At 67.4% G+C, this 115,343-nt stretch carries 103 protein-coding genes and 4 tRNA genes (2 of these 107 cut by a window edge); 25 read left to right on the top strand and 82 right to left on the bottom strand.

Features of this window, described 5'->3' with window-relative positions; genetic code table 11:
• The 3 genes in view from ACV7NN_RS01885 to ACV7NN_RS01875 are tightly spaced (at most 13 nt apart) and all read right to left on the bottom strand, a layout consistent with a single transcriptional unit that may run on beyond the window.
• Positions 1 to 79, bottom strand: the start of a protein-coding gene (locus tag ACV7NN_RS01885; RefSeq protein WP_463347897.1) for an ABC transporter permease. 791 nt of this gene lie to the left of the window's left edge; only the first 79 of its 870 coding nucleotides appear in the window; its start codon is at positions 77 to 79; the stop codon falls past the left edge of the window.
• Positions 69 to 1,058, bottom strand: coding sequence for an ABC transporter ATP-binding protein (locus ACV7NN_RS01880; RefSeq protein WP_463347896.1), 990 nt, complete (start codon positions 1,056 to 1,058; stop codon positions 69 to 71). Before ACV7NN_RS01880 ends, ACV7NN_RS01885 begins: the two co-directional genes overlap by 11 nt.
• A gap of 13 nt (positions 1,059 to 1,071) precedes the next feature.
• Complete coding sequence (locus ACV7NN_RS01875; RefSeq protein ID WP_463347895.1) at positions 1,072 to 2,124, bottom strand: LolA family protein; 1,053 nt, start codon at positions 2,122 to 2,124, stop codon at positions 1,072 to 1,074.
• A gap of 130 nt (positions 2,125 to 2,254) precedes the next feature.
• Between ACV7NN_RS01875 and ACV7NN_RS01870 the strand changes: the two genes are divergently transcribed.
• The 3 genes from ACV7NN_RS01870 to ACV7NN_RS01860 all read left to right on the top strand — a co-directional run bounded on the left by ACV7NN_RS01870 (position 2,255) and on the right by ACV7NN_RS01860 (position 5,166).
• Positions 2,255 to 3,268: an LLM class flavin-dependent oxidoreductase gene (locus ACV7NN_RS01870; RefSeq protein WP_463347894.1), complete on the top strand. Its 1,014-nt coding sequence runs from the start codon at positions 2,255 to 2,257 to the stop codon at positions 3,266 to 3,268.
• 121 nt (positions 3,269 to 3,389) lie between these two features.
• Positions 3,390 to 4,349, top strand: coding sequence for an N-acetyltransferase (locus ACV7NN_RS01865; RefSeq protein ID WP_463347893.1), 960 nt, complete (start codon positions 3,390 to 3,392; stop codon positions 4,347 to 4,349).
• Positions 4,350 to 4,386: 37 nt separating this feature from the next.
• Positions 4,387 to 5,166, top strand: coding sequence for an SGNH/GDSL hydrolase family protein (locus tag ACV7NN_RS01860; RefSeq protein ID WP_463347892.1), 780 nt, complete (start codon positions 4,387 to 4,389; stop codon positions 5,164 to 5,166).
• 133 nt (positions 5,167 to 5,299) lie between these two features.
• Here ACV7NN_RS01860 and ACV7NN_RS01855 read toward each other — a convergent pair whose 3' ends face one another.
• A complete protein-coding gene (locus tag ACV7NN_RS01855) occupies positions 5,300 to 7,762 on the bottom strand; it encodes a phosphoketolase family protein (RefSeq protein ID WP_463347891.1) in 2,463 nt (820 codons plus the stop codon).
• A gap of 180 nt (positions 7,763 to 7,942) precedes the next feature.
• Between ACV7NN_RS01855 and ACV7NN_RS01850 the strand changes: the two genes are divergently transcribed.
• The 3 genes from ACV7NN_RS01850 to ACV7NN_RS01840 all read left to right on the top strand — a co-directional run bounded on the left by ACV7NN_RS01850 (position 7,943) and on the right by ACV7NN_RS01840 (position 10,153).
• The gene (locus ACV7NN_RS01850; RefSeq protein WP_463347890.1) at positions 7,943 to 8,530 is read left to right on the top strand and encodes an N-acetyltransferase family protein; all 588 of its coding nucleotides are present in this window, start codon (positions 7,943 to 7,945) and stop codon (positions 8,528 to 8,530) included.
• 61 nt (positions 8,531 to 8,591) lie between these two features.
• On the top strand, positions 8,592 to 9,476 hold the full coding sequence (locus tag ACV7NN_RS01845; protein ID WP_463347889.1) for an EamA family transporter: 885 nt from the start codon (positions 8,592 to 8,594) through the stop codon (positions 9,474 to 9,476).
• A gap of 50 nt (positions 9,477 to 9,526) precedes the next feature.
• Complete coding sequence (locus ACV7NN_RS01840; protein ID WP_463347888.1) at positions 9,527 to 10,153, top strand: LysE family translocator; 627 nt, start codon at positions 9,527 to 9,529, stop codon at positions 10,151 to 10,153.
• Positions 10,154 to 10,159: 6 nt separating this feature from the next.
• Here ACV7NN_RS01840 and ACV7NN_RS01835 read toward each other — a convergent pair whose 3' ends face one another.
• The 46 genes from ACV7NN_RS01835 to ACV7NN_RS01610 all read right to left on the bottom strand — a co-directional run bounded on the left by ACV7NN_RS01835 (position 10,160) and on the right by ACV7NN_RS01610 (position 60,064).
• A complete protein-coding gene (locus ACV7NN_RS01835; RefSeq protein ID WP_463347887.1) occupies positions 10,160 to 11,359 on the bottom strand; it encodes a low temperature requirement protein A in 1,200 nt (399 codons plus the stop codon).
• 69 nt (positions 11,360 to 11,428) lie between these two features.
• Positions 11,429 to 12,844, bottom strand: coding sequence for a pyruvate kinase (pyk, locus tag ACV7NN_RS01830; RefSeq protein ID WP_463347886.1), 1,416 nt, complete (start codon positions 12,842 to 12,844; stop codon positions 11,429 to 11,431).
• Between the two features lie 93 nt (positions 12,845 to 12,937).
• The gene (locus tag ACV7NN_RS01825; protein WP_463347885.1) at positions 12,938 to 14,395 is read right to left on the bottom strand and encodes a glutamate synthase subunit beta; all 1,458 of its coding nucleotides are present in this window, start codon (positions 14,393 to 14,395) and stop codon (positions 12,938 to 12,940) included.
• Positions 14,388 to 18,983 carry a glutamate synthase large subunit gene (gene gltB, locus ACV7NN_RS01820; RefSeq protein WP_463351213.1) on the bottom strand — a complete coding sequence of 1,532 codons (4,596 nt, stop codon included), beginning with the start codon at positions 18,981 to 18,983 and terminating at the stop codon, positions 14,388 to 14,390. Before gltB ends, ACV7NN_RS01825 begins: the two co-directional genes overlap by 8 nt.
• Before the next feature lie 148 nt (positions 18,984 to 19,131).
• Positions 19,132 to 20,115, bottom strand: coding sequence for a prolipoprotein diacylglyceryl transferase (gene lgt, locus ACV7NN_RS01815; RefSeq protein WP_463347884.1), 984 nt, complete (start codon positions 20,113 to 20,115; stop codon positions 19,132 to 19,134).
• 94 nt (positions 20,116 to 20,209) lie between these two features.
• Positions 20,210 to 21,013 carry a tryptophan synthase subunit alpha gene (gene trpA / locus ACV7NN_RS01810; protein WP_463347883.1) on the bottom strand — a complete coding sequence of 268 codons (804 nt, stop codon included), beginning with the start codon at positions 21,011 to 21,013 and terminating at the stop codon, positions 20,210 to 20,212.
• Positions 21,010 to 22,221 (bottom strand): tryptophan synthase subunit beta, encoded by a 1,212-nt coding sequence (gene trpB, locus ACV7NN_RS01805; protein WP_463347882.1) that lies wholly within the window; start codon positions 22,219 to 22,221, stop codon positions 21,010 to 21,012. The genes trpA and trpB overlap by 4 nt, the downstream gene beginning before the upstream one ends.
• Positions 22,222 to 22,992 (bottom strand): indole-3-glycerol phosphate synthase TrpC, encoded by a 771-nt coding sequence (gene trpC, locus ACV7NN_RS01800; RefSeq protein ID WP_463347881.1) that lies wholly within the window; start codon positions 22,990 to 22,992, stop codon positions 22,222 to 22,224.
• A gap of 3 nt (positions 22,993 to 22,995) precedes the next feature.
• Positions 22,996 to 23,226, bottom strand: coding sequence for a DUF6704 family protein (locus ACV7NN_RS01795; RefSeq protein ID WP_463347880.1), 231 nt, complete (start codon positions 23,224 to 23,226; stop codon positions 22,996 to 22,998).
• A 100-nt stretch (positions 23,227 to 23,326) separates the two neighbouring features.
• Complete coding sequence (locus ACV7NN_RS01790; RefSeq protein ID WP_463347879.1) at positions 23,327 to 24,061, bottom strand: Trp biosynthesis-associated membrane protein; 735 nt, start codon at positions 24,059 to 24,061, stop codon at positions 23,327 to 23,329.
• The gene (locus tag ACV7NN_RS01785) at positions 24,058 to 25,605 is read right to left on the bottom strand and encodes an anthranilate synthase component I (RefSeq protein WP_463347878.1); all 1,548 of its coding nucleotides are present in this window, start codon (positions 25,603 to 25,605) and stop codon (positions 24,058 to 24,060) included. Before ACV7NN_RS01785 ends, ACV7NN_RS01790 begins: the two co-directional genes overlap by 4 nt.
• Before the next feature lie 25 nt (positions 25,606 to 25,630).
• On the bottom strand, positions 25,631 to 26,002 hold the full coding sequence (hisI, locus tag ACV7NN_RS01780) for a phosphoribosyl-AMP cyclohydrolase (protein ID WP_463347877.1): 372 nt from the start codon (positions 26,000 to 26,002) through the stop codon (positions 25,631 to 25,633).
• Entirely contained in the window at positions 25,999 to 26,763 is a 765-nt protein-coding gene (hisF, locus tag ACV7NN_RS01775) for an imidazole glycerol phosphate synthase subunit HisF (RefSeq protein WP_463347876.1), read from the bottom strand. Before hisF ends, hisI begins: the two co-directional genes overlap by 4 nt.
• A gap of 1 nt (position 26,764) precedes the next feature.
• Positions 26,765 to 27,604 (bottom strand): ATP phosphoribosyltransferase, encoded by an 840-nt coding sequence (gene hisG / locus ACV7NN_RS01770; protein ID WP_463351212.1) that lies wholly within the window; start codon positions 27,602 to 27,604, stop codon positions 26,765 to 26,767.
• A gap of 44 nt (positions 27,605 to 27,648) precedes the next feature.
• A complete protein-coding gene (locus ACV7NN_RS01765; protein WP_463347875.1) occupies positions 27,649 to 27,912 on the bottom strand; it encodes a phosphoribosyl-ATP diphosphatase in 264 nt (87 codons plus the stop codon).
• Between the two features lie 73 nt (positions 27,913 to 27,985).
• The gene (gene rpe / locus ACV7NN_RS01760; protein WP_463347874.1) at positions 27,986 to 28,645 is read right to left on the bottom strand and encodes a ribulose-phosphate 3-epimerase; all 660 of its coding nucleotides are present in this window, start codon (positions 28,643 to 28,645) and stop codon (positions 27,986 to 27,988) included.
• A gap of 36 nt (positions 28,646 to 28,681) precedes the next feature.
• Positions 28,682 to 30,064 (bottom strand): RsmB/NOP family class I SAM-dependent RNA methyltransferase, encoded by a 1,383-nt coding sequence (locus ACV7NN_RS01755; RefSeq protein ID WP_463347873.1) that lies wholly within the window; start codon positions 30,062 to 30,064, stop codon positions 28,682 to 28,684.
• Positions 30,061 to 30,981 carry a methionyl-tRNA formyltransferase gene (gene fmt, locus ACV7NN_RS01750; RefSeq protein WP_463347872.1) on the bottom strand — a complete coding sequence of 307 codons (921 nt, stop codon included), beginning with the start codon at positions 30,979 to 30,981 and terminating at the stop codon, positions 30,061 to 30,063. The genes ACV7NN_RS01755 and fmt overlap by 4 nt, the downstream gene beginning before the upstream one ends.
• A 133-nt stretch (positions 30,982 to 31,114) precedes the next feature.
• Positions 31,115 to 33,082, bottom strand: a complete 1,968-nt coding sequence (locus ACV7NN_RS01745) for a primosomal protein N' family DNA-binding protein (RefSeq protein WP_463347871.1) — start codon at positions 33,080 to 33,082, stop codon at positions 31,115 to 31,117.
• A 2-nt stretch (positions 33,083 to 33,084) separates the two neighbouring features.
• Positions 33,085 to 34,278: a methionine adenosyltransferase gene (metK, locus tag ACV7NN_RS01740; RefSeq protein ID WP_463347870.1), complete on the bottom strand. Its 1,194-nt coding sequence runs from the start codon at positions 34,276 to 34,278 to the stop codon at positions 33,085 to 33,087.
• A 39-nt stretch (positions 34,279 to 34,317) separates the two neighbouring features.
• Positions 34,318 to 35,619, bottom strand: a complete 1,302-nt coding sequence (locus ACV7NN_RS01735; protein ID WP_463351211.1) for a bifunctional phosphopantothenoylcysteine decarboxylase/phosphopantothenate synthase — start codon at positions 35,617 to 35,619, stop codon at positions 34,318 to 34,320.
• Positions 35,620 to 35,698: 79 nt separating this feature from the next.
• The gene (gene rpoZ, locus ACV7NN_RS01730; RefSeq protein WP_463347869.1) at positions 35,699 to 35,956 is read right to left on the bottom strand and encodes a DNA-directed RNA polymerase subunit omega; all 258 of its coding nucleotides are present in this window, start codon (positions 35,954 to 35,956) and stop codon (positions 35,699 to 35,701) included.
• Between the two features lie 92 nt (positions 35,957 to 36,048).
• Positions 36,049 to 36,975, bottom strand: a complete 927-nt coding sequence (gene gmk / locus ACV7NN_RS01725) for a guanylate kinase (RefSeq protein WP_463347868.1) — start codon at positions 36,973 to 36,975, stop codon at positions 36,049 to 36,051.
• Positions 36,968 to 37,852 carry an orotidine-5'-phosphate decarboxylase gene (gene pyrF, locus ACV7NN_RS01720; RefSeq protein WP_463347867.1) on the bottom strand — a complete coding sequence of 295 codons (885 nt, stop codon included), beginning with the start codon at positions 37,850 to 37,852 and terminating at the stop codon, positions 36,968 to 36,970. Before pyrF ends, gmk begins: the two co-directional genes overlap by 8 nt.
• Positions 37,849 to 41,136 carry a carbamoyl-phosphate synthase large subunit gene (carB, locus tag ACV7NN_RS01715; RefSeq protein ID WP_463347866.1) on the bottom strand — a complete coding sequence of 1,096 codons (3,288 nt, stop codon included), beginning with the start codon at positions 41,134 to 41,136 and terminating at the stop codon, positions 37,849 to 37,851. The genes pyrF and carB overlap by 4 nt, the downstream gene beginning before the upstream one ends.
• A complete protein-coding gene (gene carA / locus ACV7NN_RS01710) occupies positions 41,136 to 42,278 on the bottom strand; it encodes a glutamine-hydrolyzing carbamoyl-phosphate synthase small subunit (protein WP_463347865.1) in 1,143 nt (380 codons plus the stop codon). Before carA ends, carB begins: the two co-directional genes overlap by 1 nt.
• 1 nt (position 42,279) lies before the next feature.
• The gene (locus ACV7NN_RS01705; RefSeq protein ID WP_463347864.1) at positions 42,280 to 42,840 is read right to left on the bottom strand and encodes a PH-like domain-containing protein; all 561 of its coding nucleotides are present in this window, start codon (positions 42,838 to 42,840) and stop codon (positions 42,280 to 42,282) included.
• On the bottom strand, positions 42,833 to 44,191 hold the full coding sequence (locus ACV7NN_RS01700; RefSeq protein WP_463347863.1) for a dihydroorotase: 1,359 nt from the start codon (positions 44,189 to 44,191) through the stop codon (positions 42,833 to 42,835). The genes ACV7NN_RS01705 and ACV7NN_RS01700 overlap by 8 nt, the downstream gene beginning before the upstream one ends.
• Positions 44,192 to 45,145 (bottom strand): aspartate carbamoyltransferase catalytic subunit, encoded by a 954-nt coding sequence (locus tag ACV7NN_RS01695; protein ID WP_463347862.1) that lies wholly within the window; start codon positions 45,143 to 45,145, stop codon positions 44,192 to 44,194. It abuts the gene before it with no gap.
• On the bottom strand, positions 45,142 to 45,702 hold the full coding sequence (gene pyrR, locus ACV7NN_RS01690; protein ID WP_463347861.1) for a bifunctional pyr operon transcriptional regulator/uracil phosphoribosyltransferase PyrR: 561 nt from the start codon (positions 45,700 to 45,702) through the stop codon (positions 45,142 to 45,144). Before pyrR ends, ACV7NN_RS01695 begins: the two co-directional genes overlap by 4 nt.
• 82 nt (positions 45,703 to 45,784) lie before the next feature.
• The gene (locus ACV7NN_RS01685; protein ID WP_463347860.1) at positions 45,785 to 46,495 is read right to left on the bottom strand and encodes a DsbA family protein; all 711 of its coding nucleotides are present in this window, start codon (positions 46,493 to 46,495) and stop codon (positions 45,785 to 45,787) included.
• 35 nt (positions 46,496 to 46,530) lie between these two features.
• Entirely contained in the window at positions 46,531 to 46,947 is a 417-nt protein-coding gene (gene nusB, locus ACV7NN_RS01680; RefSeq protein ID WP_463347859.1) for a transcription antitermination factor NusB, read from the bottom strand.
• An 11-nt stretch (positions 46,948 to 46,958) separates the two neighbouring features.
• Entirely contained in the window at positions 46,959 to 47,522 is a 564-nt protein-coding gene (gene efp / locus ACV7NN_RS01675) for an elongation factor P (RefSeq protein WP_463347858.1), read from the bottom strand.
• Between the two features lie 128 nt (positions 47,523 to 47,650).
• A complete protein-coding gene (locus ACV7NN_RS01670) occupies positions 47,651 to 48,088 on the bottom strand; it encodes a type II 3-dehydroquinate dehydratase (protein WP_463347857.1) in 438 nt (145 codons plus the stop codon).
• A gap of 6 nt (positions 48,089 to 48,094) precedes the next feature.
• Positions 48,095 to 48,493: a hypothetical protein gene (locus ACV7NN_RS01665; protein WP_463347856.1), complete on the bottom strand. Its 399-nt coding sequence runs from the start codon at positions 48,491 to 48,493 to the stop codon at positions 48,095 to 48,097.
• Between the two features lie 2 nt (positions 48,494 to 48,495).
• Positions 48,496 to 49,584 (bottom strand): 3-dehydroquinate synthase, encoded by a 1,089-nt coding sequence (gene aroB / locus ACV7NN_RS01660; protein WP_463347855.1) that lies wholly within the window; start codon positions 49,582 to 49,584, stop codon positions 48,496 to 48,498.
• Positions 49,581 to 50,069, bottom strand: a complete 489-nt coding sequence (locus tag ACV7NN_RS01655; RefSeq protein WP_463347854.1) for a shikimate kinase — start codon at positions 50,067 to 50,069, stop codon at positions 49,581 to 49,583. The genes aroB and ACV7NN_RS01655 overlap by 4 nt, the downstream gene beginning before the upstream one ends.
• Positions 50,066 to 51,277, bottom strand: a complete 1,212-nt coding sequence (gene aroC, locus ACV7NN_RS01650; protein ID WP_463347853.1) for a chorismate synthase — start codon at positions 51,275 to 51,277, stop codon at positions 50,066 to 50,068. Before aroC ends, ACV7NN_RS01655 begins: the two co-directional genes overlap by 4 nt.
• 60 nt (positions 51,278 to 51,337) lie before the next feature.
• Positions 51,338 to 52,582, bottom strand: a complete 1,245-nt coding sequence (locus ACV7NN_RS01645; protein WP_463347852.1) for a shikimate dehydrogenase — start codon at positions 52,580 to 52,582, stop codon at positions 51,338 to 51,340.
• Positions 52,575 to 53,957 (bottom strand): endolytic transglycosylase MltG, encoded by a 1,383-nt coding sequence (gene mltG, locus ACV7NN_RS01640; RefSeq protein WP_463347851.1) that lies wholly within the window; start codon positions 53,955 to 53,957, stop codon positions 52,575 to 52,577. Before mltG ends, ACV7NN_RS01645 begins: the two co-directional genes overlap by 8 nt.
• Before the next feature lies 1 nt (position 53,958).
• Complete coding sequence (ruvX, locus tag ACV7NN_RS01635; RefSeq protein WP_463347850.1) at positions 53,959 to 54,426, bottom strand: Holliday junction resolvase RuvX; 468 nt, start codon at positions 54,424 to 54,426, stop codon at positions 53,959 to 53,961.
• 8 nt (positions 54,427 to 54,434) lie between these two features.
• A complete protein-coding gene (gene alaS, locus ACV7NN_RS01630; protein WP_463347849.1) occupies positions 54,435 to 57,092 on the bottom strand; it encodes an alanine--tRNA ligase in 2,658 nt (885 codons plus the stop codon).
• 45 nt (positions 57,093 to 57,137) lie between these two features.
• On the bottom strand, positions 57,138 to 57,335 hold the full coding sequence (locus tag ACV7NN_RS01625) for a hypothetical protein (protein ID WP_463347848.1): 198 nt from the start codon (positions 57,333 to 57,335) through the stop codon (positions 57,138 to 57,140).
• Positions 57,336 to 57,393: 58 nt separating this feature from the next.
• Complete coding sequence (locus ACV7NN_RS01620; RefSeq protein WP_463351210.1) at positions 57,394 to 57,813, bottom strand: DUF948 domain-containing protein; 420 nt, start codon at positions 57,811 to 57,813, stop codon at positions 57,394 to 57,396.
• A gap of 103 nt (positions 57,814 to 57,916) precedes the next feature.
• Positions 57,917 to 58,546: a 30S ribosomal protein S4 gene (rpsD, locus tag ACV7NN_RS01615; protein WP_163289739.1), complete on the bottom strand. Its 630-nt coding sequence runs from the start codon at positions 58,544 to 58,546 to the stop codon at positions 57,917 to 57,919.
• 177 nt (positions 58,547 to 58,723) lie between these two features.
• Complete coding sequence (locus ACV7NN_RS01610; RefSeq protein WP_463347847.1) at positions 58,724 to 60,064, bottom strand: replication-associated recombination protein A; 1,341 nt, start codon at positions 60,062 to 60,064, stop codon at positions 58,724 to 58,726.
• Between the two features lie 164 nt (positions 60,065 to 60,228).
• On the opposite strand from ACV7NN_RS01610, the gene ACV7NN_RS01605 reads away from it, so the two are divergent.
• The 3 genes from ACV7NN_RS01605 (at position 60,229) to ACV7NN_RS01595 (ending at position 63,025) form a co-directional block, all read left to right on the top strand.
• On the top strand, positions 60,229 to 60,999 hold the full coding sequence (locus ACV7NN_RS01605) for a peptidylprolyl isomerase (protein WP_463347846.1): 771 nt from the start codon (positions 60,229 to 60,231) through the stop codon (positions 60,997 to 60,999).
• Between the two features lie 90 nt (positions 61,000 to 61,089).
• A complete protein-coding gene (locus ACV7NN_RS01600; protein WP_463347845.1) occupies positions 61,090 to 62,319 on the top strand; it encodes a DUF349 domain-containing protein in 1,230 nt (409 codons plus the stop codon).
• 91 nt (positions 62,320 to 62,410) lie between these two features.
• The gene (locus ACV7NN_RS01595; protein WP_463347844.1) at positions 62,411 to 63,025 is read left to right on the top strand and encodes a type IV toxin-antitoxin system AbiEi family antitoxin; all 615 of its coding nucleotides are present in this window, start codon (positions 62,411 to 62,413) and stop codon (positions 63,023 to 63,025) included.
• On the opposite strand, the gene ACV7NN_RS01590 is transcribed toward ACV7NN_RS01595, so the two are convergent.
• The 16 genes from ACV7NN_RS01590 to ACV7NN_RS01515 all read right to left on the bottom strand — a co-directional run bounded on the left by ACV7NN_RS01590 (position 63,004) and on the right by ACV7NN_RS01515 (position 76,970).
• Entirely contained in the window at positions 63,004 to 65,256 is a 2,253-nt protein-coding gene (locus ACV7NN_RS01590) for a RelA/SpoT family protein (RefSeq protein ID WP_463347843.1), read from the bottom strand. The genes ACV7NN_RS01595 and ACV7NN_RS01590 overlap by 22 nt on opposite strands.
• 138 nt (positions 65,257 to 65,394) lie before the next feature.
• A complete protein-coding gene (gene secF, locus ACV7NN_RS01585; protein WP_463347842.1) occupies positions 65,395 to 66,417 on the bottom strand; it encodes a protein translocase subunit SecF in 1,023 nt (340 codons plus the stop codon).
• Entirely contained in the window at positions 66,417 to 68,153 is a 1,737-nt protein-coding gene (gene secD / locus ACV7NN_RS01580) for a protein translocase subunit SecD (protein WP_463347841.1), read from the bottom strand. Before secD ends, secF begins: the two co-directional genes overlap by 1 nt.
• A gap of 66 nt (positions 68,154 to 68,219) precedes the next feature.
• Positions 68,220 to 68,594 (bottom strand): preprotein translocase subunit YajC, encoded by a 375-nt coding sequence (locus ACV7NN_RS01575; RefSeq protein ID WP_463347840.1) that lies wholly within the window; start codon positions 68,592 to 68,594, stop codon positions 68,220 to 68,222.
• Positions 68,595 to 68,695: 101 nt separating this feature from the next.
• Positions 68,696 to 69,727: a Holliday junction branch migration DNA helicase RuvB gene (ruvB, locus tag ACV7NN_RS01570; protein ID WP_463347839.1), complete on the bottom strand. Its 1,032-nt coding sequence runs from the start codon at positions 69,725 to 69,727 to the stop codon at positions 68,696 to 68,698.
• Positions 69,724 to 70,344 carry a Holliday junction branch migration protein RuvA gene (gene ruvA, locus ACV7NN_RS01565; protein WP_463347838.1) on the bottom strand — a complete coding sequence of 207 codons (621 nt, stop codon included), beginning with the start codon at positions 70,342 to 70,344 and terminating at the stop codon, positions 69,724 to 69,726. Before ruvA ends, ruvB begins: the two co-directional genes overlap by 4 nt.
• Complete coding sequence (ruvC, locus tag ACV7NN_RS01560; RefSeq protein ID WP_463347837.1) at positions 70,341 to 70,940, bottom strand: crossover junction endodeoxyribonuclease RuvC; 600 nt, start codon at positions 70,938 to 70,940, stop codon at positions 70,341 to 70,343. The genes ruvA and ruvC overlap by 4 nt, the downstream gene beginning before the upstream one ends.
• A gap of 10 nt (positions 70,941 to 70,950) precedes the next feature.
• Entirely contained in the window at positions 70,951 to 71,709 is a 759-nt protein-coding gene (locus ACV7NN_RS01555) for a YebC/PmpR family DNA-binding transcriptional regulator (protein ID WP_463347836.1), read from the bottom strand.
• A 55-nt stretch (positions 71,710 to 71,764) separates the two neighbouring features.
• Positions 71,765 to 72,382: a pyridoxal 5'-phosphate synthase glutaminase subunit PdxT gene (gene pdxT, locus ACV7NN_RS01550; RefSeq protein ID WP_463347835.1), complete on the bottom strand. Its 618-nt coding sequence runs from the start codon at positions 72,380 to 72,382 to the stop codon at positions 71,765 to 71,767.
• Positions 72,372 to 73,274, bottom strand: a complete 903-nt coding sequence (gene pdxS / locus ACV7NN_RS01545) for a pyridoxal 5'-phosphate synthase lyase subunit PdxS (protein ID WP_463347834.1) — start codon at positions 73,272 to 73,274, stop codon at positions 72,372 to 72,374. Before pdxS ends, pdxT begins: the two co-directional genes overlap by 11 nt.
• A gap of 84 nt (positions 73,275 to 73,358) precedes the next feature.
• Positions 73,359 to 73,910 carry an HIT family protein gene (locus ACV7NN_RS01540; RefSeq protein WP_463347833.1) on the bottom strand — a complete coding sequence of 184 codons (552 nt, stop codon included), beginning with the start codon at positions 73,908 to 73,910 and terminating at the stop codon, positions 73,359 to 73,361.
• Entirely contained in the window at positions 73,898 to 75,880 is a 1,983-nt protein-coding gene (gene thrS, locus ACV7NN_RS01535; RefSeq protein ID WP_463347832.1) for a threonine--tRNA ligase, read from the bottom strand. Before thrS ends, ACV7NN_RS01540 begins: the two co-directional genes overlap by 13 nt.
• A 101-nt stretch (positions 75,881 to 75,981) precedes the next feature.
• The gene (locus ACV7NN_RS01530; protein ID WP_463347831.1) at positions 75,982 to 76,446 is read right to left on the bottom strand and encodes an acyltransferase; all 465 of its coding nucleotides are present in this window, start codon (positions 76,444 to 76,446) and stop codon (positions 75,982 to 75,984) included.
• Between the two features lie 210 nt (positions 76,447 to 76,656).
• Positions 76,657 to 76,728, bottom strand: a tRNA-Val gene (locus tag ACV7NN_RS01525).
• 26 nt (positions 76,729 to 76,754) lie between these two features.
• Positions 76,755 to 76,828 (bottom strand) — tRNA-Cys (locus ACV7NN_RS01520).
• A 70-nt stretch (positions 76,829 to 76,898) separates the two neighbouring features.
• Positions 76,899 to 76,970, bottom strand: a tRNA-Gly gene (locus ACV7NN_RS01515).
• A gap of 187 nt (positions 76,971 to 77,157) precedes the next feature.
• Here ACV7NN_RS01515 and ACV7NN_RS01510 point away from each other — a divergent pair.
• A tRNA-Val gene (locus ACV7NN_RS01510) sits at positions 77,158 to 77,233 on the top strand.
• Between the two features lie 68 nt (positions 77,234 to 77,301).
• Complete coding sequence (locus ACV7NN_RS01505; protein WP_463347830.1) at positions 77,302 to 79,869, top strand: DUF4062 domain-containing protein; 2,568 nt, start codon at positions 77,302 to 77,304, stop codon at positions 79,867 to 79,869.
• A 60-nt stretch (positions 79,870 to 79,929) separates the two neighbouring features.
• Here ACV7NN_RS01505 and ACV7NN_RS01500 read toward each other — a convergent pair whose 3' ends face one another.
• The 3 genes from ACV7NN_RS01500 to zapE all read right to left on the bottom strand — a co-directional run bounded on the left by ACV7NN_RS01500 (position 79,930) and on the right by zapE (position 83,731).
• On the bottom strand, positions 79,930 to 81,111 hold the full coding sequence (locus ACV7NN_RS01500; RefSeq protein ID WP_463347829.1) for an ammonium transporter: 1,182 nt from the start codon (positions 81,109 to 81,111) through the stop codon (positions 79,930 to 79,932).
• A 122-nt stretch (positions 81,112 to 81,233) separates the two neighbouring features.
• Positions 81,234 to 82,508 carry an ammonium transporter gene (locus ACV7NN_RS01495; protein WP_463347828.1) on the bottom strand — a complete coding sequence of 425 codons (1,275 nt, stop codon included), beginning with the start codon at positions 82,506 to 82,508 and terminating at the stop codon, positions 81,234 to 81,236.
• A 164-nt stretch (positions 82,509 to 82,672) separates the two neighbouring features.
• The gene (zapE, locus tag ACV7NN_RS01490; RefSeq protein ID WP_463347827.1) at positions 82,673 to 83,731 is read right to left on the bottom strand and encodes a cell division protein ZapE; all 1,059 of its coding nucleotides are present in this window, start codon (positions 83,729 to 83,731) and stop codon (positions 82,673 to 82,675) included.
• A 150-nt stretch (positions 83,732 to 83,881) separates the two neighbouring features.
• Here zapE and ACV7NN_RS01485 point away from each other — a divergent pair, with 150 nt between their 5' ends.
• Complete coding sequence (locus ACV7NN_RS01485; protein ID WP_463347826.1) at positions 83,882 to 84,781, top strand: sulfurtransferase; 900 nt, start codon at positions 83,882 to 83,884, stop codon at positions 84,779 to 84,781.
• 81 nt (positions 84,782 to 84,862) lie between these two features.
• Positions 84,863 to 85,306 carry a SufE family protein gene (locus ACV7NN_RS01480; protein ID WP_463347825.1) on the top strand — a complete coding sequence of 148 codons (444 nt, stop codon included), beginning with the start codon at positions 84,863 to 84,865 and terminating at the stop codon, positions 85,304 to 85,306.
• A gap of 10 nt (positions 85,307 to 85,316) precedes the next feature.
• On the opposite strand, the gene ACV7NN_RS01475 is transcribed toward ACV7NN_RS01480, so the two are convergent.
• A complete protein-coding gene (locus ACV7NN_RS01475) occupies positions 85,317 to 86,528 on the bottom strand; it encodes an alpha/beta hydrolase family protein (RefSeq protein WP_463347824.1) in 1,212 nt (403 codons plus the stop codon).
• Between the two features lie 71 nt (positions 86,529 to 86,599).
• Here ACV7NN_RS01475 and ACV7NN_RS01470 point away from each other — a divergent pair, with 71 nt between their 5' ends.
• From ACV7NN_RS01470 to ACV7NN_RS01455, 4 genes are all read left to right on the top strand, one after another.
• Positions 86,600 to 87,196, top strand: a complete 597-nt coding sequence (locus ACV7NN_RS01470; RefSeq protein ID WP_463347823.1) for a DUF3000 domain-containing protein — start codon at positions 86,600 to 86,602, stop codon at positions 87,194 to 87,196.
• Entirely contained in the window at positions 87,189 to 88,385 is a 1,197-nt protein-coding gene (locus ACV7NN_RS01465) for an HRDC domain-containing protein (protein WP_463347822.1), read from the top strand. The genes ACV7NN_RS01470 and ACV7NN_RS01465 overlap by 8 nt, the downstream gene beginning before the upstream one ends.
• Before the next feature lie 74 nt (positions 88,386 to 88,459).
• A complete protein-coding gene (locus ACV7NN_RS01460; protein ID WP_463347821.1) occupies positions 88,460 to 89,656 on the top strand; it encodes a thiolase family protein in 1,197 nt (398 codons plus the stop codon).
• 6 nt (positions 89,657 to 89,662) lie between these two features.
• A complete protein-coding gene (locus ACV7NN_RS01455; protein ID WP_463347820.1) occupies positions 89,663 to 91,798 on the top strand; it encodes a 3-hydroxyacyl-CoA dehydrogenase NAD-binding domain-containing protein in 2,136 nt (711 codons plus the stop codon).
• Positions 91,799 to 91,858: 60 nt separating this feature from the next.
• Here the strand turns inward: ACV7NN_RS01455 and ACV7NN_RS01450 are convergent, their stop codons facing one another.
• Both ACV7NN_RS01450 and ACV7NN_RS01445 read right to left on the bottom strand, forming a co-directional pair.
• On the bottom strand, positions 91,859 to 92,836 hold the full coding sequence (locus tag ACV7NN_RS01450; protein WP_463347819.1) for an aldo/keto reductase: 978 nt from the start codon (positions 92,834 to 92,836) through the stop codon (positions 91,859 to 91,861).
• Complete coding sequence (locus tag ACV7NN_RS01445; protein ID WP_463347818.1) at positions 92,833 to 93,213, bottom strand: MerR family transcriptional regulator; 381 nt, start codon at positions 93,211 to 93,213, stop codon at positions 92,833 to 92,835. Before ACV7NN_RS01445 ends, ACV7NN_RS01450 begins: the two co-directional genes overlap by 4 nt.
• Before the next feature lie 77 nt (positions 93,214 to 93,290).
• Between ACV7NN_RS01445 and ACV7NN_RS01440 the strand changes: the two genes are divergently transcribed.
• Positions 93,291 to 93,827 carry a dihydrofolate reductase family protein gene (locus ACV7NN_RS01440; RefSeq protein WP_463347817.1) on the top strand — a complete coding sequence of 179 codons (537 nt, stop codon included), beginning with the start codon at positions 93,291 to 93,293 and terminating at the stop codon, positions 93,825 to 93,827.
• A gap of 67 nt (positions 93,828 to 93,894) precedes the next feature.
• On the top strand, positions 93,895 to 95,052 hold the full coding sequence (locus tag ACV7NN_RS01435) for a N(5)-(carboxyethyl)ornithine synthase (protein WP_463347816.1): 1,158 nt from the start codon (positions 93,895 to 93,897) through the stop codon (positions 95,050 to 95,052).
• 63 nt (positions 95,053 to 95,115) lie between these two features.
• Here ACV7NN_RS01435 and dxs read toward each other — a convergent pair whose 3' ends face one another.
• The 6 genes from dxs to dut form a co-directional block, all read right to left on the bottom strand.
• Positions 95,116 to 97,077: a 1-deoxy-D-xylulose-5-phosphate synthase gene (gene dxs, locus ACV7NN_RS01430; RefSeq protein ID WP_463347815.1), complete on the bottom strand. Its 1,962-nt coding sequence runs from the start codon at positions 97,075 to 97,077 to the stop codon at positions 95,116 to 95,118.
• 117 nt (positions 97,078 to 97,194) lie between these two features.
• Positions 97,195 to 100,011 (bottom strand): aconitate hydratase AcnA, encoded by a 2,817-nt coding sequence (gene acnA / locus ACV7NN_RS01425; protein WP_463347814.1) that lies wholly within the window; start codon positions 100,009 to 100,011, stop codon positions 97,195 to 97,197.
• A 175-nt stretch (positions 100,012 to 100,186) separates the two neighbouring features.
• Positions 100,187 to 102,562 (bottom strand): HAD-IC family P-type ATPase, encoded by a 2,376-nt coding sequence (locus ACV7NN_RS01420; RefSeq protein WP_463347813.1) that lies wholly within the window; start codon positions 102,560 to 102,562, stop codon positions 100,187 to 100,189.
• Positions 102,563 to 102,568: 6 nt separating this feature from the next.
• On the bottom strand, positions 102,569 to 103,378 hold the full coding sequence (locus ACV7NN_RS01415; RefSeq protein WP_463347812.1) for a DUF3159 domain-containing protein: 810 nt from the start codon (positions 103,376 to 103,378) through the stop codon (positions 102,569 to 102,571).
• Complete coding sequence (locus tag ACV7NN_RS01410) at positions 103,375 to 103,998, bottom strand: DUF3710 domain-containing protein (protein ID WP_463347811.1); 624 nt, start codon at positions 103,996 to 103,998, stop codon at positions 103,375 to 103,377. Before ACV7NN_RS01410 ends, ACV7NN_RS01415 begins: the two co-directional genes overlap by 4 nt.
• A complete protein-coding gene (gene dut / locus ACV7NN_RS01405) occupies positions 103,995 to 104,486 on the bottom strand; it encodes a dUTP diphosphatase (RefSeq protein ID WP_463347810.1) in 492 nt (163 codons plus the stop codon). Before dut ends, ACV7NN_RS01410 begins: the two co-directional genes overlap by 4 nt.
• Before the next feature lie 38 nt (positions 104,487 to 104,524).
• Between dut and ACV7NN_RS01400 the strand changes: the two genes are divergently transcribed.
• On the top strand, positions 104,525 to 104,986 hold the full coding sequence (locus tag ACV7NN_RS01400; protein WP_463347809.1) for a DUF3093 domain-containing protein: 462 nt from the start codon (positions 104,525 to 104,527) through the stop codon (positions 104,984 to 104,986).
• On the opposite strand, the gene ACV7NN_RS01395 is transcribed toward ACV7NN_RS01400, so the two are convergent.
• Positions 104,983 to 105,276: a DUF4193 domain-containing protein gene (locus ACV7NN_RS01395; protein ID WP_163289790.1), complete on the bottom strand. Its 294-nt coding sequence runs from the start codon at positions 105,274 to 105,276 to the stop codon at positions 104,983 to 104,985. The genes ACV7NN_RS01400 and ACV7NN_RS01395 overlap by 4 nt on opposite strands.
• Positions 105,277 to 105,482: 206 nt before the next feature.
• Between ACV7NN_RS01395 and sepH the strand changes: the two genes are divergently transcribed.
• Complete coding sequence (sepH, locus tag ACV7NN_RS01390; RefSeq protein ID WP_463347808.1) at positions 105,483 to 106,574, top strand: septation protein SepH; 1,092 nt, start codon at positions 105,483 to 105,485, stop codon at positions 106,572 to 106,574.
• Between the two features lie 9 nt (positions 106,575 to 106,583).
• On the opposite strand, the gene ACV7NN_RS01385 is transcribed toward sepH, so the two are convergent.
• Positions 106,584 to 107,726, bottom strand: coding sequence for an alkaline phosphatase family protein (locus ACV7NN_RS01385; protein ID WP_463347807.1), 1,143 nt, complete (start codon positions 107,724 to 107,726; stop codon positions 106,584 to 106,586).
• Positions 107,727 to 107,811: 85 nt separating this feature from the next.
• Between ACV7NN_RS01385 and ACV7NN_RS01380 the strand changes: the two genes are divergently transcribed.
• Positions 107,812 to 110,286, top strand: a complete 2,475-nt coding sequence (locus tag ACV7NN_RS01380; protein ID WP_463347806.1) for a DNA gyrase/topoisomerase IV subunit A — start codon at positions 107,812 to 107,814, stop codon at positions 110,284 to 110,286.
• 21 nt (positions 110,287 to 110,307) lie between these two features.
• On the opposite strand, the gene ACV7NN_RS01375 is transcribed toward ACV7NN_RS01380, so the two are convergent.
• The gene (locus ACV7NN_RS01375; protein WP_463347805.1) at positions 110,308 to 112,389 is read right to left on the bottom strand and encodes a DNA gyrase/topoisomerase IV subunit B; all 2,082 of its coding nucleotides are present in this window, start codon (positions 112,387 to 112,389) and stop codon (positions 110,308 to 110,310) included.
• Positions 112,390 to 112,599: 210 nt separating this feature from the next.
• Between ACV7NN_RS01375 and ACV7NN_RS01370 the strand changes: the two genes are divergently transcribed.
• The 3 genes from ACV7NN_RS01370 to alr all read left to right on the top strand — a co-directional run bounded on the left by ACV7NN_RS01370 (position 112,600) and on the right by alr (position 114,676).
• Entirely contained in the window at positions 112,600 to 112,836 is a 237-nt protein-coding gene (locus ACV7NN_RS01370) for a DUF7455 domain-containing protein (protein WP_163289797.1), read from the top strand.
• A gap of 74 nt (positions 112,837 to 112,910) precedes the next feature.
• Positions 112,911 to 113,606, top strand: coding sequence for an alanine racemase C-terminal domain-containing protein (locus tag ACV7NN_RS01365; RefSeq protein WP_463347804.1), 696 nt, complete (start codon positions 112,911 to 112,913; stop codon positions 113,604 to 113,606).
• Positions 113,603 to 114,676, top strand: coding sequence for an alanine racemase (gene alr / locus ACV7NN_RS01360; RefSeq protein WP_463347803.1), 1,074 nt, complete (start codon positions 113,603 to 113,605; stop codon positions 114,674 to 114,676). The genes ACV7NN_RS01365 and alr overlap by 4 nt, the downstream gene beginning before the upstream one ends.
• 6 nt (positions 114,677 to 114,682) lie before the next feature.
• Here alr and ACV7NN_RS01355 read toward each other — a convergent pair whose 3' ends face one another.
• Positions 114,683 to 115,343: the 3' portion of a type 1 glutamine amidotransferase gene (locus ACV7NN_RS01355; RefSeq protein ID WP_463347802.1), read on the bottom strand. It continues 95 nt past the right edge of the window; only the last 661 of its 756 coding nucleotides appear in the window; its start codon lies beyond the right edge, outside the window; the stop codon is at positions 114,683 to 114,685.

The following is a 115,343-nucleotide window of genomic DNA, read 5'->3' as shown; positions in this document are numbered from 1 at the left end:
CCGAACCGAGCAGGCTCCACCCTGTGCCCGAGCGCTCGGCGGTCTCCGGCGCGGCTGCGACCACGGCGTCACTCGGCAACGTCGAACCCCTCGCCGGTGAGCGCGACGAAACGTTCCTCGAGGCTCGCGCTGGCGACACTGAAGCCGCGGATGCGCACCCCCGCGCCGACGAGTGAAGCGACGATCTCCTCGGGCACGATCGTCGCGGCCGTCGTCGCGGTGACCACCGCGTCGCGGGAGGTGTCGGACCGGGTCGGGTCGGCATCCGCGTCAGTGTCGTCGACCACGAGGCCCAGGGAGGCGAGCACACGGCGGGTCGCATCGGCATCCGGCGTGCGGACCTCGACGCGCGGGCTGCCCGCCCGGCGAAGCTCGGCGAGCGTGCCCTGCGCGACCAGCGCGCCGTTGCTCATGATCGCTGCATGGGTGCAGATCTGCTCGATCTCGGCGAGGAGATGGCTGGACACGAAGACCGTCGTTCCCCCTTCGGCGAGCGATCGGATGAGGTTGCGCACCTCCCGTGTGCCCTGCGGGTCGAGCCCGTTGGTCGGCTCGTCCAGCACCAGCAGGTCACGCGGCGTGAGGAGTGCGTTCGCAAGGCCCAGCCGTTGCTTCATCCCCAGCGAGTAGGCCTTCACCCGCTTGCGCGCGGCGTGGGACAGTCCGACACGCTCGAGGGAGAGGGCGACCCGGTCCCGGCGGCTGCGCGCGGGCGCGTGACGGTTCGCCGAATCCAGCCGGGCGAGGTTGGCCGCGCCGGAGAGAAACGGGTAGAACGCGGGGCCTTCGACCAGTGCGCCGACCCGTGGCAGCACGTCCATGCCTTTGCGGGGCATCTCTTCGCCGAGCACCCGGATCTCACCGGCTGAGGCCGCTGCGAGCCCGAGGAGCATGCGGATGGTCGTCGTCTTCCCCGAGCCGTTCGGACCGAGGAAGCCGAAGACCGATCCGCGCGGCACCGACAGACCGATGCCGTCGACCGCTGTATGCGAGCCGAATCGCTTGGTCAATCCGACCGTCTCGATCGCCGTCGCGGCGAACGGGACGCCGTCTGTCACCGGCGGGCGCCCGTCACTTCGCGGCCGCAGCTTCGAGGCTGGAGACCGGAACAGCCCCGGCGAACACCCGGCCGTCGTCGGTGATCAGCACAGAGACGAGCGACGTGGAGAGGGCCCGGCCCCCGGCGACCGGTGTGGTCAACTCGCCGTACAGGGGGTTGTTCGTCACGGACGAGGGGATCGACCCGACGGTCAGCTCGACCACTGCATCCCAGCCCGAACCGGTCACGGTCGGCTTGGGGTGGCCCGCCTCCTGCTTCGGTGCCGTCGGCTTCGCCGGCAGCGCCTGCTGCTTGACGGTGGCACCGGCCGGCGGCGTGAAGGTGAACATGCTCGCCGACGGGGTCGAGAGGTCGATGGACGAGAAGCCGACGGTGAAGGCCGGGTCGTGCTGGCCGCGCGCGTCGACGACGACCTGGAGCGGGAGTCCCGTCTCCGCGTCGACCGCGATGGCGACGGAACCCACCAGGGTGGCCGAGGTCTTCGGCGTGAGGATGAGTTCGTAGGCATTACGGCCCGCGACAGACTGGTTGTCACCCAGGGTGACCGTCGTCGACGGGTCGATCGTGCTGAGCAGCTTGTCGGCGATCTCGGCCGGGGTCACGACTCCCTCTTGCGTTGACGGCTCGTTCGCAGTCTTCGCCGGCAGCGAGAGGTGCGTGACGGAGTTGTCCTTCGACTGGTACAGCCAGGCATCCGTGCCGTTTCGGATCGCGTCGCGCTCGGCAAGCGAATCCATGACCTGGACGCGCTGCTTCGTCGGGCCGTCAGCGTACACACGCGCCGTGTGCGATGCCGTCACGAGGTCGAGGATCTGCGCCTGGCTCGAATCGGAGCCGGGTCCCGTGGTCGGCAACTGCGGCAGGCCGAGGTTCGATGTCTGGTCGACGGTGCCCGAGAACGCCTCGACTTTGCTGTTGGCCACGAGGGCGAGCAGCTCGCTCGGCGTCTTCGCGGGGAGATTCACCGCGGCGCCGGCCTGCATCGGAATGATTACCGCACCGGCGGCGATCACCGCAGGCACAGCGACGGCCGGAAGCCACCGCAGCCACGCACGTCCAGACATGAGTCCTCCAACAAGCCGATCTCTTTCGAGGGTACGCCTGCCGTGCATCCGGAACATCATCCGCTGGATGCAAAGTCGATGTGAGTTTCGGGTGCGGAATACAGGAAGAGGCGAATACGCTGCCACCATCGTGAAACGTATCGGATTCCTCTCCTTCGGCCACTGGCAGCCCATTCCGGGCTCGGTCGCGCGAACAGCCCGCGACGCCCTCGTGCAGACCATCGAGCTCGCGGTCGCCGCCGAGGAGCTCGGGTTGGACGGCGCGTTCGTGCGCGTGCACCATTTCGCACGCCAGCTCGCGTCACCGTTCCCTCTGCTCGCTGCGATGGGCGCACGCACCGACCGGATCGAGCTGGGCACTGCGGTGATCGATATGCGGTACGAGAACCCGCTCTACATGGCGGAGGATGCTGCGGCCGCGGACCTGATCAGCGACGGCAGACTTCAGCTGGGCGTGAGCCGCGGGTCACCGGAGACGGCGATGCACGGCTACGAGGCGTTCGGGTTCGTCCCCGGTGACGACGAGTCCGATGCGGACATGGCGCGCAGGCACACCGACCTGTTCCGCGCAGCCATCGACGGCGCCGGGCTGGTGATGTCGAACCCGCAGATGACGGGGGTGGAGCAGCCGCTGGCGATCGAACCGCGCTCCCCCGGGCTCGCCGACCGCATCTGGTGGGGTGCAGGAACCAGGGCCACGGCCGTGTGGACGGCCGAGCAGGGCATGAACCTGATGAGTTCTACCCTGCTGACCGAGGACACGGGGGTCCCCTTCGACCAACTGCAGGCCGAGCAGATCCGGATGTTCCGGGATGCGTGGACGGCGGCCGGTCACGAGCGAGAGCCCCGGATCTCTGTCAGCCGCAGCGTCATCCCGATCATCGACGACGAGACCCGCCGGTACTTCGGTGCGCGCGGGGCTGCCGAGTCGCGCGACCAGGTCGGCCACCTGGACGGTGGCCTGGCGCGCTTCGGCCGCAGCTTCGTCGGAGAGCCCGACGTCATCGCCGCCGAGCTCGCTGCTGACGAGGCAGTGCAGCTGGCGGACACCGTCCTCGTCACCGTGCCCAACCAGCTCGGTGTCGACTTCAATGCGCGCATCCTCGAATCGATCAACCGAGACATCAAGCCGGCTCTCGGCTGATGCCGCGATAGGGCATGATAGAGGTCTTACCCCGAACCACCGTTTTCGCTGACGTCCCGAAGCGCAGCACCGGCATCCGCGCACCCTCCGAGGGTTGCGCGGCCCGAGTGATGAGGGACATATGGCGCGAACTCCGGGCATCGCCACGGTCTCCCTTCGGCGGCTCGCTGTGGTCGCCGTCACCGCGTTCGTCGCGGGGCTCGGCGGGACGGGAGCACTGTTCATGACCGCTACGCCCGCGAACGCCGACGAGACGGCGGCGCACGCCTCCGATGCATCAGCCATCACGAGCATGTGGGCGTGGGGCAACGCGGTGGACCCTGCCGCAGACAACCGCGGGCTGGGCCAGGCAGAGCTCGCGCCGGCGGCACTCGCGTCCTTCGCACAGGAGCACGGCCTGACGTCGGTCTACCTTTCCGTGCCGTGGGCGGCGAACCAGGGTGCGATCGCGTCGTGGCTGTCCGCGTCGGTGGATGCCCTCCACGCGGTGGGAGTGCGGGTGTCCGCACTCGGCGGAGACACATCCTGGCTGTCGAACCCGTCCCTCGTCGCGCAATGGATCGCCGACGCCCGGGATGCCGCGGACTTCGACGCGGTGCAACTCGATATCGAGCCGTGGGCCGGTCAGGCGCATCCCGACTTCGCCACTATCACTCCCGAATTCGTCGCCCTGCTCCACGCAGCGCGAGAGGCCGCAGGCCCCCTGCAGCTCGGCGCCGACCTGCCGTGGTGGCTGGCGACCGTTCCGTCAGCCGACGGCAGCGTCCTCGACGCCCTTCTCCCCTCGCTCGACACGGTCGCGATCGTCGCCTTCGCCGACCACGCGGACGGGCCAGACGGCATCGTCGCTCTCGCCCGGCCGGCGGCCGACGCGGTCTCGGCGTCGGGCAAGCCGTTCACGATCGGAGTCGAGACCGATTCCCCGGAGGTCGCCGGAGGGTCGCAGTTCACCTTCGCGGACGACGGCGAGGCGGCGCTGGTTACCCAGACGGATGCGGTCCGCGACGCCTTCGCGGCGTCAGCCGGGTACAGCGGCGTCACCGTGGAGCACCTGCGCAGCTGGATCGCGCTGCTCGGCTGAGCATCCGCCACGGTCGCAGGGCGGTAGCGTGAACCTCATGTTCAGTAGTTACATCGCGATCGGCGACAGCTTCACCGAGGGGGTCGGCGACGAGCTCCCCGACGGCCGGACCCGCGGCTGGGCGGACTTCGTCGCGATCGGCCTCGCCGCGGCCTCGCCGGAGCCGGTGCTGTACGCGAACCTTGCGATCCGCGGCCGCAAGCTCGCGCCGCTCCTGGCCGAGCAGCTCTCGCCGGCGATCGCCCAGCTGCCCCAGATGATCAGCCTCAACGGCGGCGGGAACGACATCATGCGGCCGAAGGTCTCTATGCAGAGCGTGGTGACCATGCTGGAGACGGCGGCGAACACGGTCACCGAGGCGGGCATCCATATGCTGATGCTGAGCGGAGCGAACCCGAGCAGGCATCTTCCGCTCGGTGCGGTGATGCGCAAGCGCGGCGACGAGCTCGATGCCGCGGTCCGGGTGCTGTTCCCGCGCGCGAACATGACGTTCGTCGACAACTGGGCCGATGAGGGCCTGGGCGATATCCGGTACTGGTCGAGCGACAAACTGCACCTTAACGCGCTGGGTCATGCCCGCGTGGCCAGCAACGTTCTCACGGCACTCGGTGTGCCGGTGCCCGCCGAGTGGGGTGTCGAGGAGGTCGCGAACGCTCCGGCGGGCCCGCGTTCGCGGAACACCGTCACCTACTATCGCGAATACGTTCTCCCGTGGATCGGGCGCCGGCTCACGGGGCGCTCGTCGGGAGACGGCCGGACCGCGAAGATCCCGACGCTGACACCCGTGGACCCCGTGACGACTCCGCCGCTCCGATGAGCACCGGGGCGCTCGACCGTGACATCGCGACGCGCGCCCGATCTCACGGGAAACGGAGCGCGGTTCAGGAAGAATGATGCACGTTGAGGGTGCCTGTTGTTCGGGTCAACAGGCACCCTCACTCATCCCTCTGCTAGATGTTGTCGCCGCCGGTGTCGTCCAGCCGGCCGGGACCGGCCCCGTCGGACCATGACCACTCGGCCACCTCGGGGATGTCCTCCCCGTGTTCCCGCGTGTACTGGCGGGCTCGGAGCCGGGCATCCTGCATCTCCTGGCGGAACGCTCCCTCGCGGGCGCCGAGCCCCGGCACTCGGTCGAGCACGTCGATGACCAGGTGGTAACGGTCCAGGTCGTTGAGCATCACCATGTCGAACGGGGTGGTCGTCGTGCCCTCCTCCTTGTAGCCGCGCACGTGCAGGTTGTCGTGTCCGGCACGACGATAGGTCAGACGATGGATGAGCCACGGATAGCCGTGGTACGCGAAGATCACCGGCTTGTCCGTCGTGAAGATGGCGTCGTATTCGCGGTCGCTGAGGCCGTGCGGATGCTCGCCCTCCGTCTGCAGGCGCATCAGGTCCACGACGTTGACCACCCGCACGCGCAGTGAGGGTATCCGCTCGCGCAGGATCTTGGCCGCGGCGAGCACCTCGAGTGTCGGGATGTCCCCGGCCGCCGCGAGGACGGCGTCCGGTTCCTCACCGTGCACCTCCGTGCCTGCCCAGTCGAACAGGCCGATCCCGCGCGTGCAGTGCTCGATCGCCTCGTCCATCGTCAGCCAGTTGGGGGCCGGCTGCTTTCCGGCGACGACCACGTTGACGTAGTCGACGGAGCGCAGGCAGTGGTCGTAGGTCGACAGGAGGGTGTTCGCGTCGAAGGGCAGGTACACGCGTACGACGTCGGCCTTCTTGTTGACGACGTGATCGATGAAGCCAGGATCCTGGTGCGAGGCACCGTTGTGGTCCTGCCGCCAGACATGGGAGCTCAGCAGGTAGTTCAGCGAAGAGACCGGCCGCCGCCACGGGATCTGCCGCGAGGATTTCAGCCACTTGGCGTGCTGGTTGAACATCGAGTCGACGATGTGCACGAACGCCTCGTACGAGTTGATGATGCCGTGCCGCCCGGTGAGCAGGTAGCCTTCCAGCCAGCCCTGGCACTGGTGTTCGCTCAACACTTCGAGCACCCGTCCGGCGCGGGCGAGGTGATTGTCAGCGTCGATCGGCCAGAGTTCGGCGTTCCACTGCTTGTCGGTCCGTTCGAAGACCGCGCTGAGGCGATTGGATGCGGTCTCGTCGGGTCCGAAGATCCGGAAATTGTCCGGGTTGTCCCTGATGACATCGCGAAGCCACTCGCCGAGCACCTTCGTCGCCTCGCTCACCGATCCGCCGGGCGACGGGACGTCGACCGCATACTCGCGGAAGTCGGGCAGGCGCAGGTCCCGCCGCAGCAGGCCGCCGTTCGCGACGGGATTGGCGCTCATCCGCTGCTCGCCCTCCGGCGCGAGGGCCGTGACGATCGGACGTGCCGCACCGGCGTCGTCGAAGAGCTCGCCTGGGCGGTAGGACTCCATCCAGTCGTGCAGAAGCCGCGTGTGGGCCTCGGTGTCCCTGGCATCGGCGAGCGGAACCTGATGCGCCCGCCAATTGTTCTCGGCAGGGTGCCCGTCGATCTCCTTCGGACAGGTCCAGCCTTTCGGTGTGCGCAGGATCAGCATGGGCCACGCCGGGCGATCCGTAAGGGTGCCGTCGGCGGCCGCCGCCTTGATGTCTGCGATCCGGTCCAGGATGTCGTCGAGTGTCGCCGCCATGCGGGTGTGCACCGCGCGGGGATCCTCACCGTCGAACCCCCCGGAGACGAGATACGGTGCGTAGCCGTACCCGCGCATCAACTCGAGAAGCTCGGCTTCCGGGATGCGGGCCAGCACCGTTGGATTCGCGATCTTGTAGCCGTTGAGGTGCAGGATCGGCAGGACGACCCCGTCCTGCGCGGGATCGAGGAACTTGTTCGAATGCCAGGCGGTCGCGAGGGGGCCGGTCTCCGCCTCGCCGTCGCCGACCACGGCCGCGACCAGCAGGTCGGGATTGTCGAACGCAGCGCCGAACGCGTGCGACAGGGAATAGCCGAGCTCTCCGCCCTCGTGGATGGAGCCGGGCGTCTCCGGTGCCGCGTGGCTGGGGATGCCGCCCGGGAACGAGAACTGCCGGAACAGCCGGCGGAGCCCGTCTTCGGTGTGGTCGATCCGGTTGTAGATCTCGCTGTACGTGCCGTCGAGGTAGGCGTTGGCGACCATCCCGGGACCGCCGTGGCCGGGTCCGGCGATGTAGATCGTATTCAGCGCGCGTTCGCGGATCGCCCGGTTGAGGTGCGCGTAGACGAAGTTGAGTCCCGGAGTCGTGCCCCAGTGCCCGAGGAGGCGCGGCTTGATGTGGTCACGGGTGAGCGGTTCCCGCAGCAGCGGATTGTCGAGGAGGTAGATCTGGCCGACGGACAGGTAGTTGGCGGCACGCCACCACGCATCCAGCTGGTCGAGGGTTTCAGAGGTGAGCTCGGTTCGTGCTCGGCGGGCCCAGGGGCCGGCGGATGCGTCGGTGTGGTTCACGAAGTCCTTCCTTGCGGTGACGGCGCCGCTGGCGGCACGGGCGGGATGACTCGGGGTGCTTCCATCCTAGGAACGGGGCCGCGGCGCGCAATCCGTCCGGTGTTCCGTTCCGGATGAGTTTCCGATGCGACGGCCATTGAGCCTCCTCCGGTTGTCGGTACTCGCCGGTAGCGTGGTCGCATGACATCAGCGACGATGCGCATCGCACCCGCCACGGCTGAAACCTGGCCCGATCTCCTGAGTGTGTTCGCCCCGCCGGGCGATCAGGCCGGATGCTGGTGCCAGTGGTTCAAACTCAGTGGGGCCCAGTTCCGTGAGAACCCGCGCGAGGACCTGCGCGAAGCCCTGCACGAGCAGACATCGGGATCGCCCACCGCGGGCGTCATCGCGTGGCTCGACGACGAACCGGCCGGATGGTCGGCTGTCGAGCCGTACACGGCCTACCCGGTCCTCGCGCGCTCTCCCATCACGAAGCGGGTCGACGGCGACCCGGTCGCCGATCTGTGGGCTGTGACCTGCTTCGTCGTGCGGCACGACCACCGTCGCCGCGGAGTCGCGGGCGCGCTGCTGAAGGGCGCCGTGAAGCACGCCAAGGAGAACGGTGCCCGTGTCGTGGAGGGTTACCCCGTCGATCCTGGCGTGCGTCCATCGCTGACGGCATCCGAGAGGTACCACGGCACCGTGTCGCTGTTCGAGTCCGGGGGCTTCACGCTCATCCGCCGGCCGTCGGCGACGCGTGCGATCATGCGACTCGAGCTCGACTCCTGACGCCGGACGCCTCGTCGACACATGGTTTCCGGCGGGTCCCGCCGCCCCGTAGGCTCGTCGGGTGAACTCGAAACGCGACCGCCTGATCGGGGCGGGCACCCAGGTCGCGACCGAGGTCAGCATCAACTTCGGGTCGGCGGTGGCCGGCCTTCTCATCCCGGTCGTCGGTGCCGTCGTCGTCGTTGCGGTGCGGCAGGTCATCACCGCTGTCGCTGTGCTGCCGTTCTACCGGCCGAGGCGCCACGAACTGACCTGGCGTCGCCTCTGGCCGGCGCTCGCTCTCGGCGTGGTGCTCGCCACCATGAACCTGACGTTCTACGAGGCCGTCGGCCGCCTCGGCCTCGGGATCGCGGCGACCATCGAGTTCCTCGGGCCTTTCGCTCTGGCTCTGGCGGGGTCGCGGCGCCTGCTCGACATCGCGTGCGCGATCGTCGCCGCGGCCGGTGTCGTGCTGCTCACCGGGACCACGGGCACGATCGACGTACTCGGCGTCGTGTTCGCCCTCACCGCAGCCGCGTCGTGGGCGGCCTACATCCTCCTCACCCGGCGGGTGGCGGTCGGATTGCCCGGGCTCGAAGGCCTGAGCGTCGCCAGTGTGGTCGCGACGGCCATCCTCCTTCCGATCGCCCTGATCGTCGTCGACTACTCCCAGCTCGACCTGCGCGTCATCGGGCTCCTCGTGACCGCCGGGGTGCTGTCGTCCGCGATCCCCTACAGCCTGGACACGTTCATCCTGCGCCGCATCCCCCCGCGCCTGTACGCGATCATCACGAGCTTCGGCCCGGTGATCGCCGCGATCTTCGGGGTGCTCATCCTCGGGGAGACGTTCACCCCCGTCCAGGTCGTGGGGATCGTCGTCGTGTGTCTCGCCGCGGGAGTGACGATCGCGACCCAGCGCGAGCATCCGCAATCCGACCTCGAGACCACCGCGGAAGGGCTGACCTGAGCGGGACGTCCTGAGTTCTCCGGCGCTGAGGGTCCGTCTAGACTGGCCCGATGGCGCTCCCCTCGATCCTGGCCTTCACCGGGCTCTGCGTTCTGCTGGCGGTGACTCCCGGTCCTGACACCTTCCTGGTGCTCCGCTACAGCCTGGTGCGCGTGCGCGCCGGCGTCGCAGCGTCCGTCGGTTCGGCGATCGGGTCGATGGTCTGGGCCGGCGCCGTGGCGTTCGGACTCGCCGCTCTACTCGAGCAGTCGGCCGAGGCCTACCGCGTGGTGAAGATCATCGGCGGCCTCTATCTCGTGTACCTCGGTGTCAGCGCGTTCCTCGCGAGCCGGCGGGCGGGTGTGAAGGGTGACGAACCGGCAATGCCGCGGGCGCGCATCCATTCCAGTCTGCTCGCCGGGATGCTGTCGACCATGCTCAACCCCAAGGTCGGGCTCTTCTTCCTCGCGGTCGCGCCGCAGTTCATCCCGGCGGGCTCCGCTTCGGTGGGAAGCACCATGCTGCTCGGGGCGATCGATGCCGTGGTGGCGCTGGTGTATCTCGCCGTCGTGTCGATCGTTGCGGCACGAGCCGTGCTCTGGCTCCGTCGACCCCGCGTGGCCACGGTGCTCGAACGTGTGTCCGCGGCCATCCTGGGTGTGCTGGGAATCGGCACCATCATCAGCAGCGCCGAGTAGCCGCGGTCAGACGGCTTCGGCTTCGGTCCCGCGTTCGTCGGCCTCGGTGCGGCGGAACCGCGCCGTGCTCACGAGCACGGCCAGGAAGACGGCCAGCACGGCGACCAGGGCGAGTGCGCTGACGAAGCCGGAGACGACGATCAGCGCGAGCGGAACGGCGACGCCCGGCAGCGCCCAGGCCAGCACCCGCCTGAGCCGCTGGCCGTAGCGGAGGGAAACGGCGCCGTTCGTCGCGTAGAACAATGCGATCCCGCCGCAGAGAGCGACGGCGGCGCCCGTCGGGAGGGGCACGGTCGCGTCGGCGACAGCGGTGCCCAGGCCTGCCGCCATCGACACGATGCCGATCACGAGGAAGAAGGGAAGGTAGGTCGCCGTGTCGCGCAGCGCAGCGATGTCGCCTCTGGCGTTGAGCTCGCGCCACGATCGTTCGGCGAGCTCCGCGCCGTAGGTGAAGAAAGACCAGGCGAGAAGGGCGACCGCCCCGAACCCGAAGACGGTCGTGATCGCCGCCGCGAGGTTCCAGTGCTCGGAGGCCACGACGATCAGCGTGAGGATCGACTCGCCGAAGACGATCACGACGAACAGCCCGATGCGCTCGGCCATGTGCTCGATGTCGATGGCGCCGCTCAACCAGTCCGATCTGCGGGCGACGCCGTAGGAGAGGGCCAGCTCGATCGCCATCGCGACCACCCAGACGACATACATCCACGGAATCGGGAAGAGTGCCGAGACGCCCCACAGCACCGCGGTCAGGCCGTTGTAGACGGTGGGCCGCCACCATTCGAGGTGCTTCTTGCGCGCTGCGATGAGCCAGACCGGCAGGATCAGGAGCCGCGCGAGCGCATTCGCGGCCCCGAATGCCCAGGCCCGGTCTGCGAAGTCACCGGACACGGCTGCGGCCATGACTCCGACCGCGAACATGATGGGGATCATGACGACCCACATCGCACCCGATGCGCGGCGGCCGAACAGGTTCGCGGTCAGCAGGACGTCGATCCACAGCCACCAGGCAGGGAAGAACAGAAGAACGAACACGGCGAAATCCCCCGCCGTCGGGTCGCCGTGCAGACGGAGTGCCAACTGGCCGACGAACCCGACGAACACCAGGTCGAAGAAGAGTTCCAGCCAGCTGGCGTGGCGGCGTTCCCGAGCGCCCCGCGCATCCGCGGCGGCGCCCGCGATGGGTCCGGACTCGTCTGCGGCCACGCCCGTCAGCGTAGCGGAACGCGAACGGCCCGCGACGGATGATGTCGCGGGCCGTTCGTGGTGGGTTGCTTAGAGCACGTCCCCGACCTTGTGAACACGGAGGTCGTTGGTCGTGCCGGGGATTCCGGGAGGGGAACCCGAGATGATGATGACCTTCTCGGTGTCGGTCGCGCGACCGTTCGCCTTGAGAACCTCATCGACCTGGGCGACCATCTGGTCGGTGTGGGTGACGCGGTCGACGACGAACGATTCGACGCCCCAGAACAGCGCCATGCGACGGCGGATTGCCGGATCGGGCGTGAAGGCGAGGATCGGGATGCCGTTGCGCAGACGCGACATGCGGCGGGCGGAGTCGCCCGATTCGGTGAAGACGCAGAGGTACTTGGCCTCCACGAAGTCGGCGACCTCGACGGCGGCGAGCGTGATGGCACCGCTCTGCGTGCGCGGCTTGGTGCCGAGCGGAGCGATGCGGTCCAGGCCGTGCTCCTCGGTCGAGGTGACGATGCGGGCCATCGTCTGCACCGTGATCACGGGGTACTCGCCGACGCTGGTCTCACCGCTCAGCATGACGGCATCCGCGCCGTCGAGAACCGCGTTCGCGACATCCGAGGTCTCTGCACGGGTCGGAACAGGGCTCGAGATCATCGACTCGAGCATCTGCGTGGCGACGATGACCGGCTTCGCCATGCGGCGCGCGAGTTCGACGGCACGCTTCTGGACGATCGGCACGGCCTCGAGCGGAAGCTCGACACCGAGGTCGCCGCGCGCGACCATGATGGCGTCGAAGGCCTCCACGATCTCTTCGAGGTGCTCGACCGCCTGCGGCTTCTCGATCTTGGCGATGACGGGGATCTTGCGACCCTCCTCCGCCATGATCTCGTGCACGCGCTCGATGTCGGCAGCGTTGCGCACGAAGGAGAGGGCGATGAGATCCGCGCCGAGCTTGAGGGCCCAGCGGAGATCGGCTTCGTCCTTCTCCGAGAGCGCAGGCACGTTGACCGCGACACCGGGGAGGTTGATGCCCTTGTTGTTCGAGATGGGGCCGGCGACGACCACCTCGGTGGTGACGACGGTTCCGTCGGTCTCGAGCACGCGCACCTTGACCTTGCCGTCGTCGATCAGCAGGAAATCACCGGGATTCACGTCGTTCGGCAACCCCTTGAAGGTCGTCGAAGAGAGCTCCTTCGTACCGATCAGGTCCTCGGTCGTGATGCGGAAGATGTCGCCCTCGGCCAATTCGTAGGGGCCCGCCTCGAACTTGCCCAGGCGGATCTTCGGGCCCTGCAGGTCGACCATCACTGCGACCGCACGTCCGGAGTCCTCCGTTGCGCGCCGCACATTCGCGTAGACGGCTTCATGCACGTCGTAGCTTCCGTGGCTCAGGTTCATGCGAGCCACATCCACACCCGCGTCGATGATCGCGCGGATGTTCTCATAGCTCGATGTCGCCGGCCCGAGGGTCGCGACGATTTTTGCCCGTCTCATTTCTTCCTTTTGCTCCGTGATTCTGCGCCGCGCGCGGCGCTCGATTCGTGTTGGTTCGGGGCGTGCGGCAGTGCCGCGCGATGGTTCGTGGTCTCAGACGAGGATGCCGCGGTCGGTCGGCTTCACCGGGAAGGGCAACTGCGTCTCTCCTTCAAGATAGCGGTCGACGGCGGACGCCGCTGCGCGTCCCTCCGCGATGGCCCAGACGATCAGCGACTGGCCGCGACCTGCGTCGCCGGCGACGAAGACGCCCGGCTGGCTGGTCTGGTAGTCCCCGTCGCGCTCGACGTTGCCGCGGCCGTCGAACGGGATCTCCAGCTGGTTGCCGAGATCTTCGGGCTCCGGGCCCGTGAATCCGAGCGCCAGAAGGACGAGGTCGGCCGGGATCTCCCGCTCCGTGCCCGCCTTGGGAACCCGTCGTCCGTCGAGGTACTCGGTCTCCGCGACGCGGATGGCGCGCACCTCGCCGAAGTCGTTCGCGAGGAACTCGACGGTGGATGCGAGGTACTCGCGGCGACCGCCCTCTTCGTGCGCTGTCTGCACCTCGAAGAGCGTGGGTGTGATGGGCCACGGCTGGTGGGCCGGCCGCTCGTTCGGCGGCTGCTTGCCGATGGCGAGGTTGGTCACGGAGGCCGCGCCCTGACGGTGGGCCGTGCCGATGCAGTCCGCTCCGGTGTCGCCGCCGCCGAGGACGACGACGTGCTTGCCCTCTGCGGTGATCTGGTCCGGGACGCTGTCACCGGCGCCCACCTTGTTCTGCTGGACGAGGTACTCCATCGCGAAATGCACGCCGCTGAGGTCGCGCCCCGGGATCGGGAGGTCCCGCGGAACCATCGCACCCGTTGCGATCACGACGGCGTCGTACCGCGCGCGCAGTTCGTCCCAGGTGATGTCGACGCCGATGTTCACTCCGGCGCGGAAGCGGGTGCCCTCGGCCATCATCTGGTTGAGACGCGACTCGAGGTGCTTCTTCTCCATTTTGAAGTCCGGAATGCCGTATCGCAGCAGGCCGCCGATGCGGTCGTCGCGCTCATACACGGCGACGGTGTGCCCGGCACGCGTCAGCTGCTGTGCCGCGGCGAGGCCCGCTGGGCCAGAGCCGACGACCGCGACCGTCTTGCCGGTGAGGCGCTCCGGCGGATGCGGCTGGACCCAGCCGTTCTGCCAGGCCTGGTCGATGATCGAGACCTCGACCTGCTTGATCGTGACGGCCGGCTGGTTGATGCCGAGCACGCACGAGGACTCGCACGGAGCGGGGCACAGCCTGCCGGTGAATTCGGGGAAGTTGTTGGTCGCGTGCAGGCGTTCGATCGCCTGGCGGCCCTCGCCCCGCCACATCAGGTCGTTCCATTCCGGAATCAGGTTGCCGAGGGGGCAGCCCTGGTGGCAGAACGGGATGCCGCAGTCCATGCAGCGCCCGGCCTGTCGCCGGAGTTCCGCCGGATCGCCCGCCTCGTAGACCTCTTTCCAGTCCATCAGGCGCACGGAGACCGGGCGACGCTTGGGGAGCTCGCGCTCCGTGACTTTGAGGAAGCCCTTCGGATCAGCCACCGGTCACCTCCAGGATTCGGTTCCAGACGACATCGCCGTCGGGGTCCAGCCCCTCGTCCACGGCGTTCTGTCGCATTTCGAGAACCGCGGCGTAGTCCCGCGGCAGGACCTTGACGAACTTCGCCACGGTGTCGTCGAAGTCGTCGAGAAGTTTGGATGCGAGGGTCGAGCCGGTCTCGGCGACATGCCGTTCGAGAAGATCGCGCACGATCTCGACATCGGCGCTTCCGAGAGGCAGCAGTTCGAGCTCGCCCGAGTCCAGCGCATCCCGGTTCACCCGTTCGCGCTTGAGCTGGTAGACGTACGCCGTTCCACCGGACATCCCCGCGCCCAGGTTGCGGCCGGTGCCGCCCAGGATCAGCGCGAGCCCGCCGGTCATGTACTCGAGCGCGTGGTCTCCCACGCCTTCGACGACGGCGGTCGCACCCGAGTTGCGCACCAGGAACCGCTCCCCCACGATGCCGCGGATGAACATGCTGCCCTGGGTCGCTCCGTAGCCGATGACGTTTCCGGCGATGACGTTACGCTCCGCCGCGAAGACGCTGTTGCGGTCCGGTCGCAGCACGATCTGGCCGCCGGAGAGCCCCTTGCCGACGTAGTCGTTTGAGTCGCCCTCGAGCCGGATCGTGATCCCTGAGGGCAGGAATGCGCCGAGCGACTGTCCGGCCGAACCGGTGAGCGTGATGTCGATCGACCCGCTCGGCAGCCCGTTCTCACCGTGGCGGACCGTCACCTCGTGACCGAGCATGGTGCCGACGGCGCGCTCGGTGTTGCGGATGGGCAGCTCGATCTCGATGTGCCCTCCCGCCTCGAGCACGCTGGCGCTGCGCGCGATCAGCTGGTTGTCGAAGTGCTTGTCGAGTTCGTGGTCCTGCTGGCGCGCGTTCTTCCGCGGAGCGTCCTCGGGGAAGTCCGGGCCGACGAGGATGGGCGCGAGGTCGAGCCCGGATGCCTTCCAGTGCTCGATCGCGCCGTTGACGTCGAGGAGCTCGTGGTGCCCGATCGCTTCGTCGATGCTGCGGAAGCCCAGCTCGGCAAGGTACTCGCGGACCTCCTGGGCGATGAACTCGAAGAAGTTCACCACGAATTCGGGCTTGCCGGAGAACCGGGAACGGAGTTCGGGGTTCTGGGTGGCGACGCCGACCGGGCAGGTGTCCAAGTGGCAGACACGCATCATGACGCAGCCGGAGACGACCAGAGGAGCAGTGGCGAAACCGAATTCCTCTGCGCCCAGCAAGGCGCCGACGATGACGTCCCGGCCGGTCTTGAGCTGGCCGTCGACCTGCACGACCACGCGGTCGCGCATCCCGTTGAGCATCAGCGTCTGCTGGGTCTCGGCGAGGCCGAGTTCCCACGGAGTTCCGGCGTGCTTGAGGCTGTTGACCGGGCTCGCGCCCGTTCCGCCATCGTGACCGGAGACGAGCACGACATCCGCGAGCGCCTTGGCGACACCCGCGGCGACCGCGCCGATGCCGGACTCGCTGACGAGCTTGACGTGCACGCGGGCGTTCGGGTTGGCGCGCTTGAGGTCGAAGATCAGCTGTTTGAGGTCTTCGATCGAGTAGATGTCGTGGTGGGGCGGCGGCGAGATGAGGCCGACGCCAGCGGTCGCATGGCGGGTGCGCGCGATCCACGGGTAGACCTTGGTCGGCGGCAGCTGCCCGCCCTCACCGGGCTTGGCTCCCTGGGCGAGCTTGATCTGGATGTCGTCGGAGTGCGTGAGGTACATGCTCGTGACGCCGAAGCGACCGGATGCGACCTGCTTGATCGCGCTGCGGCGCTCCGGGTCGAGCAGGCGGTCCAGATCTTCGCCGCCCTCACCGGTGTTCGACTTCGCGCCGATGCTGTTCATGGCGATCGCGAGCGTCTCGTGCGCTTCCTTCGAGATGGAGCCGTAGCTCATCGCTCCGGTGGAGAAGCGTTTCACGACCGACTCGATCGGTTCGACCTCGTCGAGCGGTACCGGCGGTCGGACCCCGGTCTGCAGCTTGAACATGCCGCGCAGGGTCATCAGGCTCTCCGCCTGCTCGTCGACGAGTTGCGTGTACTCGCGGAAGACGTCGTAGCGGCGGGTCCGCGTCGAGTGCTGCAGGCGGAACACCGTCTCGGGGCTGAACAGGTGCGGCGAACCGTCGCGACGCCACTGGTACTCGCCACCGGTCGCGAGGCGCTCGTGGGCGATCGTCGCGCCGTCGAGCGGGTAGGCGCTCGCATGCCGCGCGAGGTTCTCCGCGGCGATGACCTCGATGCCGACGCCGCCCAGCTTGCTGGTGGTTCCTGTGAAGTACTTGTCCACGAACTCCTGGCTCAGGCCGACGGCCTCGAACGCCTGGGCAGCCGCATAGGACGAGACCGTCGAGATTCCCATCTTGGACATGATCTTCAGCACGCCCTTGCCGAGCGCCTTGATCACGTTCCTGACGGCCTTCTCCGGGGTGACCCCGGTGATCATTCCGCTGCGCACCAGTTCTTCGCAGCTCTCCATCGCGAGGTACGGGTTGATCGCGGAGGCGCCGTAGCCGATCAGGAGGGCGACGTGGTGGACCTCGCGCACGTCACCGGCTTCGACGATGATGCCGACCTTCATCCGGTTCTCGGTGCGGATGAGGTGGTGGTGCACGCCGGCGAGCATGAGGAGCGACGGGATGGGCGCCAGGTCCCGGTTCGAGTCGCGGTCGCTCAGCACGATGAACTGCGCGCCCGCCTCGATCGCCTCGTCGACCTCGTCGCAGAGCTCGGCGATGCGCTTCTGCATGGCGTCGGGGCCCGCATCCGCCCGGTACAGCCCCTTGAGCGTCGTCGTCAGCCTGCTGCCGGCGTGCGGGTCGATGTGCTGGATCTTGGCGAGCTCGTCATTGTCGATGACCGGGAAGTCGAGGACGACCTGGCGGGCATGCTCGGGGCCTGCGCTGAGCAGGTTGCGCTCGGGGCCGAGGCCCAGCTTGAGAGAGGTGACGACCTCTTCGCGGATCGAGTCGAGCGGCGGGTTGGTGACCTGTGCGAACTGCTGGGTGAAATAGTCGAACAGCAGGCGCGGCCGCTCGGAGAGCACGGCCACCGGGGTGTCGGAGCCCATAGCGCCGAGCGGCTCCGCGCCGGTCTTCGCCATCGGAGTCAGAAGGACGCGCACCTCTTCTTCGGTGTAGCCGAAGGTGCGCTGGCGACGGGTGACCGAGGCGGGCGTGTGAACGATGTGCTCACGGTCCGGAAGGTCCTTGAGGTTGATCCGGCCCTGCTCGAGCCACTCGCCGAACGGCTCGCTCGCGGCGAGCTCGGCCTTGATCTCGTCGTCTTCGATCAGGCGGCCGGCGACCGTATCGACGAGGAACATCTTTCCCGGACGCAGGCGACCCTTGCGCACGACGCGGCTCGGGTCGATGTCGAGGACACCGATCTCGCTGGCCAGGACGACCAGGCCGTCCCCGGTGATGACGTAGCGTCCGGGACGCAGGCCGTTGCGGTCGAGTGTTGCGCCGACGAGGGATCCGTCGGTGAAGACGATCGCCGCCGGGCCGTCCCACGGCTCCATGAGCATCGAGTGGTACTCGTAGAAGTCGCGGCGGACCGGATCGATCTCCGTCTGGTTCTCCCACGCCTCCGGCACCATCATGATGACGGCGTGCGGGAGCGAGCGCCCCGAGAGTGTCAGCAGTTCGACCACCTCGTCGAACGAGGCCGAGTCGCTCGCACCGGGCGTCACGATCGGCAGGATGGGCCCCAGATCGCCGAGCAGGTCGCTCTCGAGCTGGGATTGGCGTGCGCGCATCCAGTTGCGGTTTCCCTGCACCGTATTGATCTCGCCGTTGTGCGCGATCATGCGGAAAGGCTGCGCGAGCGGCCACGACGGGAAGGTGTTCGTGGAGTAGCGCGAGTGGACGAGGGCGAGCTTCGAGGCGAACCGCTGGTCGGACAGGTCGGGATAGAACGGCTCGAGCTGCAGCGTCGTGACCATGCCCTTGTAGACCAGGGTGCGGCTCGACAGCGAAGAGAAGTAGACGTCGAGCTCGCGTTCGACACGCTTGCGGGCCCTGAACGTCTGGCGGTCGAGCAGGATGCCGCCCACGGGGGCACCGGATTCGCCGATCCGCGTGCTCGAGACGAACAGTTGTTCGATCGCAGGCATCGCGTCGCGGGCGAGCGTTCCGATCTCATCGGGACGGACGGGAACCTCGCGCCAGCCGAGGACTTCCAGCTCCTCCTCGACGGCGATCGCCTCGATGGCCGCCTTGACAGCCGCGCGCGCCCCGGACTCAGAAGGAAGGAAGGCGTTGCCGACCGCGTATCGCCCGACCTGCGGGAGCTCGAGGCCGGCGACGGCACGAAGGAAGGCGTCCGGGATCTGCGTGATGATGCCGGCGCCGTCACCGGTACCGGCGTCGGACCCCACGGCACCGCGGTGCTCGAGGTTGCGCAGTGCATCGAGCGCCGCATCGATGATGTCGTGCCCGGCCGTACCGCGCAGCGTCGCCACCATGGCGAGGCCGCAGGCGTCCTTCTCGAAGGCGGGATCGTAGAGACCCTGCCGTGCGGGAACCGAACTGAAGCCGGACTGCGTGCCTGAGCCGGGGAGGGAGGGCTGTTGCGCCATCATCGACCGTCCTCACGTGAAGAGTTGCTGAGGTGGGACGCCGTCGGCCCGTGAAGGTGGGAACCGCGACCCGGCAGGCCCTGTGCGGGCAGTGGGGGCTGGCGGTCAGGAAGATGCTTTCGGGATTGCCTGGGCCTTGGGCACCGGATTACGACGCGGAGCCTATTGTGCTTGTGGCCTTGGCTGCGCCCGGCTGCTCGGTCTCAACGGCGTCGTCGCCCTGATCCTCGTCGTCCGAATCGGTGTCGTCAGAGTCTACCTCAGCATCGGGCCTGTGCCATTCGCGACCCTGTCTGTACACGCTCGGCTCCAGTCCCGGGTGGCGGCGCGACTGAACGATGAAGATGATGACGCCCAGCACGATGGCCCCGAATGCGGCCCACACGTTGAAGGGGATACCGAGGAACGAGTACTCGCTCGGGTCGATGCGGATCGACTCGAGGTAGGAGCGGCCGACGCCGTACCAGATGAGGTAGGAGGCGAACAGCTTGCCCCAGCGCAGGCGGAATCGGCGCTCCAGCCAGAGCAGTACGAAGATGCCGATGACGTTCCAGATGATCTCGTAGAGGAACAGCGGCTGGAAGAGCGTGCCGTCGGGAAGGCCCGCCGGGAATGCGGGATTGCTCGACTCGATCTCGAGCCCCCACGGCAGGTTCGTCGGCAGGCCGAAGAGCTCGTGGTTGAAGTAGTTGCCCAGCCGGCCCGCCGCCTGCGCCAGCAGCAGTGCGGGCGCGAGAGCGTCGGCGAACGACCAGAAACGCAGCCCCGAGATGCGGCAGCCGATGTACGCACCCACCGCGCCACCGATGAGGGCGCCGAAGATGGCGTTCCCGCCCTCCCAGATGAAAAGCGTCTTCCAGAGGTCGGCGCCGGAGTAGAAGTAGTCGGCCGGGTGCGTGAAGACGTGATAGGCCCGGGCGAAGATGATGCCGAGTGGCACGGCCCACAGGATCACGTCGAGTACGACGCCCGGCTCTGCACCACGCTTGGTCAGGCGGCGCGAGGTCCAGATGGTGGCCAGCACGATACCGGCGAGGATGCACAACGCGTACGTGCGGATCGTGAACGGGCCGATCGTGAAGGAGGCCCACGACGGATCCGGGCTCGGAATGCTCGCATGCAAGCTGCTCAACACCGCAAACACCCGATGACTCACCTTTCGTGCTTTTCTTGTCTTCGCCACCGAGAGCGGCGATCCGGCGCACCCGCGCCACGGTCAACTTAGTCTATTTGGCTGTGCGGGTTCCGGCGGCCAGCTCCGCAGCGACCGCTCCGACGTGCTCGACGCCGCCCTCGGCGAGGGCCTTCACCAGCGCAGAACCGACGATCGCTCCATCCGCGTAGTCGAGGACTTCGGACACCTGCGCCGCGGTCGAGATTCCGAGACCCACGCACGTGCTCGTCGCACCGGCATCCCGAAGCCGGCCCACGAGCGTTCTGGCGGCCGTGTCGACGTCGGCGCGCGCGCCGGTGATCCCCATGGTGGACACGGCATACACGAACCCGCGGCTCGTCGCGACCGCCTGCTTCAGCCGGGCATCCGTCGATGACGGAGCAGCCAGGAAGACACGATCGAGGCCAGTGCGGTCGGACGCCCCGATCCATGCGGAACCCTCGTCCGGAATGAGATCGGGGGTGATGAGACCCGCTCCCCCGGCCGCGACGAGGTCGTCGGCGAACCGGTCCACGCCGTACTGGAGCACAGGGTTCCAGTACGTCATCAGCAGCACGGGCACATCGACACGCGCCGTGATCTCCCGCACGGCGGTGAAGCCGTCGCGCAGGCGGAACCCGCCGGCCAAGGCCGTCTGGGTGGCCTGCTGGATGACCGGGCCGTCCATCACCGGGTCGGAGTACGGCAGGCCGAGTTCGATGATGTCGACGCCGTTCTCGGCCAGCGCGACAGCGGCGTCGATGCTCGCGTCGAGGCTGGGGAACCCCGCAGGCAGGTAGCCGACGAGTGCGCCCTTCGCCTCGGCGTTGCGGCGGGCGATCGTGGCCTCGACCCTGCTCGTTGCGACCGGGCTCACGACTGGACCGCATTCTCGTCGAGGAGGCCGAAGTACTTTCCGGCGGTTTCCATATCTTTGTCGCCGCGACCGCTGAGGTTCACGAGGATGATCGCCGCAGGCCCCAGCTGACGGCCGAGTTCGAGGGCACCGGCGAGGGCGTGGGAGGACTCGATCGCCGGAATGATGCCCTCGGTGCGGCTGAGCAGGCGGAGCGCATCCATCGCGGCGGCATCCGTCACCGGCCGGTACTGGGCGCGGCCGATGCTCGCCAGCCAGGCGTGCTCCGGACCGACGCCCGGGTAGTCGAGCCCCGCGGAGATCGAGTGCGATTCGATCGTCTGGCCGTCTTCGTCTTGCAGCAGCATGCTGCGTGCACCGTGGAGGACCCCGGGACGGCCTTTCGTTATGGTGGCCGCGTGTCGCGGTGTCTCGGCACCCTCTCCCCCGGCTTCGAAGCCGAAGAGGGCGACGTCGGGGTCGTCGAGGAAGGCGTGGAAGATCCCGATTGCGTTGGAGCCGCCTCCGACGCACGCAGCGACCGCGTCCGGGAGGCGGCCGGTGAGCTCGAGAACCTGCTCGCGGGCCTCTTCGCCGATGATCTTCTGGAGATCGCGCACCATCGCGGGGAACGGATGGGGACCCGCGACCGTCCCGAAGATGTAGTTGGTGTTCTCGACGTTGGTCACCCAGTCGCGCATCGCTTCGTTGATAGCGTCTTTGAGCGTGCGCGAGCCGGTCTTCACGGAGACGACCTCGGCTCCGAGCAGCCGCATCCTGGCCACGTTGAGTGCCTGGCGCTCGGTGTCGACCTCGCCCATGTAGATCACGCACTCCATGCCGAAGAGTGCAGCGGCCGTCGCCGTGGCAACGCCGTGCTGGCCGGCGCCGGTCTCCGCGATCACGCGCGTCTTGCCGATGCGCTTGGTCAGGATGGCCTGGCCGAGCACGTTGTTGATCTTGTGCGATCCGGTATGGTTCAGGTCTTCACGCTTCAGGATGATCCTGGCCCCGCCGGCGTGCTCGGCAAACCGAGGCACCTCGGTGATCAGCGAGGGCCGGCCGGTGTACGTGCGGTTCAGGACGTCGAGCTCCCGGGCGAACGCGGGGTCGCTCTTCGCCTCCTCCCACGCGGCCGAGAGCTCGTCGAGGGCGGCGACGAGCGATTCGGGGACGAAACGTCCTCCGAAGTCGCCGAAGTACGGGCCGGTTTCACTGCGGAGGGACATTCAGACCACCAGGAATTCTTCGAGAGTCGCGACCGGGTCGCTCGTGACCAGTGCTTCGCCGACGAGCACCACGTCCGCGCCTCCCGCGCGGTAATGGGCCACATCAGCGGCCGTCTTGACGGCGGACTCAGCGACTCGGATGACACCGGACGGGATCTGGTCGGCGAGCGTACCGAAGAGGTCGCGATCCAGCTCGAACGTCGACAGGTTGCGGGCGTTGACGCCGACGAGATTCGCCCCGATGTCGAGAGCGCGGCTGACTTCGTCGGCAGAATGGGTCTCGACCAGCGTGGTCATGCCGAGCGCCGTCGACAGGTCGAAAAGCGCCTGGAGAGTGGCCTGGTCGAGTGCGGCGACGATGAGGAGCACGATATCGGCCCCGGCCGCCCGTGCCTCGAACACCTGGTACGGCTCGGCGATGAAGTCTTTGCGGAGGACCGGGACGCTGACGCTCGCACGCACGGCTTCGAGATCGGCGAGCGATCCTTTGAATCGCCGCTCCTCGGTCAGGACGCTGATGGCGCTGGCACCGCCCGTCTCGTAGGAGACGGCCAGCGAGGCCGGATCGGAGATCTCCGCGAGTGGTCCGCGCGAGGGACTCGCCCGCTTCACTTCGGCGATGATCTTGACGCGTTCAGCGGGCTGGAGAGCGGTCAGGGCGTCGAGTGCGGCAGAACGTTCGTGCGCTGCGGCCTCGACGACACCGAGCGGCCGCTCGGCCCGTCGACGTTCAGCATCGGCAAGCGCTCCGGCGACGAGGTCGGAGAGCACGCGTCAGTGTTCTTTCGGGGTGTATTTGTCGCCGTTGACACCGTAGCCGGCGCGCGCCATGATCCAGCCGACGATGAGACCGACGACGAGAAGGCCGGCAGCACCCCAGACGAGGAAGGGAAGGTCGAGGAAGAACGCCACGGTGCCGATCGCGAAGGCGATGAGCATGATGATGACGGCTGTCCAGGCTGCCGGTGAGTGCCCGTGCCCTGGCTCCACTGACTCCGTGCTCATGAAACTCCCGCGTGTCGGGTGCGCCGTGTTGTGGCGGCGCACGATGTTCTGGATGGCTCAGGTCAAGTCTAGCGAAGCCGGGGACCCCCGTCGCGCAGCCTCAGCGCGTGGGATCCTCTCCCCGGCTGAGCTCGTCCCAGCTGTCGATCGCCGCGTCGCGATCGAGCGGAGCTCCTTCGCCGGCCGCGTCGGATGCTGCCGGTTCGGCCGCGGCGGGGGCATCCGGCGCACTGTCCCGGTCGGTTTCGGGGAGCTCGGCGCGCAGACCGTCCGCGTCCTCGAACCGGACAGCCTGATAGCGGCGCGACGCCCCCGGCCAGCGCCGGGAGCTCACGATCACCGCGACGCTCGCCACGGCGATCACCGCCCCACCCGCGATGGCGACCCACGGCCACACGGACACGTCGACGCTTTCAGCGAGGCGGGCGACCGAGCTGCCCCCGGAAACGCCGGAGGCGCTCGTGATCGCCGCAGCAGCTGCTCGCACGGGGTCGCCGAGTGCGATGCCGGCGGACAGCACGACGGAGACGGCGATCAGGATGCCGAGCACGGCGAGCACGATCCGGACCACGGGACCCGCGATGGCCAGCGCGGCCGCGAGGGCAAGACCAGCAAGCGAGAGAGCAGTGAGCGCGGGAGCGGCCGCAGACCCCTGGACGACGACGTCACCCGCGTGATTCGCCGCCGACGCGAGATGGACGGTGATCCACGGCTGGGTCGAGGCCAGGAGCGCGAGGCCTGCGCCCACCACGATCGCAAGCATCGTCGTGTATTTGGCCCGGCGGTTCCCCGCCTGCCGTTCGTCGCTCGACACTTCTTCGGTCACATCGATCACTTCACCCGTCGCATGGCGTTTGCGACGGCCACGGCACGCAGTGGCGCCGCCGCCTTGTTCTGGGACTCCTGGAATTCGCTCACCGGATCGGAGTCGGCCACGAGCCCACCGCCCGCCTGGACGCGCGCCACCCCGTCCATGATCGTCGCCGTGCGGATCGCGATGGCGAGGTCGGCGTCGCCCGCGAATCCGAAGTAGCCGATCACACCGCCGTAGACGCCGCGTTGTGCGGGCTCGAGCTCGTCGATGATCTCGAGTGCCCGCGGTTTCGGAGCGCCGGAGAGCGTGCCGGCGGGGAAGGTCGCGCGGAAGACGTCGATGGCGGTCGCTCCCGGAAGCAGATCGCCCTCGACGGACGAGACGATGTGCATGATGTGGCTGAACCGCTCGATGCGCATGAACTCGGTGACCTCGACCGAGCCCGCGGCGCAGACCTTCAGCAGGTCATTGCGGGCGAGGTCGACGAGCATCAGGTGCTCCGCGCGCTCCTTGTCGTCGCCGAGAAGTATGGTCTCGAGTTCGAGGTCCTCCTCCGGCGTGGCGCCGCGCGGCTTCGACCCGGCGATCGGATGCGTGAAAGCGCGCCCGTTCTGCACTTTGAACAGCGCCTCCGGCGAGCTCCCGACGATCGAGTACTCTCCGCCGTCCGGGCGCTCGAGCGACAACAGGTACATGTACGGGCTGGGGTTCAGGCTGCGGAGCACGCGGTAGACGTCGAGCGGATGCGCGGGGCAGTCGAGCTCGAACCGCTGCGAGATGACGACCTGGAAGACGTCGCCGTCGTGGATGTGCTGTTTGGCGGTGACGACCGAGGCGAGGAAGTCGTCCCGTTCTGTGCGCGACACCGGATGTGCCGGAGTCGACAGGTCGACCTCGGCGAGCCACGCCTCCGCGGGCTTCGCGAGACCGGCCTGCATCGCATCCAGCCGCTCCTGCGCCTGCGCCCAGAGTGCAGCGGGGTCGTCGACGCCGTCGTTGAGGACGTTCGCGATGAGCTTGACCGTACCGTAGCGGTGGTCGATGGCGACCACATCCGCCGCGAAGCAGAGCGCTTGGCCGGGAACGCTGAAATCGGCGACCGGCTGGTTCGGCAGGCGCTCGATCTGGCGGATGGCCTCCCATCCGATGAACCCCACGAGTCCGCCGGTGAGCGGTGGAAGTCCCTCGACCCTCGGCGTCTGCCACCGCTCGTACAGGTGCGCAAGTGCCACCAGCGGCGCGACCGTTTCGCTCGTGCCGAGTGCGCGTTCGCGAGAGACGCCGTAGTCGAGCCAGCGGACGTCGTCGCCGTCCTGGGTGAGCACCCCGAAGGAGGAGACGCCGACGAAGGAGAACCGCGACCAGATCCCGCCCTGCTCCGCGGACTCGAGCAGGAAGGTGCCCGGCCGGCCCGCGGCGAGCTTGCGGTAGATGCCGACGGGGGTCTCGCCGTCGGCGAAGAGCTCGCGGACGACGGGAACCACCCGGTGGGCGGACAGGAGGGCCTGGAAGTCGTCGGCCGTGGTCGAGCCAGTCGCTGACAGCGAGCCGGTTGCGGTGGTCATGCGGGGTCTCCCGGGGCGAAAGGTGTCAGGAATCGGTCGGTGCGTTTCCAACGACGGGCGCGAGCTGGTCGCCGTCGAAGCAGGTGCGGGTGCCGGTGTGGCAGGCGACGCCGATCTGCTCCACCTTCACCAACAGGGTATCTCCATCGCAGTCGAGGGCCGCGCCCTTCACATACTGCGCGTTGCCGGATGTGTCCCCCTTGCGCCAGTACTCGCCGCGGGACCGCGACCAGAACGTGACTCGGCCCTCGGTGAGGGTCCGCCGCAGCGCTTCCTCGTCCATCCACCCCATCATGAGCACCTCGCCGGAGTCCCACTGCTGGATGATCGCCGGCACCAGGCCGTCGCGGTTGAAGGCGACCCTGTCGATGATCGCGCGATCCACGGATCCGGTCACGAGCGGACCTCCATTCCTGCCTGCACGAGTTCGCGCTTGACGTCCCCGACGGTCATCTCTCCCGAGTGGAAGACGCTCGCCGCGAGAACGGCGTCCGCTCCGGCAGCGATCGCGGGGACGAAATCGGTGACCGCGCCGGCGCCGCCCGAAGCGATCACGGGCACGGAGCTGATTGCGCGCATCAGTCCGATGAGCTCCAGGTCGAAGCCGGCCTTGGTGCCGTCGGCGTCGATCGAGTTGACCAGAAGTTCCCCAGCCCCAAGCTCGATCGCCTTCGCCGCCCAATCGAGCGCGTCCAGCGTGGTCTCGGTTCGACCGCCGTGGGTCGTCACCACGAAACCGGATGGGGTGGCGGCCGATCGCTTGACGTCGAGCGAGAGCACCAGCACCTGCGCACCGAACCGGTCGGCGATCTCGGCGACCAGCGCGGGACGCGCGATGGCGGCACTGTTCACGCCGACCTTGTCCGCCCCGCTGCCGAGCAGGCGCGCAACATCGTCGGTGCTGCGGACTCCCCCGCCGACCGTGAGCGGGATGAAGACCTGTTCGGCCGTCGCCCGCACGACATCGTAGGTGGTCGACCGGTTGTCGACAGTGGCGGTCACATCGAGGAACGTGAGCTCGTCGGCGCCCTGTTCGTAGTAGGAGCGCGCGAGTGCTACCGGATCGCCCGCATCGCGCAGGTTCTGGAAGTTGACGCCCTTGACGACCCGGCCGTCGGCGACGTCGAGGCACGGGATGACCCTCACCGCGAGCGACATGTCAGATCCGCGCAGCGTGTATGGGCGTGACCAGAATGGCCCGGGCGCCGAGCTCGTACAGGTCGTCCATGACGTGGTTCGTGCTGTCGCGTTTGACCATCGCTCGAACGGCCACCCATTCCGGGTCGCGCAGCGGGGAGACCGTCGGCGACTCGATTCCGGGGGTCAGTGCGACAGCCTGCTCGAGCAGGCGTGCGGGCAGGTCGTAGTCGATGAGCACGAACTGGCGGGCGACCATGACGCCCTGGAGTCGTCGGAGCAGAGTGTCGATGCCCGAGGCGTTCGTCGGTGAGGAGATCAGCACCGCTTCGGATTCGAGGATGACGGGCCCGAAGATCTCGAGACCCTGTTTGCGTAGCGTGGAGCCGGTCTCGACGACATCGGCCACCGCATCCGCCACGCCGAGCCGCACGGCGGACTCGACTGCTCCATCGAGACGGATCAGGTCGGCCGTGACGCCGTTGGCGGCGAGGAAGTCGCCGACGAGGCCAGGGTAGCTGGTGGCGACCCGCTTGTCGGCGAGGTCTTCGAGATCGGTGAAGACACCGGTCGGGCCGGCGAACCGGAACGTCGACGCCGCGAAATCGAGCGCCGCGATCTCGGCCGCCGCCGACCCGGAGTCGAGAAGGAGGTCGCGTCCGGTGATGCCGACGTCGAGAGCTCCGGACCCGACATACGTTGCGATGTCGCGCGGACGCAGGTAGAAGAACTCGACGCCGTTGCGGGGGTCGGCGACGATCAGCTCCTTGGGGTCGCGGCGGCCGACGTAGCCGGCCTCGTGCAGCATCTGGGCCGCGGTCTCGGACAGGGAACCTTTGTTGGGGACGGCGATCTTGAGCATGGACAGGCCTTCGGGGTCAGTGAATTCGACGGTGTGTGAACGGGTCACAGATGTCGGTACACGTCTGCCGTGGTGAGCCCCTTCGCCAGCATGAGCACCTGGAGGTGATAGAGCAGCTGCGAGATCTCTTCCGCTGTGCGGTCGTCGGTCTCGTACTCGGCGGCCATCCAGACCTCGGCGGCTTCTTCGACGATCTTCTTGCCGATCGCGTGCACGCCCGCATCGAGCTCACGGACGGTTCCCGAACCGGCGGGCCGGCTGGTGGCCTTGTCGTTGAGCTCGGCGAAGAGGTCGTCGAAGGTTTTCACCAGTACAGGCTATCGGTTCCCGGTGAGGGCGACCGCCCGGTGGGGATGAGCGCTCGGAAGGCACGCGCCCTCGTCAGAGGTGTGCGGCCGCGGTATCGCGCAGCAGGCTGATCTGCGCGGCGGGGTCGTCGGCGCGGAAGACGCTGGAGCCGGCGACGAAGGTGTCGGCTCCGGCCTGGGCGGCCGTGACGATGGTCTCCTCGGTGATGCCTCCGTCGACCTGGAGCCAGACGTCGAGGCCGCGCTCCGCGACCACCGAACGCAGTTGCCGGAGTTTCGGCATCGTCTCCGGCATGAAGCTCTGGCCGCCGAACCCCGGCTCGACCGTCATGACCAGGACCTGGTCGAACTCGGGAAGCAGTTCGAGGTAGTCGTCAGCCGCGGTTCCCGGCTTCAGCGCGATCCCCGCACGGGCGCCCATCGAACGAAGCCGGCGGGCCAGTCCGACCGGGTCGGTGGCAGCCTCCGCGTGGAACGTCACCGAATACGCGCCCAGCTCCGCGTAGCCCGGCGCCCACCGCTCGGGGTCGCTGATCATCAGGTGCACGTCGAGCGGAATTGCCGAGACGTCCTGGATGCGCCCCACCATCTGCGGTCCGAAGGTCAGGTTGGGCACGAAATGGTTGTCCATCACGTCCACATGCACCAGGTCCGCCGTCGCGATCTTTCCCAGATCGCGCTCCATGTTGACGAAATCGGCGGCGAGGATGCTGGGGTTGATCCGGGCGGGCATGCCTTTCAGCCTAGTGAAGCGCACACCGTGCACCGCTCAGGTCGCGGGACGTTTCGTCAGCAGGGCGATGAACATCGCGTCCGTTCCATGGCGATGCGGCCACAGCTGCACCTGGGTCGGGTCGCCGGCGAGGTCGAGGCGCTCGACCGTGAGTTCCTGGAGCACAGTCGCGGTTTCGAGCGCCTCGGCCGCGTCGCCCCACCGCCCCAGGGCATCCGACACGGACAGCCGCGTCTCGGCGATGTGCGGCGAGCAGGTCACGTACGCGAGCACGCCGCCCGGCTTGAGCGCGGCGAAGGCACTGTCGAGAAGTTCCGCCTGGAGCTTCGTCAGGTCGGCGACGTCGCGCGGGGTCTTGCGCCAGCGGGCCTCGGGCCGGCGACGCAGCGCGCCGAGGCCCGTGCATGGCGCGTCGAGCAGGATGCGGTCGAAGCGCTCAGTGTCGGATTCGCCGATGGTCGTGCCGTCGCGTTCCCAGACCTCCACGGACTCCGGAACGGCGGCCAGGGCGCGGCGGACCAGATCGGCGCGGACCGGGACGAGTTCGTTCGCGATCAGGGTCGCGCCCCCCGCACGGGCCTCGGCTGCGAGGAGCGCAGCCTTCCCGCCGGGACCGGCGCACAGGTCGAGCCACACCTCGCCTTCCGCGATGTCACGGGCCCGGCTCATTGCCAGTGCGGCGAGCTGCGAGCCCTCGTCCTGCACCCGGACGCGGCCATCGTGCTCCTCCACGATCCCTTGCGGGTCGCCGCCTCCGGAGGTGAAGCCGAACGGCGAGAACCGGTCGACGGCGGCGTCGTAGGGCACGTCGGCGAGGCCGGGAAGGGCGATCAGGTTGACGCGCGGAGCAGAGTTGTCCGCGCTCAGCAGCTCTTCGAGCTCTTCCCCTCGGCCTTCCGCCTCCAGGGCGCGTCGCAGCGCGCGCACGACCCAGACCGGATGCGAGTGGACGGCGGCGAGCTCGTCGTCTGCACTGGACGCAGCCGAGACGATCCGCTCCCGCCACTCGTCGGGAGTGTGCCGGCTGATCTCCCGCAGCACTCCGTTGGTGAAGCCGGTCGCGGACCGCGATCCGACCATCCGGGCGAGCGATACCGACTCGTCGACCGCGGCGTGCGTAGCGACGCGCATGGAGAGCAGCTGGTGGGTGCCGAGTCGCAGCACGTCCAGGATGGGCGGGTCGATACGGTCGATCGGCCGCCCGGCAGCGCGCGCGATGACGCGGTCGTAGTAGCCCTGCATCCGCAGGGTGCCGTACGTCAGCTCGGTCGCGAGCCCCGCATCCGCTGAATCGAGGGATGCGCGGGCGATGCGCGCGGGAAGGAGCAGGTTGGCGTAGGCATCCGATTCGCGCACGGCGGCGATGACGTCGTAGGCGACCCGTCTCGCGGGCTGGACGCGTGGGCTTCGTTCGCTCATGCGAGGACGACCTCCGCGGTGTCCGCGAGACCGCGCCACCAGTCCGCGGCGGGCATCGGCCGCTTTCCGGCGGGCTGCACCGTGACGAGTTCGAGCGGATGGGTTCCGGTGCCAACCAGAACGCGCTTGTCCACGAGTGCCGGTCGCCCTGGAGCCAGAGGCGCTTCTTGGGGAGCGAGGACCGCTTCGAGGATCTTGAACCGCTGGTCGCCGAGCATCACGAACGCACCGGGCTCCGGTGTCACGCCACGGATGCGATCGAACGCGGTCGGGGCGGCACTCGACATATCGATCCGGGCGTCGTCGATCGTCAGCTTGGGTGCCAGCGTCGGGTTGCCGGCCTGCGGGGAGGCGTGTGCAGTGCCGTCTGCGATCGCATCCACCGTCGCCGCGAGAAGATGCGCTCCGATGCCGGCCAGGGCGTCCAGGACGTCACCGGATGTCTCGGCAGGTCCGATCGCGCGGGTGACCTCGGCGAAGACGGCCCCGGCATCGAGCTCGGGGACGAGCTGGAAGACGGATGCGCCGGTGACGGCATCACCTGCGATCACGGCGTGCTGGACCGGTGCCGCGCCCCGCCAGCGCGGGAGGAGCGAGAAGTGCAGGTTGATCCACCCGTGGTGCGGCAGGGAGAGGAGTGGCTCGCGCACCAGTCCCCCGTAGGCGACGATGACACCGAGATCCGGTCGCAGCTCCGCGATGCGTCCGGTCACGGAGGCGTCGAGCCGGTTGGCCTTGATCGTCGGCAGGCGGAGCTCCTGCGAGGCGCTCGCGACCGGCGACGGCGTCAGGATGCGTTTGCGGCCGACCGCAGCATCCTCGCGTGTGATGACGGTGGCGATCTCATGGGGCCCGTCGGCGAGCTCGTTCAGCGCGGGGACGGCGACGGCCGGAGTGCCGGCGAAGACCAGCCTCATGCGTGCCCGACCCGGAATGCGGTCGTCAAGGTTCTGCGGTTCATCGATCCAGTCTCTCGCAGCCGGCGGGGATGCGCGAACCGGCTGCGGCGTCTGGCGAGACTCGGGCGAGCAGCATGGTCGGCGAACCCGGCTACCCGATCTCGGGATCGTCGAAGCGCACTCTGAGCGCCGGCGCCGGCCGGAAGCCGCCCTTGCCCGCGGGCGCGCGGCGGCGGCGGGTGGCGTTCCGCACGATCGCGGCGCGCACTGCGGCGGCGACCGCTGCTCCGTGGGCGTAGTCGAACCGGAGGATGGTCCGCACATTTCCTTCGGCGAGCGGGGCTGGGCCGAGAACATCGATGAGAAGAGCAGGGTCGACCGCTGCCGCTGCCTCGTCGACGACGTCCGCGGAACCGGTGAGGGAAGCGAGCCGTACCGCAGGCGGAAAACGGAGCGCACGCCTGTCGACCAGCTCCTGCCGCGCGAAGTCGACCTGGCGCCACGTGGCGAGGTCGCGCGCGAGCACTCCGCCCACCCCGACGAGCACTGTCGATGCGCCCGGCGCGGCCAGCGCCGCGGCGTTCGACCACCAGCGCATGCAGTCCTCGGTCACGCGCAGCGTCTCGCGTGCGAGCATCCGCTCGCCGTCGAGGAGGAGGATCGCGTGGTACCCGCCGGCCGCGATCGGCTCGGCACCCCGCGTTGCGACGATCAAGGCCGGAGCCGATCCGATGGTCTGCAGTGGATGCTCGCCGTCGGCGACCACGATCCGAACCCCGGGAAACGCGCGGCCCAGTTCTTCGGCCGTGCGGCCTGCACCGACGGTCACCATGCGGAACCGTGCGTGCTCGCAGTTCTCGCACCGCCAGTCCGTGGCGAGGGCGCCGCACCAGCCGCACGCCGGGGTCGCCCCGGAGCGGGCCTGCCCGAGGGGGCCCTCGCACCGATTGCAGCGGGCAGCCTGGTTGCAGTTCGCGCAGGCGAGCAGTGGCGCGTAACCCGGCCGAGCCACCTGGACGAGCACAGGTCCGGACTCCAGCGCCGATCTGGCCGTCTGCCAGGCTGTCGAAGGGATGCGCGCCGCACGGACCGCCGCATCGTTCGCGGCCTGGTTCGCGGTCGGGACCACCTTCGGGCTGATCGCGCGGTCCGGCGCGACGTCGAGCAGCCAGCCGACTTCGACGAGACGCTGCACCTCCACGCTCCGGCTGTGCGCCGCGAAGATGAGCGCGCATCCTTGCAGCTCCTGCCGGACGAGCGCCGCGTCCCGCGCATGCACGTACGGGCTGAGCGGCTCGGCGTGCAGCGGATCCCCGTCATCCCAGACCGCCAGGAGGCCCAGGTCGGATGCAGGGGCGTAGACGGCGGACCGGTTGCCGATCACGATCCGGGGCGATGACAGGGCGGCGAGGAACGCGCGATACCGCTCCGGGTTGGACTGGCGAGCATCCGCCCGTACCACTGCCTCGGGCGGTACGATCGCCCCGAGTGCGGCAGCGAGTTGATCCTGGTCACGATAGTCGGGAACGACGACGATCGAGGAGCGACCGGCGGACCAGCAGACCGCCGCAGCTGTCGCCAGGGTGACCGCCCACTCGCCGACCCACGAGCCGTCGGGAAGCTCGGCGAGTTGAGGCCGGGCCTGGAGGGCGATTCGCTGACCGTCAGCCACCGCGCTCTCGATGCGACCGGCTTCGTAGCCGCGAACGGCCGGCGCAGCGAAAGGCACGCTGGCCGGGCTCTCTTCACTGCGTGTCGCGAGCCAGGTCTTCTCGACGCGCACCTGGCGGCCGGGGACCGCCAGCCTGACGACATCGTTGGCCGTGCCTGCGCTGCGGTCGGCGACCCTGCGGGCGAGTGCCCACACCTCCGGCGACAGCACCGGTACCGGAGAGACGACCGCGTCGATGTCGCTGAGCGTCCCCTCGAACTCCTCATCGGGGAACTCGATCAGGTAGCCGTCCGCGATGCGCCCCGCCGTGCGCAACGGGACCTTGACGCGGACACCCGGGGCAGCATCCGCCAGGAGTGCTTCGGGCACCCGGTAGTCGAAGAGATGATCGAGTTGGGGCAGCGCCGAGTCGATCAGTACGCGGGCGACCCTGCCTGCCGCCGTCACGCCTACAGTCCCGCGGCGGAGCGCAGGTCGTCGACCTTGTCGAGCCGCTCCCAGGTGAAGTCGGGAAGCTCACGGCCGAAGTGTCCGTACGTCGCCGTCTGCGCGTAGATCGGACGAAGAAGGTCGAGCGAGCGGATGATCGCTGCCGGCCTCAGGTCGAAGACCTCGCGGATCGCCCTGATGATCCGCTCGTCAGGGAGGACGCCCGTTCCGAAGGTCTCGACGTAGAGCCCGACCGGAGCCGCCTTGCCGATCGCGTAGGCGACCTGCAGTTCGAGCCGGTCGGCGAAACCTGCGGCGACGGCGTTCTTGGCGACCCAGCGCATCGCGTAGGCGGCCGAGCGGTCCACCTTCGACGGGTCCTTTCCGCTGAATGCTCCCCCGCCGTGCCGGCTGGCGCCGCCGTACGTGTCGACGATGATCTTGCGGCCGGTGAGACCGGCGTCGCCCTTCGGGCCGCCGATCTCGAAACGGCCGGTCGGGTTGATGAGCGTGCGAACGTGCGAGGAGTCGAGGCCGGCGCCGTGCAGGACGGGATTGATGACCTCTTCGATGACTTCGGCCTGCAGCGTCTCGGAGCCGATGCTCGGTGCATGCTGCGTCGAGAGCACGACGGTCTGCACCGTCTTGGGCACGAAGCCTTCGTAGCCCACCGTCACCTGGGTCTTGCCGTCGGGGCGGAGATAGTCGAGTGTGCCGTCTTTGCGGACCTCGGCGAGGCGCTCGGCGAGGCGGTGTGCCAGCCAGATCGGCAGTGGCATGTACTGGGGGGTCTCCGTGGTGGCGTAGCCGAACATGATGCCCTGGTCACCGGCGCCCTGGCGGTCAAGGTCGTCCCCGCTCTGCTCGGCGCGGGATTCGAGGGCGTTGTCGACGCCCTGCGCGATGTCCGGCGACTGGGCGCCGATCGAGACCGAGACGCCGCAGGAGCGCCCGTCGAAGCTCACTTCGGACGAGTTGTAGCCGATGTCGACGATGCGGTCGCGCACCAGGGTCGGGATGTCGACGTACCCGCTCGTCGTCACCTCACCGGCGACGTGCACGAGCCCCGTCGTCACTAGTGTCTCGACGGCGACCCTGCTCGCAGGGTCCTCGGTGAGGAGGGCGTCGAGGATGCTGTCCGAGATCTGGTCGCAGATCTTGTCCGGGTGGCCTTCGGTGACCGATTCGGAGGTGAAGAGGCGCAGTTCAGTCATAGTTGTCCCATGTTCGGGCCCATCCACATCTGGTTTGCGTTAGGCGATGACGTCGAGGATACGATCGGCCACCGACAGCTTGGTGCCGGAGGCCTCCATCACTATATCGCCGCCTCTTTTCAGCACGACGACCTCATTGCTTTCTGTGGCGAAGCCGTGTGACCAGCCGACGTGGTTGAGGATGAGGAAATCGGATCCCTTGGCCTGGAGCTTGTTGCGGCCGAGCTCGACCAGCGCCGACGGGTCCTGCTCGGTCTCGGCTGCGAAGCCGACGACCGTCTGGCCTTCCCGCTTGGCGGCGGCGAGTCCGGCGAGGATGTCGGGGTTCGCAACGAGCTCAAGAGTCAGCCGGTCGCCGACGTCGGACTTCTTGATCTTGTCCGACCTCACTTCGGCCGGTCGATAGTCGGCGACGGCGGCCGCCATCACGACGATGTCGGCCGTTCGGGCGGCCTCGGTGACGGCATCACGGAGCTCGTTCGCCGTTCCGACCTCGATCAGTTGGACGCCCTCCGGCGGCGGGACTTCGAGATGCGCTGCGATGAGTGTGACATCGGCACCACGGGCCTTCGCGGCGACGGCGAGGGCGATGCCCTGCCGGCCGCTCGAGCGATTGCCGAGGAACCGGACAGGGTCGAGCGGCTCACGAGTGCCGCCCGCCGTGATGACGATGCGCCGGCCGGCGAGGTCGTCTCCGCCACGCGTCGGCCGGATGAACTCGCCCGCCCGGCGCCGTTCGGTGAGCGACACGACGGCTGCCGGCTGGGCAGCGGCTGCGGACGCGATGGCCGGAGCGCTCTCGGATGGCGTGGTCTCACGCCCGACGGCGGCGAGGGCCGCGTGCACGATGGTGGCGGGCTCCTCCATGCGACCCGTCCCCGAGTCCCTGCCGGTGAGTTGGCCGACGGCGGGCCCGACGACGATCACCCCGCGTTCCCTCAACGTGGCGATGTTCGCCACCGTGGCCGGGTTCTGCCACATCTCGGTGTGCATCGCCGGAGCGATGACGAGCGGAGCCGTGCTTGCGAGGACGGTGTTGCCGAGAAGATCGTCGGCGAGCCCGACCGCCAGCTTGGCGATGGTGTTGGCCGTGGCAGGCGCTATGACGATGAGATCGGCGGACTGGCCGATGGCGACGTGCCGCACCTCGGCCACGCCTTCGTAGAGGTCGGTCGCGACCGGGTTGCGGCTGATGGCCTCGAGTGTCGGCCTGCCGACGAAACGGAGTGCCGCCTCCGTCGCCACGACATGCACCGAATGGCCCTCAAGGACGAGGCCTCGGATGACGCTGACGGCCTTGTACGCGGCGATGCCGCCGGTTACTCCGACGACGATGGTCAGTCGAGTGCTCACAGCGGCATCCCCTCAGGAAATCGAACGGCTCAGGATGAGGGCCTCTCCGGTCGGCCCGTCGACGCCGCTACTCGACGATCGGCTTGATGACCAGCTTGTCCTCGTTGATCTCGTGAAGCGCAACGGAGAGCGGCTTGTCGTCGATGGTCGAGTCGACGAGCGGCCCGACGTTGTCGAAGAGGCTGCCTTCGTGGAGGTCGGCGTAGTAGTCGTTGATCTGGCGTGCCCGCTTGGATGCGAAGATCACCAGTGCGTACTTGGATTCGACTTTGGCGAGCACATCGTCGATCGGCGGGTCGATGATGCCTTTGAGGTTGGTTGCCATACGTGTGCTGCTCCTTGGTAGAGGTCTGGTCGTCGATCGACGGACGCTGTGAGACGCGCACAGCGAGGCGTCTCGGCCGGACGCGGCGACGGCTATGCGCGCGACGGCGCCGTGCGGATCTTCATCAAGTCTACGACCTCGCGAGCCGCCTCGGCCACGTCGCTGTTCACGACCCGGTAGTCGAACTCGTCCTGGGCGGCCAGTTCGACCTTCGCCGTCTCGAGTCGACGCTGCTGTTCCGCGGAGTCCTCGGTGCCCCGGCCGATCAGCCTGCGCACGAGTTCTTCCCACGTGGGCGGCAGCAGGAAGATGAGCCGGGCCTCCGGCATCGCGGACCGGACGTTGCGCGCGCCCTGCAGGTCGATCTCGAGCAGGACGCTGCGCCCGGAGTCGAGCGCCCGCTCGATCGGCGCACGTGGCGTGCCATAGCGGGAGGCGTTGTGGACGGTCGCCCACTCGAGGAGCTCACCGGCCGCGATCATGCGGTCGAACTCGGCGTCGTCGACGAAGTAGTAGTTGACGCCCTGGACTTCGCCCGGACGGGGCGGTCGCGTCGTCGCCGACACCGAGAGGAGGACGTCGGGATAGTTCTCGCGGATGAAGCCGGCGACGCTGCCCTTGCCCACTGCGGTCGGGCCGGCGAGCACGACGAGTCGGTTGGGGCGCCGCCCGTGGTTGGCGGCCTCCCGGTCGACCAGGTACTCGCGCAATCGCACACGCTGGTGCTTGCCCAGACCACCGAGACGCTTGGCCGGGGAGATCGCCAGCCGTTCGAGCGCCTCGTGCATCTTGGTCGTGCCGATCGCCGGAACGCTGAGCAGGAACTCGGTTACCCGGAGGCGGCCTTCCGTGCCCTCCGGCTCCTCAGCGGACTTGTCGAGAACGGTCAGCGACGAGATCTCACCGTTGGCGATGGTGGTCTTGACGGCCGCGCGGGCACGACGCGCCGCGATCGCCGCGCGTGAAGCGGCCACGCGATCGACGTCGGGCGGGGTCGGGCGATTGCTGCGCTCAGCCACGATCGGACCCCAGTTCGGCGCGGACGAGCCCGGCGCGTTCTGCGACCACCTGGCCGACGCGGTCAGGACCCGCGGACAGGATCGCGCGGGACTCGCTGACGATGGTCGCTGAGGCGTACGAGCCGAAGCGCGCGCGCGCATCCGACAGCTTCGCGCCCTGATGGCCGAAACCGGGAGCGAGCACCGGTGGTGGATTGACCCCGGCGGCAGCGGCTGTGTCGATGCCGTATCGCGCGAGATCGAGGGTCGCTCCGAGGACGACACCGATGGAGCCGAAGGGATGCGCCGACTGGGACTCGTTGAACGCCTTCACACCATCGATGATGGCACGGGAGACCGTCGGTCCGCTGGCGTTCTCCACAGGGACGACGGCCCGCTGGATCGATTCCGCTTCCGGGTTCGAGGTCGCCGCCAGGACGAACAGGCCTTTGCCGTTGGCCTCGGCCAGTTCCATCGGCGCCGCGATCGAGCCGACGCCCTGGAACGCGGAGATGGTCATCGCATCCGCTTCGAGTGGCGCGCCCGGGGTGAGCCACGCCTCGCCGTAAGCCTCGACGCTCGTGCCGATGTCGCCGCGTTTGGCGTCCGCGATGACGAGGATGCCCGCAGCGCGTGCCGCTGCGAGGACATCTTCGAGTGCGGCATAGCCTGCCGCACCGTACCGCTCGAAGAAGGCCACCTGCGGCTTCACGATGCCCGCGCGGCCGGCGACAGCGTCCACGACGCGCAGCCCGAACTCGCGTGTTCCGGAACCGGACTCGTCGAGCCCCCACGCGCGCAGCAGGTGCACGTGCGGATCGATGCCGACGCAGAGGCGGCCGAACTCGTCGAAGACCGACGCCAGCCGGTCTCCGAACGAGGTCGCTCCAGCGGTCACGCGCGCTCCGCCCGGTCCAGTGCGTACTGCTGCAGCGATCGCACCTCGAAGCCTTCGCGGATGGCGTCGATCGACGCGACGGCGGCGCTGAGTTCGGCGATCGTCGTGAACAAGGGCTTGTCACCGGCGACGGCCGCAGCGCGGATCTCGTAACCGTCCGCGCGGGCCGAGCGGCCGCTCGGCGTGTTGATCACGACATCCACTTCGTTGCGGTTGATCAGGTCGACGATCGACGGCGCTTCACCGTCGGGTGCGTCGCTGAACTTCCGGACGACACCTGCAGCGATGCCGTTGCGGTTCAGCACCTCGGCCGTGCCCTCGGTCGCGAGGATGTCGAAACCGAGTTGCTGCAGGCGCAGCACCGGCAGGATGATCGAGCGCTTGTCGCGATCGGAGACGGAGACGAACGCCGTGCCGCCGAGCGGCATCCCGCCATAGGCTGCGGACTGGCTCTTCGCGAACGCCCGCGGGAAGTCCTTGTCGATTCCCATGACCTCGCCGGTCGAGCGCATCTCCGGCCCGAGCACCGAGTCGACGATCTGGCCTTCGCGGGTCCGGAACCGCTTGAACGGCAGCACGGCCTCCTTGACCGCGACCGGTGAGTCCATCGGGATGACGGATCCGTCCTGCACGGGCAGCAGTCCCTCGGCGATCAGCTCGGCGACGGTCTCCCCCACCATGATTCTGGAGGCGGCCTTCGCCAACGGGATGCCGAGCGCCTTCGAGACGAAGGGCACCGTGCGCGACGCCCGCGGGTTGGCTTCGAGCACGTAGAGCACGCCGGCGCCGATCGCGAACTGCACGTTCAGCAAGCCCCGCACGCCGATGCCTTCCGCGATCTTCAGGGTCGCATCGCGGACGCGGTCGATCTCCTGGCGCCCGAGGGTCACGGGCGGGAGTGTGCAGCTTGAGTCACCGGAGTGGATGCCCGCCTCTTCGATGTGCTCCATGACGCCGCCGATGTACAGCGTCTCGCCGTCGTAGAGCGCGTCGACGTCGATCTCGATGGCGTCGTCGAGGAAGCGGTCGACCAGGAGTGGATGGGCGGGGCCGACGATCCCCTGGTTCGCGACGCGCTCGAAGTAGTCCGCGAGCGATGGGCTGTCGTAGACGATCTCCATCCCACGGCCGCCGAGCACGAAGCTCGGGCGGACGAGCACCGGGTAGCCGATCTGGTCGGCGACCGTGACGGCGCCGGCGTAGTCGTGCGCCGTGCCGTTCCTGGGTGCCAGGAGTCCGGCGTTCTCGAGGATCTCGGAGAACAGTCCGCGCTCCTCCGCGAGGTCGATGGCTTCCGGTGTGGTGCCGAGGATGGGCACCCCGGCCGCCTTGAGCCCCTTGGCGAGGCCGAGCGCAGTCTGGCCGCCGAGCTGGACGACCACGCCCACCAGTTCACCGGTCTGGCTCTCCGCATGGATGACCTCGAGCACGTCCTCGAGGGTCAGCGGCTCGAAGTAGAGGCGGTCGCTCGTGTCGTAGTCGGTTGAGACGGTCTCCGGGTTGCAGTTGATCATGATCGTCTCGAACCCGGCCGCGGAGAGCGCGAACGACGCGTGCACGCACGAGTAGTCGAACTCCACGCCCTGGCCGATGCGGTTGGGCCCTGAACCGAGGATGACGACCTTGCGGCGATCGCTCGGCTCGACCTCGGTCTCCAAATCGTAGCTCGAGTAGTGGTACGGCGTGAGCGCAGGGAACTCGCCGGCGCAGGTGTCGACGGTCTTGTATACGGGACGGACGTCGAGGATGTGACGGATCTCGCGCACATCCGCTTCGCCGAAGCCGCGGAGCTGGCCGATCTGCGCATCCGAGAACCCGTGGTCCTTGGCGTACCGCAGCGTGTCGGTGTCGAGGGTCTCGGCGGTGCGGACCAGTTCGGCGATGTCGTTGATGAGCACGATCTGATCGATGAACCACGGGTCGATCTTCGTAGCCTCGAAGACCTGCTCTATCGTCGCACCGAGGCGGAGCGCCTGCTGCACGTCGACGATGCGGCCGTCGGTGGGCGTGGCGATCGACTCGAGCAGCTGCTCCAGCGTGCGCTCCTCCGCTCCCCAGTGGAACGACGAGCCGCGCTTCTCGAGGGAGCGCAGGGCCTTCTGGAGTGCGCTCGCGTAGTTGCGGCCGATGGCCATCGCCTCGCCCACGGATTTCATCGTGGTCGTCAAGGTCGGGTCGGCAGCCGGGAACTTCTCGAAGGCGAACCGCGGGACCTTGACCACCACGTAGTCGAGAGTGGGCTCGAAGCTCGCGGGCGTGACGCGCGTGATGTCATTCGGGATCTCGTCGAGGCGGTAGCCGATTGCGAGCTTGGCTGCGATCTTCGCGATCGGGAAGCCGGTCGCCTTCGAAGCCAGCGCCGAGGAGCGGGAGACCCTGGGGTTCATCTCGATCACGATGACGCGGCCGTTCGCAGGGTCGACGGCGAACTGGATGTTGCAGCCGCCGGTGTCGACGCCGACGGCGCGGATGATGTCGATACCGATGTCACGCAGCTTCTGGTACTCGCGGTCGGTCAGCGTGAGCGCCGGCGCGACCGTGATCGAGTCGCCGGTGTGCACGCCGACCGGGTCGACGTTCTCGATCGAGCAGACGACGACCGTGTTGTCGGCCGTGTCCCGCATCAGCTCGAGCTCGTATTCCTTCCAGCCCAGGATCGACTCCTCGAGCAGCACCTCGCTGGTCGGGCTCTGGTGGATCCCATCGCCGACGATCCGCCGCAGCTCCTGCTCGGTGTAGGCGAATCCCGAGCCGAGGCCGCCCATCGTGAACGAGGGGCGCACGACAAGCGGATAGCCGAGATCCTCGGCGAAACCGACCGCCTCCTCGACCGTGTGCGCGATGTACGAGCGCGCGACCTCTGCGCCGGCCTCGATCACCAGGTCTTTGAAGATCTGGCGATCCTCGCCCTTCTGGATCGCTTCGAACTTGGCGCCGATGAGCTCGACATCGTACTTCTCGAGGATGCCGTGCTCGTGCAGCTGGATGGCCGCGTTGAGCGCGGTCTGGCCGCCCAGGGTCGGCAGGATCGCATCCGGCCGTTCCTTGGCGATGATCGTCTCGATGACCTGCCAGGTGATCGGCTCGACGTAGGTCGCGTCGGCGAAGTCCGGGTCGGTCATGATCGTCGCCGGGTTCGAGTTGACCAGGATGACGCGCACCCCCTCCTCGCGCAGGACACGGCAGGCCTGCGTTCCCGAGTAGTCGAATTCGCACGCCTGCCCGATGACGATCGGCCCGGAGCCGATGACCAGGACGCTCTTGATGTCTTCCCTGCGTGGCATTACTTCGCGTCTCCCTTGGTGCTCAGGACCATGTCCCTGAACCTGTCGAACAGGTAGTTGGCGTCGTGCGGTCCGGCGGCCGCCTCGGGGTGGTACTGGACGCTGAACGCGTTGAGGTCGAGGCAGTTCAGGCCCTCGACGACGTTGTCGTTGAGGCTGAAGTGGCTGACCTCGACCCGGCCGAAGCCCGCCGGAGACTCGATGACGCCCTCGATCGGGGCGTCGACGGCGAATCCGTGATTCTGCGAGGTGATCTCGACACGTCCCGTGGACTTGTCCAGAACGGGCTGGTTGATTCCACGGTGCCCGAACGGGAGCTTGTACGTTCCGAACCCGAGCGCCCGCCCGAGAAGCTGGTTCCCGAAGCAGATTCCGAAATACGGCACCCCAGCGCGAAGGACCTCCTGCAGGAGGGCGACGTGACGATCGGATGCGCTCGGGTCGCCGGGACCGTTCGAGAAGAACAGCGCATCGGGATTCAGGTCGAGCACGTTCCCCGCTGACACCATCTGGGGCAGCACGTGCACCTCGAACCCGCGAGCAGCGAGGTAGTTGAGCGTGGAGGTCTTGACGCCGAGATCGAGGACCGCCACCGATCCGATCCGCTCGCCGACCGCCGGCACAGTGAACGGTTCGGGCGTCGAGACCTCGGCCGAGAGGTTGAGACCCGCCATCTCCGTCCCGCCGCGTACGAGGTCGAGCTGCTCGCCGTCGCTCAGGTCGAAGTCGGAGCCGGAGAAGATCCCCGACCGCATGGCGCCCGCAGAGCGGATGTGGCGGGTGACGGCGCGGGTGTCGATCCCGCTGATGCCGACGACCCCCTGCGCGACCAGATCGTCATCGAGGCTCCGCGTCGCACGGAAGTTCGAGACGATCCGCGACGGTTCGCGCACGATATAGCCGGAGACCCAGATGCGCCGCGACTCCATGTCCTCGTCGTTGGTTCCGGTGTTGCCGATGTGCGGCGCCGTCATGAGGACGATCTGGCCCGCGTACGACGGGTCGGTGAGCGTCTCCTGGTACCCGGTCATGCCCGTGGCGAAGACCGCTTCGCCGAGGGTACGACCCACCGCGCCGTAGGCACGCCCGACATATCGTTTGCCGTCCTCGAGGACGAGGACCGCGGATTCGAAACCAGCCACCTCACACCTCCCTTTCGTTGGTCTGCTCTGTGCCTGTGCTCTCGGGCGCGGCAGGCGACTGCCCCGGCGCCGGAGCCGGCAGGATCTCTTTCACTGCGCCGATGAGCGACGCCCGTTCGGCCGGGTCGATGACCCGGAGGTAGCTGTCGACGCTCGCGCCGCCGCTGGTCGTCCAGGCGATCCAGACGAGGCCGTCCGTCTCGACCACCCGGTCGATCGCCCAGGTTGCGAGACCGATGCCGAGGAGAGCGGATGAGCGCACGAAGACCGCGCGGGCGCCCGTGATGGCCAGGGTGAGCCCATCCGGGGCGACAGTGACCGCAGCGCGTCCCCGGAAGCCGAGATCGGGCATGACGAGTCGCTCGAGCGGTTTGTCGTGGACCGTCGTCGCGACGTAGAGCGTCTCGATCTCGAGGGTCGGGAGCGCTGTCTCACCCTCGGGCACATAGCCGGAGCCGAGGCCCGCGTCGCGCTTCGCGCGCCTCCGCCAGGTGTAGACCATCAGGAACAGAACGAGTGCCGCCACGAGAACCGCGACGAGCGTGGGGCCGAGCCTATCCATCGATCCCTCCGGTCTTGAGTGCTGCGGAAGCGGCGACTTCGTCCGCCGGGCGCACCACGCCGTCGAGGACGGTCGGATAGCCGGAGTGGAACGTCGCGACCACGCGGCCAGGGAGTTCCATGGCGAGGTAGGGCGAGTTGACACCCTTGCCCGTGAGGTCGGCGGTGGAGAAGCTCCGGGTCGCCTGCGGGTCGTACAGGAGGAAGTCGGCGATGGCGCCCTCGACCAGTGGGCCTCCCTGGCCGGAGAACCGGCCGATCGCCGCCGGTGCCGCGGAGAGGACACGCGCGACATCCGTCCAGTCGAGGAGACCGTTCTGGACGACCGCGGCGTGGACGACGGAGAGCGCGGACTCGAGGCCGACCATCCCGAACGCCGCCGCATCCCACTCGCAGTCTTTGGACTCCACGGGGTGCGGTGCGTGATCCGTCGCCACGATGTCGATCGTGCCGTCCGCGAGTCCGGCACGGAGTGCTTCGACGTCCTCGCGGCGGCGCAGGGGCGGGTTGACCTTGAAGCGGGCGTCATAGCCGGCGGCCAGCTCCTCGGTGAGCAGGAGGTGGTGCGGGGTCACCTCGGCCGTGACGTCGATGCCCCGCGCTTTCGCCCAGCGGACGACGTCGACCGAACCGGCGGTGGAGACGTGACAGACGTGCAGTCGGGAGCCCACGTGCTCGGCGAGCAGGACATCGCGGGCGATGATCGACTCCTCGGCGACGGCCGGCCAGCCGGTGAGGCCGAGTTCACCGGACAGTGCGCCCTCGTTCATCTGGGCGCCCTCGGTCAGGCGCGGCTCCTGGGCGTGCTGCGCGATCACACCGTCGAAAGCCTTCACATATTCGAGTGCGCGCCGCATGAGGAGCGGATCCGAGACGCACTTGCCATCGTCGGAGAAGACTCTCACCCGTGCGCGGGAGTCCGCCATCGCTCCGAGCTCGGCCAGCCGCTGGCCCTCGAGGCCGACCGTCACGGCTCCGATCGGGCGGACGGTCGCGTAGCCTGCCCGGTCGCCGAGTGAGAGGACCTGCTCCACGACGCCGGCGGTATCCGCGACGGGCGAGGTGTTCGCCATGGCGAACACCGCGGTGAACCCTCCGGCCGCGGCTGCCCGGGTGCCGGTGAGCACGGTCTCGCTCTGCTCGAACCCCGGCTCGCGCAGGTGCGTGTGCAGGTCCACCAGGCCGGGAAGCGCGAGCAGTCCGGCGGCGTCGACGACCGTCGCACCTGCGGCGCTCACGCCGGTGCCGGATGCGGCGATCCGCCCGTTCTCGACGAGCAGATCGGTCGTGGAGCCATCAGCGAGTGTCGCGCCGCGGATGAGGTGGCGAGCGCGTGCGTTGTCAGTTCCCATTTACGAGTCCTCCCGATCTCCGGACAGCAGGAGGTACAGCGCGGCCATCCTCACAGACACCCCGTTCGCTACCTGTTCCCTGACGGTCGACTGCGGTGAGTCCGCAGCAGCGGCCGAGATCTCCAGGCCCCTGTTCATCGGGCCGGGGTGCATCACAATGCTATCGGGGCGCAGGCGTGCCAGCCGCTCGTCGTCGAGGCCCCAGCGGCGCGCGTACTCGCGGCTGTTCGGGAAGAATGCCGCGTTCATCCGTTCGGCCTGGATGCGCAGCATCATCATGACGTCGGGTCGGCCCGCGTCGATGGCTTCGTCGAGATCGAACCCGATCGCAGCGGGCCAGCCGCTCACATCGACCGGGAGGAGGGTCGGCGGGGCGACGAGCGTCACCCGGGCTCCGAGCGTCTTCAGAAGCCACACGTTCGACCGCGCGACGCGTGAGTGGAGGATGTCGCCGACGATCGTGACTGTCACGCCGTCGAGGTCATGCCCTCGCGATGCCGTGCCGTGCAGCCGCCGGCGCATCGTGAACGCATCGAGGAGCGCCTGGGTCGGATGCTCGTGCGTCCCGTCGCCGGCGTTGATGATGCCGGCATCGATCCAGCCGCTCGACGCCAGCGTGAGCGGAGCGCCCGAACTGTGGTGGCGTACGACCACGGCATCCGCCCCCATGGCGGCCAGGGTCTGCGCGGTGTCCTTCAGGCTCTCGCCCTTCGAGACGCTCGAGCCCTTCGCGCTGAAGTTGATGACGTCGGCAGACAGCCGCTTGGCGGCTGCTTCGAACGAGATGCGCGTGCGCGTCGAGTCCTCGAAGAACAGGTTTACGACGGTCTTGCCGCGCAGGGTCGGGAGCTTCTTGACTTCGCGGCCCTGCACATCCGCCATGTCCTCGGCGACGTCGAGGAGCCGGATCGCGTCCTCGCGACCGAGCCCCTTAGTGGACAGAAGATGCCTCATGCGCGGGCCTCCCCGGTGTCGTCGGGTGAATCGATGGTCACGAATTCGTCGCCGTCGACCTCGGCCAGGCGCACGTTGATGCGCTCGGAGGCTGCGCTGGGAAGGTTCTTGCCGACGAAGTCCGCTCGGATGGGCAGCTCACGGTGACCCCGATCGATCAGGACCGCGAGGCGTACCGCACGTGGCCGCCCGAGGTCGCTCAGGGCGTCGAGGGCTGCACGGATGGTCCGGCCGGAGAACAGCACGTCGTCGACCAGGACGACCGTCTTTCCGTCGATCGGGCCGGGCAACGAGGTGGGAGATGGAGCTCTGGTGGGATTGCGCGACAGGTCGTCCCGGTACATCGTCACGTCAAGGGCGCCGACAATGGACTCCCCCGTGCCGGGTTCGATCCGCTCGATGGATTCCGCGATCCGGCGCGCGAGCGCGACACCACGTGTCGGGATTCCGAGGATCACGAGATCGCGTCTCCCCCGGTTGGACTCCAGGATCTCGTGAGAGATCCGAGTCAACGCCCGGGTGATGTCAGCCTGCTGGAGCACAGTGCGCACCGTCATGCCGACCCCCTTTCCCGCCTCACAGGACGGCTCTTAAAGGATGTCTACCTCGAACGAGCATAGTGGGTCGGGCGGGATCGTGTCAGTGTGCCTCGAGGAACGCGGAGAACGCTGTGTCGTCCGTGATGCTCCCGCTGTACGAGATGCCGTTGACCAGCACGGTGGGAGTGCCCTTGATCTGCGTGATGTCGGCATCCTTGATCGGGCCAGCGAGCGCATGGCGGGTGATGGACTGCGCCCACGCCTGGTTCGCTCCAGTGGCGACGCACGACGAGATGTCCGGTACCCCGAGTGCGGTGGCCATGGACATTAGCTTCTTGTCCGTGAGGCCGTCGCTGCCCTCCTTGGGCTGGTTCTTGTACAGCGCAGTGAGGTAGTCGATTGTCGAATCGGGCGCCGACTCGGCGACGCAGGTCAGCGCGGCGGCGGCCCGGCTCGAATACGCCGTGCCGTGCGACGACGGGTCGAGGAAGGTGAGCGGGTGCAACCGCAGGCTGATGCTGCCGGCGGCGACCTCTTTCGCCAGCGTGGGGCCGTTCGTCAGCTCGAACTCCTGGCAGTACGGGCACAGCGGATCGAAGTAGACGTCGACGGTCTTCGCTCCGCTGCCGGCCCGGATGTAGCCGTCGTCGAACCGAACCGCACCGCTCGTGCCGGTCGGCACGGGAACTGTGGAGGTGGGCGTGCCGGCGGCCGTCGAGCAGCCGGCGATGCCGACGCCGATGGTGACGACGAGCAGCGCGCCGCCGACCGCCGCCAGAGAGCGGGTGAGCCGGTTGCGGCGTCGGGCCATGCGGATGCGTCTCCTCCGGTTCGGATCGCGGTCGGCTAAGCCGATTTGGTCTGGGCGATCTTCGCGAGCAGTCCGTTGATGAACCCGGCCGAGTCATCGGTCGAGAGCACCGTGGCGGACTCGACGGCCTCGGAGATCGCGACGCCGTCAGGGACCTCGTCGTTGAACACGACCTCCCAGACGCCGATCCGGAGGATCGCGCGGTCCACCACCGGCATGCGCGCAAGGGTCCAGCCCTGCGCATACGTCTCGATCAGTTCGTCGATCTCGTCACCGTTGTCGATGACGCCGTCGACGATCTCCCTGGCGTAGAGCCAGGAGGCCTCACGCTGCGGCTCGCTGGCCGCACGCTCGGCTTCGGTGGCGAGCGCCTGGTTCAGCGGGATCTGGCGCAGGTCCGCACCGTACAACACATCGAGCGCTCGCTTGCGCGCCTTCGTCCGTGCACTCATCGCGTTCGCGGTCAGTCGTTGACGCGGCCGAGGTAGTCCCCGGTGCGCGTGTCGACCTTGACCTTGGTACCGGTCTCGAGAAAGAGCGGCACCTGGATCTGGTAGCCGGTCTCGACGGTGGCAGGCTTCGTGCCGCCGGTCGAGCGGTCGCCCTGGAGGCCGGGCTCGGTGTAGGTGATCTCGAGGGTCACGGAGGCGGGCAGCTCGACGTAGAGCGGCTCGCCGTCGTGCAGCGCGACGGTGACCGACTGGTTCTCGAGCATGAAGTTCGAGGCATCGCCGACGACGACGCCGGAGACGGTGAGCTGGTTGTAGTCGGAGACGTCCATGAACACGTAGCCGTCACCGTCCTGGTACAGGTACTGGAAGTCGCGGCGGTCGACGTTGGCGGTCTCGATCTTCGCGCCGGCGTTGAAGGTACGGTCGACGGTCTTGCCGCTGGTGACGTTCTTCAGCTTGGTGCGCACGAACGCACCGCCCTTGCCGGGCTTGACGTGCTGGAACTCGATCACCGTCCACAGCTGGCCGTCCATGTTGAGGACGACGCCGTTCCGGATGTCAGCGGTTGAAGCCATGCGAGAGTATTCCGATCGATTGAGGAAGCGTGAGGTGGGCCGGCGGCGACACGAACGCCGGCAGCCGACGATGGACCCTGGCCCACGGTGGGTGCCGGATGCCCGGCGACCACAAGAGATTCTAGTTGTCAGACCGGGTTTCGGCGAATAAAGGCGAGTGCGAGGCGGTACGACTCGAAACCGAAGCCTGCGATCACGCCCGTCACGACCGGGCTCAGCACACTGGTGTGCCGGAATTCCTCGCGCGCGTGCGGGTTCGAGATGTGAACCTCGACCACGGTGATCCCGGCCTTCGAGACCATCGAGACCGCGTCCTGCAGCGCATACGAGTAATGCGTCCACGCTCCGGCGTTCAGGATGACGGGCGTCCGTTCGTCGACAGCAGCGTGCAGCCAGCCCAGCATCAGCCCTTCATCATCCGTCTGGCGCAGGTCGATGGTGAGCTCCGGCGCATCCGACGCGAGAAGAGACCGCAGGTCATCGAGTGTCGCGGAACCGTAGATCTCGGGCTCCCGGGTGCCGAGGCGGCCGAGGTTCGGTCCGTTCAGGACGAGGACTGTGCTCATGGCGAATCAGCCTACTGGCGCTTCGCCGGGGGCGAGCGGACGCACACGCACCGCGGACCACGTGTCGTCGACGGCGACGTTGCTGTTCGGCCGCCAGCCGAACGCGGGCGACTCGCGGATGATCGTGTCACGGTTCAGGTCGACCCTGTTCGCCTTCGGATAGCAGAACCAGACGGCGCGGGCCGGTTCGAGGCCGGGCAGCTCCGAGGCGAAACGCTCCAGGAGCTCGGCCCTGCTGGTCACGAAGACGATCACGACGGCCGCTTCCGCTGCGGACCCGCGCGAGAACTCGGCGCCATCCGGCAGTGCGCCGGGCCGGGCCGCGTCGCCATCCGATGCCCCGACCACTGCGACCGTGTCGCCCGGCTTGATCTGCAGCTTCTGCGCGACAGTGCGTTCCGTCATCGTCAGGAGCCGATCTCCTGGTATGCGGCGAAGAGGAGGCTGGCGTCCGGACCGGCGAGCACCGTCGGGCGTGCGACGTCGTCGAGCACGATGAATCGCAGCATGCTGCCACGGGCCTTCTTGTCCCGCTGCATCGTTGCCAGCAGGGTCTGCCAGCGCCCGAGCGGGTAGGTCACCGGCAGGCTCAGGGATTCGAGGATGCGCTTGTGGCGGTCGGCGACCTCGTCCGAGAGCCGTCCGCTCAGGCGGGCGAGTTCCGCCGCGAACATCATGCCGACGGCGACCGCGGCGCCGTGACGCCACTGGTACCGTTCCGCGTGCTCGATCGCGTGGCCCAGCGTGTGACCGTAGTTGAGGATCTCGCGAAGTCCGCTCTCGGTGAAGTCCTCGCCGACGACCCGCGCCTTGATGCCGATCGAGAGTTCGACGAGCCGGCGGAACTCGGGAGCGCGCGGATCCGTCGCACGGTCCACATCCGCTTCGATGATGTCGAGGATCTCAGGGTCGGCGATGAAGCCGCATTTCACCACCTCGGCGAAGCCGGCGAGGATCTCGTTGCGCGACAGCGAATCGAGAGTGTCGAGATCGGCAACGACCGCGGCAGGAGCGTAGAACGACCCGACCAGGTTCTTGCCCTCGGCGGTGTTGATGCCGGTCTTGCCGCCGACCGACGCATCCACCATGCCGAGAAGGGTCGTGGGCACCTGCACGAGGCGCACCCCGCGCAGCCAGGTCGCGGCGACGAAACCGGCCAGATCGGTGACCGCGCCGCCGCCGAAGCCGATGACCGCATCCGAGCGGGTGAAGTCGGCCTGCCCGAGCACCTGCCAGCAGAACGCCGCCACCTCGACCCGCTTGCCGGCCTCGGCGTCGGGGATCTCGGCCAGCAGCACTTCGTACTCCCCGATCAGGGATTCGCGCAACTCCGCGGCGGCCGCGCCCAGCGTCGGCGGATGCACGATCAGGACCTTCTGCACGCCGGGACCCAGATGGACGCCCAGCGAGCTCAGGAGCCCACGGCCGACCAGGACGGGATATGGATGTTCCCCCGGGACGATGATCTCCGTGGCGCTGTCGAGTGGTTCGGTCATCGGATTCCTTCCACCCAGCGGGCGATGTCTTCGACGACGGCGTCGAGCGGACGCGTCGACGTGTCGATGGTGTAGTCGGCGAGGGATGCGTACAACTCGGCCCTGCTGTCCACGAGCGCCTGCCACGAGGCGATATCGGTCACGAGCGGCCGCTTCGCGTTACCGATCCGGGCTGCTACGGCCTCGGGGCTCACGGTGAGCAGGATGACGGAGGCGGCCGCGAGGTCCGCGCGTGTCTCCGGATCCAGCACGGCACCCCCGCCGAGCGAGACGACGGCGTGGGCGCTCAGCGCACGGGCGACGGCCTCGCGCTCCAGTCCCCGGAAGTACGGTTCCCCGAACTCGGCGAAGATCTGGGGTATGGGACCATGTTCGGCGACGATCTCATGGTCGGTGTCGATGAACGCTCGCCCCAACCGGACCGCCAGTCGCTTGCCGATCCTGGTCTTGCCGGCCGCAGGCGGACCGATGAGGACGACGGTCACGGAGCGTACGGTGCCGACAGGCGCGCCGTCGCGAGATTGGCCGGGATCGCGTCGAGGTAGGCAGCGAGATTGCGGCTCGTCTCGGCGACCGAATCTCCTCCGAACTTCTCGATGACGGAGTTGGCGAGAACGAGGGCGACCATCGCCTCCGCGACGACGCCGGCCGCCGGAACCGCACAGACGTCGGAGCGCTGGTGGTGTGCGGGCGCCGCCTCGCTGGTCGCGACGTCGACCGTCCGGAGCGCGTGCGGAACGGTGGCGATCGGCTTCATTCCCGCCCGGACCCGCAGGACCGTCCCGGTGCTCATTCCGCCTTCGGTTCCGCCCGCTTTGTCGCTGGTCCGGGTGATCTCTCCCCCGGCCTGCACGAGCTCGTCGTGCGCCTGCGAGCCGCGACGGGTCGTCGTGAGGAAGCCATCGCCGACCTCGACTCCCTTGATCGCCTGGATCCCCATGAGGGCTGCAGCGAGCTGCGAGTCGAGTCGGCGGTCCCAGTGCACGTGCGAGCCCAAGCCGGGCGGCAGTCCGTACGCGAGGACCTCGACGACGCCGCCGAGGGTGTCGCCTTCCTTGTGCGCATCATCGACTTCTGCGACCATCCGTTCGGAGGTCTCCGGGTCGAAGCAACGAAGCGGATCCGCGTCCAGGGCCGCGACGTCGGACGGCAGCGGGAGCGGAGTGTCCTCAGGGACACGGATCGGACCGATCGCCAGCGTGTGGCTGACGAGGGTGATGCCCAGCTGCTCGAGGAACGACCGGGCGACGGCGCCGAGCGCGACCCGTGCGGCGGTCTCGCGTGCGCTCGCACGCTCCAGGACCGGACGGGCCTCGTCGAAACCGTACTTCTGCATCCCGACGAGGTCGGCGTGGCCGGGCCGCGGCCGGGTGAGCGGTGCGCCCCGCCCGCCGGAGAGCTGTGCGGGGTCCACTGGCTCCGGGCTCATCACGTCGACCCATTTCGGCCACTCGGTGTTCCCGATGCGGACAGCGACGGGGCTGCCGAGGCTGTAACCGTGCCGCACGCCTCCGGAGAGCGCGAGTTCGTCCTGCTCGAACTTCATCCGGGCGCCACGGCCGTAGCCGAGCTTGCGGCGGGCAAGGTCGGCCCGGATGCCATCGAGCGCCACGGGCACGCCGGCGGGCAGGCCCTCGAGGATTGCGATGAGTTCCGGGCCGTGAGACTCTCCGGCGGTCAGCCAACGAAGCATGGTATCGATTCTGGCACAGCGGATGCGCCCGGAATTCCGGTCCGGCGCAGCGGCGCGACGCTACTGCTCGTCCTCGTCGGTCCGCTCGAGGGGCTGGCCGGTCGCATCGATCCCGACGGCCTCGAGCATCGCTGCGAGCACCTCTTCTTCGTTCTCGAGCGGCTGGAGCGGATCGCCCCCGACGAAGATCCTGACCTGGAGAAGTGCCTGGTGCGTGAGCATTGCGAGCCCGGAGACGACGCTTCCGCCCACCGCTGTCCAGGCCTGTGCGAGCGAGCTCGGCCAGGGGTCGTATGAGACGTCGAGCAGTGTAGCGCGGCGGCGCGTCGAGTCGGTGAAGAGAATCTCGTTCGCCGCGCCGGCAGGGAGCGTGCTGACGACGAGGTCCGGCACATCGAGTGTGCGGTCGGCCTGACCGAGCGAGCGGATCTGGATCATCAGTCCGAGTGAGTGCGCGAGGGGCTCCAGCCAGATGCTCCGCTCCAGCGAGCGGGCGGCGACAACCACCTTCTCCGCGCCGAGTTCCGCAGCGGCGACCATCGCGGATGCGGCTGTCGCGCCACCGCCGAGGATGAGCACGTAGCGGGCGGTGGTGAGTCCGGATGCTGCGAGGGCGCGGACGATGCCCGCGACATCCGTGTTGAACCCGCGGATCACCACGGAGGTGCCGTCGTGTTCGTCCGTGACGTCGTGTTCGTCGACGGCCGCTGTTGCCTCGTCGCCGTCGAGCGCGGCGACCGCCGACTCCGACTCGTCGAAGAGCACGGTGTTCGCCGCGCCGGTGGTCGTCGCGACCCGGTCGACGTCGTTGAGGATGGGGATGACGGCCTGCTTGAGCGGCATCGTCAGGGACAGGCCGCGCCACTCGGCATCGCGGGCGCACGCGTCGATGAACCCGGGCAGCGCCTCCTCGGTGACCTCGACGGCCTCGTAGGTCCAGTCCAGCCCCAGGGCCGCGTATGCGGCTGCGTGAAGGACCGGTGACTTGGAGTGCGCGATCGGCGACCCCAGCACGGCGAGCCGGCGGGCGGCGGCGAGTTCGTCATCCGCCGGTGCTTCGAGCTCGGCTTCGAGTTCTTCGGCTTCGTCGAGTTCGGCCGGTTCGGCACCATCGTCGGCAGCGTCCTCGCCGACCGCGACGGACGCGACGCCTTCGGCCTCGTCGTCGAGTACCTCGACCTCTTCGAATTCGCTCACCTCGGCAACGATGTCCGCTTCCACGAGTTCGTCGATGCTCTCATCCGCCGCGGGGCCGTGCGCAACGGGCGTCACGGTGTCGGCCGGCTTGTCGCTGTTGCTATCCATACCCGGGGTTGTCCCTCATCCATTGCTGCCATTTCTCGACGGCAGCGTCGTGTTGTGCCTGCGTGGTCGAGAAGATCGTCTCACCGGTCTTGAGGTTCCAGGTGACGAAATACATCCACGTTCCGGCCGCCGGGTGAAGTGCTGCGTTGATCGCCAGGTCGCCGGGGTTGGAGATCGGCCCCACCGGCAGTCCCTCGTGGACGTACGTGTTGTACGGGTTGGAGGCATCCGCACGTTCCGCGTCGGTCGTCGTCACCGTATCCGTGTGTCCGGTCCCATAGGCGACCGTCGCGTCCGACTGCAGCTTCCAGCCCTGTGCGAGCCGGTTCAGGAACACACGGGAGACTTTGGGGTAGTCGGGGGCGAGCCCTGCCTCACGCTGGACGATCGAGGCGAGCACGACCGTCTTCCAGCGGTTTGCCGGTGCGACGCCGGCATCGTCGAGGGCCGTGAAGCTGCGGTCGACGAGTGTCTTGATCACGTCGTGCGCGCTCGTGCCCGGCGTGAACTTGTAGGTGGCCGGAAAGAGGAATCCTTCGAGCGTCTTCGCCTCAGCGGGAACGCCGTAACTCGCGACATCGGCGGCCGCCTTCTGCAGGTCGGCGAGCGGGAGCTTCGTCGCATCGGCGAGTAGAGGGAGGATGTCCTTCTCGGCCGTGCCCTCGGGGATGACCGCCGTTTGGTCGACACGCGATTTCGGATCCTCGAGCATCGTCAGGGCCGCCTGCGCGCTCATCTGTTTCGCGAGGCGGTATGCGCCCGGCTGGAACACCGGCTCAGGATGCTGCTTCAGAAGGAGGCTGTAGAACGCGTCGAACGTCTTGGTGACGCCGCCCTTCTGCAGCGTCGTCGCGATATCGGAGCCGTTGTCCCCGCTCTTGATCGTGATCAGCACCTCGCCCGTTCCTGACCCTGTGTAGTCGTTCGGCTCGAAGCTCGCGATGATCTTCGCGACCTGGGGCTGGAAGATCGCGTAGGCGGTTCCCGCCAGCCCTCCCAGGACGGCCAGGACGACGATGGTGACCCACAGCGGCTTCAGGCTCCGCTTCTTCTTGCTGGGCTTCTGGTGCGAGACGTAGTGCTGCTGGCGCCATGCGAGCGGGGATTCGTGGTGCTGCGCGGGCATCGTCTCTGGCGGAGCGAGCGGGGTCGCCTCACGGTCTGACATGTCCACCCCGGCACGCGCGCGCCGGGCTTCGGCCTCGCGTGCCTCCCGGCGGGTGAGGGGCTGGCCGGCGGGCGGCGCAGCCGCGATCTCGGGCGCATCACCGGCATCGGATTGGAACAGCGCGTCGAACGCGTCGAGTTCGTCGCGGGCGCCGTCATCCGGCGCGACCGGGCCACTGTGCCCAGGCGTAGGAGGATTGTGCGACACGCTAGATTCCAATGTTCGGTTCGACGAGGGTGCCCGGCGGACGACCCGCGGCACGCTCCGCATCGAGGGCGTGCTGCAGAATGATGGTGGCAGCGACCTGGTCGACCACCGGCCGTGCACTTTTCGAGTTCTTGCCCGACGCCCGGAGTGCCGCGTGGGCGGACACCGTCGACAACCTCTCGTCGACCAGCCGCACGTCGGCTTCAAGGTCGGTCGCCAGCGTTCTGGCGAAATCGACCGCATCGCCGGTGGATGCAGTGTGAGCGCCAGAAAGTGCGAGCGGAAGTCCGACGATAACCTCGAAAGCTCCGAGTTCAGTCACAATCCCTGCGATCCTCAGGCGATCCGCACCATCCTCGGAGCGAGCGACCGTCTCGACCGGCGTGGCGAGCATGCCATGGAGGTCGGAGCGGCTCACGCCGATCCGAACCTTGCCGACGTCGATGCCGACACGCACGCCTGACCGCACTGAGGCCCCTATCCCGCTATCGCCTGGGTCACGGCAGCGAGGGCTGCAGGGATGGCATGGGGATCGGCGCCGCCGCCCTGGGCGAGGTCGTCCTTGCCGCCTCCGCCGCCTCCGAGAACACCCGCGGCGACGCGCGCGAGGGCACCGGCCTTGACACCGGCATCGCGTGCCGCCTGGTTCGTCGCGACGATGACGACCGGCTTCTCGGCGATCTCCGCGGCCAGGGCGATGACGGCCGCATCGGATCCGAGGCGTTCGCGCACCGTGGTGACGAGCAGGCGCAGATCGTCGCTCGAATTGAGCTTGCCCGCGTCCTGGGCGACGAGGCGCACGGGACCGTGGTGCGCAGCAGAGTCGAGGAGGGCCGGAACCTTGTCGAGCACGGCTCGCGCCTCGAAGGCGGCGATCCGCTTCTCCGCCGTTTTCAGGCTCGCGACCAGGTCGGCGATCTTTTCGGGCAGTTGCTCCCGCGGGGTCTTCAGGCTTCCGGAGAGCTGCGACACGATCGCTCGCTCGGCGGCGAGATCACGGAACGCTTCGATACCGACCAGTGATTCGACCCGCCGATTCGTCGAACCGACCGAAGACTCGCTCACGAGGTTGATCATTCCGATCTCGGCGCTCGAGACGACGTGCGTTCCGGCGCAGAGCTCGCGCGACCATGGGCCGCCGATGTCGACGACACGCACCGTCTCCCCGTACTTCTCGCCGAAGAGGGCCATGGCACCCAACGACTTCGCCTGCGCGAGGGGCATCTCGCGTGTGACCACCTCGAGGTTGTCGCGGATCGCGTTGTTCGAGATCTCTTCGATCTCGGAGCGCGTGTCGGCCGAGAGGCCCTGGTTCCACGAGAAGTCGAGTCTCAGATAGCCCGCCTTGTTGTACGACCCGGACTGGTGAGCGTTGGGGCCGAGCACCTGCCGGAGGGCCGCGTGGATGATGTGCGTGCCCGAGTGCGCCTGTCGAGCACCCCGACGGTAATCCCGGTCGACGACGCTGGTCGCCGGCGACCCGACACCGACCTCGCCGCTCCGCACCTGGACGGTGTGACTGATCAGACCCTTCACGGGCTTCTGGACGTCGAGGACCTCGAGTTCGTAGCCGGGGCCGACGATGAGCCCGGCGTCGGCATCCTGGCCGCCGGATTCCGCGTACAGCGCGGTGGCTCCGAGGATGACCTCGGCGACCTGGCCGGCAGCGGCCGAGCGCACGGACTCGCCGTCCACGATCAGCCCGAGCACTGTCGACTCCGTCTCGAGCTCGGTATAGCCGGTGAAGACGGTCTCACCGAGCGAACGGAATGTGCTGTAGACCGAGAGGTCTGCCAGCGCGGTCTTCTTCGCCTTCGCATCCGCCTTCGCACGAGCGCGCTGGCCGGCCATGAGCGAGTCGAACGCCTTACGGTCGACGCTAAGCCCCGCCTCCTCGGCCATCTCCAGAGTCAGGTCGATCGGGAAGCCGTAGGTGTCGTGCAGGAGGAACGCCGTGTCACCCGCGAGCTCCGACTTGCCAGCGCGCTGGGTGTTCGCGACTGCGGTGTCGAGGATGCCTGTACCGCTTGTGAGCGTACGCAGGAATGCTTCCTCTTCTGCGAAGGCCAACCGCGAGATACGCGTGAAGTCTGAAGCGACCTCGGGGTAGGCGGCAGCCATCGCATTTCGCGAGGTGGCGAACAGCTCGGGGAACGTCGCGGTCTCGACGCCCAGCAGTCGCATCGACCGCACTGTGCGCCGGAGAAGTCGGCGCAGGATGTAGCCGCGACCCTCGTTCGACGGCGTGACGCCGTCGGACATGAGCATGAGGGCGCTGCGCACGTGGTCGGCGATGACGCGGAGCCGCACATCGTCCTCGTGAACGGCGCCGTAGGTCTTACCTGCCAGGTCGGCGGCACGATCCAGCACGGGCCGAACCTGGTCGATCTCGTACATGTTCTCGACGCCCTGTTTGAGGAACGCGACGCGCTCGAGGCCCATGCCCGTGTCGATGTTCTTTCGTGGAAGGTCGCCGAGGATATCGAAATCGGCCTTGCCGGTTCCCTCGCCACGCAGGTACTGCATGAAGACCAGGTTCCAGATCTCGACGTAGCGGTCGTCGTCCGTCGCAGGTCCACCATCGATGCCGTATGCAGGCCCGCGGTCGAAGAAGATCTCGGAGCACGGACCCGCCGGACCGGGCTGCCCGGTCGACCAGTAGTTCGTGTCCTTGCCGAGGCCCTGGATGCGCTCGTCGGGCAGCCCGGCGATACGGCGCCAGATCTCTCGGGCTTCGTCGTCGTCTTCGTAGACGGTGACCCAGAGATCCTTGGGCTCGAAGCCCAGGCCGCCGTCGGCCTCACTCGCGGTCAGGAGCTCCCACGCGTAGGTGATCGCCTGTTCTTTGAAGTAGTCGCCGAACGAGAAGTTGCCGCACATCTGGAAGAACGTGCCGTGGCGCGGTGTCTTGCCGACCTCTTCGATGTCGTTCGTCCGGATGCACTTCTGAACGCTCGTCGCGCGCGGGAACGGCGCGGGGACGAGCCCGGTCAGGTAGGGAACGAAAGGGACCATGCCTGCAACGGTGAAGAGCAGCGATGGGTCGTCGCTGACCAGCGAAGCGGAAGGAACGACGGTGTGGCCGCGGGCAGCGAAGAAATCGAGCCAGCGCCTGTGGATTTCGGCAGTCTGCATGGGTTCCGGTAGGTAGAAGGGGGTGGGCAGGGTCGAGGGGCCGGACTAGGCCTCGGCGTCTTCGATCGCGGAGCGCAGTTCGGCCTCGCGCTTGCGGTAACCGTCGGAGACGGCCTCCCCGAAGTCGCGTGCTTTCTTGTCGAGCTCGGAGAAGAACTGCTTGCCCTGAGGGGTTTCATTGACCTTGTGCGCCACGGCGAAACCGATCGCTATGCCGACGACGAGCCACAGAAAACTCTTCATGGTGATTTACTCCCTGGTGAATGAGGCGTCGTTCGCGAACGGAACGCCTCGGGTCAGTTTAGTGCGTGCTTCCGCGCTTCTGCCGGGAGCCGGGACGAGCTGTGGAATCAGCCGGAGCACCTTTGCCTGCACCCGCAGTCGCCCGGAAAGCGGCCCGGACCGCCGCGCTGAATCCGGCGAGCTTGATGAGCGGACCGCCCACCGTCGCAGCGAACAGCGCCACGAGCGCAGAGACGTTGCCCGTGACATCTGCAACGTTCTTGGTGATCACGTCAACCCGGGCGAGCTGCTTATTGGTCTCCTGGATCGTCGTCGCGGTCTCCTCGAGGATCGGAGTGAGCCCGTCGCTCGCGTCCTTGATGGCCGAGCGGGTCTCGTCGAGCACGCGCCCGAGTTTGACCAGCGGCAGGGCGATGAACCCCACGAGGACGGCGAAGACCACCGCCGCGATGAGCCCTGCGATGTCGCCACCGGTCACGAGTCCACCATCCATTCCGCCAACGGCATATTACGGGATCGCCCGTCCTAAACGCATGAAGCGGGCCACCCCGAGGTGACCCGCTCCCTAGCGTAGACGCAAGTTATCGAGCTGCGTAGTACTCGACGACGAGCTGGACCTCGCACGTGACCGGAACCTCGGCACGCTTCGGGCGACGCACCAGGCGCGCGTGAAGCTTGTCGAGCTCGACCTCGAGGTAGGCCGGAGTCTTGGGCAGGACATCGACGTGACCGCCGGCAGCCGCGACCTGGAAGGGCTCGGTGCCCTCGCTGCGCGCCTTGACGTGGATCAGCTGACCCGGCTTGACACGGAACGACGGACGGTCGACGAGCTTTCCGTCGACGAGGATGTGACGGTGCACGACCATCTGGCGGGCCTGTGCGGTCGTGCGGGCGAAGCCGGCACGGAGCACGAGAGCGTCCAGACGCATCTCGAGGAGCTCGACCAGGTTCTCACCGGTCAGGCCCTGGGTGCGACGGGCCTCTTCGAACGCGATGCGGAGCTGCTTCTCACGGATGCCGTACTGCGCGCGCAGACGCTGCTTCTCGCGCAGACGAACGGCGTAGTCGGAGTCGGCCTTGCGCTTGGTGCGGCCATGCTCGCCGGGAGCGTACGGACGCTTCTCGAGGTACTTGGCGGCCTTCGGGGTCAGGGCGATGCCCAGCGACCGCGACAGGCGGGTCTTGCTACGGGTACGTGACTTGGTAGACACGAGTTCCTTTCGGTTGTCTCTCTAACGGTGTGAATGCAGGCACACAGGATCGTCCTGCAGTATTAGAGGGATGCTGCCAGGGAAGCCCGGCTACTGGGCCTTTCCCTTCGAGAACGTATGTCGACGCAGCCGCACGCGACACCCGCTTCTAGGCTGGTCGATTCTAGCAGATCGCCGTCAGCGTCCGCGCACGATGCGGCGGAGCTTGGCGAGCCGAGCGGAGACGTCGCGTTCATTACCGTGCTCTGTCGGCTCGTAGTAGACGGCGTTCTTGAGTTCGTTCGGAAGATACTGCTGCTGCAGGACACCGAGTTCGTCGTCGTGTGGGTACTTGTAGCCCTTGCCGTGGCCGAGTCGTTTCGCACCGGGATAGTGCGCATCTCGCAAGTGCTTGGGGACCCGTCCCATCGTTCCGGCCCGAACGTCGGCGATCGCTTTGTCGAGGGCCATGTATGCGGCATTGGACTTCGGAGCCGTCGCCAGGTGCACGACTGCCTGGGCGAGCGGGATGCGCCCCTCCGGCATCCCGATCAGCTGCACCGCATCCGCTGCGGCCACCGCGATCACCAGCGACTGGGGGTCTGCCATCCCGATGTCTTCGGATGCGAGCACGATGATGCGCCTGGCGATGAATCGTGGGTCCTCCCCCGCCTCGATCATGCGCGCGAGGTAGTGGAGGGAGGCGTCGACGTCGGAGCCGCGCACCGACTTGATGAAGGCGCTGATCACGTCGTAGTGCTCGTCGCCGTTGCGGTCGTAGCGCAGGAGCGCGCGGTCCACCGCCAGCGCGACGAGCTCCGCCGTGATGACCGGCTTCTCCGATGAGGTCGCGGGCGTCGACGTCGCTGCTGACACGGACGCTGCTTCGAGAGCGGTCAGGGCACGTCGTGCATCGCCGGACGCGAGCCGGATGATCGCTGCCCGCGCATCCGCCTCGAGGACGAAGTGATCGCCCAGGCCGCGCTCATCGGTGACGGCGCGATCGACGACAGTTCCCAGGTCGTCGTCGCTAAGCGTTTCGAGCGTGAGGAGGAGCGAGCGTGAGAGCAACGGCGAGATCACCGAGAACGACGGATTCTCCGTGGTGGCCGCCACGAGGATGACCCAGCCGTTCTCGACACCGGGCAGCAATGCGTCCTGCTGGGCCTTCGTGAAGCGGTGGATCTCGTCGAGGAACAGCACGGTCGAGATGCCGTAGAGGTCGCGCGTGGAGAGGGCTTCGTCCATAACCTGCCGAACGTCGCGCACCCCGGCGGATACGGCTGACAACTCGACGAACCGACGGCCGGAAGAATGGGCGATCGCCTGGGCCAGCGTGGTCTTTCCCGTGCCCGGCGGACCCCACAGGATGACGGAGACCGAGCCGCGCTCGCCCGTCGTGTCTGATGCGAGGCTCACCAGCGGAGACCCGGGAGTCAGCAGATGTCTCTGCCCGGCGACCTCGTCGAGACTCTTCGGTCGCATGCGGACGGCGAGCGGAGTCGCTCCGCTTCGGAGCCCCGGCTGCGCATCGACCATGGGTCAAGGCTAGTTGCTTCCGCCGACACGCCTGACGCCACGATCCACGGCCGCATTTGGCCGTCATAGCTCGGTCGCATAAAGTTCATCTGAGGTCCAGCGCTGTGGCGCGTCGACCGAAGACTCCCCCCCGCACGACGGCGCGCCCCCTCGGAGGATTTCACGTGGCACCGAACAAGCAGAACGACCGCGAAGCGCGCCAGGCGCGCGAGCGGCTGAGGGCCTACCAGGCGCGCCAGACCGTCCACGAGGCAAAGGCCAAGCGCCGGGTGCGCGATAACTGGCTCGCCGGCATCGGCGTGCTCGTCGTCGTCGTTCTCGCCGTGCTCACCCAGCTGCTGTACTTCAACAGCGGGCCGGGCAAGCCGGTCGCCAGCCCGTCGCCGTCAGCATCTGCCGCCGCGTACACGCTGCCGCCGAAGACTCTCGCCGCAAACCGCCAGTGGACCGGCACGATGACGATCAACAGCATCCCGCTCGCGATCACTCTCGACGGTGCCAAGGCGCCCCAGGCGGTCTCCTCCACTATCGCTCTGAGCCAGAAGGGCTTCTACAACGGCCTGACCTGCCATCGCTTGACCACGTCGGGTATCTATGTGCTCCAGTGCGGCGATCCGAAGGGTGACGGCTCTGGCGGCCCGGGATACACGTACGGACCCGTCGAGAACGCACCTGCCGACAACATCTACCCTGCAGGCACACTCGCGATGGCGCGTTCGAGCAACGACGGCAACAGCCAGGGCAGCCAGTTCTTCATCGTCTACAAGAACTCGACCATCCCCTCAGACTCAGCGGGTGGCTACACGGTCATCGGCAAGGTCACGAGCGGCCTCGACCAGCTCATCACCCAGGTGGCCGACAAGGGCGTCCAGGGCGGCGCGAAGGATGGTAAGCCCAACGTCACGACGACGATCAACGGGATAACGGTTCAGTAAGGACCCCTGCACGTCCCCGGACGGGTGCAATAGGCTAAAACGCAGTGTGAGGCGGTCGTCCTGGCCGTCGTCGTCAGCAAGGTGAGGCTCTTGGCTACAACTGATCAGCAACCGTGGGGTCGCGTCGATGAGACCGGCGCCGTCTTCGTTCGCGAAGGCGAAGGCGAGAGGGAGGTCGGGCAGTACCCCGACGGAACTCCGGAGGAGGCGCTCGCCTACTTCGAACGCAAATACACGGATCTGGCCGGTCAGGTCACGCTGCTCGAACAGCGCGCACGTCGCGGAGCACCTGCCGCTGATATCGCCAAGGCTGTCGCGACCCTCAGCGAACACGTCGCCGGGGCCAACGCAGTCGGCGATCTCGCGTCGCTCCAGCAGCGCCTCGCAAAGCTGGGGGGCACCGTCGAGGAGTTGACGGAGCAGCAGACCGCCGAAGCCCGTGCCGCGGTGGATGCCGCGATCGCCGAGCGTACGGAGATCGTCGTGGCGGCGGAGGCTCTTGCGGCCGAGGACCCTGCCAAGACCCAGTGGAAGCAGACCACGGCCACACTCGACTCGCTCTTCGTTCGCTGGCAGGCCCACCAGCACGACGGGCCGCGTCTTCCGAAGAACGAAGCCAACGAGCTGTGGAAGCGATTCCGCGCCGCGCGCGCGACGATCGAGCACAACCGCAAGGCGTTCTTCGCCGAGCTCGACAACCAGCACCGCGACGTCCGTGCCCGCAAGACGCAGCTGATCGAAGAGGCCGAAGCGCTCATACCGCGGGGAGCCGATGGCGTTCCCGCCTACCGTGAACTCCTCGAGGCGTGGAAGCTGGCGGGCCGCGCAGGCAAGCGGAACGACGATGCGCTCTGGGCGCGATTCAAGGCCGCCGGGGATGCGATCTATTCGGCGAAATCCGAAGTGGATGCTCGTGAGAACGAGGAGTTCTCGGCGAACCTCGAAGCGAAGCTCGAACTCCTGACCGAAGCGGAGCCGCTGCTGACAGCGACCGACCGTGAGTCGGCGCGCGCCAAGCTCAGTTCCATCCAGCGACGCTGGGATGAGATCGGCAAGGTTCCGCGCGACCAGGTGAAGGTCGTCGAAGAACGGCTTCGCCGGGTCGAGGCTGCGGTGCGCAAGCTCGAGGACGACCACTGGCAGCGCAACAATCCCGAGAAGAAGGCTCGATCCGAAGGTCTCGCGAGCCAGCTCACGGCGGCGATCACCAAGCTCGAATCCGAGCTCGAAGAAGCCAAGGCCAGCGGAGACAAAGCAAAGGTCGCTGCAGCCCAGGAAGCGCTCGACGCACGCAAGGTCTGGCTCGACGCCCTGAAATAGCAGGCGCCGCGTAACTGTTCACAGGTGGCGGTTCCGCACAGGCTGCCGGCTGGTCGGCCGATCGCCGGCACGTGGTCAGCAGACTGGTTGTGTGACGCGACTTCTCCAACGGCTCTTGAGCGACCACGACCTGCCTTCTGCGGAGCTTCGCGCTGCCCGGATCGATGGCGAAGTCTTCGCGGTCGACGAGTGGTTCTCGCCGGTCGATGAGCCCGACAACAGCGACCTGCGCGCGGCCGCGCTCGCGCAGCTCGTTCCTTCGCGGATGATCGTGGAGCGATCCTCTGCACTGTGGGTCCACGGAGTGCGTTCTCGTGCGCCGTTCCGGCATCAGCTGTGCACCGATATCGCCAGCAGGACGACCCCGCATTCGTCCCCCCGATTCGAGTTCCGCGAATGCAGGATCGATCCGGTCGACATCGTGCGGGTCGGTCCGCTGCGCGTGACCTCGTACCTGCGAACGGCGATCGACCTGCTCCGCACGCGCGAGCCGTTCGGTGCGTGCGACGCGCTCGAGGTGCTTGCAGTCCTCCAGCTCGGGGGTGTCGGGGTAGGGGCGTGTCGCGAACGCATCCGTGCGCAGCCTCGCTATCCGGGCGTCCGCCGGGCGCTTGCCCGAATATCCCTCGTCGAACGCTCGAATGCCTTTCCCGCGGGCAGGAATTCGATCAGGATGCGTACGGGTCAGCCGGCGCTGACGCGGTAGACGTCGTAGACGGCATCGATCCTGCGCACGGCGTTGAGCACACGATCAAGGTGCGTGGTGTCACCCATCTCGAAAACGAACCGGCTGAGCGCCAGGCGGTCGCTCGACGTAGTGACCGTCGCTGACAGGATGTTCACGTGATGCTCGGAGAGCACACGGGTCACGTCCGACAAGAGACCGGACCGGTCGAGAGCCTCCACCTGGATCTGGACGAGGAAGACGCTCTTCGAACTCGGCGCCCACTCGACGTCGATCATGCGCTCGGGCTCCTGGAGGAGGGACTGAACGTTGTGGCAGCTCGCCTGGTGGACCGATACGCCAGCTCCGCGGGTGATGAAGCCGACGATAGGATCACCGGGCACCGGCGTGCAGCACTTGGCAAGTTTGACCAGGATGTCGGGCGCACCGCGCACAAGAACGCCGGAATCGCTGTTCCGCAGCTGACGCGACCGACCTTTGACCGGCAACTCGATCTCGCCGGCATCGCCTTCGGCCTCCGTCTGGAGGGACGCCACGACCTTCTCGATGACGGACTGCGTCGAGACGTGGCCCTCGCCCACGGCCGCGTACAGCGCCGAGACGTCCTCGTAGCGAAGCTGCGCTGCGACTTCGGCCAGCGAGTCCTGCGTCATCAGCTTCTGAAGCGGGAGGTTCTGCTTACGCATGGCGCGCGCAATCGCATCCTTGCCCTGCTCGATGGCTTCGTCGCGCCGCTCCTTGGTGAACCACTGGCGGATCTTGTTGCGGGCGCGCGGGCTCTTGACGAAGTTCAGCCAGTCCTGGCTCGGACCCGAGTCGGGGTTCTTGGACGTGAAGACCTCGACGACGTCTCCCGTGGTGAGGGTGCTCTCCAGAGGAACGAGACGCCCATTGACCTTTGCGCCCATCGTGCGGTGCCCGACCTCGGTGTGCACGGCGTATGCGAAGTCGACGGGTGTCGCTCCCGTCGGCAGGCCGATGACGCGACCCTTCGGAGTGAAGACGTAGACCTCTTTCGCACCGATCTCGAACCGCAGGGAATCGAGGAACTCGCTCGGGTCCGCTGTCTCCGCCTGCCAATCCGACAGGTGAGCGAGCCAGGCGAGGTCGGTGTCGACCCTTCCGGACGGGCCGGAGCTCTTGCCGTTGACCTGCTCCTTGTACTTCCAGTGCGCCGCAACACCGAACTCGGCGCGCTGGTGCATCTCCTCCGTGCGGATCTGGATCTCGACGGCACGACCCTCCGGGCCGATGACCGTCGTGTGCAGGGACTGGTAGAGGTTGAATTTGGGGGTTGCGATGTAGTCCTTGAACCGGCCGGGCATCGGCGTCCAGCGGGCGTGGATCTGACCGAGAACGGCGTAGCAGTCGCGCACCGAATTCACCAGCACGCGGATACCCACCAGGTCGTAGATCTCGTCGAACTCGCGACCACGCACCACCATCTTCTGGTAGATCGAGTAGTACTGCTTCGGTCGCCCGACGACCTTGCCGCGGATTCGTGCCGATTTCAGATCGTCATTGATCGCGTCGATGACGTGCTGGACGAGGCGTTCGCGTTCCGGCGAACGCTGCCGCACCAGGCTCTCGATCTCGGCGTAGAGCTTGGGGTACAGCACGGCGAACGAGAGGTCTTCAAGCTCCCATTTGATGGCCTGGATCCCCAGGCGGTGAGCGAGCGGCGCATAGATCTCGAGGGTCTCCGTGGCCTTGCGCGTCGCGGACTCGGCGGGGACGAAACCCCAGGTGCGAGCGTTGTGGAGACGATCGGCGAGCTTGATGATCAGGACCCGGATGTCTTTCGACATTGCGACGATCATCTTGCGGACAGTCTCCGCCTGCGCGCTGTCGCCGTATTTGACCTTGTCGAGCTTGGTGACGCCGTCGACGAGCATCGCGATCTCGTCGCCGAACGCATCACGCAGTTCGTCGAGTGTGTACTCGGTGTCTTCGACGGTGTCGTGCAGAAGTGCCGCCGCGATGGTCTTCGAGCCGATGCCGAGATCGGCGAGGATCTGTGCTACCGCTACCGGGTGGGTGATGTACGGTTCACCGCTGCGACGCTTCTGGCCCGAGTGCGCCTTCTCTGCGACCGCGTATGCACGCTCCACCAGGGAAAGATCCGCTTTGGGATGGTGCATCCGGAGGGTGCGGATCAGAGTGTCGACGGCGCCCGCGGGCTGGGCCCGGGAGAAGATGCGCGGGACGAGACGGCGCAGCGAAGCACTCTGCGGCGTTGTCGTGTCGACCATCAGCGTGCCTCCCGTCTTCCATTATCGCGGCTACCGCGGGTGCGGCTCGCTTCGAAGACCAGCGGGAGCGCTGCGCGCACGGTTCTCACCTCGTATCCGTCGAGATGAGAACCGTGCACGCGAACTCCTTATTCCACGCTACTTGGCGGCGACGGGGACGGGCGCAGCGGCGGCAGCTGCCTTCGGCCGGGCCGCACGCACCTTGGCGTCGTGCTTCTTGATCGCGGCCTCGCCCTCGCGGAACTGCGAATACATCGGAGCCGCGAGGAAGATCGTCGAGTACGTGCCGACGATGATTCCGATGAGCAGTGCGAGGGAGATGTCGCGGAGCGTGTCGGCCCCCAGTGCGAAGGCGCCGATGAAGAGGATGGACGCGACGGGGAGGACCGCCACGACAGCCGTGTTGATCGAGCGCACCAGCGTCTGGTTGACCGCGAGGTTCACCGCCTCAGGGAAGGTGCGGCGCGTCAGTTCCAGCTCTTCGCGGGTGTTCTCCCGCACCTTGTCGAACACCACGACCGTGTCATACAGCGAGTAGCCGAGGATGGTCAGGAAGCCGATCATCGTCGCCGGGGTGATCTCGAACCCGACGAGGGCGTAGATGCCCGCCGTGATGATGAGGTCATGGAACAGCGAGATGATCGCCGAGGCCGACATTTTCCAGGTTCTGAAGTACAACGCCATCGCGACGAACGCGAGGAGCAGGAACACGACCAGGCCCTGGATCGACTGCTGGGTCACATCCGCACCCCAGGTCGGGCCGATGAACGACGAGGCGACCTCGGTCGAAGGCACGTTGTAGGCCTTGGCCAGTGCGTCCGCCACCTGACGGCTCTGGTCGGCGGTGAGCTGATCCGTCTGCACTCGCACGGCGTTGTTGTTGACACTGGTGACGTGCACCACTGCGTCAGGAACGACGCCCGCGACGGCGTCCTGTGCGGGAGTCTGCGACGTGGTGTGCACATTCGTGATCTGGAACTGCGATCCACCGCGGAACTCGATGCCGAAGTTGAACCCGCCCTTGAGCACGGGGATGAGAATGGACGCGATCACCATCACGATGGCGATCGTGTACCAGATCTTGCGCTTGCCGACGAAATCGAACGAGCGAGCGCCGGTGTAGAGGTCGTTTCCGAACCGTGTGAGGCGGCTGGCGGCCATCAGGAGTCCTTCCCGTCTTTCGATCGATCCGTACTGCTGCCCGAGCTCGCCGAGACCAGTTCGGCGGCCTTGCGCTCGGCGATCGTCTGTCGCTTGGCGGCCTCCTTGCTGCTCGAGGCCGCTTTCCCCGCGCTGACTGCCGCGGATGGCGCGCGGAACTGCGCTGCACCGCGGTAGACCGCGCCCAGAGCGTCAGGATCGAGCCCGCTCCACGAACTGCCGCTGTTGAAGAACTTCGTCTTGGCGAGCAACTGCAGAGTGGGGTGTGTGAAGAGTACGACCACGAGAACGTCGATGATCGTCGTGAGACCGAGGGTGAACGCGAAACCGCGCACGTTCGCCGCCGCGAGCACGTACAGCACGACTGCTGCTAGGAGGTTTGTGGCCTTCGAGGCGTAGATCGTTCGCTGAGCGCGCTTCCAGCCCGCCTCGACCGCGGACTCGAGTCCACGTCCGTCGCGGAGTTCATCACGGATTCGCTCGAAGTAGACGATGAACGAGTCGGCGGTGAAACCGATGGCCACGATCAGGCCCGCCACGCCGGCGAGTGAGAGCCGGTAGCCGTAGTGCCACGAGAGCAGCGAGATCGTGAGGTAGGTCAGGAGCGCTGCCACACCGAGCGAGGTGATCGTCACGAGACCGAGCAGCCGGTACTGGAAGAGCGTGTAGATCATGACCAGGATCAGGCCGATGAGGCCGGCGATCAGACCACTGAGGAGCTGCGAGGAACCCAACGTCGCCGAGATCGTGTCCTGGCTCTGCACCTGGAAGCTGAACGGCAGGGCGCCGAACTTCAGCTGGTCGGCGAGGGTCTTCGCCGAGGTCTGGTCGAAGCTGCCCGTGATCTGGGGGCGACCGTCGGTGATCGCGGCCTGCGTCGCAGGAGCCGAGATGACCTTCCCGTCCAGCACGATCGCGAACTGGTTCTGAGCACCGGTCAGGGCATTGAGTCGCGTGGTCACGTCGGCGAACGCCTTGGTGCCGGCGTCGTTGAAGACGATGTTGACGCCCCACTGGCCGGTGCTGACGCCGCTGGAGCTCTGCACGAGGCCGCTCGACGCATCCTTGATGTCTTCGCCGCGGACCTCGACCGGACCGAGGATGTACTTGGTCGTGCCCTTGTCGTCACAGGTGATGAGCGGCTTGTCCGCCGGTGCGACGTTGGTGCTCTTCGCCGCATCGGACGAGCACGAGAATGCGTCGTACTGCGCCTGCAGCGCGGGCGTGACCCACGCCTTGTCGCTGCCGTTCGTCGGCTTCGTGGACGGTGTCGACTGCAGGTTGGGTGCCGGGCTCGGCGCGGGCGTGGACTTGCCATCGGCGCCGACCACCGTGTTCGTGGGCGCACCGGCGACCAGCACCGGCCGGAAGTCGAGCTTGGCGCTCGACTTGATCCGGTTGAGGGTCGCTTCGTCAGGGGTTCCAGGCAGGGAGACGACGATGTTCTTGGAGCCCTCGGTGCTGATCTCGGCCTCGGAGATTCCGGACGCGTCGATGCGCTGACGGATGATCGAGACGGCCTGGTCGAGCTGCTGCTGCTGCACCTGCTGCCCGTTGGCCAGCTGCGGCGCGAGGATGATCTGCGTCCCGCCCTCGAGGTCGAGCGCGAGCTTCGGGATCACGGTCGCATTGCTGAACACGACACCCGCGATAAGGGTGACGAGCAGCACGACGATGATGGCTCCAAGCCAACTCAACGAACGCCATGCTTTTTTGACCGGGGTCGACTTTGCCACCTACGAACTCAGCTTTCTACGCGCGTGCCCACGCCTCAGTAGACGTGGGCACACCTGGGAATGGGGTCAGTCGTCGCTCTTCGCGCCGGGCTTCTTGGCCACGTCGTCGATCCGCTCGCCGAACTCAGGCTCGGTGAGGGGAATGGCGTGGTCTTCGTTCAGCTCCGGCTCGGTCGACGCCTCGACCTCGGGCTCGAGCTCCTTGGGCTCGACGACCCGGGCGATCACCTGGCGGTGCACCTTGAGGATGGTGCCCGGGGTTGTCTCGACGAGGGCCTGGTTCTCTTCTTCGTCGATCGAGAGCAGCTTGCCGTAGACGCCGAAGTTCAGCATGACCTCGGCACCGGGGACGATCTTCTCGCGAAGAGCAGCCGCGTCGCGCTGCCGCTTGCGGCTGTTGCGGAACATGAAGAACACCAGGCCGGCCAGGACGACCAGCATGACAATAGTTAACGGATCCATGAAAAGTTTGGGGCCTTCCAGAGAGCGTCTCACGAAGAAACGCCCTGCTTGATTGTGAGTGGCCGATGGGCCAGCTTGAATTATAGGTCATCCATGAGGGATGGTTGCTGTGAGTGCGCTGCGCCGAAGTGTCGCCAAGCGGCTGGAGTCGCCACTCGTCCGCGCGGTGTGCGGGACAGGAGACCGATCCGCACGAGGAACGGTTCGACCACGGACTCGATCGTCTCGGCCTCCTCGCCCACCGAGACAGCAAGCGTGTTGAGGCCGACCGGACCACCGTCGAAACGTTCGAGGATCGCCTGCAGCACGGCTCGGTCGAGACGGTCGAGCCCGAGCGGGTCGACGTCATAGAGTTCGAGGGCGGATCGCACGGCCTCGACATCCGCCGCTCCCCCGTGCACCAGCGCGAAATCTCTGACGCGCCGGAGCAGCCGGTTGGCGATGCGCGGGGTTCCCCGGCAGCGGCCCGCGATCTCGGCCAGCGCCTCGCCGTCGATCTCGAAATCGAGCATGACGGCGGCCCTCGTGAGCACCTGGGCGAGCTCGGACTCGTCGTAGAACTCGAGATGGGCGGTGAAGCCGAACCGGTCGCGGAGCGGGTTGGGCAGGAGACCCGAGCGCGTCGTCGCACCGACCAGGGTGAAGGGGGCCAGATCGAGCGGGATCGACGTGGCGCCGGCGCCTTTGCCCACCATGATGTCGATCCGGAAATCCTCCATCGCGAGGTAGAGCATCTCTTCCGCTGACCGAGCCATCCGATGGATCTCATCGATGAAGAGCACCTCGCCAGGAGTGAGCGAAGACAGCAGTGCCGCCAGGTCGCCGGCATGCTGGATCGCGGGACCGCTCGACATCCGCAACGGACGACCGCTCTCGTGCGCGACGATCATTGCGAGCGTCGTCTTGCCCAGTCCCGGGGGCCCGGCCAGAAGGATGTGGTCGGCAGTACGGTCCTGCATCTTCGCCGCCGTGAGAAGCAGCTGGAGCTGGCCGCGGACTTTTGCCTGCCCGACGAACTCGGCGAGCGAGCGCGGGCGGAGTGCGCCTTCGAACGCGAGCTCGGATTCGGACTCGAGCTCGGGAGCGGTCAGATCGTTGTCGGCCACGGTCATCTCCGTGCTGCAGTCTGCCCCGGGCCAAGCCTGGCCAGCGTGACGCGCAGCAGGGACTGGACCGTGTCACGGGCGGACTCGTCTGTCTCCGCGACTGCCTCGGCGATCGCATCGGATGCTGTCTTCTCCGGCCAGCCGAGGCCAACGAGTGCGATCAGGACGCTGTCGCCCAGAGAGGATGGGGGCGTCGCCGCGGCGGGTCGGGGAGCACGCCGGGTGACGGCCAGCTTGCCCGAGAGGGAAACGACGATCAGCTTGGCCGTCTTCGGCCCGATGCCGGAGACCTTGCGGAACGGCGCATCGTCCTCAGCCGTCACGGCTTCGGCGATCTGCTCCGGCGAGAGCACGGAGAGGACTCCGATCGCGGACTTGGGCCCGACTCCGGACACCCCGGTGAGGAGGTCGAACACCTGGAGCTGTTCCGCATCGGCGAAACCGAACAGAGAGAGGGCATCCTCGCGGACGATCAGCGACGTGAGCACCATGGCCTCGTCTCCGATGCGGAGCGACAGCGCGTGGTCCGGCGTGACCTGGATCGAGAAACCGACGCCGCCGACCTCGATCACGATCGAGCCGCCGCTGATCGCGAGGACGGTGCCGCGAAGGGATGAAATCACTTCGCCAGCCTACGGGGCACCGCCGACGCCCGGCTGGAACGCTCCGCGGCGTGCCATGCAGCCTGCGCAGGCGTCAGTGTCGACGTGGCACCGGATGCCGAGGCCGCTGGCTGTGCACCGCTCCCCCGCCACGCATGGCAGATCGCGATAGCCAGCGCATCCGCGGCATCAGCCGGCTTCGGCACCTCGGCGAGCCCGAGGATCCGAGCGACCATCGCCTGCACCTGCTTCTTGTCGGCCGAACCGTATCCGGTGATCGCCGCCTTCACCTCGCTCGGCGTGTGCAGGGCGACCGGGAGCCCGCGTTTGGCGGCCGCGTGGAGTGCCACGCCACTGACCTGCGCTGTGCCCATCACCGTCCTGAGATTGTGCTGCGCGAAGACGCGCTCGATAGCGACCGCTTGGGGCAAGTGCCGATCGAGCAGTTCGGCGATCCCGTCACCGACCGCGAGCAGCCGTTCCTCGAGCGGCATCGTCGGCGGGGTACGGATGACAAGCACCTCGACCAGTCGTGCGGTGCGGTTGGGCTCGACGTCGACGATCCCGACACCGCAGCGGGTCAGCCCTGGGTCGATGCCGAGCACGCGGAGCGGCATCGGCCGGGTTCTACTCTGCCTCGAGCTCGGCCTGGACCTCGGCCGACAGATCGAGGTTGGTGTACACGTTCTGCACGTCGTCCGAGTCCTCGAGTGCGTCGATGAGGCGGAAGACCTTACGGGCCGTCTCGGCGTCGCCCTCGACCTGGATCGAGGCGACGAACTCGACGTCCGCCGAGTCGTAGTCGATGCCCGACTCCTGGAGTGCGGTCCGTGTCGCCACCAGCGCGGAGGGGTCGGTCAGCACTTCGAAGCCCTCTTCGCGAGCGGTGACCTCCTCGGCGCCGGCGTCGAGCACCGCAAGAAGAACGTCGTCTTCGGAGACACCGTCGGCCTGCGGAACGACGATCACGCCCTTGCGGTGGAAGTTGTACGCGACGCTGCCAGGGTCTGCCATCGTTCCGCCGTTGCGCGTCATCGCGGTGCGGACGTCTGCAGCTGCACGGTTCTTGTTGTCGGTGAGGCACTCGATGAGAAGGGCGACACCGTTGGGGCCGTAGCCCTCGTACATGATGGTCGTGTAGTCGATGCTCTCACCGGTGAGGCCGGCGCCGCGTTTGATGGCACGATCGATGTTGTCGTTCGGGACGGACGTCTTCTTGGCCTTCTGCACCGCGTCGACAAGGGTCGGGTTACCCGAGAGATCGGCGCCACCGATCTTAGCTGCGACCTCGATGTTCTTGATCAGCTTTGCGAACGACTTCGCACGACGCTGGTCGATCACGGCCTTCTTGTGCTTGGTGGTCGCCCATTTGGAATGCCCGGACACGTTGCTCCCTAACTACTTCTGAAGATCCTGTCCATTGTAGGACGCGAGCGAGCGCTCAAGCCGCCCGTTCGCTGACGCGGCGCAGGAAGTACTCGTGGAAACGCGTGTCGCCGGTCATCTCCGGATGGAACGAGGTTCCGATGAGGTTGCCCTGCTCCACCGCGACGACACGCCCGTCGGCGAGCGAGGCGAGCGGCGTCGCCGCAGGACCGACGCTCTCGACGATCGGCGCCCGGATGAACACGGCATGCATCGGCTCGTCGCCGACCGCGGGGATGTCGAGGTCGGTCTCGAAAGAGTCGAGCTGCGAGCCGAACGCGTTGCGTCGCACCACCACGTCGAGACCGCCCAGCGTCTCCTGCCCCCGGATGGCGTCGAGGATGGTGTCGGCCAGCATGATCAGGCCAGCGCACGTGCCGTAGACGGGAAGGCCGGCGGCGATCGCATCCTTCAGCGGCTGTGCCAGGCCGAAAGTCCGCGCCAGCTTGTCCATCACGCTGGACTCTCCGCCGGGGATCACCAGGCCCTCGACGGACTCGAGTTCGGATGCACGACGGACGGGGACGGCATCCGCCCCCAGTCCGCCGAGCACCGAGATGTGCTCCCGGAAATCGCCCTGGAGTGCGAGCACTCCCACACGCGGCGCCGTCGGCGCGTCCGGCCTACCAGCCACGCTCTGCGAGGCGGTGCGGAGCGGCCAGGTCGGACACGTTGATGCCCACCATCGCCTCACCCAGTCCACGCGAGACCTCGGCGATCACCGACGGGTCGTCGTAGAACGTCGTCGCCTTGACGACGGCAGCCGCACGCTGCGCGGGGTTGCCCGACTTGAAGATGCCCGACCCGACGAAGACGCCGTCGGCGCCGAGCTGCATCATCATCGCGGCGTCTGCCGGGGTCGCGACACCGCCGGCGGTGAAGAGCACCACGGGAAGCTTGCCGGTCTCGGCGACCTCGACCACGAGGTCGTACGGAGCCTGAAGTTCTTTTGCGGCGACGTACAGCTCGTCCTTGCTCATCGAGCTCAGGCCGGCGATCTCCGACCTGATCTTGCGGATGTGCTTGGTCGCCTCCGACACGTCACCGGTTCCGGCTTCGCCCTTGGAACGGATCATCGCTGCGCCCTCGTTGATGCGGCGGAGCGCCTCACCCAGGTTGGTCGCACCGCAGACGAAGGGGACGGTGAAGCCCCACTTGTCGATGTGGTTGACGTAGTCTGCCGGGCTGAGCACCTCGGACTCGTCGATGTAGTCGACGTCGAGCGCCTGGAGCACCTGTGCCTCGACGAAGTGGCCGATGCGGGCCTTCGCCATCACGGGAATGGATACCTCGGCGATGATCGCCTCGATCAGATCGGGGTCGCTCATGCGCGCCACGCCGCCCTGCGACCGGATATCGGCCGGAACCCGCTCGAGGGCCATGACGGCCACGGCACCGGCATCTTCTGCGATGCGCGCCTGCTCGGGCGTCACGACGTCCATGATGACGCCGCCCTTCAACATCTCGGCCAGCCCGCGCTTGACGCGGCTCGAACCGAACTGTTCGGCGGTGGTTGTGTCGCTCACTGTGTCCTCTCTTGGTGCCGCTGCCTCGCGCGGCACGTCAATCCGTTCCAGCGCCGCTGCGGCGGGAACTACGCTGTCACGATTCTACTCGTCGGGCTGAGACGGCCATGCCGCCGCGATCGCCGCACGCACGTCCCCGAGCAGCTGCGGAAGTGCTTTCGTCTTCGCGATGATCGGCAGGAAGTTGGCGTCCTGCGCCCAACGGGGGACGACATGCTGGTGCAGGTGCCCCGCGATCCCGGCCCCGGCCACCGCACCCTGGTTCATTCCGATGTTGAAGCCGTCGTTGCGCGAGACCTGGGTGATGACGCGCATCGCAGTCTGCGTCATGCTGCCGATCTCGGCGACCTCCTCCGGCGTCGCCTCGTCGTACATCGCAAAATGGCGGTACGGGCAGACCAGCAGGTGACCGCTGTTGTACGGGAACAGGTTGAGGAGCACGTAGGCGTGGCGTCCGCGCGCCACGATGAGTGCGTCCTCGTCGCTCATCTTCGGAGCATGGCAGAACGGGCATTCGTCCTGCGTCGGCTGCTGGTTGTTCTCGATGTACACCATGCGGTGCGGCGTCCAGAGCCGCTGGAACTCGTCGGGCACGCCGACCAGGTGGCTCGCGTCGTCGAGTGTCACTCGACCCACGCCGTGGTGACCTGCTCGCGCGACGCGATCGAGGCGACGATCCGCTCGACGGCGTCGTCGACGGTCACGCCATTGCGCTGGCTGCCGTCGCGGAACCGGAAGCTGACAGTGCCTGCGGCAGCATCCTCTTCGCCGACGATGAGCTGATACGGCACCTTGGCCTTCGTGTGGGTGCGGATCTTCTTCTGCATCCGGTCGTCGGAGTGGTCTACCTCCGCCCGCACGCCGCGCGCCTTGAGGCGAGCGATCACGTCGTCGAGGAACGGCCCGTACGCATCCGCAACCGGGATTCCGACCACCTGCACAGGCGACAGCCAGACGGGGAAAGCTCCCGCGTAGTGCTCGAGAAGGATGGCGAAGAAGCGCTCGATGGAACCGAGCAGCGCCCGGTGGATCATCGCCGGCTGCTTGCGGGTCCCGTCGGCCGCGTTGTACTCGAGTTCGAAGAGCTCCGGCTGGTTGAAGTCGAGCTGCACGGTGGACAGCTGCCAGGTGCGGCCGATGGCGTCGCGGGCCTGCACGCTGATCTTCGGCCCGTAGAACGCCGCTCCGCCCGGATCGTCCACGAGCTCGAGCCCCGACTCGATGGCGACTTCGCGCAGCGTCTCGGTGGCCTGCTCCCAGCTCTCATCCGATCCGACGTACTTCTCCGGATCCTTCGTCGAGAGCTCGAGATAGAAGTCGGTGAGGCCGTAACCACGCAGGGTCTCGAGCACGAACTCGAGCTGGCGCGCGACCTCGTCCTTGATCTGGTCGTCGGCGACGTAGATGTGCGCGTCGTCCTGGGTGAGCCCGCGCACACGGGTCAGCCCGGACAGGGTTCCGCTCTTCTCGTACCGGTACACGGTGCCGAACTCCGCGAGACGCAGGGGCAGCTCGCGATAGCTGCGCCCTCGCGCGCGGAAGATCAGGTTGTGCATCGGGCAGTTCATGGGCTTCAGGTAGTAGTCCTGGCCCTGACGGGTCACGTTGCCGTCGGCGTCGACCTCCTGGTCGAGGTGCATCGGCGGGAACATGCCCTCGCGATACCAGTTGAGGTGCTGGCTGATCTCGTAGAGGTGCGCCTTGGTGATGTGCGGCGTATTGACGAGCTCGTAGTCGTTCGCGATGAGGCGCTCGCGCATGTAGTTCTCGATCTCGTTGCGGATGATGCCGCCCTTGGGGTGGAACACCGCGAGACCCGAACCGATCTCTTCGGGAAAGCTGAAGAGATCGAGTTCGGCACCGAGCTTGCGGTGGTCGCGCTTCGCCGCCTCCTCCATGCGGGTCTGGTAGGCGCGCAGCTCGTCCTTGGTCGGCCACGCGGTGCCGTAGACGCGCTGGAGCTGCTGGTTCTTCTCCGAGCCGCGCCAGTACGCGGCCGCGAGGCGGGTGAGCGCGTAGCCGTTGCCGATCATCCGGGTGTTGGGCAGGTGGGGGCCGCGGCAGAGGTCTTTCCACACGGTCTCGCCGGTCCGCGGATCGACATTGTCGTAGATCGTGAGCTCGCCGCCACCGACCTCGACGCTCTCCTCGGCGTCGAACGCCGCAGTGTCGCCGGGCAGGGCGCCGCCCTTGAGCCCGATCAGCTCAAGCTTGTACGGTTCGCCGGCGAGTTCGGCTCGCGCCTCGTCGTCGGTCACAACGCGTCGCACGAAACGCTGACCCGTGCGGATGATCCGGGCCATCTCCTTGTCGAGCGCCTTCAGGTCTTCAGGCGTGAAGGCCTGCGCGACATCGAAGTCGTAGTAGAAGCCGTCGGTGATGGGCGGCCCGATCCCAAGCTTGGCCTCGGGGTTGATCGACTGGACGGCCTGCGCGAGCACATGGGCAGCCGAGTGGCGCAGGATGCTCAGACCGTCGGGCGAGTCGATCGTGACGGGCTCGACCGTGTCGGTGGACGTGACCTGCGTAGCGAGGTCCTTCAGCTGGCCGTTGACGCGCATTGCGACAACGGAACGATCGGTGAAGAGCTCGAAGCCGTCAGCCACCTTGTTCCACTCCTAGAGTCGTCGATTGGATTCTTCAACTGTAGTAGTGGCGAATCGGGCTATTAACCAGCGAGCCACCGGCACCGTGATGCAGGAGTCTCCTACAGCGCGCGTACGAAACGAGCCGGGCTGCCCAGGTACAAAGCGTTCGGCTCGCAGTCGCTGGTGACCAAAGAACCGGCGCCGATGACCGCCCCGGCCCCGATCGTAACGCCGGGCAGCACCGTGACTCGGGCGCCGAGCCATGCTCCGTCACCGATGACGATCGGCCCGGGCGTCGATCTCCCGGCGCGACGTCTGGGTCCGGCGATCTCATGGCTACTGGTGATCAGTGCCACCTCCGCGGCGAGGTCGCAACGCTCTCCGATCGTGATCCACTCCAGAGAATCGAAATAGCACCCTCGCCCGATGAAGCTGCCCATTCCGATCCGGACTCGTCTCGATCCGAACCAGCTGCCCGGTAGAACGATCGCCTTCGGCGCTATGTCCAGACCGAACAGCCTGAGCAGGGGGTTTCGCAGCGGCAACGGCACCAGGCCGCTCATCGCCAGCCCGTTGATGAACACGTCGCGGCGATAGTTGCGCCACATCACCTCGTAGGCCGGTCTCCGCGATCGCACCGCCCGTATCAACCGTGTGGAATAAGGCATGTGAGCAATATCTCCTGGCCGTAGCTGCGTGCGGCCAAGTCTAATGAAACTCAAGGGCACCCAAGGGGTGTTGCGACGGAGTCGCGAGAACGACAGAAGCCCCGGCGTCTGCCAGGGCTTCGTCTGTGGGCGATACTGGGATCGAACCAGTGACCTCTTCCGTGTCAGGGAAGCGCGCTACCGCTGCGCCAATCGCCCAAGCCTGTTGCGTTTCTGCATCAGGTTGGAGGTGGATACGGGATTCGAACCCGTGTATACGGCTTTGCAGGCCGCTGCCTCGCCTCTCGGCCAATCCACCGTGTCGGCCAAACCTCAATACATCGGGCTGTCCACCATGAGCAGCCGATCTTGCGATCGGGCTGTACTCGAGCGGATGACGAGATTCGAACTCGCGACCCTCACCTTGGCAAGGTGATGCGCTACCACTGCGCCACATCCGCATTGCTCGCATTTCTGCGTGCTTTGAAACTGTAGCGATACTTCAATCGATTCTCAAACTGACGCGGTCGTGTTACGTATTCCGCGCGTGTCGTCGGGGGTACGGCGGTGGAGTTCCGGCGTCAATGTGCGTTCACCATCCCCCGTCGGCTAGTATCGAGACTCGCAGCCGGCACACGGCTTGCGAACGGGCGATTGGCGCAGTTGGTAGCGCGCTTCCTTCACACGGAAGAGGTCATCGGTTCGAGTCCGGTATCGCCCACCAGAAAAAATCTGCGCTGACCAGTCTGTCCATCACTGGACTATTGCCCTCAACAGCAACAGAATGCACACATGAGGAGCGCTCATGTTATCCGCACGCCGGATCAGCGGCTGCGGATCTTCGTCAGTTCAACCCTGCAGGAACTCGCCCCCGAACGACGCGCGGCGCGAGCGGCGATCGAGCGCCTGCACCTTGCGCCGGTCATGTTCGAACTCGGTGCCAGCCCCCATCCCCCGCGCGAGCTCTACCGTGCCTACCTCGACCAGAGCGACGTCTTCATCGGCCTGTACTGGGAGCGCTACGGATGGATCGCCCCCGACGAGGAGGTCTCGGGTCTCGAAGACGAGTACAACCTGTGCCCCGCCGAGGTTCCCCGGCTCCTGTATGTGAAGACGCCGGCGGATGACCGCGAGCCGCGACTGGCGGCCCTCCTCGACCGCATCCGTCATGACGACCTGGCCGCCTACACATACTTCGAGTCGCCCAAGGAGATCGGCCGGCTCATCGAGGCCGATCTCGCGACGATGCTCGCGGAACGGTTCGAGCAGTCCCGGGCGCGACTCGCGGCCGTCGTGCTCGAAGACGCCGACCGCGCGGCGGAGCCCGTCCGCCTTCCCATGGCGCTGACCGAACTCATCGGGCGGGATGCCGACATCGCCGAGATCGGCCGGATGCTCGATGCAGGCGCCCGCCTCGTCACGCTGACCGGTCCCGGCGGCATCGGGAAGAGCCGACTGGCGATCGCCGCCGGGAGCACGGTCTCGCACATCTACGAGGACGGTGTCGCCTTCGTCGACCTCTCGGCTGTACCGGATCCACAGCGCGTCCTGCACGCGATCGCGCAGGCGATCGGGGTCCGCGACACCGGCGACGCTCCCATCATGGACAACCTCGTCACGGCTTTGCACGACCGGCACATGCTCCTCGTGGTCGACAATTTCGAACAGGTGCTCGACGCGTCGCCGATGCTGACCTCGCTGCTCGCGGCCGCACCAGACGTGGCCATGATCGTCACCAGCCGGGTGCTGCTGCGGGTGAGTGCGGAGCACAGCTACGAGGTCGGTCCACTCGCTGAGGAATCGTCGGTCAATCTCTTCATCGAGCGCGCGCGAGCGGTCAAACCCGACTTCGAGCTGACCCAGGACAACGCGATGGCCATTGCCGGTGTCTGCGCTGCGGTGGACGGAATGCCGCTGGCCATCGAACTCGCCGCCGCTCGTGTGCGCGTTCTGTCGCCGACAGAACTGCTCGAGCGCCTGGACCGGCAACTCAGCGTGCTCGTCTCGGGTTCGCGGGACCTCCCCGAGCGCCAGCAGACTCTGCGTCGGACGATCGAGTGGAGTACTCAACTCCTCGACGACACGCAACGGCGACTGCTCGACCGCCTCGGCGTGTTCGATGGGGGCTTCTCGCTGGAGGCGGCCGAGGCCGTCGGCTGCGACCCCGACCCGGATGCGGTCGGTGACGTCCTCACCGATCTCACGGCCCTGGTCGACAGCAGTCTCGTGAGCCAGGCGGTCAGCGCCGATCGGCCTCGGTTCGGCATGCAGGCGATCGTCCGCGAGTACGCCCGCGAACGCCTGGCCGCGAGCGGCGCGCTGGCCGAGGTGAGGGATGCACACGCGCGATTCTTCATCGACTGGGCAGAGCGCATCGAGGATGAACTCAAAGGCGAGCGGCAGCGCGAGTGGATGCAGAGGCTCGGCGAGGAGCGGGAGAACCTCCGGGCTGCCGAGCGGTTCCTTCTCGACTCCCGGGACTGGGATCGCGCGGCTGTGCTGGCGTTCAGCCTGTACCTCTATTGGTGGGTGTCGGGCCTGCTCGGCGAGGTCCGCACCTGGATGGATCTTGCCCTGCGGTCGGGCGATCAGCTCTCCGACCACACACGAGCGATCGCGCTCTACTTCAGCCGCACGATCATGTTCTGGCGCGACCCGGACGGCAGTGTTGCGGCGGACCTGACCACGAGCGCGGAGTTGTTCCACGAGACCCGGGACCCTGACGGCGAAGCCCTGACCCGGATCTCGCTCGCACTCGCCCTCATGGCAGGCGAGAAGCCGAACACTGTGCGTGCACGCGAAGTCATGGAGACCAGCCTGGCTCTCTTCCGCGGTTCGGGGAGCCAGTGGGGCGAGTCGATGGCGCTCGTGCTTCTCGGGCGCGTCGCCCTGCTCGAGCAGAAGCTTCCCGAGGCGCTCGACCGTTTCGAGAAGAGCCTTGCCATCACCCAGCGCACCGGCGACGCCGTCGGGGAGCGGATCGCCTCGTACCATCTGGGCTGGACCCAGCTGAAGCTCGGATCCGTCGAGGATGCCCGCGCGGATTTCGCGCTCAGTGTCAGGGTTTCGGCGAGCCTCGGCCATGTCGAAGGGCTCGCGTACGGACTGGAGGGGATGGTCGCGGTCGCTGCGCTGTCCGGCGACGTCGACCGTGCGGGACGCCTCGCCGGCGCCGCGCGGGCACTCCGGGAACGCAGCGGCCTCCACAACGGTCCGATGTTCACCTTCCACCAGGCGTACCTGGATCAACTCAGCGCCGCCGGATCCGGAGGTCGGCTGGATGCCGCCATCACGGAGGGCAGGGAGCTCACCGTCGAGCAGGCGGTCGCCGAAGCCCTGGCGGAGGCTGGCCAGGCCTGAACGCCGACCGCACCACCCCTCCGGCTTCACGACATGGCCCCCTGACATGAGCTCGGACAGCTAGTCCCCCGCGTCCACCGTGCTGTCCTCGGACACGACAGGCACATCGTCGCGCCACGAAATGTGCCTCGTGGCCGTGAGTCCGATCGTGCGCTGGATCCCGTAGGCGGCACCCCACGAGACGAGGAACGACCACAGCGCCACGATCAGAGCCGCCAGTACCTGCACGCCGAGCTGGTCGAAGTTGCCGCTGTAGACCATCCCTGCGCCGTTTGCGAACAGCCCGACGAACAGCAGGCCCACGACACTGGCGACGAGGTGGATGACGACCACGACCATCGGAGTGCCGAACCGCGCCCGTGCGGCGACGTCGACGATCACAGCGCAGGCGATCCCGGAGAGCGCGCCGAGCAGCAGGGACCATCCCGTGGTGATGATCCCGGATGCCGGCGTGATGGCTATCAGGCCGGCGACCGCACCGCAGACGGCGCTGGCCACCGTCGGTCGCCGCATCATGATGCGGTCGACCGTCACCCATGCGATCGTCGAGGCGGCGGAGGCGGTGAGCGTGTTCACCCAGATCAGCGCCGTGAACCCGTCGACGGACCCCTCACTTCCGATGGTGAGCCCGAACCACCCGAACCAAACGAGCGCTCCTCCGACGGCCATGACCGGCACGTTGCGGCTCGATCGGACCTCGTGCACGGGCTGCCTGCCGCAGACGAGAAGGATGCCGGCAGCACCGGCCGCAGCAGCAACGCTCACCGGAATCGCACCGCCGAAGTCGATCACCCCGAACCCGGCCGACGCCCACCCGTCTGCCAGGTCGAAGATCGCGTACCCGACGGGAAAGTACACGACGACCACCCAGATGACGGCGAACACCGTCCACCCGCGCAGGGTCACGCGCGGCGCGACCGCCGAGGCGACGATGGCGACCGCGAGGATGCACACAGCGCCCGCGTAGCAGGCGCGCGCGAGGGCGAACGCGTCGGCCGGGACCGTGCCGGGAACGCCGAGAACGTGAGGGATGAGGGGGGCGCCGAAGAGCATCCCGTATCCCCCGATGACGAACAGCACACCCGCGATGCCCGCGCCGACCAGTGTGGCGCGGATGGCCGACGACGCACCTGCGCTGCTGACCATCCCGCCGTAGAGCAGTGCGAACCCGGGGACGACGACGAAGACGAGGGCGCCGGAGACCAGCAGAAGGAGAGCATCCACCTGGGCAGCTGCGTCCATGGACCCTTCCTGACGTGTGTGGGGACGGTCATAGGCTACTGGGCCGTCCTTCCGCGCCTCACCGCACACGCGAGCGGGGCGCCGCCCGAAGGCGACGCCCCGCTCGCTGGTGCGTGAGAGGATCAGGCGTTCTCGAGCGCGTAGCCCTCTTCACCGTGGACCACGGTGTCGACGCCGGCCAGCTCGTCTTCGTTCTTGATGCGGAAGCCCATCGTCTTCTGGATGACCCAGCCGATGGCGTACGCCAGGACGAAGGAGTAGATCATCACCGAGAAGGCACCGACAGCCTGGACGCCGAGCTGCTGGAAGCTGCCGCCGTACAGGAGGCTCGAGTACGGCTTCGTGGCGTCGCCGTCAACGTGGGTCAGGCCGAAGATGCCGATGTAGAGCGTTCCGAGGAGACCGCCGATGAGGTGGATCCCGACCACGTCGAGCGAGTCGTCGAAGCCGAGCTTGAACTTCAGGTCGATCGCGATGGCGCAGACCGCGCCGGCGAGCAGGCCGAGGACGATCGCCCAGAACGGGGTCAGGATGTTACAGGCCGGGGTGATCGCGACGAGACCCGCGACCGCACCGGATGCCGCACCGATCGATGTCGGCTTGCCGTCCTTGATCTTCTCGACGATCAGCCAGCCGAGGGTCGCAGCTGCCGGAGCGGCCAGCGTGTTGATCCAGGCGATCGCGGCGACACCGTCGACGGCAGCCTCAGAACCGGAGTTGAAGCCGAACCAGCCGAACCACAGGAGTGCTGCGCCGAGGAGCGTGAGAGGAACGTTGTGCGGCTTGGCCATCCCCTTCTGGAAGCCGACGCGTTTCCCGAGCACCAACGCCAGCGCGAGACCTGCGGCACCAGCGTTGATATGGACGGCGGTGCCACCTGCGAAGTCGTTCACGTGGAGGATGGTCGCGATCCAGCCATCCTTGAGGTTGAAGACCCAGAAGGCGACCGGGAAGTAGACGACCGTCACCCACACGGCCGCGAACACCATCCACGCGCCGAACTTCGCGCGGTCGGCGATCGCACCCGAGATCAGGGCGACGGTGATGATCGCGAAGGTCGCCTGGAACCCGGCGAAGGCGAGGCCGTTGAGGTCGGGGGTCACGCCGTCCTTGCCCATGAGGCTCATCAGGCCCCAGTCGGGCGTGCCGAGGACGTGAGGGATGGATGCGGGACCGAAGGAGAGCCCGTAGCCGTACAGCACCCACAGGACGCCGACGATGGCCATCGCGCCGAAGCTCATCATCATCATGCTGATGACGCTCTTGGCGCGGACCATGCCGCCGTAGAAGAAGGCGACTCCGGGGGTCATGATCAGAACGAGCGCGGCCGCGACGAGGAGCCAAAGGGAGTTGACTGCTGTCTGGGCGTCATAGGCCGCTGCTGAATGTAGCAACATACGAATGGTCTACCTCTCTAGTGATTGCACACGATGTCCCGGTCGACGCAATCAGGTGTGGCGCGTTTTCGGGGTGTGGTCAGTTTCGCGGTGAGAGGTTTCGGTGGATGGGCCCGCGTGTTTCGCGAGTGTTACGGCTGCGTGGTGCGTGTAAACATCGTGTTTCAGGCCTCGTCGTCGTGAGGTGGGAGCTCGCCCGTGGTCAGCGCGATCATCCGGGAGACCGACCGCAGGTATTTCTTTCGGTAGCCGCCGCCGAGCATGTCGTCGTCGAAGACGGTGTTGAGCGGGACGCCGGTCTGGACGATCGGGATCTCGGCGTCGTATACGCGGTCGATGAATGCGACCAGACGCAAGGCGGCCATCTGGTCGTGGAGCACCGCGACATCGGAGAGTCCGATCACGTCGATGCCCGCGATCATCTTGATGTACTTCGAGGGGTGCACGGTGGCGAGGTGGGCGACGAGCTCGTCGAACGGATCGCTGGTGACCGCTTCGCCGCGCGACGCGAGCGCGGCGATCGTCTTCTCGTACGCGTCGGGCTCGACCGTCAGCGCCCGGCCCTCCGTGTCGCGGCGACGGTAGTCGAGACCATCGATCCTGATGGTCTCGAAGTGGCCCGAGAGCGCCTGGATCTCGCGCAGGAAGTCGCTGGCGGCGAACCGGCCCTCACCGAGGGCGTTCGGCGGTGTGTTGGACGTCGCTGCGATACGGGTGCCGGATGCGACCAGCTCCGACAGCATCCTGGTCATCATCATCGTGTCGCCCGGATCGTCGAGCTCGAACTCGTCGATGCAGATCAGTGTCGAACCGCTGAGCAGTTTGACGGCCCCGGCGTAGCCGAGTGCGCCGACCAGCGCGGTGTACTCGATGAATGTCCCGAAGTACTTGCGGCCTGGGGCCTCGTGCCACAGGGCCGCGAGCAGGTGGGTCTTCCCGACACCGAACCCGCCGTCGAGGTAGGCGCCCGGCCTCGTCTCGATGCGCTTGCGGCTGCGGCTGAAGAAGCCGGCGGGCCGTGCCGGCTCCCACGCCTTCGCGAAGGTCTTCAGCTTGTCGACGGCTGCGGCCTGGGACGGATAATCGTGGTCGGGCCGGTAGGACTCGAACGTCGCGTGCGCGAACTGAGGCGGCGGTACCAGTTCGGCCGCGATCTCGGCGCCGGTGATCGACGGCGTGCGCTCGGTGAGGCGCACGACGGCACCGGTCTGTTCGAGAGTCATTGGGCTGGGCACCTTTGTGTCGAAGTCTTACAGGACCCATCTGCGCCGCGTAGCCTAATGCGTAGGTTCGTGAGTGGAGTCCGGCCTCAAGCCTAAACCGACCCGACACGATTGTTTCCGCGCCCACGAGGCGCCAGCAGGAGGTAGCTCATGGCCATCGAGGCCGATTCGTCCCCGTCCTTCGCCGACTACGCCCACCCCGAGCGTCTCGTCAGCACCGAGTGGCTCCAGGAGCATCTCGGCGCTCCCGGCCTCGTGGTCGTCGAGTCCGACGAGGATGTGCTCCTCTACGACACCGGGCACATCCCCGGCTCGGTCAAGATCGACTGGCACACCGATCTCAACGACCCGGTGGAGCGCGATTTCGTCGGCAGCGAGGCTTTCGCGCGGCTGGTTGGCTCGAAGGGCATCGCCCGGGACTCGACCGTCGTCATCTACGGAGACAAGAACAACTGGTGGGCCGCATACGCTCTGTGGATCTTCACGCTGTTCGGCCACCAGGACGTCCGGCTGCTCAACGGCGGCCGCGACAAGTGGATCGCCGAGGGACGCGCGATCACGACCGAGGTCCCCTCCCCGGCGCCTGCCGAGTATCCGGTCGTCGAGCGCGACGACACGACCGTCCGCGCCTTCAAGGACGACGTCCTCGCCCATCTCGGCAAGCCGCTCATCGACGTGCGCTCCCCCGAGGAGTACAGCGGTGAGCGCACGGAGATCCCCGGCTACCCCACGGAGGGCGCCCTCCGTGCCGGGCACATCCCGTCGGCCGCGTCCGTTCCGTGGGCGCGCGCTGCCGCTCCGGATGCGACCTTCAAGTCCCGCAGCGAGCTCGACGCGATCTACAAGGGCGAGGCCGGCCTCGTCGAGGGCGACGACGTGATCGCCTACTGCCGCATCGGCGAACGGTCGAGCCACACGTGGTTCGTCCTCACCCACCTCCTCGGCTTCGAGAACGTGCGCAACTACGACGGCTCCTGGACGGAGTGGGGCAGCGCGGTGCGCGTACCCGTCGTCCAGGGCACCGAGCGCGGTGAGGTCCCGGCGCGCTGACGATTCCGGCGCAGGCGGTTCGTCCCCCGGGAAGAACCGCCTGCCCCGTGGCGTTCAGGTTGTTGAGAGAAGATGGAGCCGATGACCGACGTGACACTCGCCCCTGCCCTTGCGGAGATCCGGGAAGACTTCCTGGCTCTCGAGCAACCCGATCGCCTCCAGCTGCTGCTGGAGTTCTCGAACGAGCTGCCCGAACTTCCGGAGCGCTACCAGGATCACCCCGACCTCTTCGAGAGGGTCGTGGAGTGCCAGTCGCCGGTGTTCATCTTCGTCGAGGTCGACGAGCACGATATCGTCCACCTGTTCGCGACGGCGCCGCGCGAGTCGCCGACGACGCGCGGTTTCGCGTCCATCCTGGCCCAGGGTCTCGCCGGGTTGACGGCCGACGAGGTGCTCGCTGTGCCCGACGACTACCCGCAGATGCTCGGCCTCACCCAGGCCGTGTCGCCGCTGCGCATCCGAGGCATGTCCGCGCTTCTCGGGCGCACCAAGCGCCAGGTGCGCGAAAAGCTCGCAGCAGCCTGACCCGGCGAGGTCAGACCGAGCGCTCGCGCGTGCGGCTACCGTCATTGACGTGCGCGGTCAGCCATTCGGCGATCGACCGGCGCCAGCGCTCTTCGTCGTAGTTCCAGAGTTTCGTGTGCAGAGCGTTCTCGAACGGCACGAAGGTGACGATGTCCGGTCGGGCGATCGCGAGTGCGCGCGAACTCGTTGACGGCACGAACCCGTCGTCGTCGCTGTGCAGCACCAGCATCGGGAGGCTGAGGTCGGCCGCGCGGGCGACGAAGTCCATGCTGGCGAAGTCGATCGCGGCACCCTGGCCGGTGATCGGTGCGCCCCATCCGGAACCGATGATCCTCAGCGCGCCCAGCGTGATGAGCGGAGGGAGCTTCATCAGCCGTGCCTGGTACTCGAGCGTGTCGATCCAGTCGATGACCGGCGAGTCCAGCACCAGCCCGGTGATCAGGTCGATCGACGGCGAGCGCGTGATGGTCTGGAGCACCACCGCCCCACCCATCGACCAGCCCATGAGGACGATCGACTTCGCGCCGCGATCGCGGGCGAACTGGATGGCGGCCTCGACGTCGAGCCATTCCGTACCGCCCAGCCCGTAGCGCTTGTCCTCGCTCGCCGGAGCGTCCGGGTCGTTGCGGTAGGAGATCAGCAGCGACGAATATCCGGATGCGCGGAACACGGGGACGGCACGCAGGCCCTCCTGCCGCGCAGCACCCCACCCGTGCACCTGGATCACCCAGCGGTCCTGGTCGGCATCCTTCCCACCCGTCGGGATGTGCCACGCCGGCGTCTGCCCGAGCGTTGTCTCGATCTCCACGCTCTCGACATCGAACCCGAGGTCCTCGGGCGCAAGGTAGTACCAGCCGCTGAGGCGGGCCCGGCTGGTCGGGCGAAGGTCGCCGAAGGCTACGTCGTGCACAGTGCGGGTCACGGTTCCGCCTGCGCGTTCGACCACACCGCCGACGCGGGCATAGCCGCTGTCGTCGTCGAACCAGAGCCCGTATCGGCCAGCGACCAGTGCATCCGGGGTCTCGGCGAGCGTCACGGTCCCTGCGTCGATGTCGACGTCGACGATCCGCTGGTTCTGCGGTCGCTTGCGGACAGGAACGACGACCGTACGCGCCACCCGCGCCATCGCGTAGCCGGCGAACGCGAGTCCGGCGAGGCCGAAGAGGCCCGCAACGCCCGCTGCACTCCAGAGGAACTTCGCACGTCCGTTTCCACCGGCCACGTCCTCTGCCTCCCTCCGTCGCAGCGGCGTGCCTTCGCTCGCGCAACGCTTACGAACTCTAGTCTTCGTACGTGTCGACTTCACCCTCAACGCCGGGCATTCCAGCGGAGTTCACTGCGGCGTTGGAGGCGATTCGCAGGGCAAAGGCGCGGCCAGAACTGGTCATCACCGAGATTCCAGCGCCAGGGCAGCTCGCCCCCCACGCGATCGCGCTCGCGGCGGATGTGCGGCCGGCGCGCCACGGCAGCGACTCCGACCTGGGTACCGGCCGGTTCATCCTGTTGTACGACCCGGAGGAGCCCGAAGCCTGGGGCGGCCGATTCCGGGTGGTCTGCTTCGCGCAGGCCCCCCTGGAGACGGAGATCGGACTCGACCCGTTCCTGGCGGACGTGGCGTGGTCCTGGCTGGTCGACGCGCTCGACGCCCGGGGGGCGAAATACACCGCGGCATCCGGAACGGCCACCAAGATCATCTCGACCGGTTTCGGCGAACTGGCCAAACAGGGAGACGGTTCGCAGATCGAACTGCGCGCATCCTGGACCCCGCTCGAGCACGACGTGGCCGCCCACGTCGAAGGCTGGGGCGAACTGCTCTGCATGCTTGCCGGGTTGCCGCCGACGGGAGAGGGCGTGAGCCTCCTCTCCACCCGACGGGCGAATCGTGGCTGACCATACCGTCATCGATTCCCGCGGGGCCTACCTCGAAGCGACCGAGGCGATCGCGCACGGCGACGGCCCGGTCGCGGTCGACGCCGAACGCGCATCCGGGTTCCGCTACTCGCAGCGCGCCTACCTCATCCAGGTGTTCCGCCGCGGAGCGGGCACATTCCTGTTCGACCCGCCCGCCGTCGGCCGCTTCGACGAACTGAACGCCGCCATCGTCGACGACGAGTGGGTGCTCCACGCTGCGACCCAGGATCTGGCCTGCCTGCGGGAAGTGGGGCTCGATCCCGTCCACATCTTCGACACCGAGCTCGCTGCCCGCCTGCTCGGCATGCCGCGCGTCGGGCTCGGCACTGTCGTGGAAGAGCTCCTCGGCGTGCATCTGGCGAAGGAGCATTCCGCCGCCGACTGGTCGACGCGGCCGCTTCCGGAGCCGTGGTTGAACTACGCTGCCCTCGATGTCGAGCTTCTTCCCGACCTTCGAGACGCGATGGCCGCCATGCTCGCCGAAGCGGGGAAGTCCGAGATCGCCGCCCAGGAGTTCGACGACGAACTCGCGCGCGACCTGAAGCCCGCTCGCGCGGAGCCGTGGCGACGTCTCTCAGGCGTCCACTCCATCCGTGGTCTCCGCAATCTCGCCGTCGCACGCGAACTCTGGCTCGCCCGCGACGAGCTGGCGCGAACGACCGACGTGGCGCCCGGCCGTCTCGTTCCCGATGCGTCGCTCACGGCCGCTGCACGTGCCATGCCGGAGAGCAAGCGCGCCCTTGCCGCACTGCGGGAGTTCAACGGCCGGGCCAGCCGCACCGAACTCGACCGTTGGTGGGCCGCGATAGAGGCGGGCCGGACGACGAACGATCTTCCGGTGATGCGAGGCAACGGCGAGAGCCTTCCTCCGCCTCGCGCCTGGGCTGACCGCAACCCCGAGGCGGATGTGCGCCTGAAGGCGGCGCGCGCGGCCATCGCAGAGTTGTCCGAGCGGGTCGCGATCCCGGTGGAGAACCTGCTCACCCCCGAGTCGCTGCGGCGGGTGGCGTGGTCGCCGCCGGCCGATCCCACGCCGTCGGCGATCGGTGCCGCGCTGGCCGAATTGGGTGCCAGACCGTGGCAGATTGAGGCGACCGCACAGATGATCGCGCAGTCGTTTGTGGAAGCCAGCCAAAAGACCGACGACGCTGCCGAAGCCGATTCGTAGGTTCAGGCAAACGATTCTTTCCCCCGCAGGGCCGACCATAGGATCGAAGCCGACTGTGACAAGTGGGAGGCATTGTGGCCGAAAGAGCTGAAGTCGTCTTCGTCGACGGAGTCCGTACTCCGTTCGGACGGGCCGGCGAAAAAGGGCAGTACTGGAACACCAGGGCCGACGATCTGGTGGTCAAGGCGATCATCGGCCTCATGGAACGGAACCCGTCGGTTCCCAAGGACCGGATCGACGATGTGGCCATCGCAGCGACGACCCAGCAGGGCGACCAGGGTCTCACCCTCGGCCGCACCGCCGCGCTTCTGGCCGGACTGCCCAAGTCCGTTCCCGGGTTCGCCATCGACCGCATGTGCGCCGGTGCGATGACCAGTGTGACCACCCTCGGCGCCGGCATCGGCTTCGGCCAGTACGACCTCGCCATCGCCGGCGGCGTCGAGCACATGGGCCGGCATCCGATGGGGTTCGGGGCGGACCCCAACCCGCGCTTCCTCGCCGAGCGTCTGGTGAGCGAGGACGCACTCAACATGGGCATGACCGCTGAGCGCATCCACGACCGGTTCCCCGAGCTCACCAAGGAGCGGGCCGACCGGTTCGCGATGCACAGCCAGCAGAAGGTGGCAGCGGCCTACGCGGCCGGCAAGATCCAGCCCGATCTGGTTCCCATCGCCATCCGCAGTGAAGCCGGCTGGGGTCTGGCGACCGAAGACGAGGGGATGCGCCCCCAGACCACGATGGATGGTCTCGCCACCCTGAAGACCCCGTTCCGCGCGCACGGCCGGGTGACCGCCGGCAATGCGTCGCCGCTGACCGACGGCGCGACCGCGAGCCTCCTCGCGTCCGGCGACGCGGTGAAGGAACTCGGCCTCTCCCCCAAGATGCGCATGGTGAGCTTCGCCTTCGCCGGGGTCGAACCCGAGATCATGGGCATCGGGCCGGTTCCGTCGACCGAGAAGGCGCTCCGAAGGGCCGGACTCACCATCGACGACATCGGCCTGTTCGAGCTCAACGAAGCGTTCGCCATCCAGGTGCTCTCGCTCCTCGACCACTTCGGCATCGACGACGAGGACCCCCGCGTCAACAAGTGGGGCGGCGCCATCGCGATCGGCCACCCGCTCGCGGCCTCCGGGGTCCGCCTCATGATCCAGCTCGCAGCCCAGTTCGCCGAGCACCCCGAGGTGCGCTACGGGCTGACCGCCATGTGCATCGGACTCGGCCAGGGCGGCTCTGTCATCTGGGAAAACCCGAACTGGAACGGAAAGGCGTAGCCGTCAATGACCGACTACTCGAAGATCGACTTCACCCCGCTGCTGGACATCGACCCCGATGAAGTCGTCACGCACTCGTTCGTGCGCGACGTACCGCTGCGCGGCGGGAAGACCCTCGCCCTCGTCACGCTCGACAACGGCCGCGACCACACGCGGCCGAACACGCTCGGGCCCGCGACGTTCCTCGAACTCAACGCGACGTTCGACGCTCTCACCGAGCGCGCGAAACGCGGCGAGATCCACGGCGTCGCGGTGACGGGCAAGCCGTTCATCCTCGCCGCCGGCGCCGACCTGAGCAAGGTCGGAGACCTGCCGAGCAAGGAGGTCGCGAAGCTCCTCCCCCAGCTCGGCCACTACGTGCTCGGCAAGCAGTCGCAGTTCGGCGTGCCGTCGTTCGTCTTCACCAACGGCCTCGCGCTCGGTGGCGGCGTGGAGATCGGTCTCAATGCCGACTACCGCACCATCGACCGCTCGACCGCGGCGTTCGCGCTACCCGAGGTGTTCCTCGGCCTCATCCCCGGCTGGGGCGGTGCGTACATCCTGCCCAACCTGATCGGCATCGAGAACGCGCTCAAGGTCATCATCGAGAACCCGCTCAAGCAGAACCGCGTTCTCAAAGCCGACGAGGTCTTCGAACTCGGCATCGCCGACGCGATCTTCGACTCGGCGAACTTCCTCGAGGACTCGATCCGCTGGGCCGACGGCGTCATCTCAGGCGAGATCGAAGTGAAGCGGCCGAACGTTCCTGGGAAGGTCGAGCGCCTCGTCAAGTGGGATGCCGCGATCGGTATCGCCCGCAAGATGCTCGAGAGCCGGATCGGCAGCATCCCGAAGTCACCGTATGTCGCCCTCGACCTGCTCAAGGCCGCCAAGAGCGGCACGAAGGATGACGGCTTCGAGCGCGAGGACGCAGCTCTCGCTGAGCTCATCTCCGGCGACCAGTTCCAGGCCAGCATCTACGCCTTCAACTTGGTGCAGAAGCGCGCCAAGCGCCCTGCGGGCGCACCCGACAAGGCGCTGGCGAAGCCGGTGACCAAGGTCGGCGTCATCGGCGCGGGCTACATGGCCAGCCAGTTCGCACTACTGTTCGTGCGGCGCCTGCGGGTGCCGGTGGTCATCACCGACCTCGATCAGGCGCGCGTCGACAAGGGAGTCGCCTACATCCACGATGAGATCGCGAAGCTCCTCGATAAGGGGCGCATCTCTCCCGACGAGGCCAACCGTCTCCGCGCCCTCGTCACGGGGACCACGGATCGCTCCCTGTTCGCTGACGCCGACTGGGTGATCGAGGCCGTGTTCGAGGAGCTCTCGGTGAAGCAGGATGTCTTCGCCGAGTTCGAGGAGTATGTCTCACCGGAGGCCGTTCTGGCCACGAACACCTCGTCCCTGTCGGTCGAGCAGATCGGCGCGCGGCTGAAGCACCCCGAGCGTCTCGTCGGATTCCACTTCTTCACGCCGGTCGCGGTGATGCCGCTCATCGAGGTCGTCAAGACCCCCAACACCGATGACGCCACGCTGTCGACCGCGATGGTCACCGCGGCGAAACTCCGTAAGAATGCGGTCATCACGGCGGACACGCCAGGATTCGTCGTGAACCGCGTGCTGGCGAAGGTGCTCGGCGAGGCGATGCACGCCGTGGACGACGGCACGCCGTTCGACGTCGTGGACGAAGGGTTTGCACCGCTCGGCCTGCCGATGGCCCCGTCGGCGCTGCTCGACCTGGTCGGGCTGAAGGTCGGTGCGCACGTGCTCGACACGCATCACGCCGCGTTCCCCGACCGGTTCTACCAGAGCGAGAACCTGCACAAGCTCGCCGAGTACGGCACGCTGCTCGAGAAGGACTCCAAGGGCAGGATCAAGGGCATCGACAAGGGCGCAGCGAAGATCGTCTCCGGCGGGACCACGCCGTGGACGAAGGATCAGATCCTTTCGCGCCTCGAGGACGGCCTGGCCGACGAGATCCACCGGATGCTCGAAGACGACGTCGTCCACGCCGCGGAGGACATCGATCTCTGCATGATCCTCGGTGCTGGCTTCCCGTTCCAGATGGGCGGGATCACGCCGTATCTCGACCGTGTCGGTGCGAGCGAGCGGGTCTTCGGCGACACGTTCCACCACCCGACGATCACAGGCGTTTCATAGCGACACTGCAACATGCGAAGGGGCGGGCACTGCATCGAGTGCCCGCCCCTTCGTGGCCGTTCAGCGGTTGAGCGGCGTCATATCGGCGTAGCGGTCACCGACCGGAGCTGCGACGGCGTCGAGGGCCGCGAGGTGCGCATCCGAAAGTTCGAGAGCATCCGCCGCGACGTTCTGCTCCAGGTTCGCGACGCGACGCGTTCCGGGGATGGGCGCGATGTCGTCGCCCTGCGCCAGCAGCCAGGCGAGTGCGACCTGGCCCGGGGTCGCGCCGACTTCGCTCGCGACGGCATCCACCTGCTCGACGATGCGGATGTTCGCCTCCAGGTTGTCGCCTTCGAAACGCGGGCTGAAGCGACGGAAGTCGCTTTCGTCGAGTTGGTCGAGCGAGCGGATCGACCCCGTCAGGAAGCCGCGCCCGAGCGGCGAGTACGGCACGAAGCCGATCCCGAGCTCACGGACCGTCGGCAGGATGTCCTGCTCGACATCGCGCGACCACAACGAATACTCGGTCTGGAGCGCCGTCACCGGATGCACGGCGTTCGCGCGCCGAATGGTCTCGGGTGCGGCTTCGGAGAGTCCGTAGTGCCGGATCTTGCCCTCGCCGATCAGCTCGCTGAGCGCCCCGACGGTGTCCTCGATCGGCGTATCCGGGTCCATCCGGTGCTGGTAGTACAGGTCGATGTAGTCCGTGTTGAGCCGCTTCAGGGAACCTTCGACCGAGAGTCGAACGTTCTCCGGGCTCCCGTCGAGACCGCGTTCGTTCGTCGACCGGTGAAGGATGGTGCCGAACTTCGTCGCGATGACGACCTGGTCGCGCTTTCCTGCGAAAGCTTTCGCCAACAGCTCCTCGTTCGTGTACGGGCCGTAGATCTCCGCCGTGTCGAAGAACGTGACGCCCAGCTCCAGGGCGCGGTGGATCGTCGCGATGGAGCCGGCCTCATCCGTGCCTGCTCCGGTGTAGAACGCCGACATCCCCATGCAGCCCAGACCGAGGCGCGAGACCTCGAGGCGGTCGGTTCCTAATGTGATCTTCTTCATGCATTCACCTTTTCCTTGTAGAGGGAGATCTTGTAGTCGATGGCGGCGAGGCTCTTCTTCATCTCATCCAGTTGCCGCACCACGTTCATGCGGTGGATCAGCAGCAGCTCGAGGCGCTCGGCGGTCGTGTCGTCACCGCGACGGGCCAGTTCGACATAGTCGCGCATCCGTGCGATCGGCATCGCGGTGAGCCGCAGCTTGGTGAGGAAGACGACCCAGTTGAGGTCGGCCTCGGTGTAGCGGCGATGCGTGGACGACGCGCGGTCGACGGGTGTGAGCATCAGGCCCTCGCGCTCGTAGTACCGCAGGGTGTGGGTCGAGAGGCCCGTGAGCGCGGCGACATCGGAGATGGACATCGCCGCCGGTGTTGTGGTCATCCAGCCACGATAGAACTTAGAGTGCACTCAAAGTCAAACGGATGCCTCCGTCGGTCGTCGCTGGTAGCGTGCGGGCCATGGCACTCACCCAGTACTACGTCGCATCGTCCATCGACGGATTCATCGCGGATGCCGACGATCGCATCGAATGGCTCGAGCAGTTCGGGTTCGCGACCTTCCAACAGAGCTACGACGCGTTCTACGCCGGGATCGGCGCGCTCGTGATGGGTGCGACGACCTACCAGTTCCTGCTCGACCAGCCGAATCTCCAGTGGCCGTACCCGGGCATCCCGACTTGGGTCCTCACCCACAGGGAGCTGCCGGTCGTCGAAGGCGCACAACTCGTGTTCTGGGCGGGCGAGATCGCCCAGCTCGACGCGGAAGTGCGAAGCGCAGCGGGCGACCGCAACGTGTGGGTCGTCGGCGGCGGCAACGTGGCTGCCCAGTTCGCCGACGCGGGCCTGCTCGACGAACTGCGGGTGACGATCATGCCGATACTGGTCGGCTCCGGCAAAAACCTGCTGCCTGTCGCCCGGCCTTCGTCACCGCTCGCGCTCGTCAGCACCACCCCGTTCGACGGCGGAGCGGTCGAGCACGTCTACCGGCTCACCTGAGCCCCACAGCTTCGGGGCATAGAGTTCCGAGCACGGAGCCACCGTGGCGCCCATCGAGGGAGCCACCATGGATCATCCAGACGACGTACAGTTCTTCGACGCTATCAGTTTCGACAAGAGACTGACTGTCGGCGTTCTCGCTGATTCCCGGAAGCCGGACGAACGGCGCCTCCCGCTTCACCCGACACGTCTCGACCGGATCGACGAGGACCTGCGGTCCAGCATCACTCTCGAGAACGGGTACGGGCTCCGGTTCGGCCTCTCGGATGATCAGCTGCGCCCGTTCGTCGGGGCGATCGTCTCGCGTGAAGACGTGATCGCCGCGTCGGATGTGATCCTGCTGCCTAAGCCGCAGCACAGTGACCTCCGCGATCTGAGAGACGGGCAGATCCTCTGGGGTTGGCCGCACTGCGTCCAGGACCGGGAGATGACGCAGCTGGCGATCGACAAGAGTCTCACGCTCATCGCATTCGAGGCGATGAACCACTGGACTCGCAGCGGGAGCTTCGGCCTTCACGTCTTCCACAAGAACAACGAGCTCGCCGGTTACTGCTCTGTGCTGCACGCCCTCGAGGTCGTGGGGCTCACGGGAGACTACGGTCGCCGGCTGAAGGCCGTCGTCATCGGATTCGGCGCGACCGCCCGCGGGGCCGTCACGGCACTCAACGCACACGGTGTGCACGACGTGCAGGTGCTCACCAACCGCGACGTCGCGGCTGTCGGCTCCCCCATCCACTCCGTGCATATCGTCCAGTTCGACCACGATGAGATCGCACCCCACCTCAGTCACGTGATCACCGAGCACGGGCGCGTGCCCCTCGCCCCCTTCCTCGCCGAAGCGGACATCGTCGTCAACTGCACGCTGCAGGACCCGAACGCTCCGCTGAACTATCTCGACGAGTCCGACCTCGACGCGTTCGCACCGGGAAGCCTCATCGTCGACGTCTCCTGCGATGAGGGAATGGGCTTCAGCTGGGCGAGGCCGACGACGTTCCGCGATCCCGTGTTCGAGGTCGGCGATCATGTGCGCTACTACGCGGTCGACCACAGCCCGTCGTACCTGTGGGATTCCGCCACCTGGGAGATCGGCGAAGCAGTCACGCCTTTCCTGCGCACGGTCATGGGCGGAGCCGAGTCATGGATGGCCGACGACACCATACGGCGCGCCATCGAGATCAGGGAAGGCGAGATCGTGAACCCGGCGATCCTGGAGTTCCAGTCCTGAGAGGCCGTCAAGCCGTACCGGCCGATCGTCCTCGCCTCCGCCTAGAGCGAGGAGCGAGGAGCTTCAGAGCCGCTTCTCGTCAGCCTTGCGCTGGCGGACCTCATGGCCGTCACTGGCTTCGATGGGGAGGGGACGGGCGACCGGCACTTTGCTCCCGAGCACCTGGGCGACAAGGTCGCGGGCAATCTTCTGGGGAGTGAGACCCGCATCTTCGAGGATCTGTTCGCGGCTCGCGTGATCGAGGAATTCGTCCGGCAACCCGAGCTCATCCACGGCGGTGTCGATGCCGGCCTCGCGAAGATCCTGGCGCACACGCGTGCCGATCCCGCCGACACGGATGCCGTCCTCGATCGTCACGACGATGCGATGTTCGGCGGCCAGCGTCAGGATCGATCGAGGCACGGGTACGACCCAGCGCGGGTCGACGACAGTGGCGCCGATCCCCTGGGCTGCGAGGCGCTCGGCCACTTTGAGGCCGAGATCGGCCATCGGTCCCACCGTCACGAGCAGCACGTCCTTGTGCGGCGCCTCCCGCAGCACATCCACTCCGTCCGCCGTGCGGCGTTCGGCCTCGATGTCGGGGCTGACGCTGCCCTTGGGGAAGCGGAGCACGGTCGGTGCGTCGTCCACGGCGACCGCCTCAGCGAGTTCTTCACGGAAACGGGTGCCGTCGCGGGGCGCGGCGAGGCGGATGTTCGGCACGACCTGGAGGATCGCGAGGTCCCAGATCCCGTGGTGGCTGGGCCCATCCGGGCCGGTGACTCCGGCCCGGTCGAGCACGAAGGTCACCCCCGCCCTGTGGAGGGCGACGTCCATGAGCACCTGGTCGAACGCACGGTTCATGAAGGTGGCATAGATCGCGACGACGGGATGGAGGCCGCCGAAGGCGAGGCCGGCTGCGCTCGTCGCGGCGTGCTGTTCGGCGATGCCGACGTCGTGGACGCGATTCGGGAACCGCTCGGCGAATTTGTGGAGGCCGGTGGGGCGCAGCATCGCAGCGGTGATGCCCACGATGCGGGGGTTCCGTTCGGCGAGTCTCACGATCTCGTCGGCGAAGACGCTGGTCCACGACTGCTTGCTCGAACTTTCGATCGACTCGCCCGTCTCCGGGTCGATCTGGCCGACGGCGTGGAACTGGTCGGCGGCGTCGCGCATAGCCGGCTCGTAGCCGCGTCCCTTCTGCGTGATCATGTGCACGATCACGGGCGCGCCATAGTTCTTCGCCTGGCGAAGAGCTTCTTCCATGGCCTCGATGTCATGCCCCTGCACAGGGCCGATGTACTTGATGTCGAGGTTGGAGTAGAGCGCCTCGTTGTTCCAGAAGCGGCTGAGGAACCCGTGGAGGCCGCCGCGAACGCCCCGGTACAGGGACCGGCCGGGCGTACCGAGCCGGTCGAACGCCTTGCGGCTGGTGAGATACAGGTTGCGGTAGGAGCGGCGCGTGCGCACGGTGTTGAGGAAGCGCGCCATTCCGCCGATGGTGGGCGCGTACGACCGCCCGTTGTCGTTCACGATGATGATCAGCCGGCGCGTGTTGTCGTCGGTGATGTTGTTGAGCGCCTCCCAGGTCATACCCCCGGTGAGGGCGCCGTCGCCGACCATGGCGACGACGTGGCGATCGTCCTGCCCCGTCATCGAGAAGGCGCGAGAGATGCCGTCCGCCCACGAGAGCGAACTGGAGGCGTGGGAGCTCTCGACGATGTCGTGGACGGACTCCGAGCGCTGCGGATAGCCCGCGAGGCCGCCACGCTGGCGCAGCATGCTGAAGTCCTGCCGGCCGGTCAGCAGCTTATGCACATAGGCCTGGTGGCCGGTGTCGAACACGATGGCGTCGCGCGGTGAGTCGAAGACGCGGTGGATGGCGATGGTGGACTCGACGACACCGAGGTTGGGCCCCAGGTGTCCCCCGGTCTTCGCGACATTGGAGATCAGGAACTCCCTGATCTCGGCGGCGAGCTGAACGAGTTGCTTCTTGGACAGAGCGTCCAGGTCACGGGGACCGGAGATGGTCTCGAGGATACTCATGGTTTCGAGTTTAGGCGTGCACGCACCGGAAAAGCCGAGTGCCGCCGTTTCGGCCGGGTCCGCCACGCTGGGTGGACGTACCGGCCGCCGCGGCGGCACTCGATCAACCGGATGCGGTCAGGCCACCAGGCTTCGCAGCACGTACTGGAGAATGCCGCCGTTGCGGTAGTAGTCGGCTTCTCCCGGTGTGTCGATGCGAACGACGGCGTCGAACTCGATCGTCTGCTTGCCTTCGGGCGAGTCGGAGGTGGGCTCGGCGACGACGTGGACCGTCTTCGGGGTCGTCCCCTCGTTGAGCTCCTCGAGACCGGTGATGCTGATCGACTCGGTACCGTCGAGCCCGAGGGATGCCCAGGTCTCGCCCGCGGGGAACTGGAGCGGGACCACGCCCATCCCGATCAGATTGGACCGGTGGATGCGCTCGAAGCTCTCCGTGATGACCGCGCGCACTCCGAGGAGGCTGGTGCCCTTCGCCGCCCAGTCGCGGGACGACCCGGAACCGTACTCCTTGCCACCGAGGATGACGAGCGGAGTGCCCTGCGCCTGGTAGTTCTGCGACGCGTCGTAGATGAACGACTGCGGTCCGCCCCCCTGCGTGAAGTCCCTGGTGTACCCGCCCTCGACACCGTCGAGGAGCTGGTTCTTGAGTCGGATGTTCGCGAAGGTGCCGCGGATCATGACCTCGTGGTTGCCGCGGCGCGAACCGTAGGAGTTGTAGTCCTTGCGGTCGATTCCGTGCTCAGCGAGGTACTTGCCGGCGGGGCTGTCTGCCTTGATGTTTCCGGCGGGACTGATGTGGTCCGTGGTGACCGAATCGCCGAGTTTCGCAAGGACGCGTGCACCCTGGATGTCGCTGACCGGAGTCGTCTCCAGCGTCATGCCGTCGAAGTACGGAGGCTTGCGCACGTAGGTCGACTTCTCGTCCCACTCGAACACCGAGCCGGTCGGGGTCGGCAGCGACTTCCAGCGGTCGTCGCCCTCGAACACGCTCGCGTATTCGTGGGTGAACATGCCTTCGTTGATCGATGAGTCGATGGTCTCCTGGACCTCGGCCGCGTCGGGCCAGATGTCTTTGAGGAAGACGTCGTTGCCGTCCTGGTCGGTGCCGAGCGCATCCACCTCGAAGTCGAAGTTCATCGACCCGGCCAGGGCGTATGCGATCACCAGCGGCGGGCTGGCCAGGTAGTTCATCTTCACGTCGGGGTTGATGCGGCCTTCGAAGTTGCGGTTGCCCGAGAGGACCGCAGTGACCGCGAGGTCGTTCTGGTTCACGGCCTGCGAGATCTCATCGATCAGCGGTCCGGAGTTGCCGATGCACGTCGTGCACCCGTAGCCGACCGTGTAGAAGCCGAGTTCTTCGAGATAGCTGGTGAGGCCCGCTTTCTCGTAGTAATCGGTGACGACCTTCGACCCGGGTGCCAGGGTGGTCTTGACCCACGGCTTGGTCTTCAGGCCCTTCTTCGCGGCGTTGCGGGCCAGCAGGCCGGCCGCGAGCATCACCGACGGGTTCGACGTGTTCGTGCACGAGGTGATGGCGGCGATCGCGACGGCGCCGTGGTCGAGCGTGAACGACGTTCCGGTCTCGGCGATGGTGACCGGGGTCGGGCTGGACGCCGACTTCGGCGCGTGGCTGTGGTGGTGGTGCACGTGGGTGCTGTTGGTGTCCAGCGGGCTGAGCTCGCCAGGGTCGGACGCCGGGAACGACTCCGAGATCGTCAGGTCCACGAGATCGTGGTCGACGTCGGCGTAGTCGACGAGGTCCTTTTCGAACTGGTCCTTCGCGTGCGCGAGGACGATGCGGTCCTGAGGGCGCTTCGGGCCGGCGATCGAGGGCACGACCGTGCCGAGGTCGAGCTCGAGGTACTCGCTGAAGACCGGCTCGATCGACGCGTCGTGCCACAGTGACTGGAGCTTCGAGTACTGCTCGACGAGCGCGATCTGCTCTTCGCTGCGGCCGGTGAGACGCAGGTACTCGAGGGTGACCTCGTCGATGGGGAACATCGCCGCCGTCGAGCCGAACTCGGGGCTCATGTTGCCGATCGTCGCGCGGTTCGCGAGTGGGACCTCCGCGACGCCGGCTCCGTAGAACTCGACGAACTTGCCGACGACGCCGTGCTTGCGGAGCATCTGGGTGATCGTGAGGACGACATCGGTGGCCGTCACGCCCGTCGGGATGGCGCCGGTGAGCTTGAAGCCGACGACCTTGGGGATGAGCATGGAGACGGGCTGGCCCAGCATCGCGGCTTCCGCCTCGATCCCGCCGACACCCCAGCCGAGCACACCGAGGCCGTTGACCATGGTGGTGTGCGAGTCGGTGCCGACACACGTGTCGGGGTAGGCCTGGAGCGCACCGCCGACCTGCCGCGTCATCGTGACGCGGGCCAGGTATTCGATGTTGACCTGGTGGACGATGCCGGTTCCCGGCGGAACGACCTTGAAGTCGTCGAACGCGGTCTGGCCCCAGCGGAGGAACTGGTAGCGCTCACCGTTGCGCTCGTACTCGATGTCGGTGTTGCGCTCCAGCGCGTCCTCCGTGCCGAAGAGATCGGCGATGACCGAGTGGTCGATGACCATCTCGGCGGGAGCGAGCGGGTTGATCCTGCGGGGGTCGCCGCCGAGCGCGGAGACCGCTTCGCGCATGGTCGCGAGATCGACGATGCACGGGACGCCGGTGAAGTCCTGCATGATGACGCGCGCCGGCGTGAACTGGATCTCGGTGTCGGGCTCCGCCATCGGATCCCATCCCCCGAGGGCGTTGATGTGCTCGGCCGTGATGTTCGCACCGTCTTCGGTGCGAAGCAGGTTCTCGAGGAGGACCTTGAGGCTGAACGGGAGCTTCTCATACCCCGGGACGGTGTCGATTCTGAAGACTTCGTAGTCCGTCGAACCGACCCGGAGGGTGTCCTTTGCTCCAAAGCTGTTTACCGCAGACACGTTGCCCTCTCCTTCATCGGCAGGCATGGAAAAAGCCGGCCATCGTGATCAATATTCGTGGTCGAACAAAGCGGGTTTCCAGCAAGGCTAGCCTAAGTCGCGAGCCCGCTTCCGGCATCCGTTCGCTCCGCAATTTATCTTGACGTCAAGATAAATCTAGCACAGCGGCCTGCGATCACTCGCGGTCGAAGACGAGACCGCGACGCCGTGCGAAGCGGTAGAACACTTCGATTCCCGCGGCGCCCACCACGCCCACCGCGATCCCCCACAACAGCTCCGGCGACGGCGAGATTCGCATCATGAAGAACTCGCTCAGTCCGGGCAGCACGCACACGAGGATCATCGCCGCGACGACTCCGGCCAGGAGTGCGAGGCGCGGCCAGCTGAGCGGCCTGGCCAGCACGCAGAGGATCCACACGGAGACGCAGAAGAGGGTGACCGTCGTGATGCTCCGCGCTTCGTGGAGAGGGATGGTCCGGTAGAGAGGCACGTAAGCGACGACGCACGCCGTCGCTGCGATCGCTCCTGTCGGGATCGAATACGCCAGGATGCGCCGCAGAACCCCCGGCGTGTAGATGCGCCGGTTGGGGGCGAGCGCGAGCACGAAGGACGGGATGCCGATCGCCAGCGACGAGACCAGGGTGAGCTGCCTCGGCAGGAACGGGAAGGGCCACAGCATCACGGCGCTCACCAGGGCGAGGAGGATTCCATACACGGTCTTGGCGAGGAAGAGGTTCGACACCCTTTCGACGTTGGCGATGACACGCCGCCCGAAGGCGAGGATGTCCGGAAGCCGGTCGAAGCGGTTGTCGAGCAGCACGAGCCGGGAGACGGCCTTGGTCGCCGCTGTGGCTGTGCCCATAGCGATGCCGAGGTCCGCATCTTTGATAGCCATTGCGTCGTTGACACCGTCTCCGGTCATCGCGACGGTCCGGCCCATGTCGCGCAGGATTCCGACGGCCGTGCGCTTCTGTTCGGGGCTGACCCGGCCGAAGATATCGGAGGTCTGGAGCGCGGCGGCGAGCTCCGCGTCCCCGTGGAGCGTCGACGCGTCGACCGCTTCGCCGTCCAGGTCCAGGGTCCGGGCGATCGCCGAGACGGTCACCGGGTTGTCGCCCGACATGACGACGACACGCACGGCCTGCGTGCGGAAGTAGCCGAGCGTCGCTCGCGCCGCCGGGCGCACCGACTCCTCGAACACGACCAGCTGGGCCGGCTCGACCCGCACGCCTCTGATCGTCGCGCGGGCCTCGGTCGGAAGTGGGTCGAGAGCGCGCACGAGGACGAGCGTCCGCTGGCCGGTCGCCGCGATCGCATTCGCGCAGGCCAGCTCATCCGGATGCTCCCCCAGCAGCCGCTCCGGAGCGCCAAGCAACCACGACGACCGCTCGCCGTTGTCCGAGAACACGACTCCGCTGAACTTCGTCGCCGAACTGAACGGAATGCGTCGCTCGACGACGAGCGCCTCGGACTGGAAGTGCCGTGAGAGGATGCCCGCCGTCGCATTCCCCGCGTCGTCGGCACCGAACGCTGCAAGGGCGACCTCCGCGTCCCGCTGCGGGACCGCATCCCCCAGCGACTCGATCCGGTCGAACGCCAGTTCGCCGGTCGTGAGCGTGCCGGTCTTGTCCAGGCAGAGCACGTCGACGCGGGCCAGTACCTCGACGGCTGCAAGTTCCTGCACGAGCACCTTGCGTGCGGCCAGCTGGATGGCGGCCACCCCGAAGGCGAGACTCGTCAGCAGCACGAGACCCTCCGGGATCATCCCGACCACACTCGCGACCGCGTCGAGCAGGGCGCGGCGCCAGCGTCCATTCTGGCCGAGGGTCGCGAAGCCCCCGTACGTGAGTACCCGGCCGATGATGGTGATGACGATGACAGGCCCGAGGATCCAGGACAGGTAGACCAGGATGCGGTTGGTGGCATCGCGCAGTTCCGACCGGACGAGCGAATGCTTGCGGATCTCGGCGGTCAGCCTGCTCGCGTACGAGTCGGCGCCGACCGCGGTCACCGTCGCGTAGCCGGTGCCGCTCACGACGTGCGAGCCGCTCAGCAGCTGGTCGTCGGCGTCCTTGAGGACCGGGTCGGCCTCGCCGGTCAAGAGCGACTCGTCGAGTCCGAGACCGTTGCTCTCGACCACGACCGCGTCCGCCGGGATCTGGTCTCCGGGCCTCAGGACGAGCAGGTCGTCCAGAACCACATCAGCCAGCGCGACGGTCTCGACGGCGCCGTCGCGCTTCACCCGGCTCTCCGGGGCCGCCAGCAGCGCCGCGCGATCGAGTACCAGCTTCGCGCGCAGTTCCTGCACGATGCCGATGAGCGCGTTGACGACGACGACCCCGTAGAAGAACCCGTCGCGTAGGTCGCCCAGGATGATCACTGCGACGAAGCACACAGTGAGGATGCCGTTGAAGAGTGTGAAGACGTTCTCCCGGAGGATCTCCGAGATCGAGCGCGACGTCGGCTGCGTCACCGCATTGCCGCGTCCGCTGGCGTGGCGCTCGGCCACTTCCGCGCGGGTCAGTCCCTCCCCTGTACGCGCGTACGTCACGGGGCCTCAGGTCCCGTTCGACTCTGGCCGGTCGGGGCCGGCGGGTTCGGGCTTCGCCTCGCCTTTCGTCGAATCCCCGACTCCGTAGAGCCCGCGGACGACGAACCAGGTCACGAGCAGCAGTGGAGCGTAGAGCGGAACTCCCATCAGCAGCTTCGCGATGCCGAGCCCGGTGGTCGCAGCGTCGGTGTGGGCGAGGTACAGCGGCAGCTCGACGACGAGCCGGGCGGCGAACAGGAGGAACCAGAGGAACGTGAGCGCCTGCATGATGCGGAACTTCTTACGGTCCTTGCGCCAGGCCACGCCGTCGCCCATGAGGTACCCGGACGCCAGCCCGATCAGAGGCCAGCGCACGAGCATCGAGATCAGCAGCGCAGCCCCGTAGAGGAGGTTGAGACCGATCCCGAAGAGGAAGTTGTCTTCGCCACGGCCGGTGATGAGCGCGAGGATCGCCGACGCGCCGACACCGATCAAGCCGGCGACGGCCTGCGTGACCGGCGTCTTGCCGATGATGCGGACGGCCGTGAAGACGACGGCGACGAGCACGGATGCGCCGAGCGAGAGCGGCACGTTCGCCGTGAAGGTGAAGAGAATGAGGAAGACGAGCCCGGGGAGGACGGTCTCCAGGAGTCCGCGCACCCCACCGAGCGCGCCGAGCAGCGCGGCCCCGGTCGAGGCATCACTCTCGGCCAGCTGGCCGATGCCTGACTTGCGCGCCGCGTTCGCGAGTCCCTCACCGATGGCGCTCGGCACACCGGCCTCGTCGTCGTTCGGGCCGGACGGTTCACCGCTGCTGGACATGCTCTGCCGGCTCAAACGGGAAGCGTTCCGTCGCCGGCGGCCGGCGCGGAGGGCATCCGGAGCGGGATCAGGTCGCGCGGGGGCATCGGGACGGTCCCGCGAACGACGACGATGCTGCGGAACAGGTCTTCCACGAGCGCGGCGGCATCCGGCTTGACGGCCGCGTCCCCTGCGATCACACCGCGGAGGAACCAGCGGGGACCGTCCACTCCGACGAATCGCGCCACACGCGTCTCCCCACCAGGACCCTCGGTCGACGCGACGGGGATCTCGGCAACGAGTTCCGGACCGAAGACGCCGTCGCGCACCGAGGTGCGACCACCCTGGCGGTCGACCTGCTCGGCGATCTGCTCGCGGATCTCGTGCCACAGTCCGCTGGAGCGCGGAGCCGCGAAGGGCTGGACCTGCAGCGTCGAGTTCGCGTAGTCGAGACCGACGGCGACGACACGCTGCGTCTCCTCCTCGACCTCGAGACGAAGGTGCAGGCCCTCGCGCGGAAGGATCTTCACGCCCCCGAGATCCACATACGGACGGACGGGGTTGGCCTCGCTCTCATCGAGCGGCCCTTCCGTCTCACGATCCGCCGGCGCCGACTTCTCCCAGCTCACGGGGTCGGTGCTGCTCGTGTCGGTCACGCTGGTTCTCCTGACTTGACGCTGTCTTCGTGCGGCACGGCGACCCTCGGCTCCGTGCTGTAACCGGTCGAACCGAATCCCGCTGTTCCGCGGCGGCTCTCCGGAAGGCTGTCGACGGGCACGAACCGCACCCGGGTCACCGGCATCACGATCAACTGGGCGATCCGGTCGCCGACGGCGATATCGTACGGCATCGACCTGTCTGTGTTCAGTATCGTGACCCGGATCTCGCCGCGATATCCAGCATCCACGGTCCCGGGTGAATTGACGATCGTGATCCCGTGCCGGGCCGCGAGTCCGCTGCGCGGCACCACGAAGCCGGCGAAGCCGTCTGGAAGGGCGATGGACACCCCCGTCGGCACGGTCGCGCGCTCGCCGGGCCCGAGGGTCACGGCTTCGGCTGCGCAGAGATCGGCTCCCGCGTCGCCGGGGTGGGCATAGGCCGGCACGCGGTCTGCGACGATCGGGATGTCAACGGTATCGGTCACGTGTCGAGGGTAGTGCAGAAGTCTGATCGAATAGAGCCATGGTTCTCTATCGTGAACGGCTCTGGGCCGCTCCCTGGCTGTACGTCTCCACAGCCCTCGTCATTCCCGCGAGCATCCTCGTGTTCGCCCCCATCTCGATGGTCGCCGGCATCATCACGGCGATCGTGCTCTACGGCGGCTGCGTCGCCATGCTGATCGCGTCCTCGCCGGTCATCCGGGTCACCGACAGTGAACTCTTCGCCGGCCGTGCGAGCATCCCGCTCACCCTCGTGGGCGAGCCGACCGGCTACGGCCCGGATGCTGCCGTCCTGGAGCGCGGCCAGCGCCTGGATGCACGCGCCTGGCTCCTGATCCGTGGCTGGGTGAAACCCGTCGTCAAGGTGCCCGTGCTCGACCCGCAGGATCCCGCGCCCTACTGGCTGATCTCGACAAGAAGCCCGGACCAGCTGGTCCGGGCTCTCGATGAAGGTCGACTCGCGGCTGCGAGCGCTGCCTCCTAGGCTGCGCACTCCACGCAGATCGGTCCGAGCTTCGTCTCGTGATCGATCTGCGAGCGGTGCTTCACAAGGAAACAGTTCACACAGGTGAATTCGTCTGCCTGCGGAGGAAGGACGACGACATCGAGGTCGAGGTCGGAGAGATCCGCGCCGGGGAGTTCGAAACCACCAGGGTTGTCCGCATCGTCAACGTCGACAACTCCGGACATCTTGTCCGGGACACGCTCCTTGAGGGCCTCGATCGACTCCGAGTCGTCTTCGGTCTTCCGCGGTGCGTCGTAATCCGTTGCCATGCCCATCCACTTCTCGTATAAACGACCGATTTTTCGCAATCGGCGGCCATAGTTTGCATCAAACCGCAGGGAATAGCAAACCGCTCACGTAGTTCACTGACACTGCTCGGTGATCAACTTCCGGCACGCCACGGTTATTCCCCGGAAACGGGGGTACGACGTGGCATTCTTGCGACGTACGTGGAGAGCTGGGAAGGCATTTCATCATGCAGGATTTAAAGGTCATCGGAGTCGAGAACGGTGCACTGCTCGCCGCGAGCGACGACGGTGAGCGGTTCCGCATCGCCATCGACGAAGTGCTGCAGTCCAGGCTTCGCCAGCGCAAGGCCGAAGTGGCGTCGACCGCTCCCAAGTTGTCGCCCCGCGAAGTGCAGGCGCACATCCGATCGGGCATGTCCGCTGAGGATGTGGCCGCGGTCACCGGTGCGTCGTTGGAGTACATCCAGCGATTCGAGGGTCCGATCGTCGCCGAACGCGAGCACATCGTCGCTTCCGCGCTGAGCGTGCCGGTCCACACGACCGCAGACGTCGATCCGCTCGGCGAGGGCGCGACGTTCGGCGCCGTCATCCGCGACCGCCTCGCGTCGCTCGGCGTCGTCGGTGAGCGCTGGGCGAGCTGGAAGGATGCGGAGACCGGCTGGATCATCAAGCTGGAGTTCACCGCCGACCAGATCGACCACGATGCGCGCTGGGGATACGACGCCCGCAAGCACACGCTGGCGCCACTCAACTCCGAGGCCACGACGCTCTCGCAGCAGGGCGAGCTGAAGGGAGCGCTCATCCCGCGCCTGCGCGCCGTCGCCCCGCACTCCTCCGAACCGGACGACTCGCGGTTCGACAGCGGCGCGTTCACGTTCCATGAGACGCCGACCGATCTGCTCGGTCCCGACGCGGCTCCGTTCGAGCCGGTCGCGTACAGCCGCACGATCCCGTCCGCGAACAACTCGATCGCGATCTCCGCCATCAAGCGGTCAGACGACGATCAGCCCAAGGACGTCCACCAGACGGCCGACCTCCTCGAAGCGCTCCGCCGTCGCCGTGGCGAGCGTGAGGCCGCCAGTTTCGAAGAGAAGGCCGAGACGCCACCGAAGGAGCAGGGCATCCGCATCGTCGATGTTCCGCTCGACGAGCTGGAAGAGATCCCGTTCACGGCGCCGGAGCTCCAGGACCCGCCCGCGCCGTCGAGCACTCCATCGAACACCGGCCCGCAGCAGCGGCTCGGCAAGAAGGGCCGCGCGTCGATGCCGAGCTGGGACGAGATCGTCTTCGGCGCCCGTACGGACGACGATCTGGCCTGACCCGCCCGGTCAGGCGAAGGCGCCGAGCCGGATCAGCGGGACCCGGGTCTCCTCCGGTGTGAGCGAGCCGTGCTGGCCGATCATGTTCCGGCCGGACTGCGCCGGGTCGCGCGAGTCGTAGTAGGCGATCCGGCGGCGTGCTGCGACGATCACGTCGCCGATGCGGGGCAGCACCTCGTCGGCGACCGCTCCCCCGAACCATCCAGCCTCGATCGCTTCCTCTCGGGTGGCGATCCAGGCGCGCTCGCCTTCCACGTCCCGCCAGGCCTCAGCCAGGCGATCGGCGGCCCGCGCGGACCGCTCTGCGAGATAGAGCTGGAGGCACCGGGGCTCACCACCCACGTACTCGACGCCATCGACGAGCTCGGGCGCCGTGTCGAAGAGCACGTGCGCCGTGTGGGGAACGTCGATCACGCCGTGGTCGGCGGTCACGAGGATGCCGTCGGAGCGGCCCAGCGTGCCGGCCAGCCTCGACACCTCGCCGTCCACATCCTCCAGTTCCGCTGTCCATGCCGGCGACTCCCACCCGGACGCGTGCGCGACCGTGTCGAGCTCGCTCACATAGAGATAGGTCAGGCTCGGCGCCGGTGATCGCAGGATGCGTCGTGCAGCCTCGAACCGGTCGGCCACGTGCCTGCCGGGGATGTACTCGGCACCCCGGAGCACGGCGTGGGTGAACCCGGAGTCGCTGTAGCGCGGCTGTCCGATCGCGAAGGTGCGGATGCCCGCCCGTTCGGCCCGCTCGAACACCGTCTCGCTCCGCTGCCACGTTGCAGGATCGAGCCGGTCGTCCCAGCCGTTGAGCTGGTTCACCATGCGGTCGGATGCGGTGTCCAGCACGCGATATCCGACCAGCCCGTGGGTCCCGGGCGTCGTTCCCGTACAGAGGGTGGCGAGGGCCGCGGCCGTCGTCGTGGGAAAACCCGAGTCGATCGTGGACTGCTTCGTGAGCTGCGGCGCCAGGAACCGGGCGTGACCCGCTCGTGTGCGCAGGGACGCGGCGCCGAGCCCGTCGACCACGACGACGACGACACGCTCCACCGACCGCAGACCGAGCTGATTCTCCGCGCCGAGGAGAGCATCCACCGAACTTGGGAGAACAGCGGCAAGGCTCAGCCGAGTCGTGAAGGCGGCCGGTAGCATGGGGGGCATCCGGCCCAGTTTGTCATAGACGAGCGAGGCAGGCAGTAGTGAAACGTCCCTCCGGTGCCCCCAGCACGCCTCCCAGATTGCACGCATGAATCCGACGAACGACCCCACACCAGCTCCGGCGACGGAACGAATCGAAGACGTCGACGTGACGACCGAGATGCAGGGCTCGTTCCTCGAATACGCATACTCGGTGATCTACTCGCGGGCCCTCCCCGACGCCCGCGACGGGCTGAAGCCGGTTCAGCGGCGCATCCTCTACCAGATGACCGAAATGGGGCTGCGTCCCGATCGCGGACATGTGAAGTCGGCGCGTGTGACCGGCGAGGTGATGGGAAAGCTGCACCCGCACGGCGACAGTGCGATCTACGACGCGCTCGTACGCATGGCCCAGGACTTCACCCTGCGCGTTCCGCTGATCGACGGTCACGGGAACTTCGGATCGCTCGACGACGGGCCCGCCGCTCCTCGGTACACCGAAGCCCGCCTCGCTGCGGCCGCCCTTGCTCTCACGGAAGACCTCGACGAGGACGTCGTCGACTTCGTCCCCAACTATGACAACCAGCTCATGCAGCCGGACGTGCTGCCTGCGGCCTTCCCGAACCTGCTGGTCAACGGTGCCAGCGGGATCGCGGTCGGCATGGCGACCAACATGGCGCCCCACAACCTCGTCGAGGTCGTCGGGGCCGCCCGTCACCTGCTCGCGAACCCGGACGCATCCCTCGACGAGTTGATGGAGTACGTGCCGGGGCCCGATCTGCCGGCCGGCGGCACGATCGTCGGTCTGGCGGGCGTGCGGGATGCGTACGCGACCGGCCGCGGCAGCTTCAAGACCCGGGCGAAGGTCAGCGTCGAGAGCATCACCGCGCGTAAGAGCGGACTCGTCGTCACCGAACTCCCCTATCTGGTCGGGCCCGAAAAGGTCATCGAGAAGATCAAGGACGGCGTCAACTCCAAGAAGCTGAGCGGGATCTCCGACGTCACCGACCTCAGCGACCGCACGCGCGGGCTCCGGCTCGTGATCGGCATCAAGACCGGTTTCAGTCCGGAGGCGGTGCTCGAACAGCTCTACCGGCACACCCCGCTCGAAGACGGCTTCAGTATCAACAACGTTGCGCTCGTCGACGGCGGACCGCAGACGCTGGGGCTGCGCGAGCTGCTCCGCGTCTACCTCGACCATCGCATCAGCGTGGTGACGCGCCGATCGCAGTACCGCCTGGCCCGTCGGCAGGAACGCCTGCACCTCGTGGAGGGCCTCCTGATCGCGATCCTGGACATCGACGAGGTGATCCAGGTCATCCGCACGAGCGATGACACCGAACAGGCCAGAACCCGGCTGATGGATGTCTTCGACCTGAGCACGCTGCAGGCGGACTACATCCTGGAGCTCCGGCTGCGTCGACTGACCCGGTTCTCGCGCATCGAGCTGGAGACCGAGCAGGAGCAGTTGCGTGCCGAGATCGCCGAACTCGAGGAACTCCTCGGCAGCCGCGCACGTATCGAGCAGTTGGTCTCCGACGAGCTCGAGCAGGTCGCGGAGAAGTTCGGGACACCACGGCGCACTCTGCTGACCGAGGCGCGACCGTCGATCGCCACGACCACCTCGCGCGGCAAGCCCGTCGTGCTCGAGGTCGCTGATACTCCGTGCCGCGTGCTGCTCAGCACCACCGGGAAGATCGTGCGCGTCGACCAGCAGCTGGACGACGAGGGCGGCCTCGACCGCATCCAGGCGCCCGCTCGACGCAGCAAGCACGACGCACTGCTGTCCAGCCTGGACACGACCAGCCGCACAGAGATCGGTGCCGTGACCTCGAAGGGCCGGCTGATCCGGTTCTCCCCCGTCGACCTGCCCGCGGTGCCGGCGAACTCGATCCAGCTCGCCGCAGGTGTGCGCGTCGCAGACTATCTCGCACTGGCGGACCGGAAGGAGCGGATCCTCGCAGTGGTCTCGCTCACCTCCGACGAGTGCATCGCGCTCGGCACGCGCCAGGGCGTCGTCAAACGGGTGACGGCCGGTGACTGGGCGAGCAAGCCGGAGTTCGAGATCATCGCGTTGAAGCCCGGCGACGAGGTGGTGGGAGCGGTTCAGGGAGCCGACTCGGACGAGCTCGTCTTCGTCGCCTCCGATTCGCAGCTTCTCCGCTTCCCGTCATCCACGGTCCGTCCCCAAGGGCGCGCCGCCGGTGGCATGGCAGGCATCAACCTCGCTGCGAATGCGCGTGTCCTCTCCTTCTCGGCCATCCGGGCAGCAGAGCGCGACGACGCGGTCGTGGTCACGATCGCGACCAGCACGGAGACGCTGCTCGGCACGGATCCCGGCAGCGCCAAGGTGAGTGATTTCGCCGAGTTCCCGGCCAAGGGTCGAGCGACCGGCGGGGTGCGGTCGCACCGTTTCCTCAAGGGTGAGAGCGAACTCGCTGTGGCATGGGTCGGACGCGGTCCCGCTCTGGCGGTGGCACCGGATGGCGCCGCACGCACGCTCCCGCAGGGCGGTGCACGACGCGACGGCTCCGGCGCGGCACTTGACGCGGTCGTCGGAAGCGTGGGCCGCCAGCTCGGCTGATGGCCGCCCTGGCGCGCCGGATCAGACGTCGATGCGTGAGCGCGAGAGGTCCCCGGATCCGGCGATGATGAAGTCCTTGCGCGGTGCGACGTCATTTCCCATCAGCAGCTCGAACACGCGGGCCGCCTGTTCTGCGTCGGGAACGCGCACCCGTCGGAGCGTCCGGTGGGTCCGGTCCATCGTCGTCGTCGCGAGCTGGTCCGCGTCCATCTCACCCAGCCCCTTGTAGCGCTGGATCGGCTCCTGGTAGCGCTTGTTGGTGCGCTTGAGGCCGGCGAGGACGCCCTGGAGTTCCGCCTCCGAGTAGGTGTAGATCGTCTCGTTCGGCTTCGATCCCGGATTCATCACGACGACGCGGTGGAGCGGCGGCACGGCTGCGAAGACGCGGCCTTCCTCGATCATCGGCCGCATGTAGCGGAAGAAGAGCGTCAGGAGCAGTGTGCGGATGTGGGCCCCGTCGACATCCGCGTCGCTCATGATGATGATTTTGCCGTAGCGGGCGGATGCGAGCTCGAAGCTGCGTCCGGAGCCCGCGCCGATCACTTGGATGATGGAAGCGCACTCGGCGTTCGAGAGCATGTCCGAGACGGACGCCTTCTGCACGTTCAGGATCTTGCCGCGGATCGGCAGGAGCGCCTGGTACTCGCTGTCGCGGGCGCGCCGTGCGGTGCCGAGCGCGGAGTCGCCCTCGACGATGAAGAGTTCGCTGTTGGCGACATCGCTGGAACGGCAGTCCACGAGCTTCGCGGGCAGGGATGAGGTCTCGAGCGCGTTCTTGCGGCGCTGGGTCTCCTTGTGGGCGCGCGCCGAGATCCGGGACTTCATCTCGGCGACGACCTTGTCGAGCAGGAGGGCGGACTGGGCTTTGTCATCGCGTTTGCTCGAGGTGAAGCGTTCGCTCATCGCCTTGGTGACCACCTGCGCGACGATGGCGCGCACCGCAGGGGTGCCCAGGACCTCCTTGGTCTGACCCTCGAACTGCGGCTCGGGAAGCCGGACCGTCAGCACCGCGGTCAGCCCCGCAAGAACGTCGTCCTTCTCCAGCTTGTCGGTGCCGACCTTGAGGCGGCGGGCGTTCTGCTCGACCTGCTGGCGCAGGAACTTGAGCATGCCCTGGTCGAAGCCGAGCTGGTGGCTGCCACCCTTCGGCGTCGCGATGATGTTGACGAAGCTCTTCATCACGGTGTCGTAGCCGGTTCCCCAGCGCAGCGCTATGTCCACCTGGCAGTCGCGGCGCAGCTCGGTCGGCATCATCGCTCCCGATTCGGAGAGCACGGGGACCGTCTCGGTGAACTGGCCCTCGCCGGTGAGACGCCACGTCTCGGTAAGGGGGCTGTCGGGAGCGAGGAAGTCGACGAACTCCGAGATCCCGCCCTGGTAGCTGAACGTCGTGTCGACGGGCTGCTCGCCGCGACGGTCGGCGATCGTCAGGGTGAGTCCCGGTACGAGGAATGCCGTCTGCCGGGCACGACCGAGAAGGTCGTCGCCCTGGAATTCGGCTCCGCGGGTGAAGATCTGTCGGTCGGCCCAGTAGCGGATGCGCGTTCCGGTGACGCCTCTCGCCACCTTTCCGACCACGCGGAGCTCGCTGCCCTTCTCGAACGGCGTGAACGGCGCATCCGGCGTGGCAGGCCCGTGATCGGCGAAGACTCCCGGCTCGCCGCGGTGGAACGACATCGCCCAGGTCTTGCCATCGCGGTCGACTTCGACGTCGAGTCGCTCGGAGAGGGCGTTGACCACGGACGCGCCGACGCCGTGCAGGCCGCCCGAGGCCGCATACGACCCTGAGCCGAATTTGCCGCCGGCGTGAAGCTTGGTGAACACCACTTCGACACCGCTCAACCCGGTCTTCGGTTCGATGTCGACCGGGATGCCGCGAGCGGAGTCGCGCACCTCGACGCTGTCGTCGGGGTGGAGGATGACCTCGATGTGGCTGCCGTGACCGGCGAGCGCTTCGTCCACCGAGTTGTCGATGATCTCCCAGAGGCAGTGCATGAGTCCCCGGGAGTCGGTCGAACCGATATACATTCCGGGACGTTTCCGCACCGCCTCCAGACCCTCCAGAACGGAGAGATGCCTGGCTGAATAGTCTGAGCTCGACACGAACGCTCCTTGCACGTTGCGGCGCCCGTGCTCTGAACGCCTTGCCAACGTCAAGCGTACTGACAGCGGCGGGCACGATACGCCACCGACACCCACCGGGAGGGGGGCTACGCGTTGAGCGAAATACCCAGCGTCCGCCTCGTTTCTCTCAGGTGAACGTGGTTCTATAGACATACCGAGTTGAACGGTTCGGATTGAGAGGAGCATCACATGTCGACGATCACCACGGAGAACGGTGCGGTTGACGAGCTCGCCGGCGGGCCGCAACTCACGGCGGCCGACCGGTGCGACAGCTGCGGCGCTCAGGCGTACATCCGCGTTGTCGTGAACAACGGCGAACTCCTCTTCTGCGCCCACCACGGCAAGAAGCACCAGGAAAAGCTGTCCGAGATCGCCCACAGCTGGCACGACGAGACCGCTCGCCTGTTCGAGGAGCAGCGCGCGTAGTCCCATCGGCCCTGTCAGGATCGATAAGGTGGCTGAGTCGTTAAACTAGCTGACCTACTCGAGGAGTCCGATCGGTGTCGTCAGGTGTGCGCAGGAAGGCGTTCGTCGACCTCTCGGCTCTCGTCGAGAATTTCGATCGACTTTCAGCGTCGCCTGAGCGGGCACTGATCGATCTGCGGGCCGATGCCTACGGGCACGGCCTCGTCGCTGTCGCACGTGCACTGGCCGAGGCCGGCGGCAGCGCCTTCCTGGTTTCTCGCGCTGCGGACGTGCGGGCTCTCGCGGCCGACGGCATCACAGCGACCGTCTCTCCGCCGGCGGGTACTGGTACGGCAGTCGCCGCCCACGCGCCGTACGGGTTCGGCGCCGCCTCATCGAGAACCACCTTCCGCCTCGTCGGCGAGGTGATCGCGGTGAAGAACGTCCCTGCCGACCGCGGAGTCTCGTACGGCTACACCTACCGCACCGAGCGGCCCACGACGCTCGCCCTCGTCGCCCTGGGATTCGCGGACGGAATCCCGCGGGTCGCATCCAACCGGGCGCCCGTCGGGATCGGCGATTTCGTCGGACGGGTGACCGGGCGCATCGCCATGGACCAGTTCGTCGTCGACCTGAAAGGCAACTCGGCCGAGGTCGGAGAAGAGGCCGTCCTCTTCGGCGACCCGGGGAACGGAGAGCCCTCGCTCTCCGAGTGGGCCGATGCGACGGGCATCGCCGCCGCGGTCATCGTGAGCGGGCTCGGCGCACGGATCGAACGGATCTACTCATGACCGATGCACCCGCTGACGCGCCGTTCCCCCGCGCCCTCATCGACCTGGCGGCTCTTCGTCACAACGTGGCGCACCTCGCGGAGCTCGCACACCCGTCCGAGGTGATGCTCGCCGTCAAGGCTGACGCGTACGGGCACGGTCTCGTGCCGATCGCGCGAGCCGGGCTGGAGGCCGGGGCCACATCGCTCGCCGTCCTGGAGATTCCGGCAGGCCTCCGGCTCCGTGACGCGGGCATCACGGTTCCGCTTCTCGCCTGGCTCCACGGCCCGGAGACGGACTTCCAGGCGGCAATCGAGGCCGACATCGAGCTCGGGATCTCCGCTCGCTGGCAGCTCGACGCGATCGAGATGGCCGCGGCCAACCGCCCCGCGGTGATCCATCTGAAGGTGGACACGGGGCTCAGCCGCAATGGTGCGAGTCGTGAGGACTGGCCAGGCCTCGTCGACGCCGCCCTCGCGCTACAGGACGCGGGGGTCGTACGGGTGCGCGCAGCGTGGTCCCACCTGGCCGACGCATCCATCGCCGACGACGAAGCCGCATTGGCGGAATTCCTTGCGGCGGTCGCCGTGGCGGAGGCGCGGGGTGCCGAATTCGAGATCCTTCACCTTGCAGCCAGCTCTGCGGGCATCCGGATGCCGGAGGCCCGGTTCGATCTCGTCCGATTCGGAATCGCCGCCTATGGGATCTCCCCGTTCGACGACACGTCGGGAACCGAGCTCGGACTCGTGCCGGTGATGCGGCTCGAGGCAGCGGTGACCAGCATCCACGTGGACGGCAGCACCCGTGCGCGCATCGGAATCGGCTTCGCCGATGGCGTCCCGACGCTGGGGATGGCCAAGGCGTCGGTGCTGGTGAACGGGGTGCGCAGGCCCATCGTCGAGGTCGAGGTCGACAGCACCGTCATCGACGTCGGCAACGATCGTGTCCGCATCGGGGACACCGCTGTCGTCTTCGGCCCAGGACGGGACGGCGAACCGACGGCCGAGACCTGGGCGGACTGGGCCAAGACGATCGGCGATGAGCTCGTCACCGGAGTCATGCCGCGCGTGACGCGGGTCTACGTGGGCTGACGGCTGTCAGGCAGTCGTTCTGGCGCCGGTCCTCTGGACGATCGCACGCCGCGCATTCGCCGCGAAACCGTCGGCGGTCGACAGCTCCCTCGAGGTCGGCGGAGGCATCTTGTCGCCCCGCAACGCGAGTGCCGCCGCGAGCATCCGGTCGGCGATAGCCGGATTCATCGGCAGGAGCGGCCCATGAAGGTGTGTGCCGACGGATTCGCCCATCCTGATTCCCTCGATGCGCCGACCGGCCGCATCCGCGCCGTTCCCAAACCCTTCGACGACGATCCCGAGCGGGACGGCCCCCTCATCGAGCACTGTCGTCGCGGAATGGTTCTCGAAGCCGGCCAGCGTTGTGTCGTCGGACTCGATCACGATCTCGCCCACGTGGCGCTGGGTGCCGAGCGTGGCGCGTGAGGGGAAGACCCCCGCCCCCGCGAGGGTCTCGCCGTCCGTCGTCACGAGCTGGTGTCCCAGCAGCTGCCAGCCGCCGGCCACAGCGAGGAACGGAACGCCGGAGGCGGCGATCTCACGCAGCGCGGGTGCGATCCGGAGCAAATCGTCGTGCACGATGCGCTGCGACGACAGCGGGCCACTACCGATGTGGACGATGTCGACAGCGGTTGCGAGGTCGTCGCCGAGATCGTGGCTTGTCACCGTGGCGTCGATCCCGCGCCAT

The organism is Leifsonia sp. Ger2509 (assembly GCF_055231915.1).
The sequence above is the reverse complement of the archived record's forward strand: the minus strand, read 5'-3'. Positions and strand labels throughout refer to the sequence as shown.

Bases quoted from the DNA above. Each gene is read 5' to 3' on its own strand.
- ACV7NN_RS01875 (WP_463347895.1), bottom strand. From the start codon at position 2,124: ATGTCTGGACGTGCGTGGCTGCGGTGGCTTCCGGCCGTCGCTGTGCCT.
- ACV7NN_RS01865 (WP_463347893.1), top strand. From the start codon at position 3,390: ATGGCGCGAACTCCGGGCATCGCCACGGTCTCCCTTCGGCGGCTCGCT.
- ACV7NN_RS01860 (WP_463347892.1), top strand. From the start codon at position 4,387: ATGTTCAGTAGTTACATCGCGATCGGCGACAGCTTCACCGAGGGGGTC.
- ACV7NN_RS01850 (WP_463347890.1), top strand. From the start codon at position 7,943: ATGACATCAGCGACGATGCGCATCGCACCCGCCACGGCTGAAACCTGG.
- ACV7NN_RS01840 (WP_463347888.1), top strand. From the start codon at position 9,527: ATGGCGCTCCCCTCGATCCTGGCCTTCACCGGGCTCTGCGTTCTGCTG.
- pyk (WP_463347886.1), bottom strand. From the start codon at position 12,844: ATGAGACGGGCAAAAATCGTCGCGACCCTCGGGCCGGCGACATCGAGC.
- gltB (WP_463351213.1), bottom strand. From the start codon at position 18,983: ATGGCGCAACAGCCCTCCCTCCCCGGCTCAGGCACGCAGTCCGGCTTC.
- trpB (WP_463347882.1), bottom strand. From the start codon at position 22,221: ATGTCCCTCCGCAGTGAAACCGGCCCGTACTTCGGCGACTTCGGAGGA.
- ACV7NN_RS01795 (WP_463347880.1), bottom strand. From the start codon at position 23,226: ATGAGCACGGAGTCAGTGGAGCCAGGGCACGGGCACTCACCGGCAGCC.
- ACV7NN_RS01785 (WP_463347878.1), bottom strand. From the start codon at position 25,605: ATGACCACCGCAACCGGCTCGCTGTCAGCGACTGGCTCGACCACGGCC.
- hisF (WP_463347876.1), bottom strand. From the start codon at position 26,763: ATGTCGCTCGCGGTGAGGGTCATCCCGTGCCTCGACGTCGCCGACGGC.
- hisG (WP_463351212.1), bottom strand. From the start codon at position 27,604: ATGCTCAAGATCGCCGTCCCCAACAAAGGTTCCCTGTCCGAGACCGCG.
- rpe (WP_463347874.1), bottom strand. From the start codon at position 28,645: ATGCCCGCCCGGATCAACCCCAGCATCCTCGCCGCCGATTTCGTCAAC.
- ACV7NN_RS01755 (WP_463347873.1), bottom strand. From the start codon at position 30,064: ATGAGCGAACGAAGCCCACGCGTCCAGCCCGCGAGACGGGTCGCCTAC.
- fmt (WP_463347872.1), bottom strand. From the start codon at position 30,981: ATGAGGCTGGTCTTCGCCGGCACTCCGGCCGTCGCCGTCCCCGCGCTG.
- metK (WP_463347870.1), bottom strand. From the start codon at position 34,278: ATGACTGAACTGCGCCTCTTCACCTCCGAATCGGTCACCGAAGGCCAC.
- rpoZ (WP_463347869.1), bottom strand. From the start codon at position 35,956: ATGGCAACCAACCTCAAAGGCATCATCGACCCGCCGATCGACGATGTG.
- carB (WP_463347866.1), bottom strand. From the start codon at position 41,136: ATGCCACGCAGGGAAGACATCAAGAGCGTCCTGGTCATCGGCTCCGGG.
- ACV7NN_RS01705 (WP_463347864.1), bottom strand. From the start codon at position 42,840: ATGGATAGGCTCGGCCCCACGCTCGTCGCGGTTCTCGTGGCGGCACTC.
- ACV7NN_RS01700 (WP_463347863.1), bottom strand. From the start codon at position 44,191: ATGGGAACTGACAACGCACGCGCTCGCCACCTCATCCGCGGCGCGACA.
- ACV7NN_RS01695 (WP_463347862.1), bottom strand. From the start codon at position 45,145: ATGAGGCATCTTCTGTCCACTAAGGGGCTCGGTCGCGAGGACGCGATC.
- pyrR (WP_463347861.1), bottom strand. From the start codon at position 45,702: ATGACGGTGCGCACTGTGCTCCAGCAGGCTGACATCACCCGGGCGTTG.
- ACV7NN_RS01685 (WP_463347860.1), bottom strand. From the start codon at position 46,495: ATGGCCCGACGCCGCAACCGGCTCACCCGCTCTCTGGCGGCGGTCGGC.
- nusB (WP_463347859.1), bottom strand. From the start codon at position 46,947: ATGAGTGCACGGACGAAGGCGCGCAAGCGAGCGCTCGATGTGTTGTAC.
- efp (WP_463347858.1), bottom strand. From the start codon at position 47,522: ATGGCTTCAACCGCTGACATCCGGAACGGCGTCGTCCTCAACATGGAC.
- ACV7NN_RS01670 (WP_463347857.1), bottom strand. From the start codon at position 48,088: ATGAGCACAGTCCTCGTCCTGAACGGACCGAACCTCGGCCGCCTCGGC.
- ACV7NN_RS01665 (WP_463347856.1), bottom strand. From the start codon at position 48,493: ATGACGGAACGCACTGTCGCGCAGAAGCTGCAGATCAAGCCGGGCGAC.
- aroB (WP_463347855.1), bottom strand. From the start codon at position 49,584: ATGACCGAACCACTCGACAGCGCCACGGAGATCATCGTCCCGGGGGAA.
- aroC (WP_463347853.1), bottom strand. From the start codon at position 51,277: ATGCTTCGTTGGCTGACCGCCGGAGAGTCTCACGGCCCGGAACTCATC.
- ACV7NN_RS01645 (WP_463347852.1), bottom strand. From the start codon at position 52,582: ATGGATAGCAACAGCGACAAGCCGGCCGACACCGTGACGCCCGTTGCG.
- alaS (WP_463347849.1), bottom strand. From the start codon at position 57,092: ATGCAGACTGCCGAAATCCACAGGCGCTGGCTCGATTTCTTCGCTGCC.
- ACV7NN_RS01625 (WP_463347848.1), bottom strand. From the start codon at position 57,335: ATGAAGAGTTTTCTGTGGCTCGTCGTCGGCATAGCGATCGGTTTCGCC.
- ACV7NN_RS01610 (WP_463347847.1), bottom strand. From the start codon at position 60,064: ATGGTCGATGCGCAGCCGGGGCTCCGAAGCGGAGCGACTCCGCTCGCC.
- ACV7NN_RS01590 (WP_463347843.1), bottom strand. From the start codon at position 65,256: ATGGTCGACACGACAACGCCGCAGAGTGCTTCGCTGCGCCGTCTCGTC.
- secF (WP_463347842.1), bottom strand. From the start codon at position 66,417: ATGGCCGCCAGCCGCCTCACACGGTTCGGAAACGACCTCTACACCGGC.
- ACV7NN_RS01575 (WP_463347840.1), bottom strand. From the start codon at position 68,594: ATGCTGGTCGTCCTGGCCGGCCTGGTGTTCTTCATGTTCCGCAACAGC.
- ruvB (WP_463347839.1), bottom strand. From the start codon at position 69,727: ATGACCGTGGCCGACAACGATCTGACCGCTCCCGAGCTCGAGTCCGAA.
- ruvC (WP_463347837.1), bottom strand. From the start codon at position 70,940: ATGCCGCTCCGCGTGCTCGGCATCGACCCAGGGCTGACCCGCTGCGGT.
- ACV7NN_RS01505 (WP_463347830.1), top strand. From the start codon at position 77,302: ATGAGGAGCGCTCATGTTATCCGCACGCCGGATCAGCGGCTGCGGATC.
- ACV7NN_RS01500 (WP_463347829.1), bottom strand. From the start codon at position 81,111: ATGGACGCAGCTGCCCAGGTGGATGCTCTCCTTCTGCTGGTCTCCGGC.
- ACV7NN_RS01495 (WP_463347828.1), bottom strand. From the start codon at position 82,508: ATGTTGCTACATTCAGCAGCGGCCTATGACGCCCAGACAGCAGTCAAC.
- zapE (WP_463347827.1), bottom strand. From the start codon at position 83,731: ATGACTCTCGAACAGACCGGTGCCGTCGTGCGCCTCACCGAGCGCACG.
- ACV7NN_RS01485 (WP_463347826.1), top strand. From the start codon at position 83,882: ATGGCCATCGAGGCCGATTCGTCCCCGTCCTTCGCCGACTACGCCCAC.
- ACV7NN_RS01480 (WP_463347825.1), top strand. From the start codon at position 84,863: ATGACCGACGTGACACTCGCCCCTGCCCTTGCGGAGATCCGGGAAGAC.
- ACV7NN_RS01455 (WP_463347820.1), top strand. From the start codon at position 89,663: ATGACCGACTACTCGAAGATCGACTTCACCCCGCTGCTGGACATCGAC.
- ACV7NN_RS01450 (WP_463347819.1), bottom strand. From the start codon at position 92,836: ATGAAGAAGATCACATTAGGAACCGACCGCCTCGAGGTCTCGCGCCTC.
- ACV7NN_RS01445 (WP_463347818.1), bottom strand. From the start codon at position 93,213: ATGACCACAACACCGGCGGCGATGTCCATCTCCGATGTCGCCGCGCTC.
- ACV7NN_RS01440 (WP_463347817.1), top strand. From the start codon at position 93,291: ATGGCACTCACCCAGTACTACGTCGCATCGTCCATCGACGGATTCATC.
- ACV7NN_RS01435 (WP_463347816.1), top strand. From the start codon at position 93,895: ATGGATCATCCAGACGACGTACAGTTCTTCGACGCTATCAGTTTCGAC.
- dxs (WP_463347815.1), bottom strand. From the start codon at position 97,077: ATGAGTATCCTCGAGACCATCTCCGGTCCCCGTGACCTGGACGCTCTG.
- ACV7NN_RS01400 (WP_463347809.1), top strand. From the start codon at position 104,525: ATGGTTCTCTATCGTGAACGGCTCTGGGCCGCTCCCTGGCTGTACGTC.
- ACV7NN_RS01395 (WP_163289790.1), bottom strand. From the start codon at position 105,276: ATGGCAACGGATTACGACGCACCGCGGAAGACCGAAGACGACTCGGAG.
- sepH (WP_463347808.1), top strand. From the start codon at position 105,483: ATGCAGGATTTAAAGGTCATCGGAGTCGAGAACGGTGCACTGCTCGCC.
- ACV7NN_RS01385 (WP_463347807.1), bottom strand. From the start codon at position 107,726: ATGCCCCCCATGCTACCGGCCGCCTTCACGACTCGGCTGAGCCTTGCC.
- ACV7NN_RS01380 (WP_463347806.1), top strand. From the start codon at position 107,812: ATGAATCCGACGAACGACCCCACACCAGCTCCGGCGACGGAACGAATC.
- ACV7NN_RS01370 (WP_163289797.1), top strand. From the start codon at position 112,600: ATGTCGACGATCACCACGGAGAACGGTGCGGTTGACGAGCTCGCCGGC.
- alr (WP_463347803.1), top strand. From the start codon at position 113,603: ATGACCGATGCACCCGCTGACGCGCCGTTCCCCCGCGCCCTCATCGAC.